Below are 115343 nucleotides of genomic sequence, written 5' to 3' on the forward strand. Positions count from 1 at the left end.
ACCTCAGAGGCTGACGCCGACCGTCACCGGCTCGTTGACGAGGGTGATCCCGAAGGCCTCGTGGACCCCGGCGACGACCTCGCGGGCGAGCGCGAGCAGGTCCTCCGTGGTCGCCTCGCCCCGGTTGGTGAGGGCGAGGGTGTGCTTGGTGGAGATCCGCGCGGGCCCGGAGCCGTACCCCTTGGTGAAGCCGGCCCGGTCGATCAGCCACGCGGCGGAGGTCTTCACCTCGCCGTCCCCGCCCGCGGGGAAGGCCGGCGGGGCGACGTCCGCGCCGAGGCGCCCGGCCACGCGCGCGAGGAAGGTCTCGTACTCCCCCGCCGTGAGGATCGGGTTGGTGAAGAAGGAGCCCGCGGACCAGGTGTCGTGGTCCTCCGGGTCGAGGACCATGCCCTTGCCGGCGCGCAGCCGCAGCACGGTCTCGCGGGCGGTGGCGAGGGGCACCCGGTCCCCCGCCTCGACGCCGAGGGCGCGGGCGGTCTCCGGGTACTTGATCGGGGCGGACATCCCGTCCGCGTCCTCCAGCTCGAAGCGGACGCGCAGCACCACGTACCGCTCGGGGTGGTCCTTGAAGAGGCTGTGCCGGTACGAGAAGCGGCACTCGGCGCCCGTGAGGGTGACGGTCTCCCCGGCGCGCCGGTCGTACGCGACGACCTCGGTGACGGTGGCGGAGACGTCCTGGCCGTAGGCGCCGACGTTCTGGATGGGGGTCGCGCCGGCCGAGCCGGGGATGCCGGCCAGGCACTCGATCCCGGCGAGCCCGGCTTCTACGGTCCGGGCGACGGCGTCCGTCCAGACCTCGCCGGCGGCGAGTTCGAGGCGGGTCCCGTCGAGGGAGAAGCCGGTGGTGGCGATGCGCAGCGCGGTGCCGTCGAAGCCCTTGTCCCCGATGACCAGGTTGGAGCCGCCGCCGATGATCAGCAGCGGGGTCCCCGCGGTGTCGGCCTCGCGCACGGCCGCGACGACCTCGTCGTCGGTGGTGGCGGTGACGAGCCGGGCGGCGGGGCCACCGAGCCGGAAGGTGGTCAGGGGCGCGAGGGGGGCGTCGTTGAGGAGCTGCACGGGCTCAAGAGTACGGGCCCCGCTTTCCGCCTCGGCGGAATGCGGGGCCCGTCACCTGCTTCAGGCGAGCCGGACCACGGCCCGGCTCATCCCCAGCACCTTCTGTCCGGCGCACATCGCCGTGAGGTCCACCCGGACCCGCTGGTCGTCGAGCTTCGCCGCGACCTTGGCGCTGACCTCGATCAGCGCGCCCGTCCCGTCGTTGGGGACGACGACCGGCTTGGTGAAGCGGACGCCGTACTCGACGACGGCGGCGGGGTCGCCGGCCCAGTCGGTGACGACGCGGACGGCCTCGGCCATGGTGAACATGCCGTGGGCGATGACGTCGGGCAGGCCGACCTCCACCGCGAACTTCTCGTTCCAGTGGATGGGGTTGAAGTCCCCGGAGGCACCGGCGTACCGCACGAGCGTGGCGCGCGTCACGGGGAAGCTCTGCGCCGGCAGCTCGGTGCCGACCTCGACCTCGTCGTAGGCGATCTTCGCGGTCATGGTCAGACCCCCTCGGGTGCGCGGGAGACGAGCTTGGTCCAGGCGGTCACGACGTGCTCGCCGGAGGCGTCGTGGACCTCGCCGCGGATGTCCAGGATGTCGTTCCCGGCGAGGGACTTGATCGCCTCGATGGTGGAGGTCACCGAGAGCCGGTCCCCGGCGCGCACGGGCCGGGTGTAGGCGAACTTCTGGTCGCCGTGCACGACGCGGCTGTAGTCCAGGCCCAGCTGCGGGTCCTCGACGACCGCGCCGGCCGCCTTGAACGTGATGGCGAACACGAAGGTCGGCGGGGCGATCACATCGGAGTGTCCGAGCGCCTTGGCCGCCTCGGTGTCGGTGTACGCGGGATTCGCGTCGCCGATCGCCTCGGCGAACTCGCGGATCTTCTCGCGGCCGACCTCGTAGGGCGCGGTGGGCGGATAGGTCCGGCCCACGAAGGACTGGTCGAGCGCCATGGACTCGATACCTCCTGGATTTGTTGCCGAGGGCTCCGGCGGGCGGTGCCGTCGCCGTCTGTGTGCCGATGTCTGCCGAGGTGTGCCGACAAACGACACGAGGCCGCCCCCGCAGTGGGGACGGCCTCGTGTACGAGCCTGATTAGCGCGTCTCGCGGTGCGCAGTGTGCGAGTTGCAGCGGGGGCAGTGCTTCTTCATCTCCATGCGATCCGGGTTGTTACGCCGGTTCTTCTTGGTGATGTAGTTCCGCTCCTTGCACTCCACGCAGGCCAGCGTGATCTTCGGGCGGACGTCGGTGGCAGCCACGTGAGTGCTCCTTGGACGGATGGGACGGATGAACGCATAAAAGAGTAGCCGATCGAAGGACCGACCCCACAATCGGCTACCGTGTGTAGCGGTGACCGGACTTGAACCGGTGACACAGCGATTATGAGCCGCTTGCTCTACCGACTGAGCTACACCGCTTTGATGATCCGGATCCCGTCCGAAGACGGGTCCTTCTCACCAGAGCCCCAATACGGAATCGAACCGTAGACCTTCTCCTTACCATGGAGACGCTCTACCGACTGAGCTATTGGGGCGAGCGAGGAAGACATTACACGGTCTCCCGCCCATCACCCAAATCCGTTTCGCGGAGCCCCCGCGAGGGTCCCCACCAGGCGTCCCGTACGCCACTCGTGGCCTCATCGGTACGACTATTGCGCTCCTCCTCGAAGCGCGGACCGAGCGCCCCTAGGCTCGGCCCCCACGCTGCGTGATCTTGATCTTGAGGAGCCTTGAGGAGCCCGATGTCAGCCGACAGCAAGCAGCCCCAGCCGCCGCCCGAGGACGGGGCCGCCGCCACGGCCGACTCGACCTCCCTCCTGCTCTCCCACGCACGGCTCACCGACGGGCGGACCGTCGACGTACGGCTCGTCGGGGGCCGCATCGAGGCGGTCGGCACGGCCGGCAGCCTCGCCGCCGTCGGAGCCCGGGTCGACCTCACCGGCTATCTGCTGCTGCCCGCCGCCGCCGAACCCCACGCGCACGCCGACACCGCGCTCTCCGCCGACTCCCCCGGCCCCGTCTCGTACGCCCCCGAGGAGGTGCAGCGCCGGGCCACCGAGGCCGCGCTGCTCCAGCTCGGGCACGGCGCCACCGCGCAGCGCGCGCACGTACGGACCGGCGACGTCCACGGGCTCGGCCCGCTCGAAGCCGTCCTCCAGGCCAGGCGCTCGCTGCGCGGCCTGGTGGACCTGACCGCGGTCGCGGTGCCGAGGCTGCTCACCGGGGTGGCCGGCGCCGACGGCCTGGCCATGCTGCGGGACGCGGTGAAGATGGGCGCCGGGGTGGTCGGCGGCTGCCCGGACCTCGACCCCGACCCGTCCGGCTACGTGGAGGCGGTCCTGGAGGTCGCGGGCGAGCACGGCGTCCCGGTCGACCTGCACACCGACGGCGGCGACCCGGCGCGGCTCGCCCGGCTCGCGGCGATGGCCGGCGGGCTGCGCCCCGGGGTGTCGGTCGGCCCCTGCGCCGGGCTCGGCCGGCTGCCGGCGGACGTGGCACGGCGGGCGGCGGACGGACTCGCGGCGGCCGGGGTGACCGTGGTGTGCCTGCCGCAGGGCGGCTGCGGGAGCACGGAGCGGCGCGGCTCGGCGCCGGTACGGCTGCTGCGGGCGGCGGGCGTACGGGTCGCGGCGGGCAGCGGGGCGCTGCGGGACGTCGCGAACCCGGTGGGGCGCGGCGACCCGCTGGAGGCGGCGTACCTGCTGGCCTCGCTCGGCGGGCTCCCGCCGGAGGACGCGTACGCGGCGGTGAGCGCGGAGGCGCGGGCGGCGATGGGGCTGCCGGAGGTGCGGGTGGAGGCGGGGTTCCCGGCGGAGCTGCTCGCGGTCCGCGGCGAGCGCCTCTCGGGCGTGCTGTCCCTCGCGTACAGCCGGATCGCGGTGCACCGGGGGCGGGTGGTGGCCCGGACGAGCGCGGTGCGGGAGTACTGCGACTCGGCGGCGGCGCTGGACCTGCCGCGGCAGGCGCGCCCGGAGCGTCCGCCGGAGCCGGGAAGCCCTCCGGCCGGTCCCGTCGTACGGTCGTGAGTATGCGCATCGTCATCGCTGGAGGACACGGACAGATCGCCCTGCGCCTGGAGAGGCTGCTCTCGGCGGGCGGGCACGAGGTCGCGGGGATCATCCGCAGACCGGAGCAGGCGGGGGACCTGCGGGACGCGGGCGCGGAGCCCGTCGTCCTGGACCTGGAGTCGGCGTCGGTGGAGATGGTCGCGGCGGTGCTCCAGGGCGCGGACGCGGCGGTCTTCGCGGCGGGCGCGGGGCCGGGCAGCGGGGCGGACCGCAAGGACACGGTGGACCGGGCGGCTGCGGTGCTGTTCGCGGACGCGGCGGAGCGGGCGGGCGTACGGCGGTACGTCGTCGTCTCCTCGATGGGCGCCGACTCCACCCACCCGGGCGACGAGATCTTCGACGCGTACCTCCGCGCGAAGGGCGCCGCCGACGACGAGGTCAGGTCGCGCACGGCGCTGGACTGGACGGTCCTGCGCCCGGGTTCGCTGACGAACGACGCGGGCACGGGCATGGTCCGTCTGGAGGCCCGCACGGGCCGCGGCCCGGTCCCCCGGGACGACGTGGCGGCGGTCCTCGCCGAACTCCTGGACACCCCGGCGACGTCCGGCCTGACCCTGGAGCTGATCGCGGGCTCGACGCCGCTGTCGGTCGCGGTGAAGGACGTGGCCGGAAACTGAGGCCTTCGCCGGCCCCGAGAAACGCGAGAAGGTCCCCGGTGCAAGCACCGAGGACCTTCCGTATCGCGTGGCGACGCCAGGATTCGAACCTGGGTAGGCTAAGCCGACGGATTTACAGTCCGCTCCCATTGGCCACTCGGGCACATCGCCATGAGATCGCTGCCGTGGAGCCGCTTTTCGGCGGTGTTCCGTGGCAACGACGTAAACAATACCTGATCCCGGGGGGTGCTTCGCCACCGGATTGATCAGCCGTTCGGGCCGTTGCGCACCCCCTAGGCTTTGGGCTGTACCCCACAGCATCCGAGCAAGGAGCCACGAGTCATGGCCGACTCCAGTTTCGACATCGTGTCCAAGGTCGAGCGGCAGGAGGTCGACAACGCCCTCAACCAGGCCGTGAAGGAGATCTCGCAGCGCTACGACTTCAAGGGAACCAACGCCTCGATCGCCTGGTCGGGCGAGAAGATCCTGATGCAGGCGAACGGCGAGGAGCGCGTCATGGCGATCCTCGACATCTTCCAGTCCAAGCTGATCAAGCGGGGCATCTCGCTGAAGTCGCTGGACGTCGAGGGTGAGCCGCAGCTGTCCGGCAAGGAGTACAAGCTCTTCGCCTCCGTCCAGGAGGGCATCTCCCAGGAGAACGCCAAGAAGGTCGCGAAGGCCATCCGGGACGAGGGCCCCAAGGGCGTCAAGGCGCAGGTGCAGGGCGACGAGCTGCGGGTCAGCTCGAAGAGCCGGGACGACCTGCAGGCGGTCCAGGCGCTGCTCAAGGGCAAGGACTTCGACTTCGCGATCCAGTTCGTGAACTACCGCTGACCCCTGAGCGGTCCTGAGGGTCATGTCCGAATACCGCCAGCCCGAGGCTCGGCGGTCCCCGCACACTGGGTATCTGGAAGACCCGTGCGGGGAGAGGAACCAGCCATGACCGTGTACGCGTACGCCGACGGCCCCCTGGGCGAGATGCTGCTGGTCGGGCAGCTCGCCGAAGGGGGCCGTGCCGTGCTGCGCTCGCTGTCCCTGCCGGGGCAGAAGGGCGCCGTCGAGGTCGAGGACGGATGGGTCCTGGCGCCCGAGGCCTTCGGCGAGGCCGTCGAGCAGCTCGGGGAGTACTTCGCCGGGCGCCGCGACCGGTTCGAGCTGTCGCTCGCCACCGACGCCGGGACGCCGTTCCAGCGGCGCGTCTGGGCGGCCCTGGAGGAGATCCCCTACGGCACGACCGTCTCGTACGGGGAGATCGCGCGGCGCGTCGGCTCCTCGGGCGCCGGGGTGCGGGCGGTCGGGACCGCGATCGGGCGCAATCCGCTGCTCGTGGTGCGGCCCTGTCACCGGGTGATCGGGGCCGACGGGAGCCTGCGCGGGTACGCCGCCGGGCTGGAGCGCAAGGAGCGGCTCCTGGGCCTGGAGGGGGCCCCGGTGTGACCGAGGGGCTCTTCCCGCGCGAGCGGGCCACGGTGGCGCCCGGCGCCGTGCACGTCCCCGGGTGGCTGCCGTTCGCCCGGCAGCGGGAGCTGGTGGACGTCTGCCGGGAGTGGGGGCGCGGGCCGGTGCCGTACCGGCAGACCGTGCTGCCCGGCGGGGGCGTCATGTCGGTGCGCTCGCTGTGTCTGGGCCGGCGGTGGGAGCCGTACCGCTATCTCGACACCGTCGGGGTCCCGCTGCCCGGGTGGCTGGTGGCCCTGGGCCGGGAGGCGCTGGCCGAGGCGTACGGGGACGACGGGGGTTTCACGCCCGACACCGCGCTGGTGAACTTCTACGCGCCGGGGGCGCGGATGGGGATGCACCAGGACCGGGAGGAGCGTTCGGGTGCGCCGGTGGTGTCGCTGAGCCTCGGGGACCGGTGCGTGTTCCGCTTCGGGAACGAGGAGAGCCGGGGCCGGCCGTACCAGGACGTGGACCTGGCCTCCGGGGACCTGTTCGTGTTCGGCGGGACCTCGCGGTGGGTCCACCACGGGGTGCCGAAGGTGTTCCCGGGGACGGCCGATCCGGGGCTCGGGCTGACCGGGCGGCTGAACATCACGCTCCGGGAGACGGGGCTGTAACCACGGCAAGGCACGCTCTAGGCTGCGGCGCATGAGTGCTGAGCTGCGGCGGTCCCTCGGTGTCTTCGACGCGGTCGTGATCGGGCTCGGTGCCATGGTCGGGGCCGGGATCTTCGTCGCCCTCGGACCGGCCGCCGGGGCCGCCGGGTCCGGCGGCGGGCTGCTGCTCGCGCTCGGGATCGCCGCCGTCGTCGCGTACTGCAACGCCATGGCCTCGGCGCGGCTCGCGGCCGTCCACCCCAGCTCGGGCGGTACCTATGTGTACGGTCGCGAACGTCTCGGACCGTTCTGGGGGTACCTGGCCGGCTGGGCGTTCGTGGTGGGCAAGACCGCCTCCTGCGCGGCGATGGCGCTGACCGTCGGGGCGTACGTGTGGCCGGGGCAGGCGCACGCGGTCGCGGTGGCCGCCGTGGTGGCCCTGACGGCCGTGAACTACGGGGGAGTTCAGAAGTCGGCGCTGCTCACCCGGGTGATCGTGGCGCTGGTCCTCGCGGTCCTCGCCGCGCTGGTCGTGGTCTGCCTCGGGGCCGGCTGGACCTCCCCGCTCGCACCCGGCGGGGAGCTGACCTACGGCGGGGTCCTCCAGGCCGCGGGTTTGCTCTTCTTCGCATTCGCGGGGTACGCGCGGATCGCCACGCTCGGCGAGGAGGTCCGCGACCCGGCCCGGACGATCCCCCGTGCCGTGCCGGTCGCGCTCGGGATCGCGCTCGCCGTGTACGTGCTCGTCGCCGTGAGCGTGCTCACCGTCCTCGGCCCCGGCGCCCTGGCCGACTCCCCCGCCCCGCTGACCGACGCGGCCCGCGCCGCCGGCGCCGCCGGGCTGGTGCCGGTGGTCGCGGTGGGCGCCGCCGTCGCCGCCCTGGGCTCGCTGCTCTCGCTGATCCTCGGGGTGTCCCGTACGGCCCTGGCCATGGCCCGGGACGGATACCTGCCGACGGCGCTCGCGGCCGTCCACCCGCGTTTCCAGGTGCCGCACCGGGCGGAGCTCGCGGTGGGCGCGGTGGTGGCCGCGGTGGCGGCGACGGCGGACGTGCGGGGCGCGATCGGCTTCTCGTCGTTCGGGGTGCTCGTCTACTACGGGATCGCGAACGCCTCCGCCTGGACCCTGGGGCCGGAGCGGCGGGCGCTCGCCGCGCTCGGGCTCGCCGGGTGCGGGGCGCTGGCCTTCGCGCTGCCGCTCGGCTCCGTCCTCGCGGGCTCGGCGGTCGTCGCGGCGGGGGTCGTGGCCTGGGCGGTCAGTCGAGGACGAGCCGAACCCCCGCGGCCGTGAGTCCCTCGGTGATCTCCCGGAAGGTGGCCGGGCGGCGTCCTGCCAGCGGGCGCACGCCGAGGCAGGCGCGGGCCACGCCGGCGTGGTGCCAGACGAGGGTCGTGCCCTCCAGCGCCTCGCCGACCTCCGGGAGGCCTCCGCGGAAGGTGTGGCCGGGGCCGTGGACGGTCTCGCCCACGGCGCAGAGGAAGGCGTCCTCGTCGACGACGCCGGTGCCGTCGAGGTGGTAGGTCGCGCCGGGGACGGGCTCCCGGGCGCCGTACGAGCCGAGTGCGGCGGCCTGGGCCAGCCACAGGGCCCGGCCGGGGCCGGGGAAGCGGCGCCAGGTTCCCGGCTCGGTGGGCCGGTCGCGCCAGAAGAGGTCCCACACCTCCCGGGTCGGGTGCGGCAGCAGGCCCGTACGGGGGAAGGACACGGTGAGGTCGATCAGACCCCGGTGGCCGGCGGAGGTGTCCCAGCCGGTGACGCGGCCCGCGTCGGCCTCGTGGTGGTGGTTCCCCAGCCAGGTGAGGCCCTGGTAGCGGACCGCGTCGAACTCCTCGGCGCCGGCGTCCAGAGCGGTGCGGAGCGCGCCGCGCGGGGAGCAGCCGAGGAAGGTGACCTCGGTGCGGCCGGTCCCGGTCTCGCGGGAGACCGGGATGAAGTGGGCGCAGGGGGTGGTGGCGCCCGACCCGTGGAGGCGGCGCGGGGCGCCCGCGCTCTCCACCGTGACGATGTCGCCGCGCGCGCCCAGGACGCGGACGGCGTCGAAGCGCCACGGCCCGTCGGGGGTCTCCACGTCGAGGGTGCCGAGCGGGGCCGTGCCCTCCACGATCGCCTCGGTGACGGCGCGGGCCAGCTCGCCGCGCGGTTCGCAGCCGCGGAGCTCGTACCGCGTGCGGGGCGGTGGGTCGGGCTCTCCGAAGAGGCCCTCGACGTCCGTGCAGAGCGCGACCGCGTACCGGCCGGAGAGCAGTGCGTAGCGGGGGTTCTGCATCAGCGGACGGTGGTGTGGCCGTACGCCTGGTCCGTGGGAACGATCTCCTTGCCCAGGGGCAGGAGCGAGACCGGGATCATCTTGAAGTTCGCGATGCCGAGCGGGATGCCGATGATCGTGATGCAGAGGGCGATGCCGGTGGTGATGTGGCCGAGGGCGAGCCACCAGCCGGCGAGGATCAGCCACAGCACGTTGCCGACGCAGGAGGGCGCGCCCGCGTCCCGGCGGTCGACGACCGTCTGCCCGAAGGGCCACAGGGCGTAGACGCCGATGCGGAAGGCGGCGAGCCCGAAGGGGATGCCGATGATCGTGATGCAGAGCAGGACGCCCGCGAGCATGTAGCCCAGGAACATCCAGAAGCCGCACAGGATCAGCCATATGACGTTGAGGATCGTCTTCACGGGCGGTGACCTGCCATCTGTTCGAGCCGGGCGATGCGCTCGGCCATCGGCGGATGGGTGGAGAACATCTTGGACATGCCCTGTCCGGGCCGGAAGGGGTTCGCGATCATCATGTGGCTCGCGGTCTCGATCCGGGGCTCGGGGGGCAGCGGCAGCTGCTTGGTGCCCGCGTCCAGCTTCCGCAGGGCGCTGGCCAGGGCGAGCGGGTCGCCGGTGAGCTGGGCTCCGGAGGCGTCGGCCTCGTACTCCCGGGAGCGGGAGATGGCGAGCTGGATGATCGAGGCGGCGATGGGGCCCAGGATGACGATCATGAGGTACCCGAGGAGGCCGGGGCCGTCGTCGTCGTTGGAGCGGCCGACCGGGATCAGCCAGGCGAAGTTGACCAGGAACATGACCACGGACGCGAGCGCTCCTGCGACCGAGGAGATCAGGATGTCCCGGTTGTAGACGTGGCTCAGCTCGTGGCCGAGGACCCCGCGCAGTTCGCGCTCGTCGAGGATCGCGAGGATGCCCTCGGTGCAGCAGACGGCGGCGTTGCGCGGGTTGCGGCCGGTGGCGAACGCGTTCGGCGCCTGGGTCGGCGAGATGTAGAGCCGAGGCATCGGCTGCCGGGCCTGGGTGGAGAGCTCGCGCACCATCCGGTAGAGCGCGGGCGCCTCGAATTCGCTGACCGGGCGGGCGCGCATGGCCCGCAGCGCCAGCTTGTCGCTGTTCCAGTACGCGTACGCGTTGGTGCCGAGCGCCACGACGAGGCCGACGATCAGCCCCGTACGCCCGAAGAAGCTGCCGATGACGATGATGAGGGCCGAGAGCCCTCCGAGGAGTACGGCGGTCCTCAGCCCGTTGTGCCGGCGGTGCACGGTACGCCCTCCAAGTGGTGCGGCAGGGGAACCCTTTGCTGCGTGGTCGTCCTCTCCCGGACGTCGTCCGGGGGGAGGTCCACCTCCAGTGGACCCTTCCGTACTGGTCAACGCCAGGCGGGAAGCTCGGGTTCCCCGGGCCGTACCGGGGGTGGTGTGCGCCGTTCGGGTGATCAGCGGGCGGCGGGGACCGCGAGCTTCTCCAGGCTGGTGGCGGCGGGCTCGATCTCGCTGGTGCAGTGGGCGCAGCGGGTGGCGATGGCCGGGATCTCGGTGAAGCAGCGGGGGCAGTCGCGCTTCTCGGCCTTGGGGTCGGCGGCCTCGGCCTTGGCGAACCTGTCCTGGATCTTGGTCATCGGGACGACGATCAGGAAGTAGAGGACGGCGGCCGTGATGACGAAGGCGATGATCGCCGCTATGGCCAGGCCGTACGGGAAGACCGTGCCCTGGACCTTGAAGCTGGCCTCGCTGAAGTCGCCGACGGAGCCGGTGGCGAGACCGATGAGCGGGGTGATGAACGCCTTGCTGAAACCCGTGACGACGGCCGTGAACGCGGAACCGACGGCCAGACCGATGGCCATCGAGATGACGTTCCCGCGAAGTATGAAGTCCTTGAATCCGTTCAGCACGGGGTCTTGCTCCTCGTTCTTTTTCTGTGGGGGGACGGGCTCTTCCGGGGGTCAGAAGAGGCTGTTCGCGGCGAAGCGGAGGGCGAACTGCGGGTAGCCCGACAGGACGGCTCCGGCGACGGCGGTCAGCGCGATCGCCAGGGTGATCGGCACGGGGGCCCGGTGGGGGGCCTTCTCCGCGCCCTTCCCCGGCGCGGCTTCCGACGCGGTTCCGGGCACGGTCTCCGGCGTACGGAACAGCATTGCCGTCCAGCGGAGGTAGTAGTACAGCGCGATCACGACGTTCACCGCCATGATCACGGCCAGCCAGCCGAGGCCCGCGTCGACGGCCGCCGAGAAGACGGTCACCTTGGCGAAGAGGCCGATGATACCCGGGGGCAGACCGGCCAGATTCAGCAGGAAGAAGCCGAGCGCGAGGGCGGCGGCGGGGCTCGTCGCGTACAGGCCCCGGTAGTCCGCGAGGCGGTTCAGGGGGTGTCTGCGGGCGACGAGCGCGACCACCGCGAAGGCGCCGAGGTTCACCACGGCGTACATCAGGGCGTACGCGACGGTGGCGCCGACCTGGTCGTCGCTGGAGTACGCGGCGGCCGCGATCGGCACCAGGAGGTAGCCGGCCTGGGCGACCGACGACCAGGCGAGCAGCCGTACCGCGCTCCACGCGCGCGTGGAGACCTGCCGCAGGGCGGCGACGTTGCCCGCGGTCATGGTCAGCGCGGCCAGGGCCGCGAGCGCCGGGCCCCACACGTCCGCGTACGAGGGGAAGGCGACGACCGTCACCAGGATGAGGCCGGTGAAGCCGACGGCCTTGCCGACCACCGAGAGGTAGGCGGCCACCGGCAGCGGGGCGCCCACATAGGTGTCGGGGACCCAGAAGTGGAAGGGGACGGCGGCCGTCTTGAAGGCGAAGCCGACGAGGGTGAGGGCGACGCCCGCCTCGGCGAGCGTCTGGAGCTGGCCGGGCACGTCGTCGAGGCGCTGGGCCAGCTCCGTGAGGTGGAGGGTGCCGGTGGCCGCGTAGACGAAGCTGACGCCGAGCAGCGTGACGGCGGTCGCGGTCACGGACGACAGGAAGAACTTGAGCGCCGCCTCCCCGGACCTGCGGTCGCCGCGCTTGAGGCCGACGAGCGCGAACGCGGGCAGCGAGGCCACTTCGAGGGCGATGACCAGGGTCGCCAGGTCGCGGGAGGCGGGCAGCAGCGCCGCTCCGGCGGCGGAGGACAGCAGCAGGAACCAGAACTCGCCCGCCGGGAGCTTCTCCGCGGTCTCCGTGAGCGAGAGCAGCGCCGTGAGGAGCGCGCCGCCGAGCACGAGCAGCTGGATGACGAGGGTGAAGTGGTCGGCGGTGTAGCTGCACGCGCTGACCTGGGTGTCGGCCGTGAGGCAGAACGTCGAGCGGTCGCCGGCCCGCAGCGGGACGAGGAGGGCGAGGGCGGCGACGAGGCCGCCGATCGCGGTCCAGCCGAGGACCCGCTTGCGTTCCTCGGGGACGAAGAGGTCGGCGACGAGGACCACGAGGGCGGCCACGGCCGTCAGGGTCGGGGGCGCGATCGTGAGCCAGTCGACGGACTGGACGAGCGACTCGCCGGCGAGCGTCGTCACTGCGGTCATCGGGTGCCTCCGGCGAGGAGCTGCTGGACGGCCGGGTCGGTGAGGCCGAGGAGGACCGCGGGCCAGAGTCCGGCGAGGACGGTGAGGACGACGAGGGGGGTCCAGGCGGCGAACTCGTACCCCTGGACGTCGGCGATCGGGGTCTCCCCGGCGGGCCGGGGGCCGCCCATGCAGACCCGGCGGACGACGAGGAGGAGGTACGCGGCGGTGAGCAGGGTGCCGAAGGCGCCGATCGCCATGAAGGTGAGGAAGGCGGGGCGGCTGAGGCCCGCGGCCGGTTCGAAGGCGCCGAACAGGGCCAGCATCTCGCCCCAGAAGCCGGCCAGGCCGGGCAGGCCGAGGGAGGCGACGGCGGCGAAGGCGAGGAGGGCGCCGAGGCGGGGGGCGCGGCCGTAGAGGGCGGCGCCGGTGGCCCCGGCGAGGGTGTCGAGGTCGGCGGTGCCGTAGCGGTCCTTGACGGCGCCGACCAGGAAGAACAGCAGGCCGGTGACGAGGCCGTGGGCGACGTTGGCGAAGAGCGCGCCGTTGACGCCGGTGGGGGTCATGGTGGCGATGCCGAGGAGGACGAAGCCCATGTGGCCGACGGAGGAGTACGCGATGAGGCGCTTGAGGTCGCCCTTGTTGCCGGACCGGGCGAGGGCGAGGCAGGCGAGCGATCCGTAGATGATCCCGGCGACGGCGAAGGCGGCGAGGTACGGGGCGAAGGTCGCCATGCCGTCGGGGGCGATCGGCAGGACGATCCGGACGAACCCGTAGGTGCCCATCTTGAGCAGGACGCCGGCGAGGAGGACCGAGCCGACCGTGGGGGCGGCGGTGTGGGCGTCCGGGAGCCAGCTGTGGAGCGGCCACATCGGGGTCTTCACGGCGAGCCCGAGACCGATCGCGAGAACGGCGATGACCTGCACCGATGTGGTCAGTCCACGGCCGTTGTCAGTGGCGAGTGCCACCATGTCGAACGTGCCCGCCTTCACGCCGATGAGGAGCAGGCCGAGCAGCATGACGACCGAACCGAGCAGCGTGTAGAGGATGAACTTCCAGGCGGCGGCCTGCCTGCCCTCGCCGCCCCAGCGGGCGATGAGGAAGTACATCGGGATGAGGACCATCTCGAAGGCCAGGAAGAACAGGACGAGGTCGAGGACGGCGAAGGTGGCGAGGGTGCCGGACTCCAGGACGAGCAGCAGGGCGACGAAGGCCTTCGGGGACGGGCCGCTCGGCATCTTGAAGTAGCTGTACAGCGCGCAGAGGAAGCTCAGGAGCGCGGTCAGGACCAGGAGGGGGAGGGAAATGCCGTCGACACCGAGGTGGATCCGCACGTCCAGTGCCCTGATCCAGCTGATGTCGGTCGTGGCCTGCATCCTCGACGGCTGGTCGTGGTCGAAGCCGAGGACGAGGACGATCGCGGCCAGCAGGACGACACCGGTGACGGTGACGCCGTGGCGCAGAACGGCCTGGTCGGGTGACTTCCCCTTCAGTCCGGGCGGGGCGGGGAGCAGAGCGGCGGCGGCGCCGAGGAGCGGGACGGCGACGATCGACGCCAGAAGGAACTGCATCACGGATTCGCTGATATCGATCACGTCTCACGCTCCGGCGACGGCGTTGGCGAGGGCGACTGCGGCGATCACCAGGACGACGGAGCCGGCGAGCAGGGCGCTCAGATAGGTCTGCACGTTGCCGGTCTGGGCGCGGCGGACGAGCCGGCCGAGCCCCTTGGCGGAGTTGCCCGCGGCACGTACGTAGGTGTCGACGACCTCGCGGTCCAGGAAGCGGACCAGGGAGGCGGCGGCGAGGACGGGCCGGACGAACGCGGCCCGGTAGACGGCGTCCAGGTGGAAGCCGTCGGCGGCGGGACCGTGCAGCGGGCCGAGGAGGGCGCGGCCGGGGTCGGCCGGGTCCTCCGCCGGGTGCGGCAGGTGCAGCGCCTCGGCCTCGACGAGTCCCGCGTCGGCGTCGGGGTGGGCGACGTGCGGGGCCGGAGCCGGGACGGCGGCGGTGCGGGCGGCGAGGGTGCGCCAGGCCGCGTACGTGATCACGGCCCCGGCGGCGGCGAGGCCGGTGCCGAGGACGGCGGTGGTGAGGGTCGGGGTGAGGTCGTTGCCGTCGAACCAGTCGTCCAGGTAGGTGACGGTCAGCCCGAAGCCCAGGGAGGGGACGGCGAGCACCCAGAGGACGGTCGTCATCGCGATCGGCTGGCGGCCGTGATCGGGGGCTTCGGCGCCGCGGCCGCGGAAGGTCCGCAGCCAGAGGCGGAGCGCGTACGCGGCGGTCAGCAGGGCGGTGAGCAGGCCCGCGACGAGGACGGTCCAGCCGGCCCCGGCGGGGGCCACGGTCCGCTCCCCGAGCGCGGTGTGCTCGGCGGCGACGAGGACGGCTTCCTTGGAGAAGAAGCCGGCGAAGGGCGGGATCGCGGCGAGCGCGAGGAGGGCGACGGTCATCGTCCAGTACGCGTCCGGGACGCGCTTCGCGAGGCCGCTCATGCGGGACATGGCGGTCAGCGAGTTCGTACCGGCGGCGTGGATGACCGTGCCGGCGGCGAGGAACAGCAGCGCCTTGAAGGCGGCGTGCGAGAGGAGGTGGAAGACGGCGGCGCCCCGGTCGCCGACGGCGAGCGCACCGGCCATGTAGCCGAGCTGGCCGATCGTCGAGTACGCGAGGACCCGCTTGATGTCGTCCTGGGCGAGCGCGGCGAGCGCCGAGCCGACCATGGTGATCGCGGCCATCACGGCGAGCACCGTCAGCGCGGCGGCGGAGGCGGCGAAGACGGGCAGCAGCCGGGCCGTGAAGTAGATGCCGGCGGCGACCATCGTCGCCGCGTGGATGAGCGCGGAGACGGGGGTGGGGCCGGCCATGGCGTCCGGGAGCCAGGTGTGCAGCGGGAACTGCGCCGACTTGCCCGCCACGCCGGCGAGCAGCAGCAGGGCGATCAGGGTGGGGTGGTCGAGGCCGCCGCTCGCGACGGCGCCGAGGACGCCCGTGATGCGGAAGGTGCCCGCGTCGGCGGCGAGCGCGAAGAGACCGATGAGGAAGGGGACGTCACCGAGCTTGGTGACGAGGAAGGCCTTCAGGGAGGCGGCCCGCGCCTCGGGGGTCTCCCAGTAGTGGCCGACGAGGAAGTACGAGCAGATGCCCATGATCTCCCAGCCGACCAGCAGCACCATCAGGTCGCCGGAGTAGACGACGAGCAGCATCGCGGAGGTGAAGAGGGAGACGAGCGCGGCGTACGAGGGGTAGCGGGGGTCCTCGCGGAGGTAGCCGGTCGAGTAGATCTGCACACAGGTGGCGACGAGGCCGACCAGGACGGCGACGAGGGCGGCGAAGCCGTCGATGTGCAGGGCCAGGTCGATGGGGACCGAGCCGGTGGGGGTGAGCTGGGTGGCGGCGTCGATCGCCTTCCCGCCGCCCTGGCGGGCGGCGACCACGGCGGCCAGGACGGCGGCAGCGAGCGTCGGCAGCACGGCGAGCGGGCGGACGAAGCCGGGCGCGGTGCGGCCGAGCAGGAGTCCGGCGACGGAGCCGAGGAAGGGCAGGAGGGGGACGAGGACGGCGAGGGTCGTGGTGGTCACGCGGTGGCCTCGGCCTTCTCGCCGGTGGGCGCGTCGTCGTCCGCGGGGGTCGCCGCCGCGGGTGCGTCGTCCGGGGACGAGGGGTGCTCCGCCGTGTCGCGGAGGCGGTCGATGTCGGCGGTGCCCTTGTTGCGGTGCACCATCAGGACGATCGCGAGGCCGATGCCGATCTCCGCGGCGGCGACGGCGATCGTGAAGAGGGTGAGGGCCTGGCCGGCGTGCAGGGTGTCGCGGAGCCAGACGTCGAAGGCGACCAGGTTGAGGTTGACGGCGTTGAGCATCAGCTCGACGGACATCAGGACCAGGATCGCGTTGCGGCGCGCGAGGACGCCGTACACGCCGATGGCGAAGAGGAGGGCGGCGAGGACGGCCGGGTAGGCGAGATGCATCAGCGCTCCCCTTCCTTCTTCTTGCGGGAGAGCACGATGGCGCCGACCAGGGCGGCGAGCAGGAGGACGGAGAGCGCCTCGAAGGGCAGCACCCAGTGCCGGAAGAGGGTCTCGCCCGAGGTCTTCGTCGAGCCCTGTACGGCTCCGTCCAGGTCGATCCACGTCGTACGGAAGGCGTCGACGACGACCCAGACGAGCGCGGCCCCGGCGGCCAGGGCGACCGCGAGCGCGACCGGCCTGTTGCCGGAGTCGGCGTCCGGGGAGCGGCCGATGGGGGCCTTGGTGAGCATGAGGCCGAAGAGGAGGAGGACGACGACGGAGCCGACGTAGATCAGGACCTGGACCCAGGCGATGAACTCGGCCGTCAGGAGCAGGTACTCGACCGCGAGTCCGCCGAGAGCCACGACCAGCCAGAGCGCTGCGTGGACGAGCTGACGGGTGGTGACGGTGACGACGGCGGCGCCGAGGGTGACGAGACCGACGAGGAGGAAGGCGATCTCGACGCCGGTCGGGGAGAGGAAGCCGTGGGCCTGCTGTGCTAGCTGCGCCGCTTGGGTCGTGTGTGCTGCCAGGATCACTGCTGCTCCCCCTCGGCGGCGGCCGCTGCCGCCGCTGCCGCGGCCTTCTCCGCCGCCTTGCGGGCCGCCGCGATCTCCTTCGGTTCCTCCGCGCGCGGGTCGAGCGCGGGCGGTTCCGGGACCGTCCACATCCACTCGCGGAGCTTGTCGCGCTCGTGGGTCAGCTCGTGGATGTCGGTCTCCGCGTACTCGAACTCGGGCGACCAGAACAGCGCGTCGAAGGGGCAGACCTCGATGCAGATGCCGCAGTACATGCAGAGCGAGAAGTCGATGGCGAAGCGGTCGAGGACGTTCCGGCTGCGCTCGCGGCCGCCGGGGGCCGCCGCCGGCACCGTCTCCTTGTGGGAGTCGATGTAGATGCACCAGTCGGGACACTCGCGGGCGCAGAGCATGCAGACCGTGCAGTTCTCCTCGAACAGGCCGATGACCCCGCGGGTGCGGGGCGGCAGCTCGGGCTGCACGTCCGGGTACTGCGCGGTGACGGTCTTCCTCGTCATCGTGCGGAGGGTGACGGCGAGGCCCTTGGCGAGGCCGGAGCCGGGGATGGGCATTACTGGATCGCCACCTTCACGATGCCGGTGAGCGCGATCTGCGCGAGCGCGAGCGGGACGAGGGTCGTCCAGGCGAGCTTCTGGAGCTGGTCCTCGCGCAGGCGCGGGTAGCTGACCCGCAGCCAGATCACGACGAACGCGAGGACGGCGGTCTTGAGGAGGGTCCAGACCCAGCCGAGACCGTCCGCCCCGAAGGGGCCGTGCCAGCCGCCGAGGAAGAGGACGGTGGTGAGACCGCAGAGGACGACGATGCCGGCGTACTCGGCGAGCAGGAACAGCGCGAAGCGGAGGCCGGTGTACTCGGTGTACGCGCCGAAGATGATCTCCGAGTCGGCGACGGGCATGTCGAACGGGGGCCGCTGGAGCTCCGCGAGGCCGGCCACGAAGAAGACGAGCGCGCCGGTGATCTGCCAGGGCACCCACCACCACTCGAAGGCGTTCAGGATGCCGGGGAGGGAGACGGTGCCCGCGGCCATCGCGACGGAGGCGGCGGCGAGGAGCATCGGCAACTCGTACGCGAGGAGCTGGGCGGCGGTACGGAGGCCGCCGAGCAGCGAGAACTTGTTCGCGGACGCCCAGCCGGCCATCAGGCTGCCGAGCACGCCGACGCCCATCACCGCGAGCGCGAAGAAGATGCCGGCGTCGACGACCTGGCCGACGGCGCCCTCGCTGGGGCCGATCGGGATCGCGACGAGCACGAGGAGGTACGGGAGGAGGGCGACGGCCGGCGCGAGCTGGAAGATCCGCCGGTCCGCGTCCTTCGGGACGACGTCCTCCTTCTGCGCGAACTTCACGCCGTCGGCGACGAGCTGGGCCCAGCCGTGGAAACCGCCGGCGTACATGGGACCGAGGCGGCCCTGCATGTGGGCCATGACCTTGTGCTCGGTCTGCCCGACGACGAGCGGCAGCACGAGGAACACGGCGAAGACGACGAGCAGCCGGAGGGCGACGTCGAGTACGTCGTTCACGCGGGATCGCCTCCGGCGGGGGTGGTGGGGTCGGTGTCGCGTTGGGGGGCGGGGGCGCCCTCGGTGACGGCGGGGGCGGACTCCGTGGCCGGTTCGGCCGGGGTGTCCGGCTTCGGCGGGGCGGGGGGCTCCTCGTCGAAGGCCGGGGTGGCGTGGTGCCACGGGGCGTCCGAGCTGCGGGTACGCGGAGTCGCCGGGCCGGCGGGCGCGGGGCCGCCCGGGCCCGCCGCCTGGCTCGCGGAGCCGTCGGCCGCCGACCGGGAACGGCGCGGCGGGCGCGCGGGCGCGGCGGGCGGGGCGTCAGCGGTCGGCTCGGCAGCCGGAGCGGTCGGAGCCGGAGCGGTCGGTTCGGCAGCCGGAGCGGTCCGCTCGGGAGTCGTGGTGTCCGTCGCCGGGGGTGTGCTTCCCGGCTCCGGAGTCGGAGTGTCCGCCGCCGGAACCGTCGTGTCCGATGCGGGGGTCGCCTGGCTCGCCGAGCCGTCCGCCGCCGAGCGGGAGCGGCGCGGCGGGCGCGCCGCGGCCGTCGGGGTGTCCGGGCCGGTCGGTTCCTCCGTGCCCTTCGGCTCCGTCTGGCTCGCCGAGCCCTCCGTCACCGAGCGGGAGCGGCGCGGCGGGCGCGCCGCCGCCGTCGGGGTGTCCGGGACCGTCGGCTCCGGCTGGCTCGTCGAGCCTTCCGTCACCGAGCGGGTGCGGCGCGCCGGGCGGTCGCCCGCCGTCGCTCGGGCCGGGCGGGTCGGGGCCGGGGGGAGCTGGCCCTTCAGGGGGCCCCACTCGTTGGGGTCCGGGACGCCCGGCGGGAGCATCTGGCGGCGCTTCGGGCCGCCGCCGTCGTGGGACTCGCCCGGTTCCTTCGCACCCGGCCACGCCTTCGCGACCCGGGCCGCGAGGACGAAGTCCTTGCGCAGCGGGTGGCCCTCGAAGTTCTCGGGGAGAAGCAGCGGCACCAGGTGCGGGTGGCCCTCGAAGGCCACGCCGAACATCTCGTGGGTCTCGCGCTCGTGCCAGCCCGCCCCCGCGTACACCTCGATCGCGGTGGGCAGCACCGGCGCCTCGTGCGGGACGGTCGTGCGCAGCAGGAGGCGGCGCGGGCGGCCCCCGGACAGGGACACGACGTGCGCGCAGACCCGGAAGCCCGTGCCCGGCTCGTCCACCGCGCTCAGCCAGTCGAAGTACGTGCAGCCCAGCTCGTCGCGGGCGGTCGTGAGCGCCGTGATCCAGGAGGCCGGCGGGACGTCGACCGTCAGCAGGTCGTACGCCCGCTCCGCCGTCGCCTCCTCGCCGAAGATCTCCGTGACGGCGTCCGGGAGGGAGTCGTACCCGTTCACCGGTTGCCTCCCGGCGGCGGGACCAGGGGGCTCGTCAGCTGGGAGACCGACGCGGCGGTCGCGTACCGCTCCGCCAGGCTCTCCCGCGCGATCTTCTCCTGGAGCTTGAGGATGCCCTGGAGCAGCGCTTCGGGGCGGGGCGGGCAGCCCGGTACGTACACGTCGACCGGGATGATCTGGTCGACGCCCTTGGTGACCGAGTACGAGTCCCAGTAGGGCCCGCCGCAGTTGGAGCAGGCGCCGAAGGAGATGACGTACTTCGGCTCCGGCATCTGCTCGTAGAGCCGCTTCACGGCCGGTGCCATCTTGTCCGTCACCGTGCCCGAGACGATCATCAGGTCGGCCTGGCGCGGGCCGGGCGCGAAGGGGATCACGCCGAGCCGGATGAAGTCGTGCCGGGCCATCGACGCGGCGATGAACTCGATCGCGCAGCAGGCGAGCCCGAAGTTGAAGACCCACAGGCTGTAGCGGCGGCCCCAGTTCAGGACCACCTTCATCGGCTCGGGGGCGAGGCGCGCGAGCGTCCCCAGCTTCGGGGCCGGCAGGGGTGTGGGCAGGGGTGTTACGTCCATGCCAGGACGCCCTTCTTGTACGCGTAGAGCAGCCCCACGGCCAGGAAGCCGAGGAAGACGAACATCTCGACCAGGGTCGCGGCGCCGAAGCCGGGCGCGGCGAAGACCGTCGCCCAGGGGAAGAGGAAGATCGAGTCGACGGCGAAGACGACGTAGAGGAAGGCGTACACGTAGTAGCGGACCTGGGTGTGGGCCCAGCCCTCCCCCACGGGGTCGACGCCGCACTCGTACGTCAGGAGTTTCTCGGGCGTCGGCACGACGGGCCGGAGCAGCCGGCCCGCGCCGAACGCCACGGCGACGAAGAGCACGCCGACGACGGCGAGCAGTCCGACGACGGAATACGTCTGGAAGTAGTCCGCCGCGTCGGCCGCGACAACGGTCGGTTCCCGCACGTCCGCCCCTCGGTCTCGGTGTCTCATGAGTCACTTCTGTACGGTCGCGAGTCTAGGCCCTGCTAAAGGGACCGTAAGCAGTCGCGTACGCGCTCCCGCACCGGGTCCCGTACGGGCTCCCGCGCGCCTCCCCTACGGCGGCACCCGGTGTGCCCGTACCACCCCGTCAGGGTCCGGGTGGGGATATCCCCCCTCACGCTCACCGACCTCCCCCATGGCGTCGCGCACCGCCCGACCGGCAGTCTGGGGACCATGACCGCTGATCACGGCGCCGCCGCCGCCTCGCCTCCCCGCAAGCGCACCGCCTACGGGAAGGAGACCTGGAAGGAGATCGCCTTCCTGCTCTCCAACCTCTTCACGACGCTGGCCGGTTTCGTCTACGCGGTCGTGAGCGTGCTCCTCGGCGTCGGTCTCTCGGTCACCGTGATCGGGCTTCCGCTGCTCGCGCTCGGGCTCGGCGGCGCGCGGCTCATCGGCCGTTCGGAGCGCGCCCGGGCGCGCGGGCTGCTCGGGGTGAAGGTCGCCGAGCCGTCCCCGCTGCCGCGGCACCGCGGTTTCTTCGGCTGGCTGTGGGGCTCGCTGAAGGACCCGGTGGCCTGGCGGACCCAGCTGTACGGGCTGATCCGGCTGCCCTGGGGCATCCTGACGTTCACGGTGGGCCTGGTCTCGCTCCTCGTCCTCTGGCCCGTGCTCCCCTTCCTGTCCCGGGGCCTGGCCAACGCCGACCGGGGGATGGTCCGGGGGCTCCTCTCGCCCTCCGACGAGCTGGAGCGGCGGATCGCCGAGCTGGAGTCGGACCGGGGCGTGGTCGTCGACACCGCCGCGGCCGACCTGCGGCGCATCGAGCGCGATCTGCACGACGGCGCGCAGGCCCGGCTCGTCGCCCTCGCGATGGGGCTCGGGCTGGCGAAGGAGAAGCTCCTCGACGACCCGGAGGGGGCGGCGGCGATGGTCGACGAGGCCCACGGCGAGGTGAAGCTCGCGCTCCAGGAGCTGCGGGACCTCGCCCGGGGCATCCACCCGGCGGTCCTCACCGACCGGGGGCTGAGCGCCGCGCTCTCCTCGGTCTCGGCGCGCTGCACGGTGCCGGTGAAGGTGACCGTCGACCTGGCGGAACGTCCGGCGGAGGCGATCGAGGGCATCGCGTACTTCACGGTGTCGGAGCTGCTCCAGAACGTCTCCAAGCACGCGCGTGCCCGGACGGCGTCGGTGGAGGTGTGGCGGACCGGTGAGCGGCTGATGCTCCGGGTCCACGACGACGGGACGGGCGGGGCGAGCTTCGACGGCGGCACGGGGCTCGCGGGGCTCGCGGAGCGGCTCGGCGCGGTGGACGGCCTGCTGGTCGTGGACTCGCCGGCGGGCGGCCCGACGACGGTCACGGCGGAACTGCCGTGGCGCTCGCGGCCGGCCGCGTGAGGCCTTGTGCGCGTGGGCTTGTGGGGGTCTCGGGGCCTGTAGGGGTCCTGCGAGCCCGTAAGGGGCCTGCGAACCCGGTAGGGGTCCGAGCACCCGTAAGGGGTCGGCGCACCCGTAGGGGCCCGAGAACCCGTAAGGGCCCTGCGCACCCGTAGTGGCCCTAGCACCCGTACCCCGCCCCTCCCCCGCCCCCCAGGTAGGGAAAACCCCCGCCCGTAGACGCCCACCCGCCTCATGGTCCGGCGGGGCCCGGGACGGAACCCTGGAACACGTAAGCCCGCCCCTCCCCAGCCCGCCCCTCCCCGAGCAGAGAAGGACCCCGCGATGGCCTCCCACCGACTCCCCGCCGCGATCCGCGCGCCGTTCGAGGCCCGCACCTGGCGTGCCCTCCTCCACGTGCTGATCGGGCTGCCGCTCAGCGTCTGCTGGTTCGCGCTCTCCATCGCGTTCGTGTCGGCCGGCGCCGGGCTGCTGATCACCTTCCTCGGGATCCCGATCCTGGCCGGGGCGCTCGCGATGTGCCGGGGCTTCGGCGCGGTGGAGCGGGCCAGGGCGCGCGGGCTGCTCGATCTCGACGTGCGGGCGCCGGAGCCGGTGCGGGGCCGGACGGGCGGGGCGTTCTCCTGGATGGGCGCGATGCTGAAGAGCGGGGCGTCCTGGCGGCACCTGCTGTACGCGGTGCTGCACATGCCGTGGGCGGTGTTCTCGTTCTCGGTGACCGTGGCGTTCTTCTCCTGGGGCTGGAGCCTCTTCACGTACCCGCTGTGGCAGTGGGTCTTCCCGATGTACGCGGGGCAGGACGGCCTCCAGCTGTACGGCGACGGCTCCCACGACTTCTACCTGGACTCCCCCTTCGAGATCGCCGTCACCAGCCTCGTCGGCCTGCTGTTCGTGATGGCCGGCCCGTGGCTGCTGCGCGGTTTCGTCGCCGTCGACCGGCTGCTCGTCTCCGGGCTGCTCGGCCCGTCCCGCCTCGCCTCCCGCGTGACGGAGCTGGAGTCGGACCGGGGCGTGGTCGTCGACACCGCCGCGGCCGACCTGCGGCGCATCGAGCGCGATCTGCACGACGGCGCGCAGGCCCGGCTCGCGGCGCTCGCCATGGATCTGGGGCTCGCGAAGGAGAAGCTCGCGGAGGACCCGCAGGCGGCGGCGGTGCTGGTCGACGAGGCGCACGGCGAGGTGAAGCTCGCGCTCCAGGAGCTGCGGGACCTCGCCCGGGGCATCCACCCGGCGGTCCTCACCGACCGGGGGCTCGACGCGGCGCTGTCGGCGGTGGCCTCGCGGTGCGCGGTGCCAGTGTCGGTGGACGTGGACCTGCCGGCCCGGCCGGTGCCCGCGATCGAGGGGATCGCGTACTTCGCGGTGTCGGAGCTGCTCCGGAACGTCACGGCGCACGCGCGGGCGCGGCGGGCCTGGGTGGACGTGTGGCGCACCGGGGACCGGCTGATGCTCCAGGTGCGGGACGACGGCGTGGGCGGCGCGGAGGTGGCCGCCGGGCGGAGCCTGGAGCGGCTGTCGGACCGGATCGGCGCGGTGGACGGGGTCCTGGCGGTGGACTCGCCGGCGGGCGGTCCGACGACGGTGACGGTCGAACTGCCCTGGCGGGCGTGACCGCCTGCGACGGACCGACCACCCGGGGCCTCGTGCCCCGGGGCGGTCTCCGTTCCTTCCCGCCCACAGCCCCGTAAGGCCCCCGACCCTGCGATGCTGGCCCGGTCGCAGCGAGAGTCGGACAACGGGGCAATGGAGGCAGTACGGCGTGGGTGTGCAAGACGTGGCGAGTCGGGTTCGGGTGGTCATCGCCGAGGATTCGGTGCTGTTGCGGGAGGGGCTGACCAGGCTCCTGACCGATCTGGGGCACGAGGTCGTGGCCGGTGTGGGGGACGGTGAGGCGCTCGTCGAGACCGTCGCCGGGCTCGCGTCCGAGGGCGCGCTGCCGGACGTGGTGGTGGCGGACGTGCGGATGCCGCCGACGCACACCGACGAGGGGGTCCGGGCGGCGGTGCGGCTGCGCAAGGAGCATCCGGGACTGGGGGTGCTGGTGCTGTCGCAGTACGTGGAGGAGCAGTACGCCACCGAACTCCTGGCCGGTTCCAGCCGGGGTGTGGGCTATCTGCTGAAGGACCGGGTCGCGGAGGTCCGTGAGTTCGTGGACGCGGTCGTGCGGGTCGCCGGGGGCGGTACGGCGCTGGACCCCGAGGTGGTGCAGCAGCTGCTGGGCCGGAGCCGTCAGCAGGACGTGCTGGCGAACCTGACCCCGCGCGAGCGGGAGGTCCTGGGTCTGATGGCGGAGGGCCGGACGAACTCGGCCATCGCGAAAGCGCTGGTCGTGAGCGACGGCGCGGTGGAGAAGCACATCAGCAACATCTTCCTGAAGCTGGGCCTCTCGCCGAGTGACGGCGATCACCGCCGGGTACTGGCGGTGTTGACGTATCTGAAATCCTGACGATCTGACACTCTATCAGATCACACGGAGAACGGAGGGCCGACCGGCCGCGTCCGAGGGTCCTAGATCCAAAGGATGAGGCGGAATCCGACTTTCCGGAACACTCCGGGTGGCGACAGAACGTGACGATTCAGGGCAAGAGGGCGTCTCAAAAAGAGGTCCACGATGTGAGAAGTCCCGGGAGGGCCCTCCTTACCGTCGTAGGGTGGGCCTCGGGACGGACGGTGATCGGCCGACCGCATCCCGAGCCTTCTCCCGCCTCCGGCGGAGAGTCCCCTTGCCGCGAGGGAGGTCCAGTTCAGTGACCAGCCAGGTCAGTAGCGAGGCCGGTGAGGCCCTGCTCGGGGAGCAGCGCAGCGCCCCGGCGAAGCCGCACCACGGCACCGAGAAGGAAGTGCGCCGGCTCGACCGGGTGATCATCCGCTTCGCGGGTGACTCCGGCGACGGCATGCAGCTCACGGGTGACCGGTTCACCTCGGAGACGGCGTCCTTCGGGAACGACCTCTCCACGCTGCCGAACTTCCCGGCCGAGATCCGGGCACCCGCCGGAACCCTGCCGGGCGTCTCGTCCTTCCAGCTGCACTTCGCCGACCACGACATCCTGACGCCGGGCGACGCCCCGAACGTGCTGGTCGCGATGAACCCCGCCGCCCTCAGGGCGAACATCGGGGACGTGCCGCGCGGTGGCGAGATCATCGTCAACACCGACGAGTTCGCCAAGCGCGCCATGGCGAAGGTCGGATACGCGACCTCGCCCCTCGAAGACGGTTCGCTGGACGGCTACCGGGTCCACCCGGTGCCGCTCACCACGCTGACCGTCGAGGCCCTCAAGGACTTCGGCCTCTCCCGGAAGGAGGCCGAGCGCTCCAAGAACATGTTCGCGCTCGGGCTGCTGTCCTGGATGTACCACCGGCCGACCGAGGGCACCGAGACGTTCCTGCGGCAGAAGTTCGCCAAGAAGCCCGCCATCGCGGAGGCGAACATCGTCGCCTTCCGGGCCGGCTGGAACTTCGGCGAGACCACCGAGGACTTCGCCGTCTCGTACGAGATCGCCCCGGCGACCCGTGCCTTCCCCACCGGCACCTACCGGAACATCTCGGGGAACCTGGCCCTGTCGTACGGCCTGGTCGCCGCCTCCCGTCAGGCCGACCTGCCGCTCTACCTGGGCTCGTACCCCATCACCCCGGCCTCGGACATCCTCCACGAGCTGTCCCGGCACAAGAACTTCGGCGTGCGCACCTTCCAGGCCGAGGACGAGATCGCCGGCATCGGCGCCGCGCTCGGCGCGGCCTTCGGCGGTTCGCTGGCCGTGACGACGACCTCCGGCCCCGGTGTGGCGCTCAAGTCGGAGACCATCGGCCTCGCGGTCTCCCTGGAGCTGCCGCTGCTGATCGTCGACATCCAGCGCGGCGGCCCGTCCACGGGCCTGCCGACCAAGACCGAGCAGGCCGACCTCCTCCAGGCCATGTACGGCCGCAACGGCGAGGCGCCGGTGCCGGTCGTCGCCCCGAGGACGCCCGCCGACTGCTTCGACGCGGCGATCGAGGCCGCCCGGATCGCGCTCACGTACCGCACACCGGTCTTCCTGCTCTCCGACGGCTACCTCGCCAACGGCTCCGAGCCCTGGCGGATCCCGGACGTCGACGAACTGCCCGACCTGCGGACGCGGTTCGCCACCGGGCCGAACCACACGCTCGACGACGGCACCGAGGTCTTCTGGCCGTACAAGCGCGACCCGGAGACCCTGGCCCGCCCCTGGGCGGTGCCCGGCACCCCCGGTCTCGAACACCGCATCGGCGGCATCGAGAAGCAGGACGGCACCGGCAACATCTCGTACGACCCCGCGAACCACGAGTTCATGGTCCGCACCCGGCAGGCCAAGATCGACGGGATCGACGTCCCCGACATCGAGGTCGACGACCCGGACGGCGCGGCCACCCTGGTCCTCGGCTGGGGTTCCACCTACGGGCCCATCACGGCGGCCGTCCGCCGCCTCAGGGTCGCGGGCCACCCCATCGCCCAGGCCCACCTGCGCCACCTCAACCCCTTCCCGAAGAACCTCGGGGAGGTCCTGGAGCGGTACGAGAAGGTCGTCGTCCCCGAGATGAACCTCGGCCAGCTCGCCACCCTCGTCCGGGCGAAGTACCTCGTCGACGCCCGCAGCCACACCCAGGTCAACGGGATGCCGTTCAAGGCCGAGCAGCTCGCCGCCGCTCTCAAGGAGGCCATCGATGCCTGAGCCCCTCCTCAACCTGGTGCCCAGGGCCGAGGCGCAGCAGACCATGAAGGACTTCAAGTCCGACCAGGAGGTCCGCTGGTGCCCGGGCTGCGGTGACTACGCCGTCCTCGCCGCCGTCCAGGGCTTCATGCCCGAACTGGGCCTGGCGAAGGAGAACATCGTCTTCGTCTCCGGCATCGGCTGCTCCTCCCGCTTCCCGTACTACATGAACACCTACGGGATGCACTCGATCCACGGCCGCGCCCCGGCCATCGCGACCGGTCTCGCCACCTCGCGCCGCGACCTGTCGGTGTGGGTGGTGACCGGCGACGGCGACGCGCTCTCCATCGGCGGCAACCACCTCATCCACGCCCTCCGCCGCAACGTGAACCTGAAGATCCTGCTCTTCAACAACCGGATCTACGGGCTCACCAAGGGCCAGTACAGCCCCACCTCCGAGGTCGGCAAGATCACCAAGTCGACCCCGATGGGCTCCCTGGACGCGCCCTTCAACCCGGTGTCGCTGGCGCTCGGCGCGGAGGCCTCCTTCGTGGCCCGTACGGTCGACTCCGACCGCAAGCACCTCACCGAGGTGCTGCGGCAGGCCGCCCAGCACAACGGCACGGCGCTCGTGGAGATCTACCAGAACTGCAACATCTTCAACGACGGCGCCTTCGAGGTCCTGAAGGACAAGGACCAGGCCAGGGAAGCCGTCATCCGCCTCGAACACGGGCAGCCGATCCGCTTCGGCGCCGAGAACGAGAAGGGCGTCGTCCGCGACCAGGCCACCGGCGACCTCCAGGTCGTCACGGTCACCCCGGAGAACGAGTCCCGGATCCTCGTCCACGACGCCCACGGCGCCTCCCCCACCACCGCCTTCGCCCTCTCCCGCCTCGCCGACCCCGACACCCTCCACCAGACACCCATCGGGGTCTTCAGGTCGGTGGACCGGCCGGTCTACGACACGCTGATGGCGGATCAGCTGGAGACGGCCGTGGAGCAGCAGGGCAAGGGCGATCTGAGCCGGCTCCTCGCGGGCAACGACACCTGGACCGTGGTCGGCTGACACCGCGCCACCGAGGGGGCCCGGTCCGCACCGCGGACCGGGCCCTCTCATGTGCCCGCCGCCTCCCGCGCCTTCCTGGCGGCGGTGTCGTCCCTGGTCGCCTTGAGGTAGCCGCCGAGGAAGCGGGGCGCGCCCCGCTCGATCCGGTGGACGTAGACCTGATCGGTGAACCGGTAGACGTTCGCCCGGTCGAAGCCGTACGTCTTGGCCACCCCCCGGTACGTGAGTTCCCGCAGCCGCCGGGTCAGCGCGCCCCGCTCCACGGCGAGCCCGTCCCGCACCAGCCGCGCCATCGCCTCGGCGACGGCGAGCACCACGTCGTACGCCTCGGCCGCGTACCGGTCGACCGGTGCCGCGCCGGACAGCCCCCACCGCTTCCGGTACGCGGCGGTGAAGTCCTTCGCGGTGGGCGTCAGGGCCGGGTCGACGTAGCTGGTGCCGAAGACCCACCCCTCGGCGGCGGGGCCCGCGACCTCCAGGAACTCCGGTTCGAGGGCGTACTCGACGGCGCCGCGGAGGCCCTTGAAGCCCTGGGCCGCGAGTTCCCTGGCGCAGAGTCCGGCCCGGCGCGGCGAGAGGCCCGCGTAGAAGAGGCCCTCCGCGTCCGCCGCCAGTGCGGCGCGGACGACGGGGCCGAAGTCCTCGGTGCCGGCGGCCGTCCGGAGGCGGGTGACGGTGACCCGTGCGCCGTCGAAGGTCTCCTGGGCGGACACGGCGGAGTACCAGGCGTAGGTGCCCGCCGCCCGGTCCTCGACGACCGCGACCCTGCGTTGCCCGCGGACGACGGCGAGCGTCGAGAAGCCCAGCTGGAGCATGTCGCGCGGCGGACGCATCTCGAAGTAGGAGGGTGCGTGCGCGACCTGCGGGATCCGCTCGAACTCGATGCCGGTGGCCACGCACGCGTACACGAGGGCGTGGCGCTGGTAGGTCTCGGCAGCGGTGAGGGCGACCTCGGGGGTGGTCGGCCCGAGGACGGCGAGGACCGAGCGGTCCCTGCCGAAGGCCTCGGCCGCGGCGGCGGCCCGGCGCGGGTCGCCGGCGTCGTCACGGACCTTCACCGCGAGGTCGAACGGCCGCCCGGCGCGGGCGTTGAAGGCCTCCACGGCGAGGCGAACACCCCGCTCCTGGCCCCGTCCCGCGTCCTTCCGGGCGCCGCTCAGATCGGTCTGGACGCCGATCGTGTACGTGGTGAGCGGCCGGGGCGGACCGCCCGTACCGGTGGCCGTGCCCGGGGAGCGGGTCATCAGCCAGGCGGCGAGGCCGCCCGTACCAGCGACGGCCGCCGCCGACCCGAGGGTCAACATCCGCCGCCGCGAGGGGCCTTGGGGCGGTTCCTCGGGCACGAGCACGGTCGGTTCGGCGACCGGCAGGTCGAGGACCCGTGAGGAGCGGTGGGCGATCAGGGTGGGCAGGCCGTCCGGCAGCCAGTCGCCCGCGGGCCCCTCGGCGTCCCCGAGTTCGTCCCGTACCTCCGCCGCCGTGGGCCGGTCCGCCGGGTCCTTCGCCAGGCAGGCCTCGACCAGCGGCCGGATCGTGTCCGGCACTTCGGCGAGGTCGGGTTCCTCGTGGACGGCCCGGTAGACGACGGCCGCGACCCCGCCGGTGCCGAAGGGGCGTTCGCCGGTGAGCGCGTACGCGAGGACGCAGCCGAGCGAGAACACGTCGGCGGCCGGCCCGACATCGCCGGAACCGGCGACCCCGGCCTGTTCGGGGGCGAGGAAGCCGGGGGTGCCGATCATCGCGTCGGTGGCCGTCAGGGCGGTCGCCCCGGCGGTACGGGCGATGCCGAAGTCGATGAGCCGGGGCCCGTCGAGGGCGAGCAGGACGTTCCCCGGCTTGACGTCCCGGTGGACCAGCCCGGCCGCGTGCATCCCGGCGAGCGCGGAGGCGAGCCGGGCGCCCAGGGCGCAGACGGTCGCCTCGGGCAGGGCGCCGTGCAGGCCCACCGCCTCGGCGAGCGAGGGCCCCGGCACGTACTCGGTCGCCAGCCACGGTTCCCGGGCCTCCGGGGCCGCGTCCAGGACGCGCACGACCCAGCGTCCGGTGACGCGCTCGGCGGCGCGGGCCTCGCGGCGGAAGCGCTCCCGGAACCCAGGGTCGGTGGCGTGCTCGGCGCGGATCAGCTTGAGCGCGGCGAGCGCCCCGCCTGCGGAGCGGGCGAGGTAGACCACGCCCATGCCGCCCGCGCCGAGCCGGCCGAGGAGGCGGTACCCGGCGACGGCCGAAGGGTCGCCCTTGCCCAGCGGTTTCACGGGTCAGGCCCTCCCGGCCTTCTTCGGCTTCTTCGGCGGCCCGGCGGGCGCGAACTCCAGCGGCTTGTAGCGGCCGTTCTCGACGACGTACACGAAGGTGCTGATTCCGGCCAGGTTGCCGTCCTCGCCGAAGGCGTAACCGCCCATGACCCCCTGGTACTCGGCCGCCCGCAGCAGGGGCGTGAGGGTGGTGCGGTCGGGGCGCTTCCCGCCCCTGGCCGCCTTCTCGACCTGCTCGGCGAGGAGGCTGGTGACGTCGTACGCCTCACCCGTGTAGAAGTCCGGGACCCTGCCGTACGCCTTCCGGTGGGCGGCCACCAGCCCCGCCGCCTCCTTCCGGGTGGTGGGGTCGACGACCGGTGCGCCGACGATCCAGCCCTCGGCCGCCCTCCCCGCGCCCTCGATGAACTCGGGCCCGAAGACATGCTGGCCCGCGGCGCGCGTGCCGGTGAAGCCGAGGGCGTCGAGCTCCTTCGCCGCCCGGACCGCGCTCGGGGCGAGACCGGCGTGGACGTACGCGTCGATGCCCGCCTCGACCATCTCGCCGAGGACCTGCTCCAGCCGCTTGGCCCCGGCCGGGATCACCCGGGGCAGGGGGGTGATCCCAGCCTGCTCGAAGGCGAACTTCGCGGAGACGGCGCACTGCCAGGCGTAGGGGTCGTCGGTGCGTTCCTGGAGGAGGCCGGGCCGGACGGTACGGGCCCTGGCCTCGACGTAGTAGGTGAGGAACATGCTGGCGTAGGAGTGGGTGTTGCAGGCCCGCAGCAGGCTCGTGCCCTGCGACATCGTGGGCCTGATCAGCAGGTTCAGACCGGCGGAGACGGTGATGACCGGCAGCCGGGCCTCGTCGTAGGCGGGCAGCGAGACGTATCCCGCGTAGTCGGAGGTGGGGCCGATGATGCCGAGGACGTCGGGGTCGCGGGTCAGGGCGCGGGCGGCGGCGAGCGCGCGGCGCCGGTCGCCGCCGTCGTCGGAGACCTTCACGTCGAGCATGAACGGCTTGTCCTCACGGGAGTTGAACCGTTCGACGGCGAGCCGGACGCCCCGCTCCTGGGCCCGGCCGACGCCCTTGCCGGGTCCCGTCAGGTCGGCCTGGACGCCGATGGTCCACCGCCGGGCCCTCGGCGGCGCGGGCTTCTCCGGCCCGTCGTCGCCTCCGCCGAAAGCGGCCCAGGCGGTCACGCCGCCGCCCGTGGCGAGCACGCCGCCGCCGGCGAGGAGCAGGAAGCCGCGGCGGCTCCTCGCCGGTGGCGCGGCGGGCTCCCCGGGCGCCTCGGTGGCGTCGATCGCGGGCAGGGCGAGCATCCGGGCGGAGCGTTCGGCGATGGTCCGGACGACGGGGGCGGGCAGCCAGCCCGCGCCGTCGCCGGGGGTGTCCTCGACGAGCCGTACGCCGGCCCCGGCGGCCGTCGGCCGGGCGGCCGGGTCCTTGGCGAGGCAGGCCCGGACGAGGTCGAGCAGCCCCTCGGGCACGCCGGTGAGGTCCGGTTCGTCGTGGACGGTCCGGTACATCAGGGCGTCCACGGCGCCGGTGCCGAAGGGCGCGCGGCCGGTGGCCGCGTACGCGAGGAGGCAGCCGAGCGCGAAGACGTCGGCGGGCGGGCCGATGGCGTCGGCCCGGGCCTCGGCCTGCTCGGGGGCGAGGAAGCCGGGGGTGCCGACGACCATGCCGGTGGCGGTGAGGGCGGTCTCCCCGGTGGCGCGGGCGATGCCGAAGTCGATGAGGCGCGGGCCGTCGACGGCGAGGAGGACGTTGCCCGGTTTGACGTCCCGGTGGACGATCCCGGCCGTGTGCACGGCGGCGAGGGCGCGGGCGACGGACCAGCCGAGGAGGCGGACGCTCCGCTCGGGCAGCGGACCGTGCGCGGTGACGGCCTCGTGGAGGGAGGGCCCGGCGACGAAGGCGGTGGCCATCCAGGGCTCGGGGGCGTCGGGGTCGGCGCCGGTGACGGGGACCGCCCAGGGGCTGGAGACCCGGCGGGCGGCCTCGACCTCACGGCGGAACCGGTCCCGGAAGTCGGGCTGGTCGGCCCGGTCCGCATGAGTGACCTTGACGGCGGCGAGCTCGCCGTCGGCGGTGCGGCCCAGATAGACGACCCCCATGCCACCGGCACCGAGCCGCCCGAGAAGCCGGTAGGAGGCGATGACGGAGGGATCGGAGGGGAGGAGGGGCTGGAGGTCGCCGGGGCGGGGAGGGACGGAGGGGCCGGGAGGGGCGGGGAGCGGGGGAGGCGGGGCGGGGGTGGGAGCGGTCGGGGCGGTAGGGGTAGGGCCGGTAGGGGGCGACCCGGAGGGGATCGGCCTGGAAGGGACAGACCCGGAAGGGACAGACCCGGAAGGGGCAGACCCGGAGGGGATCGGCCCGGAAGGCGTGGTCGGCCCCGCACCCGGCGCAGACGCCGGCTCAGGCAGCGGCCTGGACCCGGGCTGCGTGGGCTCGGAAGGCCTGGACCCGGAAGGCCTGGACCCGGAAGGCGTGGACCCGGGCGGCGGCGTCGGCCCCGGGGGCATGTCGGAGCTCATCAGCGGCCCTTCAGCTGGGACTCGACGCGGTTGAGCATGGTGACCCAGGCCTTGGCCGTGGCCGTGCTCAGGTCGGCTTCGGTGTGGCCCGGTCCGCCCCTGACGGAGGCCGCGACCGTCACCTGGCCCACGCGGCCCTGGGCCCAGCCGTAGTAGTGCTCGCCCCCGACCGCGTCGTCGACGAACCTGCCGCGCTCGTTGATGGAGTCCTCCGCGACGATGTCCCCGGCGCTCCCGGGGTCCCCGAGGGACATCAGCCGGACGATCCGCTCGCCCGCCCGCAGCGTCTGCTCGGGGCAGCGCAGCACCTCCTCCAGGCTCTGGGACATCTCCCAGTCCGCGTCGTCCGCCGTGCGGTGGACGGTGACGGTCGCCGTGACCCGGACGCGTCCCCTGCCGCCCGCCGCCGGTATCTCGCTGTGGGCGGTGACGCTGGAGAGCACGTCGGCGGGCAGGGAACCGGCCTCCCAGACACAGGTCGGGGAGAGGACCGGCCAGGAGTCCCCGGCGCTCGGATAGGGCTCGCTCTCGACGTAGTCGGGCCCCCAGGCGCCCGGCCCCGCGACGACGGCGCGGGCGAGGCGCTCGGCCTCGGCCCGGGTCTTCGGCGTCCGGGCGGGATCGGGCGTGAAGGCGTAGGCGGTGGGCGCGGGCGTGGCGGCCGGGTCAGCGGCCGACGCGGACGCCGGGGCCGGGGACGCCGGGGCCCGGGACGCCGTACCGCCGCCCCCGCCGCCCGGCTTCCCGTCGCCCCCTCCCCCGCCGGAGCAGCCCGCCAGCACGAGCCCGGCCGTCAGCACGGCCCCACAGGCGCGCAAGGATCTTCCGTACGTCACGCGTCCCCCACCCCACGTCCACAGAACCTCCGAACCGAGGGAGATCGTACGCAGGAGAGGACCAACTCACCCCGCCCACCACATCATTGGGACGAAGCGGTGGCATTCGCTCGATGCCCCGCGGCCTCGCGGCGGGCCTCGTCGTAGCGGGCGCGGGCCTCCTCGACCTCCGGGACCCGGAGGTCGGTCCAGCGGGCGAGCTCCCAGACCTGGCGGGCGGCCTCCTCGCCGAGGGCGGTGAGGCTGTAGTCGACGCGGGGCGGGATGACGGGCTTGGCGTCGCGGTGGACGAAGCCGTCGCGCTCCAGGGTCTGGAGGGTCTGGGTGAGCATCTTCTCGCTGACCCCGCCGACGTGCCGCCGCAGCTCGCTGAAGCGGTACGAGCGCTCCCGCAGCGAGATCAGGATCAGCACGCCCCAGCGGCTGGTGACGTGCTCGAGGACGAGCCGGGCCGGGCACTGGGCGCCGTCGACACCGGCGAGCAGACTCTTCGGTTCCTCACTTACTCCCATACCAGTACCTTACTTCAAAGTGGGTACTTACGAAAGGAAAGTGCCCGACGTACGGTGAGTACCGGTGAGCGCCCCACCCGTCCGAGCCCACCGCACCCCGCCCCACCGGAAAAGGAAGCCGCATCATGAGCATCGTCGTCACCGGAGCCACCGGCCAGCTCGGCCACCTCGTCGTCGAGAGCCTCCTCGCGACCGTCCCCGCCGAGTCCGTCGTCGCCGTCGTCCGGAACAAGGAGAAGGCGGCCGGCCTCGCGGAGCGCGGTGTCACGCTGCGGATCGCCGACTACAGCCGGCCGGAGACCCTCGCGGAGGCCTTCGAGGCCGGCGACCGGGTGCTCCTGGTCTCGGGCAGCGAGGTCGGGCAGCGCGTGCCCCAGCACGCCGCCGTGATCGCCGCGGCCAAGGCCGCGGGCGTCGCCCAGCTCGCGTACACCGGCGTCCTCGGCGGCCCGGAGGCCGACTTCGACCTCGCCGCCGAGCACCGGGAGACCGAGCGGCTGATCCTCGCCTCCGGGCTGCCGTACACCTTCCTCCGCAACGGCTGGTACTCCGAGAACTACACCGCCAACCTCGCCCCCGTCCTGGCCCACGGCGCCGTCGTCTCCAACGCCGGCGAGGGCCGGATCGCCTCCGCGACCCGCGCCGACTACGCCGCCGCCGCGGCCGCCGTCCTGACGGGCCCGGCCGAGGAGCACCTGAACAAGGCGTACGAGCTGAGCGGCGACACCGCCTGGTCGCTCGCCGAGTACGCCGCCGAGGTCGGCTCCCGGTCCGGCCGGGAGATCACGTACAGCAACGTGCCCGCCGAGGCCCACCTCGCGATCCTGACCGACGCCGGGGTCCCGCCCTTCTTCGCCGCGATCCTCGTCGACGTCGACCGGGCCATCGAGCGCGGCGCGCTCGCCCGGCGGACCGGCGACCTGGCCCGGCTGATCGGCCGCCCGACCACCCCGATCGCCGAGACGATCAAGGAAGCGCTCGCCGCCTCCTGAAGCGACTCCCGAAGCGACTCCGGGACCGCCCCCGGACCGCCTCCCCGCCGTCATGACCGTATTGCGGTACGGGCATGACAACCCGCCCGGTGCGGCGCTACCTTCGACAGGACAGCGCGGCGCAGGGCGGGAGGTCCGGTGAAGACGGATAACGAGGAACGAGCAGGATTGCTCTACGGGATCGGCGCCTACGGCATGTGGGGACTGGTCCCGCTCTTCTGGCCGCTCCTCAAGCCCGCCGGGGCGGTCGAGATCCTCGCCCACCGGATGGTGTGGTCGCTGGCCTTCGTCGCCCTCGCGCTGCTCGCCGTACGCCGCTGGGGCTGGATGCGCGAGCTCGTCCGCAGCCCGCGCAAGCTCGGCCTGATCACCGTCGCCGCCGCCGTCATCACGGTGAACTGGGGCCTCTACATCTGGTCCGTCAACACGGGCCACGTCGTCGAGGCCTCCCTCGGCTACTTCATCAATCCGCTCGTCACCATCGCCCTCGGCGTCCTCGTCCTCCAGGAACGACTGCGCCCCGCGCAGTGGGCGGCGGTCGGCGTCGGCTTCGCCGCCGTCCTGGTCCTCGCGATCGGCTACGGCAAGCCGCCCTGGATCTCGCTCACCCTCGCCTTCTCCTTCGCCGTCTACGGCCTGGTGAAGAAGAAGGTCAACCTCGGCGGCCTGGAGTCGCTCGCCGCCGAGACCGCCGTCCAGTTCCTGCCCGCCCTCGGCTACCTCGTCTGGCTCGGCACTCAGGGCGAGCTGGCCTTCGGCTCCCACGGCGGGGGCCACACGGCCCTGCTCGTGGCCACCGGCATCGTCACGGCGGCCCCGCTCGTCCTCTTCGGGGCGGCGGCGATCCGCGTCCCCCTGTCGACGCTCGGCCTCCTCCAGTACCTGGCGCCGACCTTCCAGTTCCTGCTGGGCATCCTCTACTTCCACGAGGAGATGCCGCCGGAGCGCTGGGCGGGCTTCTCGCTCGTCTGGCTGGCGCTGACCCTCCTCACCTGGGACGCCCTGCGCACGGCACGGCACAGCCGGGCGGCGGTGGAGGCGGCCAAGGCGGAGACGGCACAGGCGAAGACGGGCGCCCCCGTCGCGGCCCCCGCACCGCCGCCCTCGCGCTGAACTCCGCAAGCCGGGGCATGTACGTCGCGGCGACATCGGCCAGCGGGCTCCGGGACCTCCGGGGAGCCCGGAAATCCACTGGCCCACCCCCGCCGGGCCCCCGCACCCTGGGACGCATGGAAGAACCGAAGTACCGGATCCGCGCGCTCCACACCGCCCGGACGATCACCGTCTACCAGGCGTACCGGCCCGGGATCGGCCTGGCGGCGGCGCGGGAGGGACGCTTTCCGGCCAGCTGGAAGCGGGACCGGATGACGTGGATCAAGCCGTCGTTCCTGTGGATGATGTACCGCTGCGGCTGGGGGACGAAGGAGGGCCAGGAGACCGTCCTCGCCGTGGAGATCGCGCGCGAGGGCTTCGAGTGGGCCCTGCGGAACGCCTGCCTCTCCCACTACGCGCACGGGTTCCACCCCGACCGGGCGGACTGGAAGCGGCAGTTGAGGGAGTCCCCGGCCCGGGTGCAGTGGGACCCGGAGCGGGACCTGGACCTCCGGGCGCTCCCGTACCGTTCGCTCCAGCTCGGCCTCTCGGGCGAGGCCTCCCGGCGGTACGCGGACGAGTGGACGGTCTCCGTCACCGATGTGACCCCGCTCGCCCACCGGGTCCACGCGCTCGTCCGGGCGGGCGAACGGGACGCCGCCCGGCTGCTGCTGCCCCGCGAGGAGCCGTACGCGGAGACCCCGGGGCTACTGGACCGGGTGCGCGGTCAGGAGGACGCCGGCGGGGCCGTGACCACCGAGAAGTTGAAGTCGCCGGTGCCGAGCGTGCCGTAGAGGCGCAGCCACAGCGGCAGCAGCAGTTCGACGCCCCGCGCGCTGCTCAGGTCGCCGAGGTCGATGATCCGGTCGGCGGGCCAGCCGAAGGAGCCGAGCAGGTCCGCGACGACGGCCTTGGCGGCGGCGTCGTCGCCGCTGAGGAACACGTTGTGGTGCCCGGGAACGCGGCCGGGCTCGACCATGACGGCGTTGGCCATGGTGTTGAGCGTCTTGACGACGCGCGCCTCGGGGAACGCCTGCTGGAGCTGCTCGGCGAGGCTGCCGCCGTCGGGCGTGACGACGGTGGGCGGCATGCCGCCGGAGAAGTCGAGCGGGTTGGACACGTCGACGAGGACCTTGCCGCGCAGATTGTCCGCGCCGGCGGCCTCCAGGACGGCGAGGGAGACGAGACCGCCGGTCGCGTTGACCACGAGCTCGGCGGAGGCGGCGGCGTCGGCGAAGGTGCCGTGCGCGCCGCCGGTCTCGGCGGCCCACTTCGCGGCCTCGGCGTTGTCCGCCGTACGGGAACCGAGCGTGACCTCGTGGCCGAGTGAGACGAGCTTGGTGGCGAGTCGGCGGCCGACCTCACCGGTTCCGAGTACGGCGATCTGCATGACGTGCGCTCCTTCGGAGGGGACGACGGCCCGGGAAGGCCGACCCTATGCGGTACGGGGCGGGCCCGCCGTCCCGAATCCGTCCCGCGGCGTCCCGGGGGTGTCCCGAGGTGGGGCGGGGGCGCGGGAGTGCGCCCGGGGTGTCCCGGGCGCACGTCCTCGGACCCTCGCGTCCGCTCGCGGCAGTCAGGCAGCGGCGGGGTCCCGGGGCGGGCGCCGCATGGCCCACAGGGTGGGTCCGCCGCCCGGCAGGGAGACCTCGCCGAGCACGACGAAGCCGAAGTGCTCGTAGACGGGGAGGTTGTCGGGCTTGGAGGACTCCAGGTAGACGGGCAGACCGGCCGCGTCGGCCTGGGCGAGGCCGGAGCGCAGGAGCGCGGAACCGTGGCCCTGGCCGCGGGCGGCGGGGTCGGCGCCGATCACGGCGAGGTACCAGTGGGGCTCGGGCGGGGTGTGGGCGGCGGCGCCCTCGACGGCCTGGCGGAAGAGGTCGGCGCGGTCACCGAGGATGGCGGCGAGCTCCTGGACGGTCTCGGCGTCGGGGACGGCCTTCTCCTGCCCTTCCGGGGCCACCCAGAACGCGGCGGCGGCGTCGGTGCGCTCGCAGACGCCGTGCAGTCCGTACTGCCGGGTGAGGAGGGTGGTGAAGTACCGCCCGAGACCGGCCTCGCGCGAGACGTCGTCGGGGAAGAACCAGCGCATCATCGGGTCGTCGCCGAAGGCACGGGCCAGGGTGCGGCTGACCATGGGTGCATCGTCGACCGTTGCCGATATCGGTGTGTTCGAGGTAGGCATACGGGTCATTCTGCACGTCAGATGATCTTGGTCGGGGGCGGGGGTGGGGGCGTGCGCGCAGCGCCGCCGGAGGGAGGGGAGGATCGACGGATGAACGACGAGGATCCGTTGCCGGCCCGTGCCCGCCGCCTGTGGGAGACGCTGGCCGCCGCGCCCGTCTCGTTCGCGCCGCCGGGCGGGGTGAGGGTCGTGGTGTCACCGGAGTCGGGGCTGTGCCCGCCGTCGTGGGTGGGGGTGGTCGTGCTGGGGGGCGCGGCGCTCGTCACCGTGCCGACGGAGGCGGCGGCGAGGGCGTGGGAGAGGGGGACGGCGGGTGTGCCGGTGGAGGCACTGGCGAGGGCGGAGACGGTACGGGGGCTGGTGCCGGTGACGGACGTACTCGGCCCGGCGACGCTGGCGTACGCGTCGCCGGAGGACTTCCGCCCGTGGACGGCGGGTGCGGCGGATCCGGTGGGCGCGAGGGCCGGGGAGGTACGGGCGGGGAGCGAGGAAGTCCGGGAGCTGGTGCGGTCGGTGGGGCGGGAGGACGCGGACGAGAGCGGGATGGAGGACATCACGTCTCCGGCGTTCGTCGTGCGCGGAGGGGAAGGGGCGGCCGGCACGGCCGTCGTGGCGGCGGCGGGATACGAGGCGTGGCCGGAGTCGACGGCGCACGTCAGTGTGCTGACGGCGGCGGGCCACCGAGGTCGCGGGCTGGCGAGGCGAACGGCTTCGGCGGCGGTGGCACACGCACTGGAGGCAGGACTGATGCCCCAGTGGCGGGCCAGGACGGTGGAGTCGAGGGCGGTGGCGAGGGCGCTCGGGTTCAGGGAGCTGGGGGTGCAACTGAGCGTCCGACTGGACGAGCTCCAAGGGCGGGCCGGTCCGAGCGGCGCGGGGGGATCACCTCAACAACCCACCTTCACAAGGGAGTTCACCGGCACTCCCCGTCCGCTGAGCGAACGCCCCTGACCGGTTTTCGCTCTTGACGCAGAGTCAAACTCTCGTTGAACATTCAGCACGCACTCGCACAGCACTCGTACAGCACTCGTACAGCTCCAGCGCCTCGTGGCACCCAAGCCCGAGGCGTCTCGCACGTTCCGTCCCATCCCCGTTCGGAATCCGGAGCCCCCACAGATGAACATCTCCGTGCCCAGACGCGTCACCGCGGCCGCCGCCCTCGCGGCGCTCGCACTCGGCGGACTCACCGGCACCACCGCCTCCGCCAGCCCCGTCGGCGCCGGCGGCGCCCTCGCCGCGCCCGACATCCCGCTCGCCAACGTCAAGCAGCACTTGACGGACCTCCAGGCCATCGCCACCGCCAACGGCGGCAACCGCGCCCACGGCCGTACCGGCTACAAGGCCTCCATCGACTTCGTGAAGGCCAAGCTCGACGCCGCCGGCTACACCACCGCGCTCCAGCAGTTCTCCTACAACGGCGCCACCGGCTACAACCTCATAGCCGACTGGCCCGGCGGCGACCCGAACCAGGTCATCATGTCCGGTTCGCACCTCGACTCGGTCACCTCCGGCCCCGGCATCAACGACAACGGCTCCGGTTCCGCCGCCACCCTCGAAGCCGCGCTCGCCGTCTCCCGCGCCCAGCTCCAGCCCACCAAGCACCTCCGCTTCGGCTGGTGGGGCGCCGAGGAACTCGGGCTCGTCGGCTCGAAGTACTACGTCAACAACCTTCCCTCCACCGAGCGTGCGAAGATCAGCGGCTATCTGAACTTCGACATGATCGGCTCGCCCAACCCGGGCTACTTCGTCTACGACGACGACCCCACCATCGAGCAGACCTTCAAGGACTACTACGCCGGGCTCGGCATCCCCACGGAGATCGAGACCGAGGGCGACGGCCGCTCCGACCACGCCCCCTTCAAGAACGTGGGCATACCCGTCGGCGGCCTCTTCTCCGGCGCCGACTACACCAAGACCGCCGCCCAGGCCCAGAAGTGGGGCGGCACCTCCGGCCAGGCCTTCGACCGCTGCTACCACTCGTCCTGCGACACCACGGCGAACATCAACGACACCGCCCTGGACCGCAACGCCGACGCCATCGCGTACGCGATCTGGAACCTGTCCACCGGCTCGACGACCCCGCCCACCGGCACGGTCTTCGAGAACACCGCCGACGTCTCCGTCCCGGACAACGGCGCCGCGGTGACCTCCTCCGTCACCGTCAGCGGCATCACGGGCAACGCGCCGGCGACCCTCAAGGTCGGCGTCGACATCGTCCACACCTGGATCGGCGACCTGGTCGTCGACCTGATCGCCCCCGACGGCTCGGTCTACAACCTGCACAACCGGACCGGCAGCGGCACGGACAACATCGTCCAGACCTACACCGTGAACGCCTCCACCGAGGTCGCCAACGGCGTCTGGAAGCTCCGCGTCCAGGACAAGGCCTCGGCCGACACGGGCTACATCAACGGCTTCAAGCTGACCTTCCCGTAAGGCCGGCCCGTAGGGCCCACGAGCCCACGAGCCCGCAGGCCCGCAGGCCCGCAGGCCACACGAAAAACTCCCGGGTGGGTCGGTGACCATCGCCCCCGACCCGCCCGGGGTCCCAACCAGCCCGCTACTTACCGGCGTTCGCCGCGTCCACCAGCGCGTCCCGCGTCACCGCGCCGACGTAGACCTTGCCGTCGTCGGTGAGGAGCGCGTTCACCAGCTTCGTCTTGAAGACGGTGCCCGAGCCGAACTTCCCGGTGACCTTGTCGCCGAAGGAGTCCAGGAAGCCCTGGATCTCCTTCGGCGCCTCGTCCGTCTTCGGCGCCGGCGCCCCCGTGTCGAGCTTCGCGATCGTCGTCCAGCCCTCACCGATGACGTTCATGCCCTCGCCGGAGCCGCCGAAGGCCTTCCCCAGGCCGGGGAAGCCGCCCTCGAAGCCCTCGGGAAGCTTCCCGTGCTCCCCGCCGGCCTCCTCCGCGGCCTTCTCCGCCGCCCCCTCCGTCACCTTCGCGCCCTTCGGCGCCGTGAAGGTGAACTCCGAGGCGGCCGGCTTCGCGAAGTCGACCTTCGTGAAGCCCGCGTCGACGACGGGCTTGCCGCCCTCGACCGAGGAGAGGGTGAACTTCAGCGGGGTGCCGGTCGCCGCGTCCACCGCGATCTTCACCGACTCGACCGTCGAACCGGTCTGCTTCGGCTTGACGACCAGCTGGTACGCGTTCCGGCCGGCCACCTTCGCCGTACCGTCGACCGTGATCGACGTGGTGTCGCCGGCCGCCTTCAGGACCTCGTCCGCGAGCTGCTTGGGCGTGCCCGGAAGCTCCTCGCCCTTCTCCGCGCCGGGACCGGCGCCCGCGCCCTTCTCGTGGAAGACCTCGTTCGACGTGCTGTCGTAGCCCCAGACGTCCTCGCCGTTGTGGATCAGGGTGTACTCGTCGGAGCCGTCGATCAGGGTGAGCTTCTGGCGCTCGGGGCCGTCGGCCGCGATGCGCAGGGTGTGGCTGCCCGCGACGAGCGCGGTGAGCTTCTCGGTCGGGTCGGCCGAGGCGGAACCGCCGCCGCCCAGACCCGAGGTCAGGCCGCCGAGGGACGGCAGCCCGAGGTCGGTGGAGATCTTGAACGTGCCGGACAGCGTCTGGGTGTCCGAGGCCGCGATCTTCTCGATGAGCTGCTGGGCCGTGATCTCGGGCAGGTCGGGGTCTCCGGACGCCGCCAGTGCCGGTACGAGTCCGATGGTCGCCGCCGCGACTCCTGCCACCGCGACCGGGACGATGAACCGGCTCGCCTTACGGGTCTCTGCCATGGTCTCCGCTACCTCCGTTGTCGATGGATCCATCTCACCAACTCGAAGGCCCCGAAACGTCAGCCCCCGGGATCAACCTCACGTACTGCTTCGGGATGACCCGACCCTGAGAGGACCTAGCCCGCCCGGTGGACGACCGCGTCGCACATCTCCGCGAGCGCCGCCTTCGCGTAGCCGTCGGGCAGCGGCGCGAGCATCGCGCGCGCCTCCTCCGCGTACCGCACGGTGACCCGGCGGGCCTGCTCCAGGGCCGGGTGGGCGCGCAGCCGGCGCAGGGCCTCGGCGTGCCGCTCGTCGTCGCTGAGGTCGCTGTCGATCAGGGCGACGAGTTCCAGGTCCTCGGGGCGCCCGTGGGCGGCCGCGGCGGCCCGCAGGTGGAGCACGGGCAGGGTGGGGACGCCCTCGCGGAGGTCGGTGCCGGGGGTCTTGCCCGACTCGTGGGAGTCGGAGGCGATGTCGAGGATGTCGTCGGCGAGCTGGAAGGCGACGCCGAGCCGCTCGCCGTACTGGGTGAGGGTGTCGACGACGCTCTCGTCGGCGCCGGACATCATGGCGCCGAAGCGGCAGGCGACGGCGACGAGCGAGCCGGTCTTGCCGCCGAGGACGTCGAGGTAGTGGTCGACGGGGTCGCGGCCGTCCATGGGACCGGCGGTCTCCAGGATCTGTCCGGTCACGAGCCGTTCGAACGCCTCGGACTGGATGCGAACGGCCTCGGGGCCGAGGTCCGCGAGCGTGTGCGAGGCGCGGGCGAAGAGGAAGTCACCCGTGAGGACGGCGATGGAGTTGCCCCAGCGCGTGTTGGCGCTGTCGACGCCGCGGCGCACGTCGGCCTCGTCCATGACGTCGTCGTGGTAGAGCGTGGCCAGGTGGGTGAGCTCGACGACGACGGCGGAGGGCACGACGCCCGGCGCGTAGGGGTCGCCGAACTGGGCGGCGAGCATCACGAGCAGGGGGCGGAAGCGCTTCCCGCCGGCGAGCACGAGGTGCTGGGCGGCCTCCGTGATGAACGGGACATCGCTCTTGGTGGCGTCCAGGAGGCCCGCCTCCGCAGCCGCCAAACCGGTCTGGACATCGGCTTCGAGAGCCTGGTCCCGCACGCTAAGACCGAACGGCCCGACGACGGTCACGAGGGGGTCTCCTGTCTGCTGACGCCTGCTGACGATCGCACGGATCGTCCACGCGGATGGTGGGACGGGTCTGACTGTGCACGATCACACGGATTGTCGATGTGTCGCTCGATTCACTCAAGCCAGCGTATCCGGTCACCTTTCGATCACCGTGGGCGCCTTCCCGTCACCCCCGGTATGTTCGGGATCAGCTCATACGACCAGGAGTAGGCGTTTTGTCCCGAACAGCGATCGACACCGAAACGAACGGCGAGCAGCCTCCCTCCGAGGACGACCACGCCTTCCTCGGGCATCCGCGGGGTCTGCTCACCCTCTCCGGTCTGGAGGTCTGGGAACGGTTCTCGTTCCTGGGCATGCAGGCCATCCTCGTCCTGTACTTCGCGGCCACCGTCGCCGACGGCGGCCTCGGCATGGCGGCCGGCACCGCCGCCTCGGTCTCCGCCGCGTACGGCACGCTCGTCTACCTGGTCTCGGTGGCGGGCGGCTGGCTCGCCGACCGCATCCTCGGTTCGTACCGCGCGGTCCTCTGGGGCGGCATCCTGATCGCCTGCGGCCATTACGCCATGGCGGTGCCGGCCGCCGCCATGACCTGGGTCGGCCTGGGCCTGATCAGCGCGGGCACCGGTCTGCTCAAGCCGAACGTGGCGACCATGGTCGGCAAGCTGTACCGGACGGACGACGAGCGCCGGGACGCCGGTTTCGCGCTCTACTACATGGCGATCAACATCGGCGCGTTCGCCGGTCCGCTGATCACCGCCTGGCTCGCCGACCACAAGGGCTACCACTGGGGCTTCTCCGCCGCCGCGCTCGGCATGACCCTCGGCCTGATCCAGTACGTCGCCGGCCGGCGTCACCTGGCCGGGCGCAAGCACTCCGCCGAGTTCGCGCTCGCCCCCGACGCGATGCGCCGGGCGGTCCGCCTGATGGTCGTCGGCACGCTCGTCACGGCCCTCGTCGCCACCGGCCTCGCCCTCGCGGGCCGGCTCACCATGGACCGGTTCGTCGACCTGCTGACGCTGATCTCGGTGATCGCCCCGGTCGTCTACTTCTGGGTGATGTTCACCAGCCCCCGGGTCACCGCCGAGGAGCGCGGCCGCCTGAAGCCGTACATCGTGCTGTTCCTGGCTTCGGTGGCCTTCAACTTCATCCTCTTCCAGGCGTACTCGACGATGATGCTGCTGGCGTCCACCAACGCCCGTACGACCATCCTCGGCTTCGACTTCCCGGCCGGCTGGTACGCCTCCGCCCTCGGCGCCTTCGAGGTCCTCCTGGCGCCCGTGGTGGCCGCCGCCTGGGCCCGGATGGGCCCCCGCCAGCCGCACGCCTCCAACAAGATCGCCTTCGGCGTGATCCTCGGCGGCCTCTCCTTCCTCCTGATGGTCCTGCCGACCTCCGGGCACGCCGACGACACGTACCAGATGGCCGCCTGGTGGATCGTCGGCTCGTACCTGCTCCTCGGCCTCGGCGACGTGCTCCTGGAGACCTCCGGGATGTCCGCGACCAGCAAGCTCGCCCCGAAGGCGTTCTCCAGCCAGACGATGTCGCTCTGGTTCCTCTCCCTCGCGCTCGCCAACGGCATCCAGGCGCAGACCGTGAAGCTCTACGACGACGTCTCCAAACCCGTCTACTTCGGCGTGAACGGCGCCGTGGCCGTCGCCGTCGGCCTCGTCGTGATCGCCCTGGCGCCGTGGCTGCGCCGCACCATGCACCCCGTCCACTAGGGAGCCGAGATGAAGATCCGCACCGACTTCCCGTACGAGACCCGCCACGACGACGTCCGCATCCCGCTCCCGGACGGCACCGAGCTGTACGCGCGCGTGTGGCGGCCCCTCACCGACGAGCCCGTACCGGCCCTCCTGGAGTACCTGCCGTACCGCCTCACCGACTGGACCGCGCCCCGCGACTGGCAGCGCCACCCCTGGTACGCGGGCCACGGCTACGCCTCCGTACGGGTCGACGTCCGCGGCCACGGCAACAGCGACGGCCTGCCCGGCGACGAGTACGACCCGGTCGAGCTCGCCGACGGCGTCGCCGTCGTGAACTGGCTCGCCGAACAGCCCTGGTGCACCGGCAGGGTCGGCATGTTCGGCATCTCCTGGGGCGGCTTCAACTCGCTCCAGATCGCCGCCCTCGCCCCCGAACCGCTCAAGGCGATCGTCACCGTCTGCTCCACCGACGACCGCTACGACAACGACGTGCACTACATGGGCGGCTCCGTCCTCGCCGTCGACATGCACGCCTGGGCCGCCACCATGCTCGCCTTCGTCTGCCGTCCCCCGGACCCGGTGTACGTGGGCGAGGAGTGGCGCGAGCGGTGGCTGAAGCGCCTGGCGGCCGTGGAGCCGTTCATCCACACCTGGCTCTCCCACCAGACCCGCGACGCCTACTGGCGGCACGGCAGCGTCTGCGAGGACTACGGCGCGATCCGGGCCGCCGTCCTCGCCGTCGGCGGCTGGCACGACCCGTACCGCGACACCGTCCTGCGGCTCACCCAGCACCTCCCCCAGGACCGGGTGCGCGGCATCATCGGCCCCTGGTCCCACCAGTACCCGGACCGCGGTCTGCCGCCGGGCCCCGCCATCGGCTTCCTCCAGGAGACCCTGCGCTGGTGGGACCACCACCTCAAGGGCGCGGAGAACGACGTGATGGCCGAACCGCTGCTCCGCTCCTGGATCAGCGACTCGCACCTGCCCGCGACCGTCTACGAGGAGCTGCCGGGCCGCTGGGTCACCGACCCCGCCTGGCCCTCCCCGAACGTCACCCCGGTCACGTACGCCTTCCAGGGCGCGCCCGTGGTCGTCGACTCGCCGCAGCAGACCGGGCTCGACGCCGGCCGTTTCTTCCCCTTCGGCAACGACGCCGACCTGCCGCCCGACCAGCGCGACGAGGACGCCCACTCGGCCTGCTTCGACTTCCCCGTGCCGGAGGACGGCGGTCCGGTCGAGATCCTGGGCCGCCCCTCGGTCGCCCTGGCGCTGCGGACGGCCGCGCCCACCGGGCAGGTGATCGCCCGGCTCTGCGACATCGCCCCGGACGGTTCCTCCACCCTGGTCACCCGGGGCGCGCTGAACTTCTCCGCGCGGTACGGCCGTGACCGGGCGGTGGAGGCGCAGATCGGCGAGACGGAGAGCTTCGCCTTCGAGCTGAACGGCATCGGGCACTCCTTCGCGCCCGGTCACCGGGTGCGGCTCGCGGTGTCCTCGACGTACTGGCCGTGGATCTGGCCGCAGCCGGACGCGGCGGGCTTCACCCTCGACCCGGCGGGCTCCTCGCTGACCCTGCCCGTGCGCCGCCCCACCCAGGACGCCGTCACGTGGGAGGAGCCGGAGCAGTCCGAGCCGCTGGGCGTGGTCTACCCGCGGACGCTGGAGGAGCCGCGTCCGGAACGGGTGGTGGTCAGGGACGTGGCGAAGGGCGAATGGACCCTGGAGGTCGACCCGAAGTACGGCGGTACGCGCGTGTACCCGGACGGCCTGGAGTTCACCGAGGACGCGGTGGAGACGTACACGATCGACGAGAGCGGCCCGCTGTCCGCCCGGACCCGCTCGGAGTGGTCGGTCCGGCTGCACCGGCCGGAGCTGGCCTGGGACGTCACCGTGGACACCCGCTCGGAGATCTCCTGCGACGCCCATGAGTTCCTCACCACGGACGAGGTGGTGTGCAAGGAGGGCGGCGAGGTCGTCTTCCACCGGACCTGGGAAAAGCGGATCCCCCGCACGGCGGGCTGAGCGCGCGTACGGGGGATCCGGGGCCGGGTTACGCGCCGGCGCCGGCCTTGCGGCGGCGGGCGACGACCAGCGCGCCGGCGCCGAGGGCGACGGCCGCGGCGGCGGCGATGCCGACCGGGAGGGTGTTGTTCGCACCGGTGGCGGCGAGGGAGCCGTTCACCGGGGTGTTCGAGGTGCCGCCCTGACCGGTGGTGTTGGTGTTGCCACCAGTGCTGCCGGTGTTGGTGGGCGCCGGGGTGGAGGTCGACGGGGAGGGCGTCGGGGTGGGCTTCTCGCCCTTGGCCGCGAGGATGTCGAAGTTGACGGTCGCGTACTCCTTGCTGCTGCCGCAGGAGCCGTCGTTCTTCTCGTACGCGCCGACGGCGAAGGCGAGGCCCTCGCCGGCCGGGGTGTCGGCGTCGATCGTGAGGCGCAGCTTCACGTCGGCCTTGCCGCCCTTGGCCAGCTCACCGATGGTGATGGCGTCCTCGGTCTCGGCGGAGAGCTTCGTCCACGCCGGGTGGGAGGCGGAGGACCACTCGAAGGTGAGGAGGTCGTCGAAGAACTCCTCGTCGTCCTCGTCGATCTCGTCGTCGGAGCCCGGGATGTTCAGGGCGGCGGCGTAGGCCTGGACGGCCTTGAGGGTGTGGTCGGTGGTGTTGCTGACGCGCAGGGAGAAGAGCGCGGTGGTACCGGCGGTGACCGACTTGGGCCCGGTCATGGAGACCTTGACGGCGTCGTCCTCGGGGCACTCGTCGGGGCCGCCCTCCTCGAACTCCTTCAGGGCGGCTTCGGCGTCGGAGAGGTCCTTCTCGGCCACCAGGATGTCGGCGGCGAGCAGGCCGGCCTTCCGGGAGAGCTCGACCCTCGCGTCGTCGCAGGCGGTGTCGGCGTTCTTCTCGCGGAGTTCGGCGGCGACCGTACCGGCGACGGCCTCCTCGACCCCCGCCTTCGCGGTGGTGACGGCGGCGTCGGCGGCTGCCTTCTGCTCCTCGGTGGCGTCGGCGGGCAGGTCCTTCACGGCCTGCTCGGCGGCGGTGAGCGTCTCGTCGGCGGCGGTCTTCGCGGCCTTGGCGGCCTTGACGGCCTCCTTCGCGGCGGCCAGCTCGGTCTTCAGAGCCGGGTCGACGTTGTCGTCCTCGAGGTCCTTCACGACGGCCTTGCGCTCGGCCTTCAGCGCCTCGACCTTGGCCTCCGCCTTCTCGACGGCGGCGACCAGCTTCTCGTACTCGGCGAAGTCGTCGCCGTCGGGGTCGTCCTGCGTGGTGCCCTGGGTCTGGCCGGGCACGGCCGGGCCGGCCGCGAACGCGGGCGCGGCGGAGAGGAACACGACCGGGGTGGTAACTGCGGCGGCCACGGCGGTCGCGAGAATGCGGCGGATCTTCACAGTGCGGGACCTTTTTCCTGGTCAGGGAGGGGTGAGAGCAGTGCGGGGCGCGCACTCGCGGTAGGTTCACGCGGCGCGGCGCCTCTGCGATCGTATGGCCGGGAACGCCCCTGCGGGAGGCCCGTTTTCCCAGCTCGGGGCGGGGTCCGAGGCCGACGGGGACCGAATATCGGAGCAAGTCGGACAGTTGCCCACGGAGGCCGCACTTTCTGTGTGATCCATGTCATCCGCGCCCGACGGCCCGCCCCGTAACGTGTCCCCCACACCCGTGGAAAGCGAGGCAAGCACCGATGTCCGAGCACAGCCCGCTCGACCTGGCCGAGGGCGATCCCTTCGGCCCGCACAACCTCCCGTACGGCGTCTTCTCCACCGCCGACGAGCCCGACCGGCGCCGGCTCGGCGTCCGGATCGGCGGGCACGTGCTGGACGCGGGTGCCGCGGCGCACGCGCTCGGCTCCCCGTACGCGGCGCTGCTCGACCGGCCGAGCCTGAACCCGCTGCTCGCGGCCGGGCGGACCGCCTGGCGCGATGTGCGCCGGGCGCTCACGGCCTGGGTGACGGTGCCGGCGCACCGCGCGGACATCGAGCCGCTGCTGCACCCGCTGGACGCGGTGACGATGCACCTGCCGTACGAGGTCGCGGACTACGTCGACTTCTACGCGAGCGAGCACCACGCGACGAACGTGGGGAAGATCTTCCGCCCCGACGGCGACGCGCTCACCCCCAACTGGAAGCACCTGCCGATCGGTTACCACGGTCGCGCGGGCACGGTCGTGGTCTCCGGCACCGATGTCGTACGCCCCTCCGGGCAGCGCAAGACGCCCGCCGACGCGGCCCCGGTCTTCGGCCCCTCGGTCAAGCTGGACATCGAGGCGGAGGTCGGCTTCCTGGTCGGCACCCCGTCGGAGCTGGGCGCGCCGGTCCCCCTGGCGGACTTCCGCGAGCACGTCTTCGGTCTGACGCTGCTCAACGACTGGTCGGCGCGTGACGTGCAGGCCTGGGAGTACGTGCCGCTCGGCCCGTTCCTGGGGAAGTCGTTCCAGACCTCGGTGTCGGCGTGGGTGACGCCCCTGGAGGCGCTGGACGCCGCCAGGACCGCGCCGCCCGCGCGGGACTTCCCGCTGCTTCCGTACCTGGACGACGCGGCCGAGGAGGAGCCGGGCGGCTTCGACCTGCGGATCACGGTGGAGATCAACGGCGAGGTGGTGGCGGAGCCGCCGTTCTCCACCATGTACTGGACCGCCGCGCAGCAGCTCGCGCACATGACGGTGAACGGCGCCTCGCTGCGCACGGGTGACCTCTACGGCTCCGGCACGGTGTCCGGGCCCGAGGTGGACCAGCGCGGTTCGCTGCTGGAGCTCACGTGGAACGGCCGGGACGCGATCGACCTGGCCGGTGGCAGGCGGACGTTCCTGGAGGACGGCGACGAGGTCGTCCTCACGGCCTGGGCTCCGGGCCCGGACGGCACGCGGGTGGCACTGGGCGAGGTCCGGGGCCGGATCGTGCCTCGCGCCTAGTTACAGCGCCTGCCAGAGGGCGGGGACGTACGGCGGCTCCCAGCCGGTCTGGCCCGTGTGTGCCTGGAGGCACACATAGGTCAGGCCGCCGTAGGTGACCCTGTCCCCCGCCCGGTAGGCGGTCCCGGCGGCCCAGGTGCCGCCGGGCGGCTGGGTGGTCGCGGTGGCCGTGGGGGTGGGGCTGGGGCCGGGGTCCTGCGGCACGTTCAGGACGAAGTCGAAGGCCGCCTCCTTCGCGGCGCCCGCGTCCCGCACGTTCATGAGGAGCCGGGCGTCGAAGAGGCTGTCGGTGTTGTTGCGGGGCTCGCCCGGGAAGTACAGCTGGGTGGTGAGCACCGGGCGGCCGGGGGCCTGGATCTTGACGTGCAGGTGCCGGGTGCGGCCGGGGTAGAGGCCGGGCACGATCGTGGTGAGCTTGAACGCGCCCTGGGCGTCGGTGAACTGGTGGCCGCGGAAGCGGAAGCCGCTGTTGTCGTAGCCGCCGTTGGTGTCGGCCTGCCAGAAGTCGAGCAGGACGCCGGATATCGGCCGGCAGGCGAGCCCGAAGACATAGCCGCTGAAGGTCAGCCGGACACCGGCCGTGCCGGACTCCAGCAGGCTGGTGCGCAGGGGTGAGTTGGGCTTGAAGTAGGGGCCCTCCATCTGCGGCGGGGTGGGGTCGTCGCCGTCGTCGCACTCGGGGGTGAGCGCGGGCGCCGCCTCGCCGGCGGTGAGGGTACGGGCGAGTGCCGGTACGCCCATGAGTGCGACGGGGGCCGCCATGCCGGCCGCGAGGGCGGCCCGCAGCACCGCCTTGCGGGTGACGTGCCCGGTGCTGGTCTCGCTGTCCATGCCTGCTCCTCGTGTGGGGGCTGAGGGGGGAGGGGGATCGGCATCGAACCTAGGCCGGTGGGGCGGCGGGTTCGAGGGACGGAGCGGGGCGGTCGTGGTGTTTCCGGAAGGCTCCGGGGCTGGTGCCGGTCTCGCGGCGGAAGAAGCGGCAGAAGTACGCCGGGTCGCTGAATCCGGTCCGGGCGGCGACCTGACGGATCGACAGTCCGGTGCGGGCCAGGAGGCGTTGGGCCTCACGGGTGCGGGCCTCCCGGAGCAGCGCGCCGGGGGTGCGGCCGGTGGCGGCGCGGACGGCCTCCGTGAGGTAGCCGGGGGTGACGCCGAGCCGGTCGGCGTACGCGCGGACGGGCCGGCCCTCGGTCCCGGTGCGGGCGAGCAGCCGGGCGAACTCCGCGGCGACGGCGGCGGTCCGGCCGGGCGGCGGGACGCCGGGGCCGGGATCGGGGCCGGCCTCGGGGCCGGGGCCGGGCAGCCGGGCCGTACGGACCAGGAGGACGTGCAGCAGGGAGCGCAGGACGGTCGCGAAGCCGTCGGCGCCGTGCCCGTACTCCTCGACGAGTTCGGCCATCAGCCGGCCGGTGCGGGCGTGCGCGGGCCCGTCGAGGCTGATCCAGGGGCGTTCGCCGAGGCGGCGCAGGAGGTCGCGGTCGCCGGGGTGGTCGAGGAGGAACTCCTCGGTGAAGAGGACGACGCTGCCGTCGAGGCCGTGGGCGTCCTCCCAGTGGTGCAGTTGTCCGGGGAGGACGAGGCCGAGGTGGGGCGGGCTGATGTCCCAGCGGGCGAGGTCGACGACATGGGTGCCGGTGCCCGCGGTGACGTGGACGATCTCGTGGAAGGTGTGCCGGTGCGGGAAGGCGGCCCGGGCCATGGGACCGATGGTGTCGAAGGTCCCGGCGGCGAAAGGCACCCGGTCGGGCAGCCGGACCTCCAGCCGGTGCATGGGCGGGTCGCCGGCTCTCGGGGCGGCGCAGGGGGTCCCCGGTAACGCGGTGCTGTCGCGCATCGTGCCGCTTCTCCTCGTGGACGGAGGGCCAGGTGGTACAGACCATTGAGGCGCTTCACACGATGGCACGGACACCTCCGGCGGGTCACCCCCGCGTGCGGGGCGCCCCTTCGCCCGCCGCCACCCGGGGGTGGAGCGCCCCTGACCGCCCCCGGACACGCCGAAGGGCCCGGCTCGCCCCCGAGCCGGGCCCTTCGCGCGCGTGGCGTCTACCGGACGAAGACACTCGCCTGGTTGGCCAGGTCCAGGAAGTACTGCGGCGCGAGGCCGAGCACCAGGGTGACCGCCACGCCCGCCGTGATCGTGATCGTCGTCAGCGCCGACGGCACGGCGACCGTGGGGCCGTCCGCCTTCGGCTCGCTGAAGAACATCAGCACGATCACCCGGATGTAGAAGAACGCGGCGATGGCCGAGGAGATCACACCGACCACGACGAGCGCGCCCGCGCCGCCCTCCGCCGCCGCCTTGAAGACCGCGAACTTCCCGGCGAAGCCGGAGGTCAGCGGGATGCCGGCGAAGGCGAGCAGGAAGACCGCGAAGACCGCCGCGACGAGCGGCGAACGGCGGCCGAGCCCGGCCCACTTGGAGAGGTGGGTGGCCTCGCCGCCCGCGTCCCTGACCAGGGTGACGACGGCGAAGGCGCCGATCGTCACGAAGGAGTAGGCGCCCAGGTAGAACAGGACCGACGAGATGCCGCTCGGGGTGGCCGCGATGACACCCGCGAGCAGGAAGCCCGCGTGCGCGATCGAGGAGTACGCGAGGAGCCGCTTGATGTCGGTCTGCGTGATGGCGACGATCGCACCGCCCAGCATGGTGACGATCGCGACGCCCCACATGACCGGCCGCCAGTCCCAGGTGAGGCCGGGCAGCACCACGTACAGCAGGCGGAGCAGCGCGCCGAACGCGGCGACCTTGGTCGCGGCGGCCATGAAGCCGGTGACCGGGGTCGGGGCGCCCTGGTAGACGTCCGGGGTCCACATGTGGAACGGCACGGCGCCGACCTTGAAGAGGAGCCCCATGAGGACCATCGCGAAGCCGATGAGCAGCAGCACGTCGTTGCCCATGGTGTCGGCGAGCGCCGGGCTCACGGAGCCGACCGAGCCGTCGACGACCTGGGCGATGGTGGCGTACGAGACGGAGCCCGCGTAGCCGTAGAGCAGGGCGATCCCGAAGAGCAGGAAGGCCGAGGAGAAGGCGCCGAGCAGGAAGTACTTGACGGCCGCCTCCTGCGACATCAGCCGCTTGCGGCGGGCGACGGCGCAGAGCAGGTACAGCGGGAGGGAGAAGACCTCCAGGGCGACGAAGAGCGTCAGGAGGTCGTTGGCGGCCGGGAAGACCAGCATGCCGGCGATGGCGAAGAGGGCGAGCGGGAACACCTCGGTGGTGGTGAACCCGGCCTTGATCGCGGCCCGTTCGTGGTCGCTGCCGGGGACGGCGGCGGCCTCGGCGGCGAAGGAGTCGACCTTGTGGCCGTGGTCGGCCGGGTCGAGCCTGCGCTCGGCGAAGGTGAAGACCGCGACGATCGAGGCGAGGAGAATGGTGCCCTGGAGGAAGAGGGCGGGCCCGTCGACGGCGATGGCGCCCATGGCCGCGATGTGGGCCTTGGTGGAGCCGTAGCCGCCGGCGGCCAGGCCGACGATCGCGGCGAACGCGGCGACGAGCGCCACGACGCTGAGGAAGACCTGGCTGTGGTAGCGGCCCCTGCGGGGCACGAAGGCCTCGACGAGGACGCTGATGATCGCGGCGCCGAGCACGATGAGCACGGGCGAGAGCTGGGTGTACTCGATGTGGGGCGCCGGGATCTTGTCCAGCGGCCCGGCGGCGGTCGCCCACAGGCTGTGGACGGAGGATGCGACGGCGGATGTGCTCACTTGGCCGCCTCCACGTTCTGGATAGGCACAGAAGGCTGGGGATCCTTCTGCTGGACGTCGGACATGGTGTGCTGCACGGCCGGGTTGACGACGTCCGTCAGCGGCTTCGGGAAGACCCCGAGGAAGATCAGGACGGCGATCAGCGGGACGACCACCGCCAGTTCACGCACCCGCAGGTCGGGCAGCTCCCGGACCTCCTCCTTCACCGGCCCGGTCATCGTCCGCTGGTACAGGACGAGGGTGTAGAGCGCGGCGAGGACGATGCCGGTGGTGGCGATGACACCGGCCACCGGATACCGGGCGAACGTGCCGACCAGCACCAGGAACTCGCTGACGAACGGCGCGAGTCCGGGCAGCGACAGGGTCGCGAGGCCACCGATCAGGAAGGTTCCGGCGAGAACCGGGGCGACCTTCTGCACACCGCCGTAGTCGGCGATGAGCCGCGAGCCGCGCCGGGAGATCAGGAAGCCGGCGACGAGCATCAGCGCGGCCGTCGAGATGCCGTGGTTGACCATGTAGAGCGTGGCACCGGACTGGCCCTGGCTGGTCATCGCGAAGATGCCCAGGATGATGAAGCCGAAGTGCGAGATCGACGCGTAGGCGACCAGCCGCTTGATGTCCCGCTGGCCGACGGCGACCAGCGCCCCGTAGACGATGCTGATGAGGGCGAGGACGACGATCGCGGGCGTGGCCCACTTCGACGCCTCGGGGAAGAGCCCGAGGCAGAAGCGGAGCATCGCGAAGGTGCCGACCTTGTCGACGACGGCGGTGATGAGGACGGCGACCGGGGCGGTGGCCTCCCCCATCGCGTTCGGCAGCCAGGTGTGCAGCGGCCAGAGCGGCGCCTTCACCGCGAAGGCGAAGAAGAAGCCGAGGAACAGCCACCGCTCGGTGCTGGTCGCCATGTCGAGGGTGCCGTTGCCTCGGGCCTCGGCGATCTCGGTGAGCGAGAAGTTCCCCGCGACCACGTAGAGCCCGATGACGGCGGCCAGCATGATCAGGCCGCCGACCAGGTTGTAGAGGAGGAACTTGACGGCCGCGTACGAGCGCTGGGCCGCCGCGTTCTCGTCGGAGCCCGTGTGGGCGCGGTCGCCGAAGCCGCCGATGAGGAAGTACATCGGGATGAGCATGGCTTCGAACAGGATGTAGAAGAGGAAGACGTCGGTGGCCTCGAAGGAGAGGATCACCATCGCCTCGACCATGAGGATCAGGGCGAAGAAGCCCTGCGTCGGCCGCCACCTCTTCGAGGAGGTCTCCAGGGGGTCGGCGTCGTGCCAGCCGGCCAGCACGATGAACGGGATCAGCAGCGCGGTGAGCGCGATGAGCGCCACCCCGATGCCGTCGACCCCGAGTTCGTACCGGACGCCGAAGTCCTTGATCCAGGAGTGGGACTCGACGAGCTGGTAGCGGTCGCCGCCGGGCTCGAACCGTACGAAGACGACGGCGGCGAGCACGAGCGTGGCGAGCGAGACCAGCAGCGCCAGCCACTTGGCGGCGGTGCGGCGGGCGGCGGGGACGGCGGCGGTGAGGATCGCACCGACCGCCGGAACCGCTGCCGTCACCGTAAGGAGCGGGAAGGACATGGAAGTTACACCGCCCTCATCAGCAGGGTCGCGGCGATCAGCACCGCCGTACCTCCGAACATGGAGACCGCGTACGAGCGGGCGTAGCCGTTCTGGAGCTTGCGCAGCCGGCCGGAGAGTCCGCCGACGGCGGCCGCGGTGCCGTTGACGACGCCGTCGACCAGGGAGTGGTCGACGTAGACCAGCGAGCGGGTCAGGTGGGTGCCGCCGGTGACGAAGACGGCGTGGTTGAAGTCGTCCTGGAGGAGGTCGCGGCGGGCGGCCCGGGTGAGGAGCGAGCCGCGCGGGGCGACCACCGGGACGGGCCTGCGGCCGTACTGGAGGTAGGCGAGGCCGACGCCGATCACCATGACGGCGACGGTGGCGGTGGTGACGGCGGCGGCGCTGAGCGGCGAGTGGCCGTGCGCGAAGCCGGTGACCGGCTCCAGCCACTCGACGAACCCGGCGAACTCGAAGAACGCGCCTCCGGCGACCGAGCCGACGGCCAGCAGGACCATGGGGATGACCATGGACCTGGGCGACTCGTGCGGGTGGGGCTCGTGGCCTTCGGCGTCCGCCTGCCAGCGCTTCTCGCCGAAGAAGGTCATCAGCATCACGCGGGTCATGTAGTACGCGGTGATGGCCGCGCCCAGCAGGGTGACCGAGCCGAGGATCCAGCCCTCGGCGCCGCCCTTCGCGAAGGCCGCCTCGATGATCTTGTCCTTGGAGAAGAAGCCGGACAGACCGGGGAAGCCGATGATCGCGAGGTAGCCGAGGCCGAAGGTGACGAAGGTGACCGGCATGTACTTCCGCAGGCCGCCGTACTTCCGCATGTCGACCTCGTCGTTCATGCCGTGCATGACCGAACCGGCGCCGAGGAAGAGTCCGGCCTTGAAGAAGCCGTGGGTCACCAGGTGCATGATCGCGAAGACGTAGCCGATGGGGCCGAGGCCGGCCGCCAGGATCATGTAGCCGATCTGCGACATCGTCGAGCCGGCGAGGGCCTTCTTGATGTCGTCCTTCGCGCAACCGACGATCGCACCGAAGAGGAGCGTGACCGCGCCGACCACGGTGACGACGAGCTGCGCGTCCGGGGCGGCGTTGAAGATGTCGGCGGAGCGGACGATCAGATAGACACCGGCGGTCACCATCGTGGCCGCGTGGATGAGGGCCGAGACCGGGGTCGGGCCCTCCATCGCGTCCCCGAGCCAGGACTGCAGCGGCACCTGGGCCGACTTGCCGCACGCAGCGAGGAGCAGCATCAGACCGATCGCGGTCAGCTTGCCCTCGCTCGTCTCGCCGGTCGCCCCGAGCACCGGCCCGAAGGCGAAGGTGCCGAAGGTGGTGAACATGATCATGATGGCGATGGAGAGGCCCATGTCGCCGACCCGGTTGACCAGGAAGGCCTTCTTCGCGGCGGTGGCCGCGGTGGGCTTGTGCTGCCAGAAGCCGATCAGGAGGTACGAGGCGAGGCCGACGCCCTCCCAGCCGAAGTACAGGAGCAGGTAGTTGTCGGCGAGGACGAGCAGGAGCATCGCCGCGACGAACAGGTTCAGGTAGCCGAAGAACCGGCGGCGGCGCTCGTCGTGCTCCATGTAGCCGATGGAGTAGACGTGGATGAGCGTGCCGACCCCGCTGATCAGCAGGACGAAGGTCATCGACAGCTGGTCGAGCTGGAAGGCGATGTCCGCCTGGAAGCCCTCGACGGGGATCCAGGTGTAGAGCGTCTGGTGCAGGGCCCGGTCGTCGGCGGCCTTGCCGAGCATGTCGGCGAAGAGCGTCAGGCCGATCACGAAGGAGACGGCCGCGAGCAGCGTGCCGATCCAGTGCCCGATCCTGTCGAGCCGCCGACCGCCGCAGAGCAGGACGGCGGCGCCGAGCAGGGGTGCCCCGACGAGCAGCGCAATGAGATTTTCCACGGTCAGCCCCTCACAGCTTCATCAGGCTGGCGTCGTCGACCGAGGCCGAGTGGCGGGCACGGAAGACGGACACGATGATCGCGAGCCCGACGACGACCTCCGCGGCGGCGACGACCATCGTGAAGAACGCGATGATCTGGCCGTCGAGGTTTCCGTGCATGCGGGAGAAGGTGACGAACGCGAGGTTGCAGGCGTTGAGCATCAGCTCGACGCACATGAAGACCACGATCGCGTTGCGCCGGATCAGCACCCCGGCCGCACCGATGGTGAACAGCAGGGCGGCGAGGTACAGGTAGTTGACGGGGTTCACCGGGTGGCCTCCTCTTCGTCCCGGTCCCGGCCGAGCCGCTCCTCGGAGCGCTGCTCCAGGGCCTTGAGGTCGGCCAGCGCCTCGGTGGACACGTCCCGGATCTGGCCCCGCTTGCGCAGGGTCTGCATGACGGTGAGCTCCGACGGGGTCCCGTCGGGCAGCAGACCGGCGATGTCCACGGCGTTGTGCCGGGCGTAGACGCCGGGGGCGGGCAGCGGCGGCACGTGGGTGCCCTCGCGGACGCGCTGCTCGGCGAGTTCGCGCTGGGTGCGCGCCTTCTCGGTGCGCTCGCGGTGGGTGAGCACCATCGCGCCGACGGCGGCGGTGATGAGCAGCGCGCCGGTGATCTCGAAGGCGAAGACGTACTTGGTGAAGATGAGGGCGGCGAGGCCCTCGACGTTCCCGCCGCGCGCGCTGTTGGCGGCGCCGAGTCCGGCGAACTCCGTCAGCGAGGCGTTGCCGATGCCGGCGGCGAGCAGGACGCCGAAGCCGAGGCCGCAGAGGACGGCCCACCAGCGCTGGCCCTTGATGGTCTCCTTCAGCGAGTCCGCGGCCGTGACACCGACCAGCATGACGACGAAGAGGAAGAGCATCATGATCGCGCCGGTGTAGACGACGATCTGGACGATGCCGAGGAAGTACGCCCCGTTGGCCAGGTAGAAGACCGCGAGGATGATCATGGTTCCGGCGAGGCAGAGCGCCGAGTGGACGGCCCGCCGCATCAGGATCGTGCAGAGGGCGCCGATGACGGCGACGGTGCCGAGGACCCAGAACTGGAAGGCCTCGCCCGAGGACGTCGTGTAGGCAGCGAGGTTGCTCATGCGTCCGCCCCCTCCGGCTCGCCCGTCTCCCCCTTGGACACGGCGACCTGGCGGACGGTGCCCGGGGCGGCCTCCTCGACCAGGCCCCGGTAGTAGTCCTGTTCGGTCATGCCGGGGAAGATCGCGTGCGGGGTGTCGACCATGGTGTCGTCGAGGCCCGCGAGGAGCTGTTCCTTGGTGTAGATCAGGTTCTCGCGGGAGGAGTCGGCCAGTTCGAACTCGTTGGTCATCGTCAGCGCCCGGGTGGGGCAGGCCTCGATGCACAGCCCGCACAGGATGCAGCGGGCGTAGTTGATCTGGTAGACGCGGCCGTACCGCTCGCCGGGCGAGTAGCGCTCCTCGTCGGTGTTGTCCGCGCCCTCGACGTAGATGGCGTCGGCGGGACAGGCCCAGGCGCACAGTTCGCAGCCGACGCACTTCTCCAGGCCGTCGGGGTGACGGTTGAGCTGGTGCCGGCCGTGGAAGCGGGGCGCCGTCGTCTTCGGCTGCTCCGGGTACTGCTCGGTCAGCCGCTTCTTGAACATGGCCTTGAAGGTCACGCCGAAGCCGGCCACCGGATTCTGGAAGTCAGACACCGTCCGTCTCCTTTCCCTCACTCGCAGTGGCAGTGTCGGAGGCCCCGCTGACCACGAGGTCCCGGTCGTGCCGCGGCCTGCGCCGGGGCACGGGCGGCAGGGACTGGCCGGGCTTGGGCGGTACGGGGAAGCCGCCGGCCATCGGGTCGAAGGCCCGCTCCCCGGCGGGTCCGGCGGTGGTCGCCTTCGCCTTCCGGTCGCGGAACACGTCGATCACGAAGGAGAGCAGCAGCAGTCCGAGGACGGCTCCGGCGACGTACAGGACGATGTTGGTGAAGGCGATGTTCTCGTTCCGCAGCGCCCGGACGGTGGCGACCAGCATCAGCCAGACCACGGAGACCGGGATGAGGACCTTCCAGCCGAGCTTCATCAGCTGGTCGTAGCGGACGCGGGGCAGGGTGCCGCGGAGCCAGATGAAGAAGAACAGCAGCAGCTGCACCTTGATGACGAACCAGAGCATCGGCCACCAGCCGTGGTTCGCGCCCTCCCAGAAGGTGGACACCGGGTACGGGGCCCGCCAGCCGCCCAGGAAGAGGGTCACCGACACGGCGGAGACCGTCACCATGTTCACGTACTCGGCGAGCATGAACATCGCGAACTTGATGGACGAGTACTCGGTGTTGAAGCCACCGACGAGGTCGCCCTCGGACTCCGGCATGTCGAAGGGGGCGCGGTTGGTCTCGCCGACCATCGTGATGATGTAGATGATGAACGAGACCGGCAGCAGGATGATGAACCAGCGGTCCGCCTGCGCCTCGACGATCTTCGAGGTCGACATCGACCCGGAGTAGAGGAAGACGGAGGCGAAGGCGGCGCCCATGGCGATCTCGTACGAGATCATCTGCGCGCAGGAGCGCAGACCGCCGAGGAGCGGGTACGTGGAGCCGGAGGACCAGCCGGCGAGGACGATGCCGTAGATGCCGACGGAGGCGACCGCGAGGACGTACAGCATCGCGATCGGCAGGTCGGTGAGCTGCATCGCGGTGCGGTGGCCGAAGATCGAGACCTCGTTGCCGGCCGGGCCGAAGGGGATCACGGCGATGGCCATGAACGCCGGGATGGCGGCGACGATCGGGGCGAGGACGTAGACGACCTTGTCGGCCTTCTTGACGATCACGTCCTCCTTGAGCATCAGCTTGATGCCGTCCGCGAGGGACTGGAGGAGGCCCCAGGGGCCGTGCCGGTTGGGGCCGATGCGCAGCTGCATCCAGGCGACGACCTTGCGCTCCCACACGATGGAGAAGAGCACGGTGACCATCAGGAAGGCGAAGCAGAAGACGGCCTTGATCAGGACGAGCCACCAGGGGTCCGTGCCGAACATGGACAGGTCTTCAGCGGCGAGCGGCGTGGTCATGCCTGCACCTCCGTGACATCGACGGGGCTCGGGGTCGCCGGGCCGATGCGGACCGGGTCGCCCGGGTGGGCGCCGGTGTCGGAGAGGACGCCCCGGCCGGCCGAGTTCAGCGGGACCCAGACGACGCGGTCGGGCATCTCGGTGACCTGGAGCGGGAAGGCCACGGAGCCGGCGGGGCCGGTGACTTCGAGGAGGTCGCCGTCCTTGACGCCGGTGTCGGCGGCGGTGGCGGCGGAGAGCCGGGCGACGGCGGCGTGCCGGGTTCCGGCAAGCGCGGTGTCGCCCTCCTGGAGGCGGCCGAGGTCGAGCAGCATCCGGTGTCCGGCGAGGACGGCCTCGCCGTCGCCGGGCCGGGCCGCGGCCTGTCCGGGCTCGCTGGGCTCGGAGGCCCGCTCGTCGGCCCAGCCGGCGAGCCGGTCGAGTTCCCGGCGTACGGCCCTGAGGTCGGGCAGGCCGAGGTGGACGTCGAGGGCGTCGGCGAGCATGTGGAGCACGCGCGCGTCGCTCGGCGCGAGCGGCCGGGTCATCTGCTCGGGCTTGAGCGCGGCCTCGAACATCCGGGCCCTGCCCTCCCAGTTGAGGAAGGTGCCGGGCTTCTCGGCGACGGCGGCGACCGGCAGGACGACGTCGGCGCGTGCGGTGACCTCGCTGGGCCGCAGCTCCAGGGAGACGACGAAGGCCGCGTCCAGGGCCTCGCGCGCACGGGCCGGGTCCGGCAGGTCGGAGACGCCGACGGCGCCGACGAGCAGGGCGGCGAGTTCGCCGGTGGCGGCGGCCTCGACGATCTGGCCGGTGTCGCGGCCGTAGCCGTGCGGGAGTTCGCGGACGCCCCAGACGGCGGCGACCTCCTCCCGCGCGCGCGGGTGGGTCGCGGGCCGCCCGCCGGGGAGCAGCGCGGGGAGCGCTCCGGCCTCGACGGCTCCGCGTTCGCCGGAGCGGCGCGGGATCCAGACGAGCCGGGCGCCGGTGGCGGCCGAGGCGCGCAGGGCGGCGGTCAGCGCGCCGGGGACGCCGGCGAGGCGTTCGCCGACGGCGAGGACGGAGCCTTCCTGGCGGAGGGCCTCGGCGGCGGCGAGTCCGTCGCCTTCGAGGCCGACCCGGGAGGTGAGGGCGTCGAGCCATTCGGTCTCGGTGCCGGGGGCGGCGGGCAGCAGGGTGCCGCCGGCCTTCTCCAGGCCGCGGGTCGCGAAAGAGGCGACGGCGTACGTCTTCTGGCCGTGCTTGCGCCAGGCCTTGCGGAGCCGCAGGAAGACGCCGGGGGCCTCCTCCTCGGCCTCCAGGCCGACCAGGAGCACGGCCGGGGCGGCTTCGAGCGAGGTGTACGTGACGCCCGTGCCGTCCAGGTCGCGGCCGCGTCCGGCGACGGCGGAGGCCAGGAAGTCGGCCTCCTCGCCGGAGTGGATCCGGGCCCGGAAGTCGATGTCGTGGGTGTCGAGGGCGACGCGGGCGAACTTGGCGTACGCGTAGGAGTCCTCGACGGTCAGCCTGCCGCCGGCGAGGACGCCGGTGCGGCCGCGGACGAGGCCGCGGGCGGCGGCCTCCAGGGCCTCCGGCCAGGAGGCGGGCTCCAGTTCACCGGTGTCGGTGTTGCGGACCAGCGGGGTGGTGAGCCGGTCGCGCTGCTGGGCGTAGCGGAAGCCGAAGCGGCCCTTGTCGCAGATCCACTCCTCGTTGACCTCCGGGTCGTCGGCGGCGAGCCGCCGCATGACCTTGCCGCGCCGGTGGTCGGTGCGGGTGGCGCAGCCGCCGGCGCACTGCTCGCACACCGACGGCGAGGAGACCAGGTCGAAGGGGCGGGAGCGGAAGCGGTAGGCGGCCGAGGTGAGGGCGCCGACCGGGCAGATCTGGATGGTGTTGCCGGAGAAGTACGACTCGAAGGGGTCGCCCTCGCCGGTGCCGACCTGCTGGAGGGCGCCGCGCTCGATGAGCTCGATCATCGGGTCGCCGGCGACCTGGTTGGAGAAGCGGGTGCAGCGGGCGCAGAGCACGCAGCGTTCGCGGTCGAGCAGGACCTGGGTGGAGATCGGGACCGGCTTCTCGTAGGTGCGCTTGACGCCCTCGAAGCGGGACTCGGACTGCCCGTGGGACATGGCCTGGTTCTGCAGGGGGCACTCGCCGCCCTTGTCGCAGACCGGGCAGTCCAGCGGGTGGTTGACGAGCAGCAGCTCCATCACGCCGTGCTGGGCCTTCTCGGCGACCGGGCTGGTCAGCTGCGACTTCACCACCATGCCGTCGGTGCAGGTGATGGTGCAGGAGGCCATCGGCTTGCGCTGGCCCTCGACCTCGACGATGCACTGGCGGCAGGCGCCGGCGGGGTCGAGGAGCGGGTGGTCGCAGAACCGCGGGATCTCGATGCCGAGCTGTTCGGCGGCGCGGATGACCAGGGTCCCCTTGGGGACGGAGATCTCGATGCCGTCGATGGTCAGCGTGACGAGATCCTCGGGCGGTACGGCCGGGGAGCCGCCGCCGGCCGGGCCGGCCGTGGTGACCGTCATGCCGACACCTCCTTGTGGTTGTCCGCCCAGGCGGTCGACTTGGCCGGGTCGAAGGGGCAGCCCCGGCCGGTGATGTGCTGCTCGTACTCCTCGCGGAAGTACTTCAGCGAGGAGAAGATCGGCGAGGCGGCGCCGTCGCCGAGGGCGCAGAACGACTTGCCGTTGATGTTGTCGGCGATGTCGTTGAGCTTGTCGAGGTCGGACATCTTGCCCTTGCCGGCCTCGATGTCGCGGAGCAACTGGACGAGCCAGTACGTGCCTTCGCGGCAGGGCGTGCACTTGCCGCAGGACTCGTGGGCGTAGAACTCGGTCCAGCGGGTGACGGCCCGCACGACGCAGGTGGTCTCGTCGAAGCACTGGAGCGCCTTGGTGCCGAGCATGGATCCGGCGGCACCGACGCCCTCGTAGTCGAGGGGCACGTCGAGGTGCTCGTCGGTGAACATGGGGGTGGAGGAGCCGCCGGGCGTCCAGAACTTGAGGCGGTGGCCGGGGCGCATGCCGCCGCTCATGTCGAGGAGCTGGCGCAGGGTGATGCCGAGCGGGGCCTCGTACTGGCCGGGCGAGGAGACGTGCCCGGAGAGCGAGTACAGCGTGAAGCCCGGGGACTTCTCGCTGCCCATCGAGGTGAACCATTCCTTGCCCCGGTTGAGGATCGCGGGAACGGACGCGATGGACTCGACGTTGTTCACGACAGTGGGGCAGGCGTACAGACCGGCGACCGCGGGGAAGGGGGGGCGCAGCCGGGGCTGGCCGCGGCGCCCTTCGAGCGAGTCGAGGAGCGCGGTCTCCTCGCCGCAGATGTACGCGCCGGCGCCGGCGTGCACGGTGAGTTCGAGGTTCAGGCCGCTGCCGAGGATGTCCCGGCCGAGGTAGCCGGCGGCGTAGGCCTCGCGGACGGCCTCGTGGAGGCGGCGGAGCACGGGGACGACCTCGCCGCGCAGGTAGATGAACGCGTGCTCGGAGCGGATCGCGTAGCAGGCGATGATCATTCCCTCGATGAGGGAGTGCGGGTTGGCGAAGAGGAGCGGGATGTCCTTGCAGGTGCCGGGCTCGGACTCGTCGGCGTTGACGACGAGGTAGTGGGGCTTGCCGTCGCCCTGCGGGATGAACTGCCACTTCATGCCGGTGGGGAAGCCTGCGCCGCCGCGGCCGCGGAGGCCGGATTCCTTGACGTACGCGATGAGGTCGTCGGGGCTCATCGCGAGGGCGCGCCTGAGTCCCTGGTAGCCCTCGTGGCGCTCGTAGGTCTCCAGGGTCCAGGAGTCGGGCTGGTCCCAGAAGGCCGAGAGCACCGGCGCGAGGAGCTTCTCGGGGCTGCTGTTGTTGATCTCGGCGGCCAAGGTCATCACTCCCCCTCCTGACCGGAGGTCTCACCGCGCGGGTGGACGATTCGGTGGTGCGGCTGCTCGCCCTTGGCGAGTCGGAGTCCGACGAGGGAGGCGGGGCCCGCGCCGCCGGTGGCCTCGACGGCGCCGGGGCGCTCGTCGGGGAAGCCGGCGAGGATGCGGGCGGTCTCCTTGAAGGTGCAGAGCGGGGCGCCGCGGGTGGGTTCGACGGTCCGGCCGGCCCGGAGGTCGTCCACCATCTTCTTGGCGGACTCGGGGGTCTGGTTGTCGAAGAACTCCCAGTTGACCATCACCACGGGGGCGAAGTCGCAGGCGGCGTTGCACTCGATGTGTTCGAGGGTGATCCTGCCGTCTTCGGTGGTCTCGTCGTTGCCGACGCCGAGGTGCTGCTTGAGCTCCTCGAAGATGGCGTCGCCGCCCATGACCGCGCAGAGCGTGTTGGTGCAGACGCCGACCTGGTAGTCGCCGGAGGGCTTGCGCCGGTACATGGTGTAGAAGGTGGCGACGGCGGTGACCTCGGCGGTGGTGAGGCCGAGGGTCTCGGCGCAGAACGCCATGCCGGTGCGGGTCACATGGCCCTCCTCCGACTGCACGAGGTGCAGCATCGGCAGGAGCGCGGAGCGGGAGTCCGGGTAGCGGTCGATGATCGCCCGCGCGTCCTCCGTCAGGCGGGCGCGGACCTCGGCCGGGTACGCGGGGGCGGGGAGCTGGGGCATCCCCAGGCTGACGTTCTCCGTCATCGGTCGACGCCTCCCATCACGGGGTCGATGGAGGCGACGGCGACGATGACGTCGGCGACCTGGCCGCCCTCGCACATCGCGGCCATGGCCTGGAGGTTGGTGAAGGACGGGTCGCGGAAGTGGACCCGGAAGGGGCGGGTGCCGCCGTCGGAGACGACGTGCACGCCGAGTTCGCCCTTGGGGGACTCGACGGCCGCGTAGGCCTGCCCGGCGGGGACCCGGAAGCCCTCGGTCACCAGCTTGAAGTGGTGGATCAGGGCCTCCATGGAGGTGCCCATGATCTTCTTGATGTGGTCCATGGAGTTGCCGAGGCCGTCGACGCCGAGGGCGAGCTGCGCGGGCCAGGCGATCTTCTTGTCGCCGACCATGACGTCGCCGGGCTCCAGGCGGTCGAGGCACTGCTCGACGATCCGGAGGGACTGGCGCATCTCCTCCAGGCGGACGAGGAAGCGTCCGTAGGAGTCGCAGCTGTCGGCGGTCGGGACCTCGAAGTCGTAGTTCTCGTAGCCGCAGTACGGGTCGGTCTTGCGCAGGTCGTGCGGGAGGCCCGCCGAGCGCAGGATCGGTCCGGTGGCGCCGAGCGCCATGCAGCCGGTGAGGTCGAGGTAGCCGACGTCCTGCATGCGGGCCTTGAAGATGGGGTTGCCGGTGGCGAGCTTGTCGTACTCCGGCAGGTTCTTCTTCATGGTCTTCACGAACTCGCGGACGGCGTCGACGGCGCCGGGCGGGAGGTCCTGGGCGAGGCCGCCGGGGCGGATGAACGCGTGGTTCATGCGCAGGCCGGTGATCAGCTCGTACAGGTCCAGGATCATCTCGCGGTCCCGGAAGCCGTAGATCATGATCGTGGTGGCGCCGAGCTCCATGCCGCCGGTGGCGATGCACACCAGGTGGGAGGAGAGCCGGTTCAGCTCCATCAGCAGGACGCGGATGATGCTGGCGCGGTCCGGGATCTGGTCGGTGATGCCGAGCAGCTTCTCCACGCCGAGGCAGTACGCCGTCTCGTTGTAGAACGAGGTGAGGTAGTCCATGCGCGTGACGAAGGTGGTGCCCTGCGTCCAGGTCCGGTACTCGAGGTTCTTCTCGATGCCGGTATGGAGGTAGCCGATGCCGCAGCGGGCCTCGGTGACGGTCTCGCCGTCGATCTCCAGGATGAGCCGGAGCACGCCGTGGGTGGACGGGTGCTGGGGGCCCATGTTGACGATGATGCGCTCGTCGTCGGCCTTGGCGGCGGACTGGACGACCTCTTCCCAGTCGCCGCCGGTCACCGTGTAGACGGCGCCTTCTGTCGTCTCGCGGGGAGACGCGTGGGAAGTGCTCACGAGTACGACCTCCGCTGGTCCGGAGCCGGGATCTGGGCGCCCTTGTACTCGACGGCGATGCCGCCGAGGGGGTAGTCCTTGCGCTGCGGGTGGCCCTGCCAGTCGTCCGGCATCATGATCCGGGTGAGGGCGGGGTGGCCGTCGAAGACGATGCCGAAGAAGTCGTACGTCTCGCGCTCGTGCCAGTCGTTCGTCGGGTAGACGGCGACCAGGGACGGGATGTGCGGGTCGGCGTCGGGCGCCGAGACCTCCAGGCGCAGCAGCCGGCCGTGGGTGAGCGAGCGCAGGTGGTACACCGCGTGCAGCTCGCGGCCCTTGTCCCCGGGGTAGTGCACGCCGGAGACGCCGGTGCAGAGCTCGAAGCGGAGCGCCGGGTCGTCGCGCAGGGTGCGGGCGACGCGGACGAGGTGCTCGCGCTCGATGTGGAAGGTCAGCTCGCCGCGGTCGACGACGGTCTTCTCGATGGCGCCGGACGGCAGGAGTCCCTGCTCCTCCAGCGCGCCCTCGAGTTCGTCGGCGACCTCGTCGAACCAGCCGCCGTAGGGGCGGGTGGCTTCGCCGGGGAGCCGGATCGAGCGGACGAGGCCGCCGTAGCCGGAGGTGTCGCCGCCGTTGTTGGCGCCGAACATGCCGCGCTGGACGCGGACCTCCTCGCCGTGCTCCCCGCGCTGCCCCGGCAGGTTCTGCGCGCTGAGGTCCTTCTCGGGGTTGGGTGTCTCGTCGCTCACTGTGCTGAACCGTTCCCTTCTCCGCCCGCGCGGCGCAGAGGTGCCGGCTTCGTCGCTTGCTGCGGCCCGGCGGCCGCGCGTGCGCCGGTCACCTCAGCAGCCCCTTCATTTCGATGGTCGGCAGCGCCTTGAGCGCCGCCTCCTCCGCCTCCCGGGCCGCCTCCTCGGCGTTCACGCCGAGCTTGGAGGTCTGGATCTTCTGGTGGAGCTTGAGGATCGCGTCGAGCAGCATCTCCGGCCGCGGCGGGCAGCCGGGCAGGTAGATGTCGACCGGCACGATGTGGTCGACGCCCTGGACGATCGCGTAGTTGTTGAACATGCCGCCCGAGGAGGCGCAGACGCCCATGGAGATGACCCACTTGGGGTTGGGCATCTGGTCGTAGACCTGCCTCAGGACGGGCGCCATCTTCTGGCTGACCCGGCCGGCCACGATCATCAGGTCGGCCTGGCGCGGCGAGCCGCGGAAGACCTCCATGCCGAAGCGGGCCAGGTCGTACCGGCCGGCTCCGGTGGTCATCATCTCGATGGCGCAGCAGGCGAGGCCGAAGGTCGCGGGGAACACGGACGCCTTGCGCACCCAGCCCGCGGCCTGTTCGACCGTCGTCAGCAGAAAGCCGCTCGGGAGTTTCTCTTCGAGTCCCATAGGTGCCCCTCAGCCCCTCAGTCCCATTCCAGGCCGCCGCGACGCCACACGTAGGCGTAGGCGACGAAGACGGTGAGCACGAAGAGCAGCATCTCCACGAGCCCGAAAAGCCCCAGGGCGTCGAAGGTGACCGCCCAGGGGTAGAGGAAGACGATCTCGATGTCGAAGACGATGAAGAGCATCGCCGTCAGGTAGTACTTGATCGGGAAGCGGCCGCCTCCGGCGGGAGTGGGCGTCGGCTCGATGCCGCACTCGTACGCCTCAAGTTTTGCCCTGTTGTACCGCTTTGGCCCGATAAGCGTGGCCATGACCACGGAGAAGATCGCAAACCCCGCACCCAGGGCACCGAGCACGAGGACGGGCGCGTACGCATTCACGCTCCTCGCTCCTTCCAGTCGTCCTTGACCGTTGGACCGCACGGCCGGACCGTGAAAGATCGCCCCCATGTGAGGCAGTTCACAAGCCCGGCTGCCCCGCATCCTATGCCCGCCCCTCTGTGATCTGCGACACGGGGTGCAGCAACGACTTTGTGATCTCCACCACCTGACGAAGGATCATGAAGTCGGATGAGCGGTGATCTTGTTGCGCGAAGCGCCCAGGTGATCACCAGATGTGACATCCGGACCGGAAATCGCTGATCGGAGGGGGTGTCGCACTATCAAGTGATGGCCACTACAAGCAAATTGGCGATGGACGCGTACGGGTGATAGAGGAACCGCCCGTCGCCCGGTCGGGGGGTCCGGCGTACGAGGGTGGACGCGGGCGCGCTTTCACGAGCGTTCGTGAGACGGGAGTGTGACCTGCGCCACACCGCGAAGTCACGAAAAAAGCGGGGCTTGGCCATCGGCGTCAAGAGGTGGTAAGCGTCGGGCAATTCGGACGTTTCAATGAAAACCCGTGATCAAGCCCCGGATGAGCTGTGCCCGTTTTGCCCGTTACGGCGTCAATAAGGGCGCCACGGAAGCGGATTCGCGGCTTCCAAACGTAACTGTGGCGCAACCCACGTTTCTTGAAGGGAACCCTGAAGCCCTGATAGCGGTTGTTCCCATGTCCCACACCGCTCACATACCCAGCCACCGGAAGCCCCGCCGCAGCGCCTCGAAGCTCGCGCTGCGAGCCGGAGTTGCCGGTGGCGTCCTCGGCACCATCGCGGTGGCCGGTGCTGCCGGGCCGGCCTCGGCCGAGCCGGTGACCGAGACCATCGAAATGCCCACCCTCGGCTCGCTCGACGCCGGCACGGGCCTCGCCAGTGCCGTCGCCGCCTCCGCCGAGGCCTCCCAGCAGGAGGCTCTCGACCAGAGCCTCGCCACGCAGGAGAACACCGCCCTCCTCAAGGCCTCCCAGGAGGCCAAGAAGGCCAAGGCCGAGGCCGACCGCAAGGCCGCCGCCGAGAAGGCCGAGAAGGCCCGCCTCAAGGCCGAGCAGGAGCGCCAGGAGGCCGAGGACCGCGCCTCCCGCGACCGCGCGCGCACCCAGCTCTCCACCACGTCCACGAGCTCGTCGAACGACAGCGGCTCGTCCTCGGACAGCGGCTCCTCGACCGGCAGCAGCGAGAGCACCACGCAGGCGCCCTCCGGCTCCGCCGCCGCGATCGTGGCCTTCGCCCGTGCCCAGATCGGCGACTCGTACGTCATGGGCGGCACCGGCCCCAACTCCTGGGACTGCTCGGGCCTCGTCCAGGCCGCCTACCGCGAGGCCGGCATCGACCTGCCCCGCATCTCCGGCGACCAGTCGAGCATGGGCACCTCCGTCTCCCTGAGCAACCTCCAGCCGGGCGACGTCCTCTACTGGGGCAGCCGCAGCGGCTCGTACCACGTGGCCATCTACGTGGGCGGCGGCAAGTACGTCGGCGCGCAGAACCCGTCGACGGGCGTCGTCGAGCGCTCCCTGGACTGGGACATGCCCTCGGGCGCCGTCCGCATCCTCTGATCCACCCCTCTTCACGCCGAAGGGCCGTCACTCCTCGGGGGAGCGACGGCCCTTCGCCGTACCCGCGGCGCCGGGTCAGCGGCGCAGCGCCTCGGCCGGTTCGATCCGGGAGGCCCGCCAGGCCGGGTAGAGCCCGGCGACGACTCCCGTGACCAGGCCGACGGCCGGGGCCGCGACCACCGTCCCGGTGTGCATGACCGGAGTCCAGTCGCGCACCAGCGCCACCGCGATGACCGTGGACACCCCGAGCGCCGTACCGACGAGACCGCCCAACGCGCCCAGAGCACCCGATTCCGTGAGGAACTGGACGGTGATGTGCCGTCCCCTGGCGCCGAGGGCCCGCCGCAGGCCGATTTCCCCGGTCCGTTCGAGGACCGCGACGAGCGTGGTGTTGGCGATCCCGACCGCGCCGATGACCAGACAGATCGCCGCGAGCAGCAGGAACAGCTGGTCCAGGTCGTCGGTCACGCCCGCCCGCAGGGCCTTGGGGTCCGGCGGGGGGATCGCCTTCAGGTACTCCGGGTGGTCCGGGCGCAGGGCGACCGGCGCCTCCCGCGCGATCTGGCCGGCCGCGCCCGTCGCCGTCGTGATCAGCATCTTCGCGTCACCCTGCTGCGGCGGCCCCCACAGCTTCTCGGCGGTCGTCCTCGGCACGGTCACCGACATCAGGACGTCCGCCCTGCGCTGCACGTCGTCGATGATCCCGGCGACCGTGAACGGTTCGTCGCCGATGAACACCGCGGGCCGGGTCTCCAGGGTCGTGATGCCGAGCCGGTCCGCGACCGACTTGCCGAGCACGGCGACCGGCTGACCGGACCGGGAGGTGAACTCGTCGTACAGCCGGCCCTGGGCGAGCGTCGGCGCCGCCGCCCGCAGCGCCCCGGGGGACGCCGCGACGACCTCGATCCGCTCGCTGCCCCCGCCGTCGCCGACCGGTGCGGAGCGGACGGCCGTGCCCGGTTCCAGGCGGACGGACCAGTAGACACCGGCGTCCTCGACGCCGCCGAGCCGCTCGATGCGGGCGTCCGCGTCGGCCGGGAAGGCGGGGTCGGCGAACTCGTCCTGTTCGCGGGCCACGTCCTCGACGGTCACCTCGGTGGCCGTCAGCAGGTTGAACCGCGCGTCGATCTGCGAGGAGGTGGTCGCCGTGAGCCCGAGGATCGCGACGAACGTGCCGACGCCGAGGACGGTGCCGAGCGCGGTGAGGACCGAGCGTCCCGGCCGCTGGAGCATCCCGGCGACGGCCTCGGCGAGGACGTCGCGGGCGGCCAGCCGGGAGGGTTCGACCAGCCGGTTCCGCTTCCGGGGCTTCCCGCCCCTGGGGGATCGGCTCACCCTGTCGCCTCCGTCACCGGCTCGCTCAGCACCCCGTCGCGGATGGTCACCGTGCGCTGGCCGCGCTCGGCGACCTCCGCGTCGTGGGTGATCACGAGGATCGTCATCCCGGAGGCGTGCAGTTCGCCGAGGAGGTCGAGGACCGATCCCGCGTTGTCCGAGTCGAGGTTGCCGGTCGGCTCGTCGCACAGCAGCAGCGAAGGGCGGCCGGCCAGGGCGCGGGCGATGGCCACCCGCTGGCGTTCGCCGCCGGACAGCCGGCCGGGCAGCGCGTCGGCCCGGTGTCCGAGCCCCACCCGTTCGAGGGCGGTACGGGCCCGGGCCCGGCGCTCGGCCCGGGGCACCGCCGAGTAGACCATCGAGAGCATGACGTTCTCGGTGGCGCTGCGGTGCGGAAGGAGGTGGAAGGACTGGAAGACGAAGCCGATGCGCCGCCCGCGCAGGGCCGTACGGTCCCCGTCGCGCAGCGCCGCCGTGTCGATGCCGTCCAGGAGGTACGTACCGCCGGTGGGCGCGTCGAGCAGTCCGGCGACGTTCAGGAAGGTCGACTTGCCCGATCCGGACGGGCCGACGACCGTGATGAACTCCCCTTTCCGTACGGTGAGTCCGCACGGTCTCAGGGCGGCGACGGGCGGCGGTCCCGGATAGGTCAGGCTCACCGCGCGGAACTCGATGACCGGGACGTCCTGATCGCTCACGGCGACCCCTTGGACTTCCCCGACGCCACGCCCGGGTTCACCCCGGTGACCACTTCGTCGCCCTCCTTGAGCGCCCCGGCGGTGACCGGGACGACCTCGACGAAACCGTCTCCGGTCGTGCCGGTCCGCACCTCGATCCGCTCCTGCCGGCCGGTGCCGTCGACCGTGGTGACGACCGTCCGGCCGTCCACACCCGCGGAGACGGCCGTGACCGGGACGACGAGGGCCTTGCCGTCGGTGGAGGCGGCCTCGATGGTGAGCCGGACCTCCTGGTCCGCGAGTCCCGAGGGGAGTTCGCGGGCCGGTTCGACGGTGAAGAGGTAGCCGACGGCGCCGCTGCCCTGCGCGCCGTCCCCTCCCCCGCCGTTGGCGCCGTTCCCACCGGAGCCGGAGCCGGAGCCCTGCCCGCCGGACCCCGGCTGCTGGTCCTGCTCCCTGCTCGGGCTGTCGGCCACCGAGACCACCCGGCCCGCCGTCTCCTGCCCGGTGCTCTCGGCGAGGATCCGCACCTTCTGTCCGGCGCGGACCAGGCCCTTCTGGTGGTCCTGGAGGAAGCCCTGGGCCATCAGCCTGCCGGAGGACAGGGTCATGGCCGTGCCGGAGGCCTGCGCCCCCGGCCGTGCGGTGACCGTGGCGACCCGCGCCGGGAAGGCCCGTACGAAGACGACCTCGGCCGCCGGGACCATCGGACCGGCGGCGGCCTCGGCCTTCTCCAGCGCCCGGCGGGCGGCGTCCAGATCCTCGACGGCCCGGTCGCGCGCCTTCTTGAGCTGCTTCTTCTGGGTGTCGTCGGTGTTGGCCGCGAGGGCGTCGCGGGCGTCGACGGCGGCCCGTTCGGCGCCGGTGACGGCGGCCTTCGCGCCGTCCACGGCCGCGCCGTCGTCGTCCACGGCCGGCCGGGGGTCGTAGCCGATGGAGGCGTAGAACTCCTCGACCGCTTCCTTGGTTCCGGGGCCGAAGGTGCCCCGGGCGTCCTCGCCGCGGCCGTGGCCGAGGCCGGCGAGCGCGGTCTGCAGCTGCTTCACGTCGTCGCCGGTGGCGCCGGGCTTGAGGTCCCGGTACACGGGCAGGGCGCCGGGCAGGACGAAGACGGGCCGGCCGGATATCTCCAGGAGCACCTTGCCCGAGCGCACCGCGTCCCCGCTCCGGACGGAGACCTTGGTGATCACGGGGGCGGCGCCGCCCTCGCCGCCGGCGGAGACCGGGGCGACCTGGATGGTCTGGCCGGCCACGACGGTGCCGCGCAGGACGACGGTCTCCGCGAGGACCCGGTTCTCGACCCGGGCGATCAGCACGTCCTGCGGGGGCGGTTCGGCGTCGGCGGCGACCTGGGCGGGCGACCGGATGAGCGAGGTGGCCGCCACTCCGGCGCCGGTCAGGGCGACCGCCCCCGCCACGAGGGCGGCGACCCAGAAGCGGCGCCGGGACATCCGGACGGCCCCGGCGTCGCCGCCGGGGGCCGGGGAGTCCTTCGCGCTCACGGTGTCGCCGGCCCCGTGACGGTGGTCCGCCGCCGTCGCGGCCTCGCCGGCCGGGCTGTCGTCAGCCACCGACGACCGTCCCGCCGTTGCCGCCTCCCGCCATGGGGGCGCACTCCTTCAGCGCCGCGATCACCGTGGGGTCGCTCTTCACCCGGTCGGCCAGGGCGCCGGTCAGCGGCACCTCGCCGGTGACGGGGTCGGGGTCCGGGTAGTCGGTGACGCCCTTCCCGCGCATGCAGGCGGACATCTTCTGCGCGGACGCCAGCCGGTCCGGCCCGGCCTTCGGCCGCTCGGGCAGCTTCGGGGCGCAGGTCCGCTCGGCCGCGGTGATCGCCTCGGCGGTGTTCGCGTCCTTGTCGACGCGCTTCTCCCCGCCCCCGCTGTCCTGGAGCTTGAGCCCCTGGGCGCCCAGGCAGTCGTAGTACGCGGCCCAGTCGGCGGTGCCCTTCGAGGCCCCGGCGGAAGGCCCGCCGGACGAGGGGGCGGCGGACGAGGAGGGGGCCGCGGAGGTGGTTCCGGTGCTCGGTCCCGACCGGGTTGCGCTGTCCCCGTCGCTCGAGCACCCCCCGAGCCCGAGGGCGAGGATCAGCACGGGAACGGCCATGAGGCGTCTCATCAGAACGGTCCTTCCGACGGGGATTCCCGTCACGGGGCGTCTCCAGGGAACGCGCGTGAGGAGGCCGACGCGGCGTTGCGCTACGCCACGTACAAGGCCTCTGCGCGGTGGGTCTCCGGCGCCCGGCGGGCGCTTGGACATGGCCGAGGATAGCCCGCGGGTGGCCTCGCCGGTAACTGTCTCAACGGACAGTGGACGCGGTCGAGTTGGCGATGTTCGTATGGAGACCGGCCCACTCCGGGCCACAACGAACCCCTCAGCAACAGCTATGTGAAAGGCATCGACATGCAGCGCACTGCACTCCGTCGCGTGGCCGCCACGGCCGTCGCGCTCGTCGCCATCGGCGCCGGCGCGCTCGCCACCGCCGGCTCGGCCTCCGCCGCGACCGGCAAGAACGGCTACCTGGAGAGCGGCGAGCTCGGCCTGTACTACAACTCCAACCAGGCCGGAGCCGTCTTCGATCTCTACATCGCGGACGACAACTTCTCGGACGACTGGTTCCCGGGTCCCGGCAACGGCGCCGGCCAGCCGGTGAACGACAACACCGCCTCGTACCACAACGCCGACTCCCTGACGTGGTACGTCTACACCGACGCCTACGCCGGTGGCATCGAGGGCAGCCTGCCCCCCGGCTACGTCGGCAACGCGTCCACGACGTTCAAGAACCAGATCTCCTCCGCGTACCACTACAAGGCCCGTTGATCCTCAGGGTCCGCACCACCAGCTGAACCGCCGGCGTAGTTCCCGGACCCCGGCACGCACCACCGAGGCAGCCGTTGCTCCGCCCGAAAGAGGCGGGCAGAGCAACGGCTGCTCCCATGGTAGACACGCACCCGCCCCTGGAGCAGCCCCATGCGTCCACTCGCCGCCCGCGCGACCGTTCTCCTGCTGAGCGCCGCGCTCCTCACCGCCTGTTCCTCCGAGTCCGGTGGTGGCGGCGGCAGTTCCGCGAAGGAGCCGGAGACCGGGACGGTCCCCCGGCTGCTCTCCACGACCGGGCTCTCCTTCCCGCTCGACGGCTACGCGACCACCGACGAGCAGCGCCGCACGCTGGAGCGGGCCCAGGCCCGGGTGACCAGCGACTGCATGGCGCGCTTCGGTTTCACGTACGAGATGCCCGTGTCCCCCGCACCCGTCGGCCGGTCCTCCGACTCCCGGCGTTACGGCCTGACCGACGCCACCGTCGCCGCCCGCTACGGCTACACCCCGAACCGGGGAGCCCAGCCGCCCGCCAAGCCGGCCGTCCAGACGCTGACCGAGTCCGGCAGGCTCGCCCTCAACGGCCCCGAGTACAAGGGCCCCCAGCCGATGAGCCTGGAGGAGGCCGCGGCCGTGGACAGCGGCAAGACCCTCGCCGGGAAGAAGGTGCCCGTCGGCGGCTGCCTCCGCGAGGGCTACCTCACGGTCTACGCGCCGAAGAAGGGCACGCTGGACAGCATGTTCGTCACCAACATGGTGATGGACGCCAACTCCCGCTCCCGCGAGGACTCCCGGGTCGTCGCCGCCGTGAAGGCCTGGTCCGCCTGCATGGCCGAGAAGGGCTACAAGGTCGACGAGCCCGTCAGCCCGCAGAGCGACCTGAAGCTCGACCCGAACAGCTACGGGAGCCCCCGGGCCGTCGCCGCCGCCAAGCAGGACGTCGCCTGCAAGGAAAAGGCCAACCTCGTCGGGATCTGGTTCACCGTCGAGAGCGCCTACCAGAAGCGGAGCATCGAGCAGAACGCCGAGGCGCTCAACCAGGCGAAGACCGAGCTCAACGAGCGGCTGAGGCTGGCGGCCGCCACCGCGGGCTGACCCGCCACCACGACATCGGAAGGGCCCCCGGCGCACGTCGCGCCGGGGGCCCGACGTCGTTTTCCGGCCGACGGGACGTCCCTGGGACGTCCCGTCCCGCCGTCACGGGCAACCTTTCGTGACGCGATCCGGTTACCGTTCCCGAGAGGAACCGACCGGCTCGGTTCCCTCGCACCACGTCCAACGAACGCCGTCTCTGGGGGGGACACATGCTTCGTCACTGCCCGTACTGCGGACCGGGATTAGGCGAGGGCGAGACACGAGCGGCCCGGATCAACCCGGTCACCACCGCCCTGCGCCACCTGGACCTCCTGACGGAACGCGAGATCGAGGTCCTGTCGGCGATGCCCGGCGGAGAGTCCAACACGGACCTCGCCGAGCAGCTCGGCATCACCGAGCGCACCGTCAAGTTCCACGTCACCAACATGCGGGAGAAGCTGGGCGGTCTGTCGCGCGCCCAGCTCCATCTGCTCGCCCTGCTCACCGAGACGGTCCGGCCCTGCCGTCTCTGTCGTCACGACGGACCGGCGGCGAGCGCGGAACCCCGCGCGATCGTCCCCCGGCCCGCCGTGACGCGGCGGTTCGCCGCCGTCAAGAGCTGCGCCTGACGGTCAGGCCTTCGGGGCCACCTTCGACAGACCGTTGATGATGCGGTCCATCGCGTCCCCGCCCGTGGGGTCGGTCAGGTTGGCCAGCATCTTCAGCGTGAACTTCATCAGGAGCGGGTGCGTCAGTCCGCGCTGGGTCGCGATCTTCATGACCTTCGGGTTGCCGATGAGCTTCACGAAGGCGCGGCCCAGCGTGTAGTACCCGCCGTAGGTGTCCTTGAGGACCTGCGGGTAGTTCCGCAGGGCCAGTTCGCGCTGGGCGGGGGTCGCGCGCGCGTGCGCCTGGACGATGACGTCGGCCGCGATCTGGCCCGACTCCATGGCGTACGCGATGCCCTCGCCGTTGAAGGGGTTGACCAGGCCGCCCGCGTCACCGACGAGCAGCAGGCCCCGGGTGTAGTGCGGCTGGCGGTTGAAGGCCATCGGGAGGGCGGCGCCCCGGATCGGCGTCGTCATGTTGTCCGGGGTGAAGCCCCAGTCCTCCGGCATCGAGGCGCACCAGGCCTTGAGGACCTCGCGCCAGTCCAGCTCGCGGAAGGCCTTCGAGGAGTTGAGGATGCCGAGGCCGACGTTGGACGTGCCGTCGCCCATGCCGAAGACCCAGCCGTAGCCGGGCAGCAGCCGGTCCTGCGCGCCGCGCCGGTCCCACAGCTCCAGCCACGACTCCAGGTAGTCGTCGTCGTGCCGGGGCGAGGTGAAGTACGTGCGGACGGCGACGCCCATCGGCCGGTCCTCGCGCCGGTGCAGGCCCATCGCGAGGGAGAGCCGGGTGGAGTTGCCGTCGGCGGCGACGACGAGCGGCGCGTGGAAGGTGACCTCGCGCTTCTCCTCGCCCAGCTTGGCGTGGACGCCGGTGATCCGGCCCGTGCGGTCGTCGATGACCGGCGCGCCCACGTTGCAGCGCTCGTACAGCCGGGCGCCGGCCTTCTGTGCCTGCCGGGCGAGCTGCTCGTCGAAGTCGTCGCGCTTGCGGACCAGACCGTAGTCCGGGTACGAGGCCAGCTCCGGCCAGTCGAGTTCGAGGCGCACCCCGCCGCCGATGATCCGCAGGCCCTTGTTCCGCAGCCAGCCGGCCTCCTCGGAGATGTCGATGCCCATGGAGACGAGCTGCTTGGTGGCGCGCGGGGTGAGCCCGTCGCCGCAGACCTTCTCGCGGGGGAACGCCGTCTTCTCCAGGAGCAGGACGTCGAGTCCGGCCTTCGCCAGGTAGTAGGCCGTGGTGGAGCCGGCCGGGCCCGCCCCGACGACGATCACATCAGCGCTGTGCTCGGAGAGGGGCTGCTCGGTCACGGCGGATCTCCCGGAGGGGTCGAGGAAAAAAGGGGTGGTCGAAGTCTATTGCGGGGGTTCGCCGGGGCGGGCTCAGGCCTTGAAACCGCGGTGCAGGGCGACGATGCCGCCCGTCAGGTTCCGGTACGCCACCTTCGACCAGCCGGCCTTGCGGAGCAGACCGGCCAGGGCCGGCTGGTCCGGCCAGGTCTGGATGGACTCGGCGAGGTAGACGTACGCGTCGGGGTTGGAGGAGACGGCGCGGGCCACCGGCGGCAGCGCGCGCATCAGGTACTCCTCGTACACGGTCCTGAACGGCTTCCAGGTGGGGTGCGAGAACTCGCAGATGACGACCCGGCCGCCCGGCTTGGTCACCCGGTACAGCTCGCGCAGCGCCTGGTCGGTGTCCTGGATGTTCCGCAGCCCGAAGGAGATGGTGACGGCGTCGAAGACGTCGTCGCGGAACGGCAGCTTCGTGCCGTCGCCCGCCGTGAACGGCATCCACGGGTGGTTCTTCTTGCCGACCCGCAGCATGCCCAGGGAGAAGTCGCACGGGACGACGTACGCGCCCGCCCGCACGAAGGGCTGTGAGGAGGTCGCCGTCCCGGCGGCCAGGTCGAGGACCTTCTGCGCGGGCCGCGCGTCGACCGCCTTCGCGACCTCCTTGCGCCAGCGCCGGTCCTGCCCGAGGGACAGGACGTCGTTGGTGACGTCGTAGTTCGCCGCCACGGCGTCGAACATCGAGGCGACTTCGTGCGGCTGCTTGTCCAGGGATGCTCGGCTCACCCGGCCATTGTGGCAGCCGCCCCCCTGCCGGGCGGGGACCGGCCCCGGCCCCCGGAAGATTTTCCCGGAGCTCCTTTCAACCTTTTCGCGGCGAGCGCGCTCAAGGAAGGGTGACAGTGCTGACGAAGGGAACGAGATGCCGTCACCGCTTGGCTCGGACATCGGGTTCGAGGAGTTCGCCCGGTCCGCGCAGACGCGGCTGTACCGCACCGCGTACCTGCTGTGCGGGGACGCGGAGACCGCCCGCGACCTCACGCAGACCACGCTCGCCAAACTCTTCCAGCACTGGCGGCGGGCAGGGGCGGCGGAACATCCGCACGCCTACGCCAAGACCGTGCTCACCCGCACGTTCCTGGCCGAGCGGCGTCGCCGCCTGCGCGATCTGCTCGCCTTCACCAGGACCGGCGGGCTCGGACCGGCGCGGACCACCGAGCAGCCCGACCTCCGGGTCACGCTGCTCGCCGCGCTCGCCGAGCTCCCGCCCAGAGCCCGCGCCATGGTCGTCCTTCGGTACTGGGAGGACCTGAGTGTGGAGACCGTCGCCTCGCTCCTGCGCTGCAGCGAGGCGACGGTCAAAAGCCAGTGCTCGCGCTCACTGGCCCGGCTCCGGGAACAGCTGGGCGACCCACACCTCTACACCGCCGATCCCCACCTCCACCACGCCATCGGAAGCTGAGGCACCCCGAGTGGACGACGCAACGATGCTCCGCCGTGCCATGGACCGCACGGCCCAGGAGCTTCCCCCCCTTCCCGACCTCGTGCCCGTCGCCGTACGGCAGGGCCGCAGACGCCGTGCGCGGGCCCGGCTCACCGTCGCCGGAGGTGTCTTCGGCACGGTCACCGCCGCCGCGCTCGGACTCACCCTGCTGCCCGGCGCGGACCCCGGTACCGCCCTGCCCGCGTCGCCCCCGGCGGCCTTCCCCTCGGCGTACCGCACGCCGGTGCGGGTCGAACCGACTCCCGGGCAGACGCCGCCCGAGAAGGTGTCCGCCGAGGAGGGCGCGCGCCGCGCCCAGTTCCAGCAGCAGGTGTCGGCGCTCCTCGACGAACTGCTCCCGGCGTCCGTCTCGGACGTCCGGCCGGTCGCGGACGAGGTGTCCTCGTACCGGATCACCGCCGGCGGCACGGTCTTCCCGGTGAAGCTGTCCGTCCGGCCGGCGGAGAACGAGCGCCTCCCGGACTGCCGGAACATCCCGTCGAAGCGGACGACCTGCGAGGAGGCAGGTCTCGACGGGGGCAGGACCGCCCAGGTGTACGGGATGGCGGTGAACGATCCCGGGACCCTGGGGTCCAGGGTCGTCACCCGTTACGGCCGGAGCAGTGTGCTGCTCTCGGTCGACCCGTCGGCCGGGGCCTCGGCGCCGGTGACGCCGGACCAGCTGCTCGCCGTCGTGCGCGACCCGCGCTTCACGGACCTGCTGAAGTACGCGGACGCCTACCCGGTGCAGAAGAAGGGCGCCCCGGTCAGGGGCGGCTGAGCCCGGGCGGGCTCAGCGGCGGCGGAAGACCAGCCGGCCGCCGAGGACGGTCGCCACGCAGGTGGCCGGGCCCAGCCGGACCAGGGTCTCCCGGTCGGGGACGTCGAACACGGCGAACCGTGCCGGGCCGCCGACCGCCAGACGGGGCAGCAGGACGAGGGGCCTCGGCGCGAGGGAGGGCGGTCCGGGCATCGTGGCGGGGCGCCGTCCGACGACGAGCCCGGCCCTGCGGACCGCGTCCTGCGCGGCCCGGCCGCGCAGTTCTCCGGCGACGGCCACCATCCCGTGCGCGAGGAGCCGCTGCACTCCGCGCCGCGCGGAGGCGCCGGGCCGCGCGGGGTCGGCGTCGAGGATCTCGCGCGCCCGCTCGCCGTGGATCGGCCGGGTGCCGAACTCCTCGGCCTCGCGGGGGTCCGGGTGGTAGGTGGCTTCGAGCAGCTCGGGCCCGTACGGGTTGAGCAGGCCGGGCGTGAGGATGCCCGGCCACAGCCGCAGCTTGGCGTCCTCGTGCACGGCGGCCAGTTCCTCGTACGGGCCGAGGGCGGCGATGTGCGCGCCGTCGACGAGGACGGCGGTCTCGGGGGACGCCTCTGCGGCGTGGAGGGTCGGCACCGTGGGCCTCAGTTGGCGTCGAGGAGCTTCAGCTCGGGGTGGGCCGTGCCGCCCTCGATCGCGATGGACGACAGGTGGGAGACGACGCGCTCGTCGACCGGGTCGTTCGCCGGGTCGTCGTGGACGACGAGGTGCTCGTACGTGGTGGCGCGCTGCGCCGGGACGCGGCCCGCCTTGCGGATCAGGTCGATGATCTCCAGGCGGTTGGAGCGGTGCTTGGCACCGGCGGAGGAGACGACGTTCTCCTCCAGCATGATCGAGCCGAGGTCGTCGGCGCCGTAGTGCAGGGAGAGCTGGCCGACCTCCTTGCCGGTGGTGAGCCAGGAGCCCTGGATGTGGGCGACGTTGTCGAGGAACAGCCGGGCGATGGCGATCATCCGCAGGTACTCGAAGAGGGTGGCCTGCGTCTGGCCCTTGAGGTGGTTGTTCTCGGGCTGGTACGTGTACGGGATGAAGGCCCGGAAGCCGCCCGTCCGGTCCTGCGTGTCACGGATCATGCGCAGGTGCTCGATCCGCTCGGCGTTGGTCTCGCCGGTGCCCATCAGCATGGTGGAGGTGGACTCGACGCCCAGCTTGTGGGCGATCTCCATGATCTCCAGCCAGCGCTCGCCGCTCTCCTTGAGGGGGGCGATGGCCTTGCGGGGCCGTGCGGGCAGCAGCTCGGCGCCGGCGCCCGCGAAGGAGTCGAGGCCGGCGGCGTGGATCCGGGTGATGGCCTCCTCGACGGAGACCCCGCTGATCCGGGCCATGTGCTCGACCTCGGACGCGCCGAGGGAGTGGATGACCAGCTGCGGGAACGCGGCCTTGATGGCGGCGAAGTGCTGCTCGTAGTACTCGACGCCGAAGTCGGGGTGGTGGCCGCCCTGGAACATGATCTGGGTGCCGCCGAGCTCCACGGTCTCCGCGCAGCGGCGCAGGATGTCGTCGAGGTCGCGGGTCCAGCCCTTCTTCGTGTCCTTGGGGGCCGCGTAGAAGGCACAGAACTTGCACGCCGTCACGCAGACGTTCGTGTAGTTGATGTTCCGCTCGATGATGTACGTCGCGATGTGCTCGGTCCCCGCGTACCGGCGGCGGCGCACCGCGTCGGCGGCGGCGCCCAGCGCGTGCAGCGGCGCCGAGCGGTAGAGGTCGAGCGCCTCCTCGGGGGTGATCCGGCCGCCCGCGGCAGCGCGGTCGAGAACGGCTGCGACATCAATCGACGTGAGTTCGGCCTTCTCGGTCACCGGTTGTGTCCCTTTCGGAGGGGTTCTGAGCAGTCAGAACCAGCGTACGCCAGGGCAACCTTCCGGGCTCCGCGCCCCTCTCCTCCTTCGGAATCACCCGATCTGCCCCGAAGGAACCGGAGTCGCCCGATGGCACGCACGCCCCGGAGGTCCCGCCCGGCCGCCGCCGTCCGCTCCCTCGCCGCGGGCCTCGCGCTCGCCGTACCGCTCACGCTGCTCGGCGGCTGCGACGACGGCAAGGACGAGCCGTTCATGTTCGGCGGGCCGTCCTCGGGGCCGAAGGCGGCGCCGGGGCAGCCGGTGACCGTCTATCCGCGTGGCCCCCGGGCGCGGTTCACGGTCGCCGGGGAGGTCGAGGACGGCACCCGCATCGGGGTCACGACGCTGCGCGGGCGGAAGTCCGGTTTCACGGGCAAGGTGTGGGTGTGGGCGCCTCCGCAGTATTTCGACCCGGCTTACGCGCACAGCGGCTTCCCGGTCCTGGAGGCGTTGCCGGGCGGGCACGGATATCCGGTGAATTACTGGATGGGCACGGATCTCGGACTGGAGTCGGGCATCTCCCGGTGGTCCCGGGAGGGAAAGAGCCTTCCGTTCATCGTCGTGATGCCCGTCCTCAACCCGAACTTCGACCACTACTACGACGGCAGCGATATTCCGGGGCAGCCGAGAATGGGGACCTGGATCGCGGAGGACGTACCGGATTTCGTCCGCGCGAATTTCCGGACGTTCGCCTCGCGGGACGGCTGGGCGTTCATGGGCTCGTCCTCCGGCGGCTTCGTCGGGCTCAAGTCGGTGCTCCAGCATCCGGACCGGTTCAAGGCCGTCATCGCCTCGGGGCCGGACACGGTTCCGGACTCGCCGCTGTGGCGCGGGCACGAGGCGGCGCGGCGGGCGAACGACCCCGGGCGGCTTGCCGGTCGGCTGGTCCGGCGGCCGGACACGCCGTGGAACGAGGTGTACCTGGCGTTCCAGCTCGGCTCGCGGGAGACCGGGATCGCGCCGGACGTACGGCGGTTCATGCGGAAGTACACCAAGGGGCCGGTGAAGAGCCGGCTCCAGGTGATACCGGACGGCGGGCACAACGCCCGGACGTACATGCGGGGGCTGGAGGACGGCACGATCCAGTGGATCAGCCGCCGGCTCCAGCCCCCGGTGCCGGACCGGGCGTGAGCCCCGCCCGGGCGCCGGACGCCCCCTAGTGGTGCTCGGGCGGGAGGAGTTCGACCGCGACGTCCGCCGGGAAGCCGGTCGTGGGGCCGGTGCGGCGGGCGAACTCACGGACCCCGGCGAGCTGCTCGGGGCCGAAGCGGAAGTCGAGGGTACGGAAGTACCGCTCCAGGAGTTCGGCGTCGAAGGTCTCCCAGCGGGCGGCCTGCTCCGCGACCTTGGCGACCTCCTCCAGGGAGAGGTCGCGCGAGGCCAGGAAGGCCCGGTGCACCTCGTGGACGGTCTCCGGCTCGCGCGCCAGGTAGTCCTTGCGCGCCGCCCAGACGGCGAAGACGAACGGGAGGCCCGTCCACTCCTTCCACATCAGCCCCAGGTCGTGGACCTGGAGGCCGAGCCGGGGCGCGTCGTGCAGCGAGGCACGGAGGGCGGCGTCGCCGATGAGGACGGCGGCGTCCGCCTCCTGCATCATCAGGCCGAGGTCCGGCGGGCAGGTGTAGTAGTCGGGCGTCACCCCGTACCGCTCGGCGAGGAGCAGCTGTGCGAGGCGTACGGAGGTGCGGGAGGTCGAACCGAGCGCGACGCGCGCCCCGTCCAGCTCTTCCAGCGGCAGCTGGGAGACGATCACGCAGGACATGACGGGTCCGTCGCAGCCGACGGCGATGTCGGGGAGGGCGACGAGGTCGTCCGCGTTGCGGAGGTACTCGACGAGGGTGATGGGCCCGATGTCGAGGTCGCCGCGGACGAGCCGCTCGCTGAGCTTCTCCGGGGTGTCCTTCGTGAGCTCCAGATCCAGAAGCGTTCCGGTTCTGGCCAGACCCCAGTAGAGGGGGAGGCAGTTCAGGAACTGGATGTGCCCGACGCGGGGCCGGCTGCGCTGCTGGTCGTCGGTTGCATTGTCCACATCGTGAGGCTAGACCCGTCTCGTCCCGTGGGCATCGCCGGGGCACGCGCGTCAGCACACGGAGCGAGATCAAACATGCGGGTGACGTGATCTTTCCCTCTACCGTTCTGAGCGTCCTGCGTGCTACGCTCAACGCAAGTTGCAGTTTGGTTTCCCTTGCAGTACAGAGCCTGCGGAGCATGTGACCCGCAGGCTTTTGTAGTTTTCAGACTTGTTTGCAGGTTCTGGAGCAGGGCGACCCTTTGGCCCATAGGAGGGCTCATGGCTACCGGAACCGTGAAGTGGTTCAACGCTGAAAAGGGCTTCGGCTTCATCGCCCAGGACGGCGGCGGCCCGGATGTCTTCGTCCACTACTCCGCGATCAACGCGAACGGCTTCCGTTCGCTCGAGGAGAACCAGCTCGTGACCTTCGACGTCACGCAGGGCCCGAAGGGCCCGCAGGCGGAGAACGTCTCCCCGGCCTAAGGTGCCTGGGTCGGCGAACACGCACGACTAGAGCAGTACCCAAGGAGCCCCGCTCCGTGTCTTCGGGCACGAGCGGGGCTCCTGCCCTTATCCGGGCGGCCGGGCAGTCGGCCGGAGGGGTGACCGGGCGGGGCCGCTCGGCGGACCCGGCCGCTCAGCAGTCGGAGATGACCGTCCCGTTGTTGTCGCGGGCCTCGTCGTTGCCCCAGCGGGACAGGTAGTACGCGGAGACGTACGCTCCGCGACCGTTCTTCCCGGCGTAGACCGTGTCCAGGTCGGTCCGCAGCCACCAGTGGTTGAAGCTCCCGGAGCCGTCGCGGACCTCCGCGCCCCAGACCTTGCAGTAGACGTAGTTCGTGCCCGCGTTCAGCACGCCCTGCGGGTCGTTCGTGTTCGCCTGGGCGTAGCCGGTGGCGTTGGCGAAGGTGTCCACCCAGTACTTTCCGCCCCCGCCGCCCGAGCAGCCGTTGTCGCTGGTCAGGGACTTGGAGCCGTAGGAGCCCGGGTAGGGGGCGAGGGAGGCGCCGTTGATCACGATGGGCTGGCCGACGCCGTTGTAGAGCTGCTCGTAGTGGATGTGGGCGCCGGAGCTGTTGCCCGTGCTGCCGGTGGTGCCGATCTGCTGGCCCTGGGAGACGGTGGCGCCGTTGGCGACGGAGTAGGCGTTGAGGTGGAAGTAGTACGTCTTCCAGCCGCCGCCGTGCTCGATCGCGATGTAGTTGCCCGCGCCGTCCGGCTGGGAGTAGCGGTAGGCGGTGCCGGACGCCGAGGCGAGGACCGGGGTGCCGGCGGTCGTGCCGCCGTCGGAGCGGATGAAGTCGAGGGCCTGGCGGACCTCGGCGGAGTGGTGGCTGTAGGTCCAGGTCTGGCCGCAGGGGTAGGGGGCCTTGAACAGGGGCGCGGCCTGGGCGGGGGTCGTGGTGACGAGCGCGGTGAGCAGGCCCGCGACGAGCGCGAGCAGGGTGCCGAGCGGGGTGATCCGGGCACGCATGCGTCCTCCGGTACGGGGTGTGGGGCCCGGGCGTACCGGGCCGGGGTACGGGGTCTCGACTGGGTCGACGCGCGTTGAACGGCCCCAGCGTGCCGGAAGATCGCGTGCCGCAGTAGACCGCGAACACCACACCCGTTCCGAGGTGTTTACGTAGTCTGGACACATGACCGAACGCAAGCCGCCGGGAGTGGACTTCGAGTCGTTCGTGGACAAGCAGATCCGCGAGGCCTCGGAGCGGGGTGAGTTCAGCAGCCTGCCGGGATTCGGCAAGCCGCTCTCCGACGACCGGGCCCCGTACGACGAGCTGTGGTGGATCAAGGGCAAGATGCACCGCGAGGGCGCGGCCGTGCTGCCGCCCTCGCTGGCCCTGCGCAAGGCCGCCGAGGACGCGGAGGCGGCGGTGGCCTCGGCGGTCTCGGAGAGCCAGGTGCGCCGCATCCTCGGGGAGATCAACACGAAGATCGCCGAGGCCCTCGCGCGCCCGCCGGCCGGGGCTCCGCTGAACCTGCGGCCGTTCGACGTCGACGCGGTCGTCGAGCGGTGGCGGGCGGAGCGTCCCTGACCCCGGGCGGGCGGCCGGATGGGCCCCTCGCGAGCCGCCGAAGGTCCTCGCGCGCCGCGGAAGGGGTCCTCGTGAGTCACCGGAAGGAGTCCCCATGAACAGCGCCGGTCTGCTGGCCGACTCGTTCGGACGGGTGCGGGAGGCCGTCCGTGAGGCCGTCGACGGCCTCACGGACGACGAGCTGGCCGCACGGATCGATCCGGACGCGAACACGATCGCCTGGCTCGTCTGGCACCTCACCCGGGTCCAGGACGATCACCTCGCGGACGCGTTCGGCCTGGAGCAGCTCTGGGACGCGGACGGCTGGCGGGACCGGTTCGGGCTGCCGTTCCCGAAGCGGGCGACCGGATACGGCCAGACGAGCGCCCAGGTCGGGGCGGTTCGGGCCCCGGGCGAGCTGCTCCTCGGCTATCACGACGCGGTCCACGCGCGGACCGAGGAGCTGGTGCGGTCGCTGACGAACGCCGATCTGGACCGGGTGGTCGACACCGCCTGGAATCCGCCGGTCACGCTGGGCGTCCGGCTGGTCTCGGTGATCGCGGACGATCTCCAGCACGCGGGGCAGGCGGCGTACGTGCGGGGTGTGGTGGAGCGGCGGGAATGATCGTGACGGGTGCCGGGAGCGGCTGGTAGCGTCCGCCCCGAACTTTCGTGCGAGGCGATGCTCCGGTTGGGGGGCACCACCGGCCGCCCCGCGCGCCACGGCCGCCGCCGCCGCCATCGGCCGGCGCGGCCACCCCGGGGAGGACCGCAGTCTTGTCGTACCGCTTTCGTGCGTCCCGTGTCCGTCCGTCCGCGCCGGGCCGTCGTGCGCCCGGCCGGCTGCTCGCCGTCGCCGTGGGCACCGCGCTCGCCGTCACCGTGGGGGGCGTGCTGACCGCCGTCCCGGCCGCGGCGTCGACGGCCGCGACGGCCACCACCACTGCCACCGCTGCCACCGCCGCCGTGCCGTACCCGAAGCAGGGGTGGCTCTGGAGTCTGGGGAAGACCGGCTTCCTCACCTGGGACGCCACCGATGAGGGCACGGCCCGCTGGACCCGCTTCTCGGACGGGTCCTCGACGGCGTTCCGCGCCGGTCACTACGTCTTCGGCTCGCGCGACTCCGACGTGGTGATGGACGTCCGGAGCAGTCTCGTCACGCTCCGGGACATGGCCACGGCCACCGACCTGCTCCAGGTCGACCTGGCGGCGGCCGGGCCGAACGCCCAGCGCGCCGGTGCCGCGGGGTCGACCCTCTTCGTCACCACGAGCAACGCCACCGGCGGCCAGAACCTCGACCTCTACGCGCCGGGCGCCGACGGGCCGGCCAAGCGGACCGCGACCGGGCTGCCGGCGGACGCGACCGACGTGTACGCCGCGGGAGCCGCGGGCACCGACGTGCTGCTGACGTACCGGACCGGTTCGGGGACGGCGGTCCGCCACCACTGGGCGGTCCTCGACCTCGGGACCGCCGCCGTCACCACGCACCGCCAGCGGGCCGCGGACGGCCGCGTCGCCCTCTCGGCCACGCACGTCGCCTGGGCCGAGCGCCCGGCGACCGGCACCACCACCGTGAACGTGCTGAACCGGGCCACCGGCGCCGTCCAGCGCTTCGGCGCCGGGACGGGTGACCTCACCGTCGCCCTGGTGGGGAACTGGGTGACGTACGGGCGCCCCGGCGACCTGCGGGAGTACGAACCCGACCCGCTGTACGCGCTGACCGCCCGCGACCTGACCACCGGGGCGACCCGCAAGCTCCTCGACCACGTGGTGACGGACATCGACGCGCCCGGCGACGCGATCGGTGTCCACGGCGGTACGGCCGCGCAGGGCGAGGGCCTGTACCGGATCGCGCCCGGCACCGGCGGCGTCCCGGTCGCCACGCTCGTCGCCGCCAGCGGCGAGCCGACGCGGGTGGCGCTCCTGGGCCACAGCATCCCGTCGGTGATCGACCTGAGCCGGGGCCCGTCCTTCGACCTGAAGTGGCGGCTCTCCCGGATCAACGTGGAGATGACCCTGACCCTGCGCCACACCGGCACCGGGGTCACGAAGACCGAGACGGTCCTGCCCCTCGCGGAGCAGGCCACGGACTTCGAGTACGCCCACTTCGACTGGCAGGGCGACGTCGACCGGAAGGACTTCCCGGAACTGCCGACGGCCGCGCCGTCCGGTGCGTACACCTGGCGGATCGACGCCAAGCCGCTCAACGGCATCGGGCCGGACCTCGTCGCCTCCGGGTCCTTCACGGTGACCCGCAGCCGGACGCAGCCGCACGACTTCGACAGCGACGGCGCGCCGGACCTGCTCGCCCGGGACACGGCGGGCCGGCTGTGGCTGGCCGACTCCTTCTTCACCCGGTACGGCGTCGAGTACTCCACGCAGTTCAGCGTGCCGTACTCCAGGGTCGTCAGCGGCGGCTGGAACATCTACGACCGCATCGAGGCCACCGGCAACCTCGGCGGCTCCGGTGTCGGCGACTTCGTCGCGCGGGACAAGACCGGTGTGCTGTGGCTGTTCAAGGGCAGGGGCGACGGCACCTTCACCGGCCGCATCCGGATCAGCGGCGGCTGGAACACCTACGACCGGATCACCGGCGGCAGCGACCTGACCGGCGACGGCCGGGCCGACGTCCTCGCCACCGACAAGGCGGGTGTCCTCTGGCTGCACCCGGGCACCGGAAAGGACACCGCCCCCTTCACGGCGCGCCGGAAGCTCGGCGTCGGCTGGGGGATCTACACCCAGATCACCGCCGTCGGCGACCTCGCCGGTGGCTCCGCCGGGGACCTCGTGGCCCGCGACCGGGCCGGGGTGCTCTGGCTCCACCTCGGCAAGGGGGACGGCACGCTCGCGCCCCGGACCCGGATCGGCGGCGGCTGGGGGGCCGACTGGGACCTGGTGGGTCTCGGGGACGCCGACCGGGACGGCCGCGCCGACCTCTCCGTCTCGGACGCGTACCTCTACCGGGGGACCGGCGACTGGCGGGCGCCGCTGCGGCCGGGCCAGGAGGCGTACACGGTCCGGTCCGGCAGCACGACGGAACCCTTCGACCTCTACGGGTGACACGCGCCCGCCGGGCTCCCCGCCCGGCCCGCGACCCTTCGCGTCACCCCTCACGAACCTCACGAACGCTCAGTCCCACCCACAGGGAGAGAGACAGATCTTGTCCCACGTCCGAACCGCTCGCCGACGGCTGTTCGTCGCCGTCACCACCGTCCTCGCCGTGACCCTCGGCGCCGGGGCCCTGACGGCTCCGGCGACCGCGGCTCCCGCCGGTGCCGTCACGGCCACGACGGGCACGACGGCGGCCGCCGCCGTCCCCTTCGCCAAGAACTACAAGGTCACGGGCGCCGGGGTCACCGGCTTCCTCTCGCAGAACCCCGACACCTACGACACCCGCTGGACCTCGTACGCGACCGGCGCGTCGACGGGGTACACCGGCCGCGTCCTGCTGCGCTCCTCGCGGACCACGGACTACCTGGTCTTCGTCGGCAGCCGCCAGGTCACGCTCCGGAACCTGAGCACCAGTGCGGTGCTGGACGTCCCGACCGGCTTCGCGGGCGGCGGGTCCCAGTACGCGGGTGCGGCGGGTGACGCCGTCTTCACGTCGGTCGCGACCGACGACGGACCCGAGGTGCTGACGAAGCACACCGGGGAGGGCGGCCCGGTCACGGTGACCGGCCTGCCGCAGGGTGCCACCGACCTCGCGGTCGGTCCCGGCACCCCCGACGACGCCCTGGTCACCTTCACCGTGGGCACGGTGGAGAAGTGGGGCATGCTCGACCTCGCCACCGGCGTCGTCGACGAGATACGCGACCGCCCGAACGCCTCGCTCGGCGGCGACGTCGCCGTCTCCGCGACCCGGGTGGCGTGGACCGAGACCAGCGCGACCCAGCGGGTCTCGGTCGTCCTCCTCGACCGCGCCACGGGCACGACCCGGCGCATCGCGCTGGGCGACGTGGCGGCGTACGGCGTCCAGATCGGCCTGGTCGGCGGCCGGGTCGTGTACGGCGAGGCCGGCGGCCTCTCCGCCGGCGCCACGAACCCGCTGTACGCGCCCACCGCGATCGACCCGGCCACCGGGGCCAAGGTCAAGCTGATCGACCACCTGACCTCGTCCGAGGCGGCGCCCGACGGCAGCCTGCTGGTGCGCGGCGGCACGGTCGCGCAGGGCGAGGGCCTGTACCGGATCGCCCCCGACGGCGCCGGGAACCCGCTGGTCACCCTCGTGGCGTCCACCGGCGAGCCGACCAAGGTCGTCATCGGGACGAACAACGTCCCCGCCGTCGTCGACTTCGACAAGACCCGCGGCCGGGCCTCCTTCACCTGGAACCTGTCCCGGACCTCGGTCGACGTGAGGATGACGGTGCGCCACGTGCGGACCGGTCTGACCATGACCCACTACGAGACCCACCCGTACAACCCGTGGGTCACGATGAACTGGGACGGCGAGCTGGGCCCCTCGCGGGTGAGCGCCCCCAACGGCGACTACACCTGGTCGGTCACCGCCACCCCGCTCAACGGCATCGGCCCGGCCACGACCGCGACCGGCACCTTCAAGGTCGTCCGGAAGCCCGCGCCGCACGACTTCAACGACAACGGCACCCCGGACGTCCTCGCGCGGGACTCCGCCGGGCGCCTGTGGCGGCACGACTCGAACTACTCGGCGTACGCCAACGGCGGGCAGCTCGTCGAGCCCTCGACGCCCAAGCCGGCGCTGATCGGCACCGGCTGGAACATCTACGACCGGATCGAGGCCGTCGGCGACGTCGGCGGCTCGGGCGTCGGCGACTTCGTCGCGCGGGACAAGACCGGTGTGCTGTGGCTGTTCAAGGGCCGGGGGGACGGCACGTTCGCGGGCCGCATCCGCATCGGCGGCGGCTGGAACACCTACGACCAGCTCACCGGCGGCAGCGACTTCACCGGTGACGGCCGCTCCGACCTCGTCGGCATCGACAAGGCGGGCGTGTTCTGGCTGTACAAGGGCACCGGCAAGGACACGGCCCCCTACTCGGGACGCGTGAGGCTCGGCGTCGGCTTCGGCATCTACAACCAGATCACCGCCGTCGGCAACATCGCGGGCGGCACCGCCGGGGACCTCGTCGCCCGTGACAGGTCCGGCGTGCTGTGGAGCTTCCTCGGCAACGGCAGGGGCGGCTTCGTGCCGCGTACGAAGATCGGCGCCGGGTTCCACGTGTACGACGACCTGGTCGGCGTGGGCGACGCGAACCGCGACGGGCGCAACGACCTGTACGTGCACACGTACGGCGGGGACTCGTACCTGTTCCGCGGCACGAACGACTGGCGGACCCCGTTCCAGGGCCGCCAGCTCACGGGTGTGGCGTTCGTGTGGGGCTACTCCCCCGTCGCCTGACCTTCCCCGCTCCGGCCGCCCGTCCCCGATCGCCCGTCCGGGCCTTCGGGGGCGGGCAGTTGGGCATCCGGGGAGGGGCCGTCGGGGCTCCCGCGAGACGCCCTGAACATTCGGTGAACCGCCGTACAACCCTCCGGCCCGATCATGTGTCTGACCCTGCAGCACCTCGTGAGCGATCTTTCCTCACGGGCCGTGCGCCACGAATTTCCGGGTGCCGCGCTCTTCACCGCGCACCCTCCTTGGGGGAGGAACGTTTCTCTTGCGTCACATCACCGCATCCCGCCGCCGCGTCACCACGGCCGTGACCGCCGTCCTCGCCGCCACGCTCGGCGTGGCCACGCTGTCCGCACCGGCCGCCACGGCCGCGACGGCCCCGGTCACCCCGGTGACCTGGCACGACTTCAACGGCAACGGCACGCCGGATCTGCTCTCCGAGTCCTACGACCGGCCCACCATGGTGCGATCCGACACGGCGTACGACCCGGCCACGGGCAAGGTCACCGCTGGGGCCTGGGCGTCCACCGGCATCCCCGCCGAGACCGACCCCATGCTCTCCCACCCCTTCCACATCGCCACGGGCAACCTCGGCGGCTCCGCTGTCGGCGACTTCGTCTCCCGGGTCGGTGGCGTCCTCTACCTCAACAAGGGCCGCGGTGACGGCACCTTCAGCGCGCCCATCAACGTCGGTACCGGATGGCACGTCTACAAGAAGCTCGTGGGCGGCAGCGACATCACCGGGGACGGGAAGCCCGACCTGCTCGGAATCTCCTCGACCACCGGCGAACTCTGGCTCCACACGGGGACCGGCAAGGACACCGCCCCCTTCCTCGCCGCACGCAAGAACCTCGGCAAGGGCTGGGGGGTCTACTACTCCGTCGCCGGCGTGGGCAACATCGCCGGCGGGCCCGCCGGCGACGTCGTCGCCGTCGACGGGTACGGATCCGCCTGGCTCCACCTCGGCAAGGGCGACGGCACCTTCGCGCCCCGCACCAGGATCAGCCTCACCTGGCCGGGCTCCGTGGTACTCGGCGTCGGCGACATCAACCGCGACGGGCGCCCCGACATGGTCACCTTCACCCATCCCGCCGGCAGCCTGAAGATCCACCTGGGCACCGGCGACTGGCGGGCTCCGTTCAGGAACACCACCCCGCAGGACCTCGGTCTGCCGGGCCTCAACGGCTTCACCACCTTCTGACCTCCGGCCCCGCCGCTTCGTCCGCGGCCCCACCGCCGGACCCACAACTTCCCCTGCCGCCTCCTCCGTCAAGGACTCCCATGCGTCTCTCCTCCTCCCGCCGCCGGCTCGCCGCGGCGCTCACCGTCACCCTCGCCGTCACCCTCGGTGCCGGTGTCCTGACCGGCGGGCCCGTGGCCGCCGCGCCCGTCGCCGGGGCCTCCGCCGTCGCGCCGATGAGCATCCAGCTGAGACCGTCCATCGACGACGTCGTCGCCGCCAACGCGACCGGCTTCGTGAGCCATCGCGGGACCGGGTTCGAGGCGGACTACCAGGGCGACTACGCCTGGACGCGGTACTCCGACGGGGTCGCGCGGCCGATCTCCGGCATCACGCCCGCGGACCGGGTGTACGCGGCCGGGCTCACCGGCGACCTGCTCGCGCTGCACCCCTCCGGCACGGCCCTCCTGCGGAACATGGCCACGGGCAAGGACCTGCAGAACCTGCCGGAGAGCCAGTACGCCGGCGCCGCCGGTTCCTCGCTCTTCGCCTCCGTCGCCGGCGCCCAGCAGGGCACCGTCACGCTCCAGATGCTCGTCGGCGAGGGCGAGGGCGTGACCCGGCGGCCGGTGACCGGTCTCCCGGCCGACACCTCCTCGGCCCGGATCCTGCCGTACGCCCTCCCCGGGCAGGCCGCCGTGGCGTACACCGCCGGCACCGGCGCGGACGCGACCTCCCACGTCGGCGTCCTCGACCTGGCGAGCGGCGCGGTCACGAAGACGTACGCGCAGCCGGCCGGCTCCTACCTGGCCGCGTTCTCCGCCACGCGTCTCGCCTGGTTCGACACGACGGCGAAGACGGTGACGGTCACCGACCGCACCACCGGTGCCACCACGGCGATCCCGCTGCCGGGCGGCTCCGCCACGATGTCGTTCGCGTTCGTCGGCGACTGGCTGGTCCGCGCCGTGCCGGGCGGCCTCCAGAGCCTCGAACCGAACCCGTACCACGCGCTGACCGCGTACCACCTGCCGTCCGGCACCACCCGCAAGCTCCTCGACCACATCACCTCGATGGCCGTCGGCCCCGACGGGCTCCCGGTGGTGCGCGGCGGTTCCGTCGCCACGAACGAGGGCTACTTCCGCATCGCCCCCGGCACCGACGGCGTCCCCGCGGCCACGCTCCGCAAGGCGCTCGGCGAGAAGACCGCCGTGGGCCTCCGGGGCACCGTCCCCACCACCCTCAACGCGGACCTCGGCTCCTACGCGCTGAACCTGTTCTGGCCGCTGACGCGGGGCAACGTCGAGGGGACCGTCACCCTGCGGCACACCCTCACGGGCAAGACGTACACCCACAAGGCGATCCCCGACCTGCCGTACCACACCCCCGGCTTCTCGTACCAGTGGTCGGAGGAGCTCGCCACGGGCCCCGCGCCCGCCGGCGCGTACACCTGGACGCTGAGCGCCCGGCCGCTGAACGGCATCGGGCCGGTCCTGAACACCTCCGGCGCCTTCACCGTCCTCCGCAGGACCCAGCCGCACGACTTCAACAACAACGGCACCCCCGACGTCCTGACCCGTGACGCCGAGGGCCGGCTGTGGCGCCAGGACACCTTCTACCGGCCCGACGAGGACACCCGGCAGAACGTGTGGAAGGTCGCGCCGCGCGCCCTGGTCGGCACCGGCTGGCAGGCGTACGACCGGATCGAGGCCACCGGCAACCTCGGCGGCTCCGGTGTCGGCGACGTCGTCGGCCGCGACAAGTACGGCGTGCTGTGGCTGCACAAGGGCCGCGGCGACGGCACGTTCGCCAACCGCATCCGGGTCGGCACGGGCTGGGGCACGTACAGCCTCCTCACCGGCGGCAGCGACGTCACCGGCGACGGGCGCCCCGACCTGCTCGGCACCGACAAGGCCGGCGTCCTGTGGGTCCACCCGGGCACCGGCAAGGACACGGCTCCCTTCGGCGCGCGCCGGAAGGTGTCCGCGGGCTGGGGCATCTACAACGACATCACCGCCGTCGGGAACGTCGGCGGCGCCGGCCACGGGGACTTCCTCGCCCGTGAGAAGAGCGGCGCGGTCTGGCTGTTCCTCGGCAAGGGCGACGGCACGTTCGTCGGGCGCTACCGGATCGGCACGATCGCCAACGACCGCCGGCTCGTCGGCCTCGGTGACGCCAACGGCGACGGGCGCAACGACCTCCTGGAGTTCGACCGCTACAACGGCGGCTACCTGAAGACGGGGACGGGCCAGTGGACGGCCCCCTTCCAGGCGGCCGACTCCGCGCCGTTCGGCACGGTGCCGTACGACTCCGTCGTCTGACGCCACCCCGTACGACCCCGCCCGTCGGCCGACGGGCGGGGTCGTACGTCGGCCGACACCGGCCCCGCCCCGACCGGTCGCCCCGCACACCTCACCCTTCCAAGGACCCCTGTGCCCGTCTCCTCCTCGCAGCGCCTCACCGCCGCCGTCGCCGTCGCCGTCGCGGTGGCCCTCGGGGCGACCGCCCTGTCCACCCCCGTCTTCGCCGCCCCGGCGACCGCCCCGGCCGCCACCGCGCCCGCCGCCACCACCGCCGACGGCGTGGTCTCCCTCCCCGGCGCCGCGGGCTTCCGCGCCGTCGGGGCGTCCGGTCTCCTCACCGACGAACCGGCGGGGGACCGCGTCTCGCTCCGCTGGACGAGCACCGCGGACGGAACCTCCCGGCTGCTTCCGGGCACGTTCCCCTCCTACGGCACCGCGCTCGCCGGGTTCTCCGACACGGTCGTCGTCAGCGACCCGGACGGCGGCCGGAGCTACCGCGTGTACGACATGGCGTCCCCGGGCGACACCTACCGGACCGTCACCCCGCGCACCGGTCTCGGCCTCCGGGCCGCGGTCGGCCCGGCGCTGCTCTTCGTCGCCCCGACCGCCGCGGACGGCTCCGGCGGACTCCGCCTCGTCCGCTCGGACGGCGACACCGGCACCGACCTCCCGGTCACCGGCCTGCCCGCCGACGCCGGCGTCCTGCGGGTCGTCCCCGCCTCGGCCTCCACCGCGCTCGTCCACTACGCGGCGGCCGACGCGAACGCCGCCGTCCACCACTACCTCGCCGTCGTCGACACCGTCTCCGCCTCGGTCGTCGAGCGGCGCGAGGTGAGCGCCGGCACCCTCGACTTCGTCGACATGGCCGCCTCCGGATCCCGCCTGGCCTGGGTGGAGCACCACGAGGGACCCAGCAGCCCCGCCGCCACGCTGATGTACGCCGAGCGCGGCGACGGCACCGCGCCCGCCGTCGAAGGGCCCGCCCTGCTCGGGAACAACACCCACATCGGCGTCGTGGGCAGCTGGCTCACCTCCGCGAACCCGGGCGGCGACACCGCCACCGCCCCGTCCGCGAGCTACGCGCTGACCGCCTTCAACACCGTCGACGGCAGCCGGGTCACCCTGCTCGACCACGCCTCGGCGTCCCTCCCCGCGCCCGACGGCAGCCTGTTCGTGCGCGGCGGCACCGTCGACCGGGGCGAGGGGATCTACCGGGTCGCGGCCGACGGGAACACGATCACCGCCACGCTCGTCGCGAGCACCGGGAAGCCGACCGCCCTGACGCTGCTGAAGTCCGGCGTGCCCGCCCTCGCGGTCATCGACGGCAACCAGGGCGCCGCCAACCTGACCTGGACGCTGTCCCGGTACCAGGCCCGCGTCACGGTGACGCTGCGCCATGTCCTCACCGGCCGGACGGTGACCGAGTCCTACGACTCCGCCGGGCGCACGGAGTCCGGCACCGGCTACGTCCAGATGCTCTGGAACGGCAGGACCGGCACCGGCGAGACCGCCCCCGCCGGTGCCTACACCTGGCAGCTCGACGCCCGGCCGCTCAACGGCATCGGACCGGACGTCCACGAGTCCGGCGGCTTCGAGCTGACCCGGCGGACGTACCCGCACGACTTCAACGACAACACCACGACCGACCTGCTCGCCATGGACTACTCCGGCTTCCTGTACCGGGACGACACCTACCCGAACGTCCAGGTGCCCGGTGGTGTCGCCGCCCGGCGCGCGAAGATCGGCGAGGGCTTCCGGGCGTACGACCGGATCGAGGCCACCGGGAACATCGGCGGCGCCGCCCACGGCGACTTCGTCGCCCGGGACACCACCGGCGTGCTGTGGGGCTTCCTCGGCAAGGGCGACGGCACCTTCGCCCCGCGCGTGCGGATCGGCGGCGGCTGGAACACGTACGCCTCGATCGCCGCCGGGTCCGACCTGACCGGCGACGGCCGCCCCGACCTCGTCGGCGTCGACAAGGCCGGCGACCTCTGGCTCCACAAGGGCACCGGCAAGTGGGACACCCCCTACGCGCCCCGGACCCGGATGGGCGTCGGCTGGGGCGTCTACAACGAGATCACCGCCGTCGGCGACCTCGCGGGCGGTGCGGCCGGTGACCTCCTCGCCCGGGACAGGGACGGCGTCCTGTGGAGCTTCCTCGGCAAGGGCGACGGCACCTTCGCCCCGCGCACCCGGATCGGCGGCGGCTGGAACGCGTACACCCAGCTCGTCGGCGCCGGGGACCTCGACAAGGACGGGCGCGTCGACCTGATCGGTTACGGGGCCGGCGGCGCGTACGTATACCGGGGTACGGGAGCCTGGGCGACCCCGCTCCGGGTGCCTCCGGCGGCGAGCCCACTCCTCTCGAACGACGGCGGCCCGTTCATCGTGATCGCCTGACCGGCCCTCCGGGCCTCCGTACCTTCCTCCCCCTCCTCTCAGCGAAGGACTCACGTGCGCATCTCTCCCTCCTCGCGCCGGCTCACCGCCGCCGTGACCGCCGTGCTCGCCGTCACGCTCGGCGCAGGCGCCCTGGCCGCACCGGCCGTCGCCGCGCCGACGGCGGCCGTCGCGGGCACGGTCACCACGGCCGACACCCCGATACCCCTCCCCGACACCTCCTCGGTCCTCAGCGCGGGCCCGTCCGGCTTCCTGAGCGCGGGCCCCGCCCCCGACTCCCCGCTCTACGACCAGATCTACCGGTGGACGAGCACCGTCGACGGCACCACCCGGGTGCTGCCCACGCTGGGCGTCTACTACGGCGGGTTCTCCGACGTCGTCGTCACCAAGGAGCCCAACGGGAGCGCCTACCGGCTGTACGACATGTCGCAGCCGGGCCTCGAGTACCAGTCGTTCACGCCGAGCGGCGCGTCCACCCTCCAGGCCGTGGCCGGTTCGACGCTGGTCATGTCGTCCTGGAACGACACGGCCTCCACGGGCGAGCTGCGGCTCGTGACGCGCGGCAGCGAAGCGGCCTCCAACCGGCTGGTGACCGGGCTTCCGGACAACGCCCGGATCCTCAGGGCCGAGGCGACCTCGGCGACCGGCGCGCTCGTCCACTACACGGCGCGGGACGCGGAGTCCGTCGTCCACCACTACCTCGCCGTCGTCGACACCACCTCCGCCTCGGTGGTCGAGAAGCGCGCGATCGGCACCATGGTCCACTCCGCCGACTCGGCCCAGTCCGCCTCGCACCTGGCGTGGGTGGAGACGATGAACACGTCCGCCACCCTGCACTACGCGGAGCGCGACGGCGAGGGCGCGGGACCGGCCGGGACGCCGATCCCCCTGGGCACCGGCACCAGCACCCGGCTCGCGTTCGCCGGCCGCTGGCTGACGTACGCGGTGCCCAACGCCGACTGGGCCACCGCGCCGAACCCGCTGTTCGCGCTCACCGCCCTCGACCCCGCCACCGGCGTCAAGGCCACGCTGCTCGACGCGGCGTACTCCTCCGTCGCCGCGCCCGACGGCAGCATCCTCGTGCGCGGCGGTACGGTCGCGCAGGGCGAGGGCGTCTACCGGATCACCGACACCGGCGGCGCCACCCCGACCGTCACCATGGTCGCGAGCACCGGCCGGCCGACCGCGCTCACCCTCCTCGACACCCAGGTCCCGGCCGTCGTCGACTTCGACAAGGCCGACTCCACCGCGACCCTGCGGTGGCAGCTGTCCCGGCAGCTGGTCTCCGGCACGGTGAAGCTCCGTCACGTCCGCACGGGCAGGACGGTGCTCGAGCAGACCTTCGACTCGCCTCTCCAGGGGGCCTCCGGCACCGGCACGCTGCAGGTCACCTGGGACGACCGCAGCGGCTGGCAGCACGCCCCCAACGGCGACTACGTCTGGGAGCTGGACGCCACCCCGAAGAACGGCATCGGACCGGCCCTGAAGGCGACCGGCACGTTCAAGGTCGTCCGCAAGGCCAACGCGCACGACTTCAACGACAACGGCTCGCCCGACCTGCTCGCCCTGGACGCGTCCGGCGTCCTGTGGCGCTACGACGTCTTCCACGGCCGGATGTCCCAGGGCATCGACTCGGCCGGGCCGGTGAAGGTCGGCGCGGGCTTCCAGGCGTACAACCAGATCGAGGCCGCCGGGAACCTCGCGGGCGGTGCGGCCGGGGACTTCGTCGCCCGGGACTCCGCCGGTGTCCTGTGGAGCTTCCTCGGCAAGGGCGACGGCACCTTCACGGCCCGGACGAAGGTCGGCCCCGGCTGGGGCGCGTACAACAAGATCGCGGCGGGCTCCGACCTGACCGGCGACGGCCGCCCGGACCTCGTGGCCGTCGACGGCGCGGGCGCGCTGTGGCTGCACAAGGCGACCGGCAAGTGGGACGCCCCCTACGCGGCCCGGGTCAAGGTCGCCGCCGGCGGCTTCAACACGTACAACCAGATCACCGCCGTCGGCGACTACGCGGGCGGTACGGCCGGTGACCTGGTCGCCCGCGACACCACCGGCGTGCTGTGGAGCTTCCTCGGCAACGGCAGGGGCGGTTTCGCACCGCGCACGAAGATCGGCGGCGGCTGGAACGCGTACACCCAGCTCGTCGGCGCCGGGGACATCGACAAGGACGGTCACCCCGAGCTGGTCGCGTACGGCCGCGAGCCGCAGGTGTACATGGGCACCGGCCTGTGGTCGGCGCCGCTCGGCCAGAAGTCGTACGGCCAGCTGTTCTACGGCGAGGGCACCAAGTTCCGGAACGTCGCCTGATCCCGGTGGGGCGAGTGACCCCGGCCCACGGGCCGGCCCCACCACCCGGGCCCGCCCCACCGCCCCACCCCCGTCGCCCGCTTCCCAGGGAGAACCTCCGCGTGAACCACCGCCCCACGGCGGGGCGTCGCCTCGCCGCCGCCGTCACCGCCGTCCTCGCCGTCACGGCCGTGACGGGGACCCTGGCCGTCACTCCGGCGACGGCCGCCGCCTCCGCCACCACGGGAACGGCCGCCGCCGCGGCGATCTCCCTCCCCGACGACGCCCGGATCGTCAGCACCGGCACCCTCGGCTTCCTGTCCGCCCGGCCCGACGGCGCGGGCGGTTCTGCCTTCACCTGGACGCGCTTCGACGACGGCTCCACCGAGCCGATCTCCGGCACCGAGGGGTACGACACCGCCTCGGACGCGGTCGTGACCAGCACGCTCGGCAGCTACACCGTCCGCGACATGCGGAACAACACGCAGACGACCATCGACCCCGTCCGTGAACTGGGCCCCGGTTCCACGGTCGTCGGCGTCGTCGGCCAGATGCTCTACGTGTCGGTGCCGAGCTTCGGCTACCAGGACCTCTACCAGCTGCAGAAGCTGAACGGGGTGATGTCGAAGACGAAGATCTCGTACGGCTACGACAACACGAGCTTCCGCGTCTTCGGCAGGCCCGGCGACTACCCGCTCATCCTGGGCACCCGGGACGTCAACGGCGTCACCGCGTATTTCCACACCGTCCACAAGGGCGGGCAGATCTACGACTACATCCGGTCCGCGCAGCCCTGGGACCCGGCGACCGCGACCGGGGCGGTCGCCCCGGCGTACCTGGCGTGGACCGAGCGGACCCCGGAGGGTGCCACCACCCTCGCGGTCGAGAAGCGCGTCGGGACCGATCCGGTCCAGCGCATCCCGCTCGGCACCGGGCCCAGCGGCAGCCCCGCGGTCGTGGCCGGGTTCGTCGGTGACTGGGTCGTGTACGGGCGGCCCGGCGGCGCCACGGCGGCCGGTGTCGACCCGGTCCACGCGCTGACCGCCCGCAACGTCCTGACCGGTGAGACCGTCAAGCTGCTCGACCACCTGACGAGCACGGCGACCGGCCCGGACGGCACCCTCCTGGTGCGCGGCGGCACGCTCTCCGAGGGCGAGGGCCTGTACCGGATCTCCGACGCGGGCGGCTTCCCGATGGCCACCCTCGCGGTGAGCACCGGCGTCCCGACGGGGTTCCGTTTCCTCGGGCAGAACGTCCCCGCCGTGCTGAACACCGACATCAACCACAGCCCCACGCGCATGACATGGAACCTGTCGGCGTCCAACGTCCGTCTGGACCTGACGTTCCGGAACACGGCCACCGGCGCGTCGTTCACCCAGCGCATGTTCCTGCCGCCGACCACCACCGAGTACGTCTGGAACGGCGTCCTGACCTCCGGTGTCCCCGCCCCGAACGGGACCTACCTGTGGGAGGCCATGGCCACCCCGCTGAACGGCATCGGCGGCCCGGTCTCCGTCTCGGGCTACACCAAGCTGGCCCGCCCGCTGAACTCCCACGACCTCACCGACAACGGCTCGGCCGACCTCCTCGCCCGGGACGCCTCCGGCACCCTGTGGCGGGACGACACCTTCGACTGGTACGCCGACGGCCGTCTGTCCGTCGTGAACCGTACGAAGATCGGCGCGGGTTTCCAGGCGTACAACCTGATCGAGGCGGCGGGGAACCACGCGGGCGGTACGGCGGCGGACTTCGTCGCCCGGGACTCCGCCGGTGTGCTGTGGAGCTTCCTCGGCAAGGGCGACGGCAGCTTCGCCCCGCGCACGAAGGTCGGCCCCGGCTGGGGCGCGTACAACAAGGTCGCGGCGGGCTCGGACCTGACGGGCGACGGCCGCCCGGACCTCGTGGCCGTCGACGGCGCGGGCGCGCTGTGGCTGCACAAGGCGACCGGCAAGTGGGACGTCCCCTACGCGCCCCGCGTGCGGCTCGCGTCGGGCGGCTTCAACACGTACAACCAGATCGCGGCCGTCGGTGACGTGGCGGGCAGCGCCGCGGGCGACGTCGTCGCCCGCGACACGGCGGGCGTGCTGTGGCTGTTCCCCGGCAAGGGCGACGGCACCTTCGCCGCCCGCTCCCGGATCGGCGGCGGCTGGGCGGGCTTCTCGCAGCTCGTCGGCATGGGCGACGCGAACAACGACGGCCGGGGCGATCTCCTGGCCTACGGCCCGAACGGCGTCTACGTCTACGTGGGCACGGGCGCGGTGTCCACGCCCTTCAGCCGGACGCTGACGAACCTGTACGCGGGCGAGGGCAGCAAGTTCAACTCCCTCTCCTGATCAGGGCGTACACCCCTTCGACCCCGTGAGGGGTCGGGTACGGGAGCGGCGGATTCCGCCGCTCCCGTACCTCGTGAGGGAGACCCTCCCCGCCGACACGGTGCTCATCGGCGCCGCCCGGACGAGGATCCCCGGCGGATGGACCCCGTACGCCGACTTCGTCGGCATCGGCGACCTCGACCAGGACGGCCGCCCCGACCTGCTCGTCAACGACACCCTCGCCACGCCGTCCTACTTCCCGGGCACGGGCGACTGGCGCGCGCCGTTCGCGGCCGCCCGCGACGTCTACAGTGCGGCGGACTGGTCCGGCACGACCCTGTTCTGACCGGTCAGCGGGACGGTCGCCCAGACCGTCTTGCCGACGCACCGGTCACTGACCCCCCACGCCGACGCGAGCGCGGCGACGAGCAGCAGCCCGTAACCGCCCTCGTCCGGCTCGGCGCGGGGGGACGGCCGCCGGTCGCCCCGCGCGTCCGCCACCTCCACCCGCACGTGGTCGCCGCCCCGCCGCATCCGCACCTCGAAGTCCCGGCCGGGGACCCGCCCGTGGGACACCGCGTTACTGGCCAGCTCGGCGACGACCAGCTCGACGGCCTCGCCGCCGGGCCCGGTCACGCCCCAGTCGTGGAGCTGGTGCACGGCGAACAGCCGGGCCAGCCGGGCGCCGCGCCGGGTGGCCGACAGCCGCAGGACGAACTCACCGGTTGGAGTGGAGGTTTCGGACTTCATGCCCCCGAGCCTGGCCCCCTGGCCGTACGCTGACCAGCAGCGACGCCACGACGCTGAGTAACTGTACGGGTACGCCAAGAAGGCGGTACGGATGTCGGGGAACGAGTCGGACCGGCCGGAACGGCCCTCCGAGGTGGACGGTACGGCGCACCTTTTCCGGGCGCTGGGGAAACAGATCAAGGCACTGCGGAGAAACGCGGGCCTGAGCCAGGCGGAGCTGGCCGCCGTCACGCATTGCAGCGAGGACCTGATCTCCTCGATCGAGCGGGGTGTACGGGTCCCCCAGCCGGACTTCCTGCTCGTGGCCGACCCCGCGCTCGGGGCGGGCGGGGTGCTGGCGGCTGCGGCGGACGACGTACGGGAGGCGGTTTCCCGGGCGCGGGTGCGGCATCCGGACTGGTTCCGAAGCTTCGCGAAGGCGGAGGCGGAGGCGGTGGCGCTGCACTACTACGAGGTGCAGGCAGTGCCGGGGCTGTTGCAGACGAAGGCGTACGCACACGCCGTCATGCGCCACCGACGCCCCGTCTGGGACGAGCAGACGATCGAGAAATGGGTGTCGGACCGCCTGGGTCGCCAAACCCTCCTCGACAAGTGGCCGCCGACGACGATCAGCTTCGTCCTGGAGGAGGCCATCCTGCATCGCCCCACCGGTGGCCCGGAGGTCCACCGCGAGCAGGTGCGCCACATCTACAACATCGCCAAGCGGCACACGATCCACCTCCAGGTGATGCCGCTACTGATGAAGGAACACCCCTCGCTCGACGGCGCATTCACGCTCCTGACGCCGAAGGGTCGGCGTGAAGTGGCGTACACCGAGATCTACGGACACTCCCGGCTGATCACCGACCCGGAAGAGGTGCGCGTGTACACCGAGCGCTATGGGATCATCCGGGCGCAGGCACTCACGCCCCCCGAGTCCCTGGACATGATCGAGAAGATGCTGGGAGAGCTATGAGCACCACGGATCTGGCCTGGTTCAAGAGCAGCTACAGCAGTGGTGAGGGCGGCAACTGCATCGAAGTCGCCTACAACTGGCAGAAGTCCAGCTACAGCGACTCCGAAGGCGGCGAATGCGTCGAGGTGGCCACCCACCCCGCCGCCGTCCACGTCCGTGACTCCAAGAACCCCGGCGGCCCGCAGTTCGCCGTCGCCCCGGCGGCCTGGGCCGCGTTCCTGGACGTGGCGTCCGGCGCCTGACCGGCGCCGGGGAGCGGACCCGGGCGGGAGCGCGTACGCGTTCCCGCCCCCGGGACCCGGTGGGGCGGTCGGATAATGCCCCGACAACCCCTCCCGCCCTGCCCTATCGTCGCCCCCGATGAACAACGAACTTCCCCTCCCCCGCCGCGTCCGCTTCGTCGAGCTGAACGCGAAGGCCCTGCGGGCCCTCTCCGAGGGCGATCTCGCCGGGGGCAGTGCCGAGGCCGGGGTCGCGCTCGACCCGCACTTCGTCGGCGAACGGGCCCGCTGGATCTTCGGCTACCGCGCCGACCAGCTCGAAAGGGACCCGTCGGCCGCCCCCTGGATCACGCGGGCGGCGGTGTCGGAGCCGGACGGGACCGTCATCGGTGACGCCGGGTTCCACGGTCCGCCGGACGAGTCGGGCGTGATCGAGATCGGCTACACCGTGGTGCCGGAGCAGCGCCGCCGGGGCTACGCCCGCGCCATGGTGAGGGCGCTGCTCGCCAGGGCCGCCGCCGAGCCCGAGGTCCGTACCGTGCGGGCCACGATCGCCGCCGACAACCTGCCCTCCCTGGCCACCCTCGCGGGCTTCGGCTTCGCCCGGGTCGGGCAGCGCGAGAACGACAAGGGCGAGATCGCGTACGTCTTCGAGATCTCCGCGGAACGTTGAACCACAGTATGGATACAAGCTCTTGACGTGCATTCAGATCGCAAACCGGCTCCGCTACGCTGAGGCCCATGCAGGGGGAATCAGAAACCAGTTCTAGTTCGGACAGTTTGGGTGGCAGCGGGGCCATACCGCTGGAACCGGGGGATCCGCGACAGATCGGCGCCTTCAGGCTGCTCGGTGTCCTCGGGTCGGGAGGCATGGGCCGGGTCTATCTCGGCGCCGTCCCCGGGAAGTTCGCGGCAGTGAAGCGGGTGCTTCCCGTGCTCGCCGAGGACGCCGACTTCCTGAACCACTTCGGCCACGAACTCGACAACCTCGCCCGGCTGCCCGCCGGTGCCAACACCAAGCTGCTCGCCAGCGACCGCACGGCCAAGCCGCCGTGGTTCGCGACCGAGTTCATCCCCGGCATCACCCTCAACGAGGCGATCCGGCTGAACGGCGGCCCGCTCCCGGCCGAGGCCCTCTGGCAGCTGCTGCACCACGCGGCGGCCGGGCTCGGCGTCGTCCACGGCGCCGACATGGTCCACCGCGACCTCAAGCCGTCCAACGTCATGCTCACCGGCTCCGGCCTCTCCCTCATCGACTTCGGTGTGGCCCGCGCCGCCGACCAGAGCCGTCTGACGAAGACCGGCATGGTCATCGGGACCCCCGCCTACATGGCGCCCGAGCAGGCCGTCGCGGACCGGCAGCTGACCGGCGCCGCCGACGTCTTCGCCCTCGGCAGCCTCCTGCTCTACGCGGCCAACGGGCGCCCGCCGTTCGGTGACGGCTCCGGGCCCGACCTCCTCTACCGCGTCGTGCACGCCGAGCCGGAGTTCGGGAAGCTCACGGAGACCGATCCCGAGCTGGCCGCGCTCATCCGGACCTGCCTCGCGAAGGACCCGGCGGACCGGCCCACGGCGGCCGAGCTCGTCGAGCGGACGACCGAGCGGTCCGAGGGCGCGCTGTGGCCCGCCGCCGTCGGTGAACGGATCGCGGAGCGAGCCGTGTTCGCCGCCGAGACGCCCACCGCCGAGCACCTGGCGGAGCTGGCGAAGGCGGAGCCCGCCGAGGACGTGGCCACGGCCTCCCTCACCCCGCAGGCCGGCGCGAAGGAGCCCGCCACCGCGTCGCCCGACCAGCTCGGCGTCCTCACCGGACCCGCCGCCGGGCAGCGGGAAAAGAAGCGGCGGAACCGGTTCATCATGCTGGGCGTGCCGGTCGTCGTGGCGACCGGCACGACGCTGACGGTCGCCCTCGGCCCGTACGGCGTCGACCGGCTGGGCGCGGACGGGCCCTCCTCCGCGTCGCCGTCCGTGGTGGCCTCGCAGCCCGCGAACGTACCGCCGTCGTCCAAGCCCGGCTCGCCGTCGGCGAAGACCCCGGGCGTCAAGCCCACGTCCCCGCCGCCGGGCACCACGCCCGGCGCCCCGCCGCCCGCCAACGCGGCGGGTGGTGGCGCGGCGGCCGGTGGCGGCGCGGGCGGTACGGGCACCCTGCCGGGCGGCGGGGGCGGAGGCGGGGCGGGCAGTGGCTCCGGTTCCGGCAGCGGGTCCGGCTCGGGCAGCGGTTCGGGCGGCGGCACGACCGCGCCGTCCGGCGGCGGAACGACGCCCAAGCCCACCACCCGGCCGCCCACGTCGAACCCGACGACCCAGCAGCCCGCGCCCCCGCCGGCGACCGGCGGCTCGGCGCCCTCGGGGACGTACTCCATCGAGAGCGTCTCCAACGGGGAGTGCCTGGCCGAGACCAACCCCGGATACGCGATCCTGGCCTACACCTCGCCGTGCGGCGAGCCGGCCACCAGCGGCACGATCTCCTACGCCTGGATCTACCGGTCCCAGGCGAACGGCACCTTCCGGCTGGTCAACAAGCAGTCGGGTCACTGCCTCCAGCCGGAGGGGACCCCCGGCTTCACGGCCAAGGCCTGCAACGGCTCCAGCCTCCAGTCCTGGAAGATCAACAGCAAGTCGTCCGCCGGGATGACCATCAAGAACATGAGCAGCGGCCAGTGCATGGTCGCCGGGCCGCCGTTCATGATGCAGTACACCTGCGACCCGAGCAGCAGGACCCAGCTCTGGAAGAACATCTCGCCGGTCTAGGCGGGACGGCCGGCTCAGGTGGCGGCGGTGGTGGCGGTGGCGGTCGTGAAGACCGGGACGGTCACCCCTCCCTCCGCGCCCTCCGCGCCCTCCGTGCGGAAGGCGACCCGGAGTTCCATCCCGATCCGGAGGTCGTCCTCCGCCACGTCGACGACCTCCGTCATCATGCGCGGCCCCTCCGCGAGGTCGACGACGGCGGCGACGTACGGGACGCGCCCGCCGAAGGGCGGGAGGTCGTTCCGGTGGACGACCGACCAGGTGTAGAGGGTGGCCCGGCCGCTCGCCCCCTCCCAGTGGACGTCCTCGCTCCAGCAGTGGGGGCAGAACTCGCGCGGGTAGTGGTGGACGCGGTCGCAGGCGGCGCAGCGGCGCAGCAGCAGCCGGCCCTCGGCGGCGGCGTCCCAGTAGGGGCGGGTGAAGGCGTCGATGTCCGGGAGGTTCGCCGGGGTGGCCGTCATCAGAAGAGTCCGATCGCGGAGTCGAGGGACCAGGTCTGCCAGGACAGGGCGAGGAGCGCGACGAGCGAGATCAGCGCCATCATCGCGTTCTGCCCCTGCTCGGCCCAGTCGTGGATCATCAGGACGAGGTAGAGGAGGTTGAGGAGGAGACCGCCGACGAGGGCGACGGGGGTGAGGAACCCGACGACGAGGCCGAGCCCGAGGGCGAGTTCCGCGTAGACGACGACGTACGCCATGAGCTTGGGGCGCGGGGCGACGACGGCCTCGAAGCCCTTCTTGACCTGCGGCCACTTGTGCTTGCCCGCGACGTCGGCGGCCCAGGCGATCCCGGTGCCGCGCTCGAACCAGCCCTTCTTGTCCTTGTGGCGCCAGCTCTCCAGCCACCACAGGCCGAGGCCGATGCGGAGGACGGCGAGCCATTCGGCGCCGGTGAGCCAGACGGTCTGCATGCGCGCGTCCTCTCGACGAGCTGATCTGACGGTACGTCAGTTCAGCGCAGGGCGGGCGGGAAGCGCAAGGGGTGGGGACGCGGGGCCGGAGCTTCGGGTGCGGCCGGACCGGGCCGCCGGGCGCGGGACATGGGCGGGCGTGACCGATTCGCAACCGAAATCCCTCTTGGTCGAGACCCACTACGTGTACACGTCATTACGCTCAGCATTCATGGCCACCACCCCCCATCCCTCCTCCGTCCACCCCGTCTACGTCATCGGCGGCGGCCCCGGCGGACTCGCGGTCGCCGCCTCGCTCCGCGAGCGGGGCGTCCGGGCCGTCGTCCTGGAGAAGTCCGACGCGGTCGGCGCCTCCTGGCGCACCCACTACGACCGGCTGCGGCTGCACACCACCCGGCGCCTCTCGGCGCTCCCGGGGCTGCGCATGCCCCGCTCCTTCGGGCGCTGGGTCGCCCGCGCGGACGTGGTCCGCTACCTGGAGAAGTACGCCGAGAAGCACGAACTGGAGATCGTGACGGGCGTCGAGGTCTTCCGCGTCGACCGGGCCGGCGGGGACTGGGTCCTGCACGCGACGGGCGGGCGGCGGCTCACCGCGAGCGCGGTGGTCGTGGCCACCGGCCACAACCACACCCCGCGCCTGCCCGAGTGGCCGGGCCTGGCCGCGTACGAGGGCGAGCTGAGCCACGCCCGGAAGTACCGCAACCCGGAGCCGTACACCGGGAAGGACGTGCTCGTCGTCGGCATCGGCAACACCGGTGCGGAGATCGCCGCCGACCTCGCGGAGGGCGGGGCGAAGCGCGTCCGGCTGGCCGTGCGGACGGTCCCGCACCTGGTGCGCCGGACGACGGCCGGCTGGCCCGCCCAGCGCTCCGGCATCCTCGTCCGGCGGCTGCCGGCGGCGCTCGTGGACCGGCTGGGCGCGCTGATGGCCCGGTTCGCGTCGCCGGACCTCACGGCGTACGGGCTGCCCCGGCCGGGCACCGGTCTCGCCACCCGGCAGCGGGAGGGCGCGATCCCGGTGCAGGACGTGGGCCTGGTCGCCGCCGTAAGGGCGGGCAAGGTCGAGATCGTGGCGGCCGTGGAGGACCTGGAGGGCCCGGACGTCCTCCTCGCGGACGGCACCCGCATCACCCCGGACGCGGTCATCGCGGCCACGGGCTACCACCGGGCCCTGGAACCCCTCCTGGGCCACCTGGACGTCCTGGACGCCCGGGGCAAGCCACTGGCGCACGGGGCGCGGTGCGCGCCGGACGCGCCGGGGCTGTACTTCACGGGCTTCACGAACCCGATCAGCGGGATGTTCAGAGAACTGGCGATCGACGCGGAGCGGATAGCGCGGCGGATCGCGCGGCGGTCGGGGCGGGCGGGTCGGTCGGACGCGGCCTGAGACACGGGCCGCCTTGGGCGGTGCCGGACGCGACCCGACGTACGTACGGCGGTGAAAGGCGGTGCCCCGCCCCGGGGGAACAGGGGCGGGGCACCGGCTGATCCCGGGGGGGGAACGGGATCAGAACGCGGTGAGGCCCTGCCAGCCCCAGCCGATCTTGACGCGCTGCGCGAGCGAGCCGCCGCCGTCGCCGTCGTACCGCCACAGGTTGCCGGAGCCGTCGCGGGCGAGCAGGTCGGGGACGCCGTCGCCGCTGAGATCTCCGACGCCGACCAGCGCCATGCCCTTCCAGCCCCAGCCGATCTCCTCCCGGGCGCCCATCCCCATCCAGTAGGCGTACTGGTCGCCGTTGTCGGACACGCCGATGACGTACCGGTCGCCGTCCTGCCCGAGCGGGCCGACACCGGTCAGCCGGTAGGAGCCGAAGCCGGAGCCGCGGCCCCGGGCCGCCTGGAGGCCGCCGCGGGCTCGCGCCGGTCCGTGCCGTCGGGGTTGACCGAGACCAGGGTGCTGACGCGGACCCCGTTCACGTCCTTGTGCTCGGTGAAGACCGCGCGGGGCCTCGGGGGCACCGGGGCGGCGGCCTGGGCGGGCGGCGCCGTGACCGCGGCGAGCGCGGCGGAGGAGGCGAGGACGGCCAGGGCGGTGCCGAGGGCGCGGCGGCGGCCCGGGGCGCGGGAGGTGCGAGTGGTGCGGTCGGTGTGGGTGGTGCGGTTCAAGAAGCCCCCCAGGGCTGAGTCGTCGGACACGGGGACGTTCATGCTCTCGGACGCTGCTCGTTCCATGTCGGACGCCGTGCGTTCGTCGTCGTCCAGGGGGTGAGACCGCCCGGTCCCCCGTACGGTTGTACGGAATGTCCCGGCGGGATCCGGCCGGGGCTCTCCGGCCGGATCCGGCTTCCCCGCGCACACCTATTCCTGACTACCCGTCAGTTCTGTAATCTGACTAAGTGTCAGCTTCATAGGGATGATGGGTGAAGGGCGGGCGGAACATTGCTTGGATCGACTCACGGCACCTTCACGACCGATCTCCGCGCCCGCGTGGTCGCCTGCGGAGAACCGGACCGGGCGACCGTGCACGGCGTCACCGCCGCCCCCGGCGACCTGGACGTGAGCGGGCGTCCGCTGCACGCGCCCGTACCCGACCTCGACCGGTTCTTCCGGCCCGGGTCCGTCGCCGTCGTCGGCGCCTCGGACACCGAGGGCCGGCCGAACACCGGGATCACCCGGCAGCTGCTCGCCTGGGCCGAACGCGTCGGCGCCCGGCTCATACCCGTGCACCCGACCCGTACCAGCGTCTTCGGGATCGACTGCGTGCCGTCCGTCGGCGACCTCACCGAACCCGTCGACCTCGCCGTCCTCCTCGTCGCTGACCCGCTGCCGGTCATCGAGCAACTCGCCGAGACCAAGGTGAAGTTCGCGGTCGCCTTCGCCTCCGGCTTCGCCGAGACCGGGGCGGCCGGCGCCGCCGCGCAGGAACGCCTCGCCGCCGCCGTGCGCCGCTCCGGGATCCGCCTCCTCGGCCCCAACACCAACCTCAACGCCTTCGAGCGCTTCCGCGACGACCTCGAAGGCCCCGCCGTCGCCCTCATCACCCAGTCCGGCCACCAGGGGCGGCCCGTCTTCACCCTCCAGGAGCTCGGCGTCCGCCTCTCCCACTGGGCACCCACCGGCAACGAAGCCGACCTGGAGACCTCCGACTTCCTCTCGTACTTCGCCGGACGGCCCGAGGTCGGCGCCATCGCCTGCTACGTCGAGGGGCTCAAGGACGGCCGCTCCTTCCTCCTCGCCGCCGACCGGGCGGCCCGCCAGGGCGTCCCCGTCGTGGCCGTCAAGGTCGGCCGCACCGAGACCGGGGCCCGTACCGCCGCCTCCCACACCGGCAAGCTCACCGGCGCCGACCGGGTCGTCGACGCCGCCATGCGCCAGTTCGGGGTGATCCGGGTCGACGGGCTCGACGAGCTCCAGGACACCGCGGCGCTGCTCGCCCGCGCCCGCGCGCCGCGCGCCGACGGCGTCGTCGTCTACTCGATCTCCGGCGGCACCGGCGCCCACTTCGCCGACCTCGCCACGGCGGCGGGGCTCGACATCCCCACCCTCCCGCAGGCCAAGCAGGACGAACTCCACCAGTGGATCCCGGAGTACCTGAACGTCGCCAACCCCGTCGACAACGGCGGCCACCCGGTGGGCGACTGGCGCGGCCGGAAGATCATCGACGCGATCCTCGCCGACCCCTCCGTCGGCGTCCTCATCTGCCCCATCACCGGCCCCTTCCCGCCCATGAGCGACAAGCTCGCCCAGGACCTCGTCGACGCCGCCGAGGCGACGGACAAGCTGGTGTGCGTGGTCTGGGGCTCCCCGGTCGGCACGGAGGAGGCGTACCGCACGACCCTCCTCGGCTCCTCGCGCGTCGCCACCTTCCGCACCTTCTCCAACTGCATCGGCGCCGTGAAGGCCTATCTCGACCACCACCGCTTCAGCACCGCCTACCGCTCCCCCTTCGACGAGGCCCCCCGCACCCCCTCCCCCTCGCTCCGCAAGGCGCAGGCCCTCATGCGGCCCGGCCGGCGGCTCAGCGAGCACGCGGCGAAGCAGCTCCTGCGGGCGTACGGGATACGGGTGCCGCGCGAGCAGCTCGTCACCAGCGCGGCGGCGGCCGTCCGGGCCGCCGGGCTCGTCGGCTACCCGGTGGTGATGAAGGCCTCGGGCGCGCAGCTCGCCCACAAGACGGAACTGGGCCTGGTCAAGGTCGGGCTCACCTCGGCCAGCCAGGTCCGGGACGCGTACCGCGAACTCACCGACATCGCCCGCTTCGAGGAGATCGACCTCGACGGCATCCTGGTCTGCCAGATGGTCGGGCGCGGGGTCGAGATGGTGGTGGGCGTGACCCGCGACGAACTCTTCGGCCCGACGGTCACGGTCGGCCTCGGCGGGGTCCTGGTGGAGGTCCTCAACGACACGGCCGTACGGGTCCCGCCGTTCGGGGAGCGCGAGGCCCGCTCGATGCTCGACGAACTGCGCGGCCGGGCGCTGCTCGACGGCGTACGGGGAGCGCCACCCGCCGACATCGACGCGCTCGTCGAGGTCGTCCTGCGGGTGCAGCGGATGGCGCTGGAACTCGACGGCGACCTCGCCGAACTCGACATCAACCCGCTGATGGTGCTGCCGCGCGGGCAGGGCGCGGTCGCCCTGGACGCGCTGGCGGTCTGCCGATAGGAGCCCTTGCGATGTCCGACGTACTCCACACCGTCGAGAACGGCGTCTCGTGGATCACGCTCAACCGGCCCGAGGCGATGAACGCGGTCACCTGGGACCAGCGGGAACGGATCATCGCCCTGCTCGCTGAGGCCTCCGCCGACCCGGACGTACGGGCGGTGGTGGTGACGGCGACGGGCCGCGGCTTCTGCGCGGGCGCGGACCTGCGGGGCGCGCCGGCCGCTTCCGGTGAACGGGTGGTGGGGGACGTGGCCCGGATGATCCGGCAGGGCGCCCAGCGGTTCGTCGCGGCGGTCATGGACTGCGAGAAGCCGGTGATCGCGGCGGTGAACGGGACGGCGGCGGGCATCGGCGCGCACCTGGCGTTCGCGTGCGACCTGGTGATCGCGGCGGAGTCGGCGCGGTTCATCGAGGTGTTCGTCCGGCGGGGTCTGGTGCCGGACGGCGGCGGGGCGTATCTGCTGCCGCGGCTGATCGGGCCGCAGCGGGCGAAGGAACTGCTGTTCTTCGGGGACGCGGTGACGGCGGCGGAGGCGCGGGAACTGGGCCTGGTGAACCGGGTCGTCCCGGCGGAGGAACTGCCGAAGACGGCCCGGGAGTGGGCCGAACGCCTGGCCCAGGGCCCGACGCGGGCGCTCGCCCTGACGAAGCAGCTGGTGAACGCGTCCCTGGACGCGGACCGGGCGACGGCCTTCGCGGCGGAGGCGACGGCGCAGGAACTGAACATGACGACGAGGGACGCGCAGGAGGGGGTGGCGAGCTTCGTGGAACGGAGGGAGGCGCGGTACGAGGGGAAATAGTCCCGCGACGATGTCCGGGGCTGCCCGTAGGGTGTGACGCGCATATGACACGCACCGCTCCGGGGGGAACGGAACAATGCCGAACTTCGCGCGTTCTCGCGTGAGATCCAGACGATCCGCGAGAACGCTCCTGCTCGTACCTGCCCTGCTGACAGCCCTCGTGGGACCGATGCTGCCGACCGGTACGGCGGTGGCGGCGACAGCCGCGCCGACCGCATCGCCGTCGACCGCGTCGCCGTCGCCCACTTCGCCGTCGGTTCCGGTCGCCCAGGCTCCGGACGAGCCCACGCCCGAGCCGTCGGCCACCACCGATCCGACGCCGACCACCGATCCCACGCCCGACCCGACGCCCACCGCCGCTCCCTGTCCCGCGCTGCCGCTCGCGACGCTCGGCGACCCGGGCGACGCGAGCGACGCGGTCAAGCAGGTCGACATCGAGTCGAAGGGCACCGCCTGCTTCACCGTCACCGTCGACAAGCCCGGCACGCACCGCATCCTCGTCGACGGCAGCCACGACACCTACCCGGAGATCTACGCGGGCGAGGACCGGGTCGCGTGCCAGGACTGGGTCTACAAGGCCGCCTGGTGCGACCTGCCCGTCGGCGAGTACACGCTCAAGCTCACCAACAACGGCTGGTCGGCCGCCAGGAACCGGGTCGCCCTCGTTCCGCTGATGGCGACCGCCCCGGGCGACTGCCCCGCCGTCCCCGGCACCGGATACGACACGGCCCCCGCGACCGGCACGGGCGCAGGACCGATGGGCGTCGTCTGCCACAGCTTCACCGCCGCCCCGGGCGAGCGGATCACGAAGGAGATCCGGCGCGCCGCCTACGGCGACGCCGCCGCGTGGATCTCCGACGCGACCGGCAGGCGCCTCTGCGCGGAGCGCAACCAGGACGGCTCCGAGGGCTGTGTACTGCCCGAAGGCAGCAGCGGATACCGCGTCTACGGGATCGTCGCCGACCAGGAGGACGGCACCCGCTCCCCGTACACCCTGAAGGTCCGCCGCCTGTCCGACCCGGCGGGCTGCGCCACCGTCGCCCCCTCCGTCTACGGCATCGCGCCGGACCGGTCCGGGCCCGCGACCGGCTGCAAGACCCTCACGCCCACCGTTTCCGGCCCCTACGACGTGCGTTCCGTGGACGAGCAGGGCAACCGCGGCAGCGTCTCCATGTACCTGAAGGACGGCACCTACGCCTGCCGGGGCTACGACGCCTCCTGCTCACTCACGGCGGGCACGACGTACACCGTCCTCACCGACGACGCCGTCCAGGCCTTCGGCCGTGGCTCCACCGAGGGCTGCGTGGACGGGGTCGCGCTCGCCGCCACGTACCGGGGCACGTTCTCCGCGCCCGGTGAGGTCGACTGTCTGAACCTGCCGGTGCCGGCCGGCTCGCACCTCGCCATCCTGTCGGACCGCACCACCGACATCACGGTGTACGACGCGACAGGCGTCGAGCAGTGCCTCTACGCCACGAACCTGTGGGACGCCACCTGCGTGCTCGGCGGCACCGCCCCCTACCGGGCGGTCGTCACCGACGAGGACGTGTACGAGGGCGGCGACGGGTACGCCCTCGTCGTCCACCGGACCGACGCGCCCTCCGCCTGCCAGACCTTCGCCGCCGCCGATTTCAGCGCGGCCCCGGCCCGGTCGGTCGTGAAGACCGGTGACGGCGTCTTCGCCGACTGCCTGACGATCCCCGCCGGCAGCCACTCCGCCAAGGAGCTGTTCCGCATCGCGCAGGGCGCCGGTGGTTCGCCCGCCGAGGCCGTCGTGGTGGACGCGGCGGGCAAGGTCGCCTGCGAGATCCGCACCTACTACAGCTCCTTCTCGACCTGCCCCCTGACCCCGGGCCTCGCCCACACGGTCCTGGTCCAGGGCCGTGACACGGCCGCAGAGACCCTGCTGACCCGCCAGGACGTCACCGCCACCGCGCGCGGCTGCGTCACCACCCCGGCCGTCGCCGTAGGCGGCCCCTCCACCGAGGGCGTCACCGCCGCGCCCGGCGACTTCCTGTGCCGCCGGGTCACGACGACCGCCGCCGGGGACACCCTGCACCTGGACGTGCGGGACGCGGACCAGTCCGTCCGGCTCATGGCCTTCGACGCCAAGGGCACGGCGGGCTGCGACTACTTCGCGGACGGCTGCGCCATCACCGGCTCGGCCGCCTACCAGGTGCTGCTCCAGGTCCCGGCGGACGGCACCGGCCCCGCCGCCTACCGGCTCGACGCCGCCCGCATCGGCACGCCGACCGGGCCCGCCCCGGAGTGCGGCAAGGTGGCGAACGCGAGCTACGGCTTCGGTCCGCTCACCGGAACCCTCAGCGAACAGCACTCCACGCTGTGCTGGGCGCTCCCGACCGGTGCGGGCGACAACTTCGACGTCGCGCTCAGCCCGGCCGGCACGTTCGAGACCATGCCGCGGCCCCGGATGTACGACGTGAGCAGCCGGGTGAACTTCTGCGGCCGCTTGTACACGAGCGAGGGCGAGGTGTACCGCTGCGGCATCGCGGGCTCGTACCCGAAGACGGCCAAACCGACCACGCTCGTGTTCGGCCTGCCGAACCAGCCGGCGCAGGCGTCCACGCCCGTCAAGGCGCAGTTCACCTGCACCGGCGCGGTCTGCGGCACCGACGAGCGCTCCGTCGGCACCGTCGGCCCGACAACGGTCGGCCGGGGCAAGGTCTCGATGACCGTCACCGGCTCGGCGCTGCCCGACTCCGCCAAGGTCGTCCTGACGGACGGATCGTTCCGGGCCGAGTCCACTACGGTCTCCGTCGCGCCGGACCGGCGAAGCATGACGGTGGGCCTGGACCTGACGAACGCGCCGCTCGGCTCGCTGAGCGCCAGTGTGTACGTGTTCGGCGCGCAGTACATGAAGCCGTCGGTGACCGTCGTTGCCGCCCTCCGAAACACCGCCGCACCCGGGTTCTCCGGCACGGCGGTCGTCGGCGGGACGGTGGCGGCGAAGCCCGGATCGTGGTCGCTGCCGGTGGACTCGCTCGCGTACCAGTGGCGTGCGAACGGCGTCGCCGTCGCGGGGGCCACAGCCGCCACGTACACGATCCCCGCCGCCCTTCAGGGCAAGCCGCTGTCCGTGGCCGTCACCGCCCGCAAGGCCGGGCACCCCTCCGTCACCGCCGTCAGTCCGGCCGTGGTCGTCAAGGGGCTCGCCCCCAAGCCGACCCGCGTGCCCTACATGACCGGGTACGCGCGCGTCGGCGGGACCGTTTCCGCC

103 protein-coding genes, 3 tRNA genes and 1 pseudogene (1 of these 107 running past the window's edge) are annotated in these 115343 nt (G+C 72.3%); 45 read left to right on the forward strand and 62 right to left on the reverse strand.

Annotated elements, in window-relative coordinates:
• Positions 1-3 precede the first annotated feature (3 nt).
• From ASD33_RS02570 to ASD33_RS02595, 6 genes and pseudogenes are all read right to left on the reverse strand, one after another.
• Positions 4-1077, reverse strand: a pseudogene (locus ASD33_RS02570) (UDP-N-acetylmuramate dehydrogenase); the annotation flags it as partial.
• A gap of 45 nt (positions 1078-1122) precedes the next feature.
• A complete protein-coding gene (locus ASD33_RS02575; RefSeq protein ID WP_056552468.1) occupies positions 1123-1551 on the reverse strand; it encodes a MaoC family dehydratase in 429 nt (142 codons plus the stop codon).
• Between the two features lie 2 nt (positions 1552-1553).
• On the reverse strand, positions 1554-2006 hold the full coding sequence (locus ASD33_RS02580; RefSeq protein ID WP_056552469.1) for a MaoC family dehydratase N-terminal domain-containing protein: 453 nt from the start codon (positions 2004-2006) through the stop codon (positions 1554-1556).
• Between the two features lie 142 nt (positions 2007-2148).
• Positions 2149-2313 (reverse strand): 50S ribosomal protein L33, encoded by a 165-nt coding sequence (rpmG, locus tag ASD33_RS02585; RefSeq protein ID WP_007265873.1) that lies wholly within the window; start codon positions 2311-2313, stop codon positions 2149-2151.
• A gap of 86 nt (positions 2314-2399) precedes the next feature.
• Positions 2400-2472, reverse strand: a tRNA-Met gene (locus ASD33_RS02590).
• Between the two features lie 43 nt (positions 2473-2515).
• Positions 2516-2588: transfer RNA gene (locus tag ASD33_RS02595), tRNA-Thr, on the reverse strand.
• A gap of 207 nt (positions 2589-2795) precedes the next feature.
• Between ASD33_RS02595 and ASD33_RS02600 the strand changes: the two genes are divergently transcribed.
• Together ASD33_RS02600 and ASD33_RS02605 are read left to right on the forward strand one after the other, a co-directional pair.
• The gene (locus ASD33_RS02600) at positions 2796-4079 is read left to right on the forward strand and encodes an amidohydrolase family protein (protein ID WP_056552470.1); all 1284 of its coding nucleotides are present in this window, start codon (positions 2796-2798) and stop codon (positions 4077-4079) included.
• 2 nt (positions 4080-4081) lie between these two features.
• Positions 4082-4738 (forward strand): NAD(P)H-binding protein, encoded by a 657-nt coding sequence (locus ASD33_RS02605; protein ID WP_056552471.1) that lies wholly within the window; start codon positions 4082-4084, stop codon positions 4736-4738.
• 68 nt (positions 4739-4806) lie between these two features.
• Here the strand turns inward: ASD33_RS02605 and ASD33_RS02610 are convergent.
• Positions 4807-4888 (reverse strand) — tRNA-Tyr (locus ASD33_RS02610).
• A 171-nt stretch (positions 4889-5059) separates the two neighbouring features.
• Between ASD33_RS02610 and ASD33_RS02615 the strand changes: the two genes are divergently transcribed.
• The 4 genes from ASD33_RS02615 (at position 5060) to ASD33_RS02630 (ending at position 8044) form a co-directional block, all read left to right on the forward strand.
• The gene (locus ASD33_RS02615) at positions 5060-5551 is read left to right on the forward strand and encodes a YajQ family cyclic di-GMP-binding protein (RefSeq protein ID WP_056552475.1); all 492 of its coding nucleotides are present in this window, start codon (positions 5060-5062) and stop codon (positions 5549-5551) included.
• Between the two features lie 105 nt (positions 5552-5656).
• Positions 5657-6154: a methylated-DNA--[protein]-cysteine S-methyltransferase gene (locus ASD33_RS02620; protein WP_056552477.1), complete on the forward strand. Its 498-nt coding sequence runs from the start codon at positions 5657-5659 to the stop codon at positions 6152-6154.
• Positions 6151-6774, forward strand: a complete 624-nt coding sequence (locus tag ASD33_RS02625) for an alpha-ketoglutarate-dependent dioxygenase AlkB (protein WP_056552480.1) — start codon at positions 6151-6153, stop codon at positions 6772-6774. Before ASD33_RS02620 ends, ASD33_RS02625 begins: the two co-directional genes overlap by 4 nt.
• 31 nt (positions 6775-6805) lie before the next feature.
• On the forward strand, positions 6806-8044 hold the full coding sequence (locus tag ASD33_RS02630; RefSeq protein ID WP_056552481.1) for an amino acid permease: 1239 nt from the start codon (positions 6806-6808) through the stop codon (positions 8042-8044).
• Here the strand turns inward: ASD33_RS02630 and ASD33_RS02635 are convergent.
• The 14 genes from ASD33_RS02635 to ASD33_RS02700 form a co-directional block, all read right to left on the reverse strand.
• Complete coding sequence (locus ASD33_RS02635; RefSeq protein WP_056552483.1) at positions 8010-9020, reverse strand: hypothetical protein; 1011 nt, start codon at positions 9018-9020, stop codon at positions 8010-8012. The two genes, ASD33_RS02630 and ASD33_RS02635, sit on opposite strands and share 35 nt — an antisense overlap.
• Positions 9020-9421, reverse strand: coding sequence for a YccF domain-containing protein (locus tag ASD33_RS02640; protein ID WP_056552485.1), 402 nt, complete (start codon positions 9419-9421; stop codon positions 9020-9022). Before ASD33_RS02640 ends, ASD33_RS02635 begins: the two co-directional genes overlap by 1 nt.
• Entirely contained in the window at positions 9418-10281 is an 864-nt protein-coding gene (gene htpX, locus ASD33_RS02645) for a zinc metalloprotease HtpX (protein WP_056552487.1), read from the reverse strand. The genes ASD33_RS02640 and htpX overlap by 4 nt, the downstream gene beginning before the upstream one ends.
• Positions 10282-10454: 173 nt before the next feature.
• Positions 10455-10910, reverse strand: a complete 456-nt coding sequence (gene mscL / locus ASD33_RS02650; RefSeq protein ID WP_056552490.1) for a large conductance mechanosensitive channel protein MscL — start codon at positions 10908-10910, stop codon at positions 10455-10457.
• A gap of 51 nt (positions 10911-10961) precedes the next feature.
• A complete protein-coding gene (locus ASD33_RS02655) occupies positions 10962-12518 on the reverse strand; it encodes an NADH-quinone oxidoreductase subunit N (RefSeq protein ID WP_056552491.1) in 1557 nt (518 codons plus the stop codon).
• On the reverse strand, positions 12515-14068 hold the full coding sequence (locus ASD33_RS02660; protein ID WP_056552493.1) for an NADH-quinone oxidoreductase subunit M: 1554 nt from the start codon (positions 14066-14068) through the stop codon (positions 12515-12517). The genes ASD33_RS02655 and ASD33_RS02660 overlap by 4 nt, the downstream gene beginning before the upstream one ends.
• A gap of 27 nt (positions 14069-14095) precedes the next feature.
• Positions 14096-16078, reverse strand: coding sequence for an NADH-quinone oxidoreductase subunit L (locus tag ASD33_RS02665; RefSeq protein ID WP_056552495.1), 1983 nt, complete (start codon positions 16076-16078; stop codon positions 14096-14098).
• On the reverse strand, positions 16075-16467 hold the full coding sequence (gene nuoK / locus ASD33_RS02670) for an NADH-quinone oxidoreductase subunit NuoK (protein WP_056552497.1): 393 nt from the start codon (positions 16465-16467) through the stop codon (positions 16075-16077). Before nuoK (ASD33_RS02670) ends, ASD33_RS02665 begins: the two co-directional genes overlap by 4 nt.
• The gene (locus ASD33_RS02675; RefSeq protein ID WP_242426809.1) at positions 16467-17045 is read right to left on the reverse strand and encodes an NADH-quinone oxidoreductase subunit J; all 579 of its coding nucleotides are present in this window, start codon (positions 17043-17045) and stop codon (positions 16467-16469) included. The genes nuoK (ASD33_RS02670) and ASD33_RS02675 overlap by 1 nt, the downstream gene beginning before the upstream one ends.
• Positions 17042-17596 (reverse strand): NADH-quinone oxidoreductase subunit I, encoded by a 555-nt coding sequence (locus tag ASD33_RS02680; protein ID WP_056552500.1) that lies wholly within the window; start codon positions 17594-17596, stop codon positions 17042-17044. Before ASD33_RS02680 ends, ASD33_RS02675 begins: the two co-directional genes overlap by 4 nt.
• On the reverse strand, positions 17596-18564 hold the full coding sequence (locus tag ASD33_RS02685; RefSeq protein WP_056552503.1) for a complex I subunit 1 family protein: 969 nt from the start codon (positions 18562-18564) through the stop codon (positions 17596-17598). Before ASD33_RS02685 ends, ASD33_RS02680 begins: the two co-directional genes overlap by 1 nt.
• Positions 18561-19889 (reverse strand): NADH-quinone oxidoreductase subunit C, encoded by a 1329-nt coding sequence (locus ASD33_RS02690; protein ID WP_056552511.1) that lies wholly within the window; start codon positions 19887-19889, stop codon positions 18561-18563. The genes ASD33_RS02685 and ASD33_RS02690 overlap by 4 nt, the downstream gene beginning before the upstream one ends.
• The gene (locus ASD33_RS02695) at positions 19886-20461 is read right to left on the reverse strand and encodes an NADH-quinone oxidoreductase subunit B (protein ID WP_056552514.1); all 576 of its coding nucleotides are present in this window, start codon (positions 20459-20461) and stop codon (positions 19886-19888) included. The genes ASD33_RS02690 and ASD33_RS02695 overlap by 4 nt, the downstream gene beginning before the upstream one ends.
• A complete protein-coding gene (locus ASD33_RS02700; protein WP_079044502.1) occupies positions 20452-20880 on the reverse strand; it encodes an NADH-quinone oxidoreductase subunit A in 429 nt (142 codons plus the stop codon). The genes ASD33_RS02695 and ASD33_RS02700 overlap by 10 nt, the downstream gene beginning before the upstream one ends.
• A 225-nt stretch (positions 20881-21105) precedes the next feature.
• Between ASD33_RS02700 and ASD33_RS02705 the strand changes: the two genes are divergently transcribed.
• The 5 genes from ASD33_RS02705 (at position 21106) to ASD33_RS02725 (ending at position 27999) form a co-directional block, all read left to right on the forward strand.
• Positions 21106-22269, forward strand: a complete 1164-nt coding sequence (locus ASD33_RS02705; RefSeq protein WP_056552523.1) for a sensor histidine kinase — start codon at positions 21106-21108, stop codon at positions 22267-22269.
• Positions 22270-22593: 324 nt separating this feature from the next.
• On the forward strand, positions 22594-23880 hold the full coding sequence (locus ASD33_RS02710) for a sensor histidine kinase (protein WP_056552526.1): 1287 nt from the start codon (positions 22594-22596) through the stop codon (positions 23878-23880).
• A 154-nt stretch (positions 23881-24034) separates the two neighbouring features.
• Complete coding sequence (locus tag ASD33_RS02715; protein WP_199863445.1) at positions 24035-24715, forward strand: response regulator transcription factor; 681 nt, start codon at positions 24035-24037, stop codon at positions 24713-24715.
• Positions 24716-25016: 301 nt separating this feature from the next.
• Entirely contained in the window at positions 25017-26954 is a 1938-nt protein-coding gene (locus ASD33_RS02720) for a 2-oxoacid:acceptor oxidoreductase subunit alpha (protein WP_056552531.1), read from the forward strand.
• Positions 26947-27999, forward strand: coding sequence for a 2-oxoacid:ferredoxin oxidoreductase subunit beta (locus ASD33_RS02725; RefSeq protein WP_056552535.1), 1053 nt, complete (start codon positions 26947-26949; stop codon positions 27997-27999). Before ASD33_RS02720 ends, ASD33_RS02725 begins: the two co-directional genes overlap by 8 nt.
• A gap of 47 nt (positions 28000-28046) precedes the next feature.
• Here ASD33_RS02725 and ASD33_RS02730 read toward each other — a convergent pair whose 3' ends face one another.
• From ASD33_RS02730 to ASD33_RS02745, 4 genes are all read right to left on the reverse strand, one after another.
• Positions 28047-30251: a bifunctional serine/threonine-protein kinase/ABC transporter substrate-binding protein gene (locus tag ASD33_RS02730; protein ID WP_056552537.1), complete on the reverse strand. Its 2205-nt coding sequence runs from the start codon at positions 30249-30251 to the stop codon at positions 28047-28049.
• 3 nt (positions 30252-30254) lie between these two features.
• Positions 30255-32396 (reverse strand): bifunctional serine/threonine-protein kinase/ABC transporter substrate-binding protein, encoded by a 2142-nt coding sequence (locus tag ASD33_RS02735; protein WP_056553783.1) that lies wholly within the window; start codon positions 32394-32396, stop codon positions 30255-30257.
• A 377-nt stretch (positions 32397-32773) separates the two neighbouring features.
• The gene (locus ASD33_RS02740) at positions 32774-33610 is read right to left on the reverse strand and encodes a hypothetical protein (RefSeq protein WP_056552541.1); all 837 of its coding nucleotides are present in this window, start codon (positions 33608-33610) and stop codon (positions 32774-32776) included.
• A gap of 83 nt (positions 33611-33693) precedes the next feature.
• Entirely contained in the window at positions 33694-34122 is a 429-nt protein-coding gene (locus ASD33_RS02745; protein ID WP_056552544.1) for a helix-turn-helix domain-containing protein, read from the reverse strand.
• Between the two features lie 125 nt (positions 34123-34247).
• On the opposite strand from ASD33_RS02745, the gene ASD33_RS02750 reads away from it, so the two are divergent.
• From ASD33_RS02750 to ASD33_RS02760, 3 genes are all read left to right on the forward strand, one after another.
• Positions 34248-35114: an SDR family oxidoreductase gene (locus ASD33_RS02750; protein WP_056552547.1), complete on the forward strand. Its 867-nt coding sequence runs from the start codon at positions 34248-34250 to the stop codon at positions 35112-35114.
• 138 nt (positions 35115-35252) lie between these two features.
• Positions 35253-36227, forward strand: coding sequence for an EamA family transporter RarD (rarD, locus tag ASD33_RS02755; RefSeq protein ID WP_056552550.1), 975 nt, complete (start codon positions 35253-35255; stop codon positions 36225-36227).
• A gap of 116 nt (positions 36228-36343) precedes the next feature.
• Positions 36344-37000: a DUF4291 domain-containing protein gene (locus tag ASD33_RS02760; RefSeq protein ID WP_056552553.1), complete on the forward strand. Its 657-nt coding sequence runs from the start codon at positions 36344-36346 to the stop codon at positions 36998-37000.
• On the opposite strand, the gene ASD33_RS02765 is transcribed toward ASD33_RS02760, so the two are convergent.
• The 3 genes from ASD33_RS02765 to ASD33_RS36890 form a co-directional block, all read right to left on the reverse strand.
• On the reverse strand, positions 36934-37596 hold the full coding sequence (locus ASD33_RS02765) for an NAD(P)-binding domain-containing protein (RefSeq protein WP_056552556.1): 663 nt from the start codon (positions 37594-37596) through the stop codon (positions 36934-36936). The two genes, ASD33_RS02760 and ASD33_RS02765, sit on opposite strands and share 67 nt — an antisense overlap.
• Before the next feature lie 186 nt (positions 37597-37782).
• Positions 37783-38400, reverse strand: coding sequence for a GNAT family N-acetyltransferase (locus tag ASD33_RS02770; protein ID WP_056552565.1), 618 nt, complete (start codon positions 38398-38400; stop codon positions 37783-37785).
• A gap of 8 nt (positions 38401-38408) precedes the next feature.
• Entirely contained in the window at positions 38409-38945 is a 537-nt protein-coding gene (locus tag ASD33_RS36890; protein ID WP_347336091.1) for a hypothetical protein, read from the reverse strand.
• Here ASD33_RS36890 and ASD33_RS36895 point away from each other — a divergent pair.
• Together ASD33_RS36895 and ASD33_RS02780 are read left to right on the forward strand one after the other, a co-directional pair.
• Complete coding sequence (locus ASD33_RS36895) at positions 38935-39342, forward strand: GNAT family N-acetyltransferase (protein WP_347336090.1); 408 nt, start codon at positions 38935-38937, stop codon at positions 39340-39342. The two genes, ASD33_RS36890 and ASD33_RS36895, sit on opposite strands and share 11 nt — an antisense overlap.
• A gap of 165 nt (positions 39343-39507) precedes the next feature.
• Positions 39508-40827 carry a M28 family metallopeptidase gene (locus ASD33_RS02780; RefSeq protein ID WP_056552568.1) on the forward strand — a complete coding sequence of 440 codons (1320 nt, stop codon included), beginning with the start codon at positions 39508-39510 and terminating at the stop codon, positions 40825-40827.
• A 124-nt stretch (positions 40828-40951) separates the two neighbouring features.
• Here ASD33_RS02780 and ASD33_RS02785 read toward each other — a convergent pair whose 3' ends face one another.
• Together ASD33_RS02785 and ASD33_RS02790 are read right to left on the reverse strand one after the other, a co-directional pair.
• Positions 40952-42124: a DUF2092 domain-containing protein gene (locus ASD33_RS02785; protein ID WP_199863430.1), complete on the reverse strand. Its 1173-nt coding sequence runs from the start codon at positions 42122-42124 to the stop codon at positions 40952-40954.
• Positions 42125-42240: 116 nt separating this feature from the next.
• Entirely contained in the window at positions 42241-43251 is a 1011-nt protein-coding gene (locus ASD33_RS02790; RefSeq protein WP_056552574.1) for a polyprenyl synthetase family protein, read from the reverse strand.
• 215 nt (positions 43252-43466) lie between these two features.
• Here ASD33_RS02790 and ASD33_RS02795 point away from each other — a divergent pair, with 215 nt between their 5' ends.
• On the forward strand, positions 43467-44972 hold the full coding sequence (locus ASD33_RS02795) for a peptide MFS transporter (RefSeq protein ID WP_199863431.1): 1506 nt from the start codon (positions 43467-43469) through the stop codon (positions 44970-44972).
• A gap of 9 nt (positions 44973-44981) precedes the next feature.
• Complete coding sequence (locus tag ASD33_RS02800) at positions 44982-46979, forward strand: CocE/NonD family hydrolase (RefSeq protein ID WP_056552578.1); 1998 nt, start codon at positions 44982-44984, stop codon at positions 46977-46979.
• A gap of 28 nt (positions 46980-47007) precedes the next feature.
• On the opposite strand, the gene ASD33_RS02805 is transcribed toward ASD33_RS02800, so the two are convergent.
• Positions 47008-48345, reverse strand: a complete 1338-nt coding sequence (locus ASD33_RS02805) for an LPXTG cell wall anchor domain-containing protein (protein WP_056552580.1) — start codon at positions 48343-48345, stop codon at positions 47008-47010.
• A 290-nt stretch (positions 48346-48635) separates the two neighbouring features.
• On the opposite strand from ASD33_RS02805, the gene fahA reads away from it, so the two are divergent.
• On the forward strand, positions 48636-49862 hold the full coding sequence (gene fahA / locus ASD33_RS02810; RefSeq protein ID WP_056552583.1) for a fumarylacetoacetase: 1227 nt from the start codon (positions 48636-48638) through the stop codon (positions 49860-49862).
• Here fahA and ASD33_RS02815 read toward each other — a convergent pair whose 3' ends face one another.
• The 16 genes from ASD33_RS02815 to ASD33_RS02890 form a co-directional block, all read right to left on the reverse strand.
• Positions 49863-50693: a carbohydrate-binding protein gene (locus tag ASD33_RS02815; RefSeq protein WP_056552586.1), complete on the reverse strand. Its 831-nt coding sequence runs from the start codon at positions 50691-50693 to the stop codon at positions 49863-49865.
• Between the two features lie 49 nt (positions 50694-50742).
• Positions 50743-51696: a helix-turn-helix domain-containing protein gene (locus ASD33_RS02820; protein ID WP_056552590.1), complete on the reverse strand. Its 954-nt coding sequence runs from the start codon at positions 51694-51696 to the stop codon at positions 50743-50745.
• A 209-nt stretch (positions 51697-51905) separates the two neighbouring features.
• The gene (gene nuoN, locus ASD33_RS02825; RefSeq protein WP_056552593.1) at positions 51906-53567 is read right to left on the reverse strand and encodes an NADH-quinone oxidoreductase subunit NuoN; all 1662 of its coding nucleotides are present in this window, start codon (positions 53565-53567) and stop codon (positions 51906-51908) included.
• The gene (locus ASD33_RS02830; RefSeq protein WP_056552596.1) at positions 53564-55150 is read right to left on the reverse strand and encodes an NADH-quinone oxidoreductase subunit M; all 1587 of its coding nucleotides are present in this window, start codon (positions 55148-55150) and stop codon (positions 53564-53566) included. The genes nuoN and ASD33_RS02830 overlap by 4 nt, the downstream gene beginning before the upstream one ends.
• Before the next feature lie 5 nt (positions 55151-55155).
• Positions 55156-57048 (reverse strand): NADH-quinone oxidoreductase subunit L, encoded by a 1893-nt coding sequence (gene nuoL / locus ASD33_RS02835; RefSeq protein ID WP_056552599.1) that lies wholly within the window; start codon positions 57046-57048, stop codon positions 55156-55158.
• Between the two features lie 10 nt (positions 57049-57058).
• Positions 57059-57358 (reverse strand): NADH-quinone oxidoreductase subunit NuoK, encoded by a 300-nt coding sequence (gene nuoK, locus ASD33_RS02840; RefSeq protein ID WP_017239464.1) that lies wholly within the window; start codon positions 57356-57358, stop codon positions 57059-57061.
• A complete protein-coding gene (locus ASD33_RS02845; RefSeq protein ID WP_056552601.1) occupies positions 57355-58179 on the reverse strand; it encodes an NADH-quinone oxidoreductase subunit J in 825 nt (274 codons plus the stop codon). The genes nuoK (ASD33_RS02840) and ASD33_RS02845 overlap by 4 nt, the downstream gene beginning before the upstream one ends.
• Positions 58176-58754 (reverse strand): NADH-quinone oxidoreductase subunit NuoI, encoded by a 579-nt coding sequence (gene nuoI, locus ASD33_RS02850; protein ID WP_056552604.1) that lies wholly within the window; start codon positions 58752-58754, stop codon positions 58176-58178. The genes ASD33_RS02845 and nuoI overlap by 4 nt, the downstream gene beginning before the upstream one ends.
• Entirely contained in the window at positions 58747-60108 is a 1362-nt protein-coding gene (gene nuoH, locus ASD33_RS02855) for an NADH-quinone oxidoreductase subunit NuoH (RefSeq protein ID WP_056552607.1), read from the reverse strand. The genes nuoI and nuoH overlap by 8 nt, the downstream gene beginning before the upstream one ends.
• A complete protein-coding gene (locus ASD33_RS02860) occupies positions 60105-62603 on the reverse strand; it encodes an NADH-quinone oxidoreductase subunit G (protein ID WP_056552610.1) in 2499 nt (832 codons plus the stop codon). Before ASD33_RS02860 ends, nuoH begins: the two co-directional genes overlap by 4 nt.
• Complete coding sequence (nuoF, locus tag ASD33_RS02865; RefSeq protein WP_199863432.1) at positions 62600-63952, reverse strand: NADH-quinone oxidoreductase subunit NuoF; 1353 nt, start codon at positions 63950-63952, stop codon at positions 62600-62602. Before nuoF ends, ASD33_RS02860 begins: the two co-directional genes overlap by 4 nt.
• A complete protein-coding gene (nuoE, locus tag ASD33_RS02870; protein WP_056552614.1) occupies positions 63949-64689 on the reverse strand; it encodes an NADH-quinone oxidoreductase subunit NuoE in 741 nt (246 codons plus the stop codon). Before nuoE ends, nuoF begins: the two co-directional genes overlap by 4 nt.
• On the reverse strand, positions 64686-66008 hold the full coding sequence (locus ASD33_RS02875; RefSeq protein WP_056552617.1) for an NADH-quinone oxidoreductase subunit D: 1323 nt from the start codon (positions 66006-66008) through the stop codon (positions 64686-64688). Before ASD33_RS02875 ends, nuoE begins: the two co-directional genes overlap by 4 nt.
• Positions 66005-66736 carry an NADH-quinone oxidoreductase subunit C gene (locus tag ASD33_RS02880; RefSeq protein ID WP_056552620.1) on the reverse strand — a complete coding sequence of 244 codons (732 nt, stop codon included), beginning with the start codon at positions 66734-66736 and terminating at the stop codon, positions 66005-66007. Before ASD33_RS02880 ends, ASD33_RS02875 begins: the two co-directional genes overlap by 4 nt.
• 88 nt (positions 66737-66824) lie before the next feature.
• Positions 66825-67379, reverse strand: a complete 555-nt coding sequence (locus ASD33_RS02885) for an NADH-quinone oxidoreductase subunit B (protein ID WP_056552623.1) — start codon at positions 67377-67379, stop codon at positions 66825-66827.
• A 17-nt stretch (positions 67380-67396) separates the two neighbouring features.
• Positions 67397-67756, reverse strand: a complete 360-nt coding sequence (locus ASD33_RS02890; protein ID WP_019888619.1) for an NADH-quinone oxidoreductase subunit A — start codon at positions 67754-67756, stop codon at positions 67397-67399.
• 670 nt (positions 67757-68426) lie between these two features.
• On the opposite strand from ASD33_RS02890, the gene ASD33_RS02895 reads away from it, so the two are divergent.
• Positions 68427-69308, forward strand: coding sequence for a C40 family peptidase (locus ASD33_RS02895; protein ID WP_056552626.1), 882 nt, complete (start codon positions 68427-68429; stop codon positions 69306-69308).
• Positions 69309-69383: 75 nt separating this feature from the next.
• Here ASD33_RS02895 and ASD33_RS02900 read toward each other — a convergent pair whose 3' ends face one another.
• Genes ASD33_RS02900 through ASD33_RS02915 form a run of 4 tightly spaced genes read right to left on the reverse strand, consistent with a single transcriptional unit; the run spans position 69384 to position 73438 of the window.
• A complete protein-coding gene (locus ASD33_RS02900; protein ID WP_242426811.1) occupies positions 69384-70643 on the reverse strand; it encodes an ABC transporter permease in 1260 nt (419 codons plus the stop codon).
• Positions 70640-71341: an ABC transporter ATP-binding protein gene (locus ASD33_RS02905; RefSeq protein ID WP_056552629.1), complete on the reverse strand. Its 702-nt coding sequence runs from the start codon at positions 71339-71341 to the stop codon at positions 70640-70642. The genes ASD33_RS02900 and ASD33_RS02905 overlap by 4 nt, the downstream gene beginning before the upstream one ends.
• Positions 71338-72891: a peptidoglycan-binding protein gene (locus tag ASD33_RS02910; protein ID WP_242426812.1), complete on the reverse strand. Its 1554-nt coding sequence runs from the start codon at positions 72889-72891 to the stop codon at positions 71338-71340. Before ASD33_RS02910 ends, ASD33_RS02905 begins: the two co-directional genes overlap by 4 nt.
• On the reverse strand, positions 72884-73438 hold the full coding sequence (locus ASD33_RS02915; RefSeq protein ID WP_157869979.1) for a hypothetical protein: 555 nt from the start codon (positions 73436-73438) through the stop codon (positions 72884-72886). The genes ASD33_RS02910 and ASD33_RS02915 overlap by 8 nt, the downstream gene beginning before the upstream one ends.
• Positions 73439-73723: 285 nt before the next feature.
• Here ASD33_RS02915 and ASD33_RS02920 point away from each other — a divergent pair, with 285 nt between their 5' ends.
• From ASD33_RS02920 to ASD33_RS33640, 3 genes are all read left to right on the forward strand, one after another.
• Positions 73724-74140, forward strand: a complete 417-nt coding sequence (locus ASD33_RS02920; protein WP_157869980.1) for a peptidase inhibitor family I36 protein — start codon at positions 73724-73726, stop codon at positions 74138-74140.
• A gap of 150 nt (positions 74141-74290) precedes the next feature.
• Positions 74291-75232, forward strand: a complete 942-nt coding sequence (locus ASD33_RS02925) for a hypothetical protein (protein ID WP_056552640.1) — start codon at positions 74291-74293, stop codon at positions 75230-75232.
• Between the two features lie 209 nt (positions 75233-75441).
• Positions 75442-75840, forward strand: a complete 399-nt coding sequence (locus ASD33_RS33640; RefSeq protein ID WP_063991889.1) for a helix-turn-helix transcriptional regulator — start codon at positions 75442-75444, stop codon at positions 75838-75840.
• A 3-nt stretch (positions 75841-75843) separates the two neighbouring features.
• Here the strand turns inward: ASD33_RS33640 and ASD33_RS02935 are convergent, their stop codons facing one another.
• Together ASD33_RS02935 and ASD33_RS02940 are read right to left on the reverse strand one after the other, a co-directional pair.
• The gene (locus ASD33_RS02935; protein WP_056552642.1) at positions 75844-77130 is read right to left on the reverse strand and encodes a geranylgeranyl reductase family protein; all 1287 of its coding nucleotides are present in this window, start codon (positions 77128-77130) and stop codon (positions 75844-75846) included.
• Between the two features lie 72 nt (positions 77131-77202).
• Positions 77203-77895, reverse strand: a complete 693-nt coding sequence (locus tag ASD33_RS02940; RefSeq protein ID WP_056552646.1) for a demethylmenaquinone methyltransferase — start codon at positions 77893-77895, stop codon at positions 77203-77205.
• 136 nt (positions 77896-78031) lie between these two features.
• Between ASD33_RS02940 and ASD33_RS02945 the strand changes: the two genes are divergently transcribed.
• Both ASD33_RS02945 and ASD33_RS02950 read left to right on the forward strand, forming a co-directional pair.
• The gene (locus ASD33_RS02945; protein WP_056552649.1) at positions 78032-78571 is read left to right on the forward strand and encodes a SigE family RNA polymerase sigma factor; all 540 of its coding nucleotides are present in this window, start codon (positions 78032-78034) and stop codon (positions 78569-78571) included.
• Positions 78572-78581: 10 nt separating this feature from the next.
• On the forward strand, positions 78582-79373 hold the full coding sequence (locus ASD33_RS02950; RefSeq protein ID WP_157869981.1) for a hypothetical protein: 792 nt from the start codon (positions 78582-78584) through the stop codon (positions 79371-79373).
• Between the two features lie 12 nt (positions 79374-79385).
• On the opposite strand, the gene ASD33_RS02955 is transcribed toward ASD33_RS02950, so the two are convergent.
• A complete protein-coding gene (locus ASD33_RS02955; protein ID WP_056552653.1) occupies positions 79386-79985 on the reverse strand; it encodes a hypothetical protein in 600 nt (199 codons plus the stop codon).
• 8 nt (positions 79986-79993) lie between these two features.
• Positions 79994-81208: a cyclic dehypoxanthinyl futalosine synthase gene (mqnC, locus tag ASD33_RS02960; RefSeq protein ID WP_056552656.1), complete on the reverse strand. Its 1215-nt coding sequence runs from the start codon at positions 81206-81208 to the stop codon at positions 79994-79996.
• Positions 81209-81337: 129 nt separating this feature from the next.
• Between mqnC and ASD33_RS02965 the strand changes: the two genes are divergently transcribed.
• Positions 81338-82378 carry an alpha/beta hydrolase-fold protein gene (locus ASD33_RS02965; protein WP_056552659.1) on the forward strand — a complete coding sequence of 347 codons (1041 nt, stop codon included), beginning with the start codon at positions 81338-81340 and terminating at the stop codon, positions 82376-82378.
• Positions 82379-82403: 25 nt separating this feature from the next.
• Here the strand turns inward: ASD33_RS02965 and ASD33_RS02970 are convergent, their stop codons facing one another.
• Positions 82404-83276: a menaquinone biosynthesis protein gene (locus ASD33_RS02970; RefSeq protein WP_056552662.1), complete on the reverse strand. Its 873-nt coding sequence runs from the start codon at positions 83274-83276 to the stop codon at positions 82404-82406.
• Positions 83277-83537: 261 nt separating this feature from the next.
• Between ASD33_RS02970 and ASD33_RS02975 the strand changes: the two genes are divergently transcribed.
• Positions 83538-83741, forward strand: a complete 204-nt coding sequence (locus ASD33_RS02975) for a cold-shock protein (protein ID WP_015035453.1) — start codon at positions 83538-83540, stop codon at positions 83739-83741.
• A gap of 154 nt (positions 83742-83895) precedes the next feature.
• Here the strand turns inward: ASD33_RS02975 and ASD33_RS02980 are convergent, their stop codons facing one another.
• The gene (locus ASD33_RS02980) at positions 83896-84732 is read right to left on the reverse strand and encodes a M23 family metallopeptidase (RefSeq protein WP_056552665.1); all 837 of its coding nucleotides are present in this window, start codon (positions 84730-84732) and stop codon (positions 83896-83898) included.
• Positions 84733-84895: 163 nt separating this feature from the next.
• On the opposite strand from ASD33_RS02980, the gene ASD33_RS02985 reads away from it, so the two are divergent.
• From ASD33_RS02985 to ASD33_RS03030, 10 genes are all read left to right on the forward strand, one after another.
• Positions 84896-85294: a DUF1992 domain-containing protein gene (locus ASD33_RS02985; RefSeq protein ID WP_056552668.1), complete on the forward strand. Its 399-nt coding sequence runs from the start codon at positions 84896-84898 to the stop codon at positions 85292-85294.
• A 94-nt stretch (positions 85295-85388) separates the two neighbouring features.
• On the forward strand, positions 85389-85898 hold the full coding sequence (locus tag ASD33_RS02990; RefSeq protein ID WP_056552670.1) for a DinB family protein: 510 nt from the start codon (positions 85389-85391) through the stop codon (positions 85896-85898).
• 152 nt (positions 85899-86050) lie between these two features.
• Complete coding sequence (locus ASD33_RS02995; RefSeq protein ID WP_056552673.1) at positions 86051-88333, forward strand: VCBS repeat-containing protein; 2283 nt, start codon at positions 86051-86053, stop codon at positions 88331-88333.
• 100 nt (positions 88334-88433) lie between these two features.
• Positions 88434-90644 carry a VCBS repeat-containing protein gene (locus ASD33_RS03000; RefSeq protein WP_056552676.1) on the forward strand — a complete coding sequence of 737 codons (2211 nt, stop codon included), beginning with the start codon at positions 88434-88436 and terminating at the stop codon, positions 90642-90644.
• Between the two features lie 259 nt (positions 90645-90903).
• Positions 90904-91839 (forward strand): VCBS repeat-containing protein, encoded by a 936-nt coding sequence (locus ASD33_RS03005; RefSeq protein ID WP_056552679.1) that lies wholly within the window; start codon positions 90904-90906, stop codon positions 91837-91839.
• Positions 91840-91919: 80 nt separating this feature from the next.
• Positions 91920-94136, forward strand: a complete 2217-nt coding sequence (locus tag ASD33_RS03010; RefSeq protein ID WP_056552682.1) for a VCBS repeat-containing protein — start codon at positions 91920-91922, stop codon at positions 94134-94136.
• 111 nt (positions 94137-94247) lie between these two features.
• The gene (locus tag ASD33_RS03015; RefSeq protein ID WP_056552686.1) at positions 94248-96518 is read left to right on the forward strand and encodes a VCBS repeat-containing protein; all 2271 of its coding nucleotides are present in this window, start codon (positions 94248-94250) and stop codon (positions 96516-96518) included.
• Positions 96519-96572: 54 nt separating this feature from the next.
• On the forward strand, positions 96573-98825 hold the full coding sequence (locus ASD33_RS03020; protein WP_056552688.1) for a VCBS repeat-containing protein: 2253 nt from the start codon (positions 96573-96575) through the stop codon (positions 98823-98825).
• 101 nt (positions 98826-98926) lie between these two features.
• Entirely contained in the window at positions 98927-101137 is a 2211-nt protein-coding gene (locus tag ASD33_RS03025) for a VCBS repeat-containing protein (RefSeq protein ID WP_056552691.1), read from the forward strand.
• A 73-nt stretch (positions 101138-101210) separates the two neighbouring features.
• Positions 101211-101462 carry a hypothetical protein gene (locus ASD33_RS03030; RefSeq protein ID WP_056552693.1) on the forward strand — a complete coding sequence of 84 codons (252 nt, stop codon included), beginning with the start codon at positions 101211-101213 and terminating at the stop codon, positions 101460-101462.
• On the opposite strand, the gene ASD33_RS03035 is transcribed toward ASD33_RS03030, so the two are convergent.
• A complete protein-coding gene (locus ASD33_RS03035) occupies positions 101423-101866 on the reverse strand; it encodes an ATP-binding protein (protein ID WP_056552696.1) in 444 nt (147 codons plus the stop codon). The genes ASD33_RS03030 and ASD33_RS03035 overlap by 40 nt on opposite strands.
• A 91-nt stretch (positions 101867-101957) precedes the next feature.
• Between ASD33_RS03035 and ASD33_RS03040 the strand changes: the two genes are divergently transcribed.
• From ASD33_RS03040 to ASD33_RS36705, 4 genes are all read left to right on the forward strand, one after another.
• Positions 101958-102821: a helix-turn-helix transcriptional regulator gene (locus ASD33_RS03040; RefSeq protein ID WP_056552699.1), complete on the forward strand. Its 864-nt coding sequence runs from the start codon at positions 101958-101960 to the stop codon at positions 102819-102821.
• Complete coding sequence (locus tag ASD33_RS03045) at positions 102818-103063, forward strand: DUF397 domain-containing protein (RefSeq protein ID WP_056552702.1); 246 nt, start codon at positions 102818-102820, stop codon at positions 103061-103063. The genes ASD33_RS03040 and ASD33_RS03045 overlap by 4 nt, the downstream gene beginning before the upstream one ends.
• A 118-nt stretch (positions 103064-103181) precedes the next feature.
• A complete protein-coding gene (locus ASD33_RS03050) occupies positions 103182-103715 on the forward strand; it encodes a GNAT family N-acetyltransferase (RefSeq protein ID WP_056552704.1) in 534 nt (177 codons plus the stop codon).
• Between the two features lie 68 nt (positions 103716-103783).
• Positions 103784-105796, forward strand: a complete 2013-nt coding sequence (locus ASD33_RS36705; RefSeq protein WP_277922077.1) for a protein kinase — start codon at positions 103784-103786, stop codon at positions 105794-105796.
• Between the two features lie 14 nt (positions 105797-105810).
• On the opposite strand, the gene ASD33_RS03060 is transcribed toward ASD33_RS36705, so the two are convergent.
• Positions 105811-106254 carry a Zn-ribbon domain-containing OB-fold protein gene (locus tag ASD33_RS03060; RefSeq protein ID WP_079044506.1) on the reverse strand — a complete coding sequence of 148 codons (444 nt, stop codon included), beginning with the start codon at positions 106252-106254 and terminating at the stop codon, positions 105811-105813.
• Complete coding sequence (locus ASD33_RS03065) at positions 106254-106703, reverse strand: DoxX family membrane protein (RefSeq protein ID WP_056552707.1); 450 nt, start codon at positions 106701-106703, stop codon at positions 106254-106256. The genes ASD33_RS03060 and ASD33_RS03065 overlap by 1 nt, the downstream gene beginning before the upstream one ends.
• Before the next feature lie 211 nt (positions 106704-106914).
• Between ASD33_RS03065 and ASD33_RS03070 the strand changes: the two genes are divergently transcribed.
• A complete protein-coding gene (locus ASD33_RS03070) occupies positions 106915-108090 on the forward strand; it encodes an NAD(P)/FAD-dependent oxidoreductase (protein ID WP_056552710.1) in 1176 nt (391 codons plus the stop codon).
• A 120-nt stretch (positions 108091-108210) separates the two neighbouring features.
• On the opposite strand, the gene ASD33_RS03075 is transcribed toward ASD33_RS03070, so the two are convergent.
• The gene (locus tag ASD33_RS03075; protein ID WP_056552713.1) at positions 108211-108450 is read right to left on the reverse strand and encodes a hypothetical protein; all 240 of its coding nucleotides are present in this window, start codon (positions 108448-108450) and stop codon (positions 108211-108213) included.
• Between the two features lie 47 nt (positions 108451-108497).
• Complete coding sequence (locus tag ASD33_RS03080) at positions 108498-108809, reverse strand: hypothetical protein (protein ID WP_157869982.1); 312 nt, start codon at positions 108807-108809, stop codon at positions 108498-108500.
• A 273-nt stretch (positions 108810-109082) separates the two neighbouring features.
• Here ASD33_RS03080 and ASD33_RS03085 point away from each other — a divergent pair, with 273 nt between their 5' ends.
• The 3 genes from ASD33_RS03085 to ASD33_RS35340 form a co-directional block, all read left to right on the forward strand.
• Positions 109083-111305: an acetate--CoA ligase family protein gene (locus ASD33_RS03085; protein WP_056552719.1), complete on the forward strand. Its 2223-nt coding sequence runs from the start codon at positions 109083-109085 to the stop codon at positions 111303-111305.
• A gap of 11 nt (positions 111306-111316) precedes the next feature.
• Positions 111317-112105, forward strand: coding sequence for an enoyl-CoA hydratase-related protein (locus tag ASD33_RS03090; protein ID WP_056552721.1), 789 nt, complete (start codon positions 111317-111319; stop codon positions 112103-112105).
• Positions 112106-112205: 100 nt separating this feature from the next.
• Positions 112206-115343: the 5' portion of a hypothetical protein gene (locus ASD33_RS35340; protein ID WP_157869983.1), read on the forward strand. 480 nt of this gene lie beyond the right edge of the window; 3138 of the gene's 3618 nt are visible here — the first part of the coding sequence; the start codon lies at positions 112206-112208; its stop codon lies off the right edge, out of view.

This window comes from Streptomyces sp. Root1304 (assembly GCF_001426405.1).
In the GTDB taxonomy this organism is placed as follows: Bacteria; Actinomycetota; Actinomycetes; order Streptomycetales; family Streptomycetaceae; genus Streptomyces.

Excerpts from the sequence above, each read along its gene's own strand:
- ASD33_RS02780 (WP_056552568.1), top strand. The coding sequence starts at position 39,508 with ATGAACATCTCCGTGCCCAGACGCGTCACCGCGGCCGCCGCCCTCGCG.
- ASD33_RS02580 (WP_056552469.1), bottom strand. The coding sequence starts at position 2,006 with ATGGCGCTCGACCAGTCCTTCGTGGGCCGGACCTATCCGCCCACCGCG.
- ASD33_RS03065 (WP_056552707.1), bottom strand. The coding sequence starts at position 106,703 with ATGCAGACCGTCTGGCTCACCGGCGCCGAATGGCTCGCCGTCCTCCGC.
- ASD33_RS02710 (WP_056552526.1), top strand. The coding sequence starts at position 22,594 with ATGGCCTCCCACCGACTCCCCGCCGCGATCCGCGCGCCGTTCGAGGCC.
- ASD33_RS03035 (WP_056552696.1), bottom strand. The coding sequence starts at position 101,866 with ATGAAGTCCGAAACCTCCACTCCAACCGGTGAGTTCGTCCTGCGGCTG.
- ASD33_RS36895 (WP_347336090.1), top strand. The coding sequence starts at position 38,935 with ATGGAGGACATCACGTCTCCGGCGTTCGTCGTGCGCGGAGGGGAAGGG.
- ASD33_RS02770 (WP_056552565.1), bottom strand. The coding sequence starts at position 38,400 with ATGACCCGTATGCCTACCTCGAACACACCGATATCGGCAACGGTCGAC.
- nuoH (WP_056552607.1), bottom strand. The coding sequence starts at position 60,108 with ATGACCACGCCGCTCGCCGCTGAAGACCTGTCCATGTTCGGCACGGAC.
- ASD33_RS02750 (WP_056552547.1), top strand. The coding sequence starts at position 34,248 with ATGAGCATCGTCGTCACCGGAGCCACCGGCCAGCTCGGCCACCTCGTC.
- ASD33_RS02765 (WP_056552556.1), bottom strand. The coding sequence starts at position 37,596 with ATGCAGATCGCCGTACTCGGAACCGGTGAGGTCGGCCGCCGACTCGCC.
- ASD33_RS02695 (WP_056552514.1), bottom strand. The coding sequence starts at position 20,461 with ATGGACGTAACACCCCTGCCCACACCCCTGCCGGCCCCGAAGCTGGGG.
- ASD33_RS02635 (WP_056552483.1), bottom strand. The coding sequence starts at position 9,020 with ATGCAGAACCCCCGCTACGCACTGCTCTCCGGCCGGTACGCGGTCGCG.
- ASD33_RS02575 (WP_056552468.1), bottom strand. The coding sequence starts at position 1,551 with ATGACCGCGAAGATCGCCTACGACGAGGTCGAGGTCGGCACCGAGCTG.
- ASD33_RS02830 (WP_056552596.1), bottom strand. The coding sequence starts at position 55,150 with ATGTCCTTCCCGCTCCTTACGGTGACGGCAGCGGTTCCGGCGGTCGGT.
- ASD33_RS03090 (WP_056552721.1), top strand. The coding sequence starts at position 111,317 with ATGTCCGACGTACTCCACACCGTCGAGAACGGCGTCTCGTGGATCACG.
- ASD33_RS02925 (WP_056552640.1), top strand. The coding sequence starts at position 74,291 with ATGCGTCCACTCGCCGCCCGCGCGACCGTTCTCCTGCTGAGCGCCGCG.
- ASD33_RS03060 (WP_079044506.1), bottom strand. The coding sequence starts at position 106,254 with ATGACGGCCACCCCGGCGAACCTCCCGGACATCGACGCCTTCACCCGC.
- ASD33_RS02725 (WP_056552535.1), top strand. The coding sequence starts at position 26,947 with ATGCCTGAGCCCCTCCTCAACCTGGTGCCCAGGGCCGAGGCGCAGCAG.
- nuoK (WP_056552497.1), bottom strand. The coding sequence starts at position 16,467 with ATGCATCTCGCCTACCCGGCCGTCCTCGCCGCCCTCCTCTTCGCCATC.
- nuoE (WP_056552614.1), bottom strand. The coding sequence starts at position 64,689 with ATGACGGAGAACGTCAGCCTGGGGATGCCCCAGCTCCCCGCCCCCGCG.
- ASD33_RS02615 (WP_056552475.1), top strand. The coding sequence starts at position 5,060 with ATGGCCGACTCCAGTTTCGACATCGTGTCCAAGGTCGAGCGGCAGGAG.
- ASD33_RS02820 (WP_056552590.1), bottom strand. The coding sequence starts at position 51,696 with ATGCGCGACAGCACCGCGTTACCGGGGACCCCCTGCGCCGCCCCGAGA.
- ASD33_RS33640 (WP_063991889.1), top strand. The coding sequence starts at position 75,442 with ATGCTTCGTCACTGCCCGTACTGCGGACCGGGATTAGGCGAGGGCGAG.
- ASD33_RS02815 (WP_056552586.1), bottom strand. The coding sequence starts at position 50,693 with ATGGACAGCGAGACCAGCACCGGGCACGTCACCCGCAAGGCGGTGCTG.
- ASD33_RS02895 (WP_056552626.1), top strand. The coding sequence starts at position 68,427 with ATGTCCCACACCGCTCACATACCCAGCCACCGGAAGCCCCGCCGCAGC.
- ASD33_RS02885 (WP_056552623.1), bottom strand. The coding sequence starts at position 67,379 with ATGGGACTCGAAGAGAAACTCCCGAGCGGCTTTCTGCTGACGACGGTC.
- ASD33_RS02655 (WP_056552491.1), bottom strand. The coding sequence starts at position 12,518 with ATGACCGCAGTGACGACGCTCGCCGGCGAGTCGCTCGTCCAGTCCGTC.
- ASD33_RS02985 (WP_056552668.1), top strand. The coding sequence starts at position 84,896 with ATGACCGAACGCAAGCCGCCGGGAGTGGACTTCGAGTCGTTCGTGGAC.
- ASD33_RS02945 (WP_056552649.1), top strand. The coding sequence starts at position 78,032 with ATGCCGTCACCGCTTGGCTCGGACATCGGGTTCGAGGAGTTCGCCCGG.
- ASD33_RS02785 (WP_199863430.1), bottom strand. The coding sequence starts at position 42,124 with ATGGCAGAGACCCGTAAGGCGAGCCGGTTCATCGTCCCGGTCGCGGTG.
- ASD33_RS02980 (WP_056552665.1), bottom strand. The coding sequence starts at position 84,732 with ATGCGTGCCCGGATCACCCCGCTCGGCACCCTGCTCGCGCTCGTCGCG.
- ASD33_RS02760 (WP_056552553.1), top strand. The coding sequence starts at position 36,344 with ATGGAAGAACCGAAGTACCGGATCCGCGCGCTCCACACCGCCCGGACG.
- ASD33_RS03070 (WP_056552710.1), top strand. The coding sequence starts at position 106,915 with ATGGCCACCACCCCCCATCCCTCCTCCGTCCACCCCGTCTACGTCATC.
- ASD33_RS02965 (WP_056552659.1), top strand. The coding sequence starts at position 81,338 with ATGGCACGCACGCCCCGGAGGTCCCGCCCGGCCGCCGCCGTCCGCTCC.
- ASD33_RS02860 (WP_056552610.1), bottom strand. The coding sequence starts at position 62,603 with ATGACGGTCACCACGGCCGGCCCGGCCGGCGGCGGCTCCCCGGCCGTA.
- ASD33_RS03040 (WP_056552699.1), top strand. The coding sequence starts at position 101,958 with ATGTCGGGGAACGAGTCGGACCGGCCGGAACGGCCCTCCGAGGTGGAC.
- ASD33_RS03010 (WP_056552682.1), top strand. The coding sequence starts at position 91,920 with ATGCGTCTCTCCTCCTCCCGCCGCCGGCTCGCCGCGGCGCTCACCGTC.
- ASD33_RS03045 (WP_056552702.1), top strand. The coding sequence starts at position 102,818 with ATGAGCACCACGGATCTGGCCTGGTTCAAGAGCAGCTACAGCAGTGGT.
- ASD33_RS03050 (WP_056552704.1), top strand. The coding sequence starts at position 103,182 with ATGAACAACGAACTTCCCCTCCCCCGCCGCGTCCGCTTCGTCGAGCTG.
- ASD33_RS02660 (WP_056552493.1), bottom strand. The coding sequence starts at position 14,068 with ATGCAGTTCCTTCTGGCGTCGATCGTCGCCGTCCCGCTCCTCGGCGCC.
- ASD33_RS36705 (WP_277922077.1), top strand. The coding sequence starts at position 103,784 with ATGCAGGGGGAATCAGAAACCAGTTCTAGTTCGGACAGTTTGGGTGGC.
- ASD33_RS02680 (WP_056552500.1), bottom strand. The coding sequence starts at position 17,596 with ATGCCCATCCCCGGCTCCGGCCTCGCCAAGGGCCTCGCCGTCACCCTC.
- ASD33_RS02605 (WP_056552471.1), top strand. The coding sequence starts at position 4,082 with ATGCGCATCGTCATCGCTGGAGGACACGGACAGATCGCCCTGCGCCTG.
- ASD33_RS36890 (WP_347336091.1), bottom strand. The coding sequence starts at position 38,945 with ATGTCCTCCATCCCGCTCTCGTCCGCGTCCTCCCGCCCCACCGACCGC.
- ASD33_RS02800 (WP_056552578.1), top strand. The coding sequence starts at position 44,982 with ATGAAGATCCGCACCGACTTCCCGTACGAGACCCGCCACGACGACGTC.
- ASD33_RS02630 (WP_056552481.1), top strand. The coding sequence starts at position 6,806 with ATGAGTGCTGAGCTGCGGCGGTCCCTCGGTGTCTTCGACGCGGTCGTG.
- ASD33_RS02975 (WP_015035453.1), top strand. The coding sequence starts at position 83,538 with ATGGCTACCGGAACCGTGAAGTGGTTCAACGCTGAAAAGGGCTTCGGC.
- ASD33_RS02700 (WP_079044502.1), bottom strand. The coding sequence starts at position 20,880 with ATGAGACACCGAGACCGAGGGGCGGACGTGCGGGAACCGACCGTTGTC.
- fahA (WP_056552583.1), top strand. The coding sequence starts at position 48,636 with ATGTCCGAGCACAGCCCGCTCGACCTGGCCGAGGGCGATCCCTTCGGC.
- ASD33_RS02990 (WP_056552670.1), top strand. The coding sequence starts at position 85,389 with ATGAACAGCGCCGGTCTGCTGGCCGACTCGTTCGGACGGGTGCGGGAG.
- ASD33_RS02920 (WP_157869980.1), top strand. The coding sequence starts at position 73,724 with ATGCAGCGCACTGCACTCCGTCGCGTGGCCGCCACGGCCGTCGCGCTC.
- ASD33_RS02745 (WP_056552544.1), bottom strand. The coding sequence starts at position 34,122 with ATGGGAGTAAGTGAGGAACCGAAGAGTCTGCTCGCCGGTGTCGACGGC.
- ASD33_RS02845 (WP_056552601.1), bottom strand. The coding sequence starts at position 58,179 with ATGAGCAACCTCGCTGCCTACACGACGTCCTCGGGCGAGGCCTTCCAG.
- ASD33_RS02705 (WP_056552523.1), top strand. The coding sequence starts at position 21,106 with ATGACCGCTGATCACGGCGCCGCCGCCGCCTCGCCTCCCCGCAAGCGC.
- ASD33_RS02600 (WP_056552470.1), top strand. The coding sequence starts at position 2,796 with ATGTCAGCCGACAGCAAGCAGCCCCAGCCGCCGCCCGAGGACGGGGCC.
- ASD33_RS02620 (WP_056552477.1), top strand. The coding sequence starts at position 5,657 with ATGACCGTGTACGCGTACGCCGACGGCCCCCTGGGCGAGATGCTGCTG.
- ASD33_RS02915 (WP_157869979.1), bottom strand. The coding sequence starts at position 73,438 with ATGAGACGCCTCATGGCCGTTCCCGTGCTGATCCTCGCCCTCGGGCTC.